This window comes from Lysinibacillus capsici (assembly GCF_020217405.1).
GTDB classification, from domain to species: Bacteria; Bacillota; Bacilli; order Bacillales_A; family Planococcaceae; genus Lysinibacillus; species Lysinibacillus capsici.
Genome location: NZ_CP084108.1, coordinates 1,730,146 through 1,845,488 on the forward strand (window position 1 = coordinate 1,730,146; position 115,343 = coordinate 1,845,488).

Consider the following 115,343-nt stretch of genomic DNA (forward strand, 5'->3'; position numbering starts at 1 on the left):
ATCAGCAGTACTCAATGGAATTTTTACAACATAGTAGTACATTTATTTCACAGAATGGGTCCAACTTTATAGTCTATTATGAGACCGAGTCTTCGCTATCAACGTTGTTAAGTACGATAGCAAGTGAAGGAATGGCCGAAACGTATACAGACATTCCATCATCTTATTATGAAAGTTTAAGTCACCTTTGGTCAGCCTATGGAACTGGTGAGAAGGACGAGGCACATCCACAACAGCATTTAAGTGTGAAAATTAATTTACAACAAGAAATAAAGTCCAATGCCATTATAAAAGAAGTTTGCTATCTTGCATTACGTTTAGGATTGTATGCTACCTCTGTTTCTTTACCAGTTATCACAAAAGATCATCGACATTTTTCAATTGACATCAAGCAAGGAACTGCAAATTTAATGGAGCTAAGTTCTAGAAACGATATTCAAATTTGTGGTACAAAAGATAGCTTACCGACTGTTCTACATTCAATAGCAAAAGAAAAGCATGTGTCTGAAGGTGGCTTATTTGGTGTTTGGGAGCTAAATGAAAAACAAGTGAATGTAGCGGATTTATTGTATGAAACAACATGGGAAGATGAATCGGAAGCGTCATATATTATAAATGCTTTGCAAGATGAACCAAATAAAATGCTTGATGCTGAAATCTATCTTACAGCTTCTAAAAAAAATCGAGATGATTATTGTTTAGAATTGTATAAGAAATTTTCAAATTTAAAGACAATTACAGTTCGCTCTGCATTTAAAACAGGGTTATACTGGATATTAGAGGAAGTACTTCCATCTGTTTCAGGCCATTTTGAACAAGTAAAAATAGTATGTAAGGATGGGATTAGTGAAAACGGTTTAGAACAACATAATCGCTGGATTATGGAGCTTTATCCAGTGGATGAATTGATTGAAAGGCAATATGGTGTACCGAAAGAACATGTACAATTTGAGCTTTCAAGCACACAGCAGCACATTTACGGTGTCTATGTTGATGATGTATTAATTGCTGAACTAAATCCGTTAATTAGTGAATTGGATTATGTTGACGGTCAGAAAAAAGTCTATCCAACTACAGCTGGGTATAGATTATTTGAAAGTGGGAAACTAGTTCAAGAAAATGCAATATTGTCAGATCGTGAGCGTTTCTATAAAACGTACATCAATGAGTTTCTTCCTCAGATAGTGGGAAAATTAAATATTGATGTAACGAATCGCGATCAAGGACAATTGTTTCCTTTATTTGATCGAATCGAAATTGACTTTACTTCATCTGGAATTGAAGAAGAATTAAATGTTAAGCAAGAAGCAAACTCATCCTTCGAAGCGTTATACGAAGATCTATATTTTAACACGCTAGATTATTTTAATGAGCTCGGTCGACGATTAGTTAATCAACCTTATAAAGCTCCTGGTGGCATTATTCCCTCTATTCATATAGAGGAAAATATTTATAAGCCTATTAAAAGTGTAATACGGGCATACCAATGGCATGAAAAACCCAATCTAGTTCCAGTTACAAAAAGAATTTTATTTAATCCAGAAGGGCAATTTGAAACGGTAGAAATGTATTTAGGTAATTTTCTCAAAGTAATGAAAGTGAATGATTATTTAAAATACAAAATTAAAAATGTTTATCAATTATCAACCCGGTATCAAAATTATTCTGAGGTCAAACTGAATTATGGGGATATATCTTACAAAGGGAATGTCATTCCATTTTTTGAAGTGACTGAGCCTATTACTAGTGACTTTTATTCAGGACTTAAAAAATCGGATGAAAAGCATACGATTGTCTTTGAAGCTGGCCATCATCCAAATGAAGTATCTAGTACACCTGCTATATTAGAGCTAATGGAAGATATTATTTGTCACCATCCTGAAATCTTGAAAAAGATTAATATGATCATTATTCCGTTATCAAATCCAGATGGTTATGAAATAATGGAGAGCTTGACAAAAGAACATCCAAAATGGAAACATCATGCTGCAAGATTTAATGCAGTAGGTTTAGAGTTTGCCCATGTCAAATTTCAAGAAAGCGTATTTGGTGAAGCAAATGTTTTACCACTCATCTTAAAAAAATGGGCACCTGATATAGTAATTGATGATCATGGAATCCCTGCTCGTGAATGGGTTCAACCATTCGCAGGATATGCATGTCCACCTATTTTCCCTGTTTCTTACACGCTTCCGAGTGCCAAGATTTATGGAATTGGTCGTTACGCGGATTATGATACGAGGGAAGTCCAGGCTCAAAATCTAGAACTAGTAGCTGAAAAAGTGAATATGTTTTTTGAGGGCTCAACATTTGCCCAAGAAAATGCTTATTGGCGTGAACGCTACTATAAATATGGCACAAAATGGGATCCGCAAAAGTACCCAATTGAGGAAATGGGGAATATTAATTTTTATCGGAGTATGGAAGTTACACCAACTTACTCATCTGTTAGTATATTACGCTACCCGCAGTGGGTGGCTCTAGATATCATTTCTGAAGTGTCCGATGAAATTGTTTATGATGAAGAATTAATTTCTTGTATTGAAGCACATAAATTATTTAATCAAGCTATTATTGAAGCTACAATTTCTACTAAAGTAAATAAAATTAATCAATCTGGACGCTACATTAAAAAACGTCCGATAGAAATCAGGTGACAAATATGACAAAAATATTAGTAACAGGGTTTGAACCATTTCTTGATTATAAAATAAATCCAACAATGCAAATTGTGGAAGCATTAAATGGAAAGAAGATAGATCGCTATGATATCGTCGGACGAATTCTATCTGTAGATTTTCAGCAATCAGCGGAGCAATTAAAACAACAGATAGAAGAAGTGAAACCACAAATCATCATTTCATTAGGGTTAGCAGGAGGTCGTTTTAAAGTAACACCAGAGCGCCTTGCCATTAATGTGAAAGACGGAGAGCCTGATAATAATGGCTATACACCAGTTGATGAGCGTATCCATGAGGAGGGGGCAGATGCTTATCTAACAAACTTACCAATTCGCAGTATGGTAAATCGTTTGCAGGCAGAAGGATATCCAGCGGAAATCTCCAATACAGCGGGTACATACTTATGTAATAACATTATGTATGAGGGGCTCGCTTATGCACAGCAATATGAAGGGATTCGTGCTGGCTTTATTCATATTCCAGCATCATTTGAGCTGGCAATCCAACATGGCAAAATTCCCGGCTGGAATATCGGAGATTTAATAGCTGCGGTAACGCTTTGTATTGAGGAGACGGTACGTGCAACCAATCATTGATTTTCCTCATTCGATGTGGATTAGTCAACATACTATTCGTTTTGCATTCAAGGAGGAAATATCCCACTCAAATTTTCACGCGGTCCAAACGTTTAATCGATTTCTGAAACAGCAGCTACGGCATAACCTAGTCGAAAGTGTTGCAAGCTACCATACAGTAACAGCTTATATTAAACAAAAAATAGATGTTGAACGTTTAGGCATGCAGTGGCTTGAGATGCAAGCCTCCACAACAATTGATAAAGGAACGAATCGTCTTTTAAAAGTACCCGTCTGCTATGATGAGGAATTTGCCTTAGATCGCAAGCGTGTAATGGATTTCACAGGGCTATCTTTTGAGGACATTAAAACACTGCATGTTTCCAAAAGCTATTATGTTTATTTAATCGGCTTTTTACCAGGTTTCCCTTACTTAGGTGAGCTTGATCCTAAGTTGTTTGTGCCACGCTTACAGAAACCAAGGGCATCTGTATCAGCGAGTTCAGTTGGGATTGGGGGTGGACAAACGGGAATCTATCCTGTTGATTCACCTGGAGGCTGGAATATTATAGGGAAAACACCGTTTGATTTATTTGATGTTCATGGTAAAGAGCCATTTTTATTTGAACTTGGTGATGAAGTTCAGTTTTATGAAATAACCCAACAGCAATTTTGGGAAATGAAAAGCAAAGGAGTGTAGCAATTGAAGCCACTTCTGCTTGTAACAAAACAAGGGGTTTTTGGAAGCTTACAAGATAAAGGAAGGTTCGGCTATCGGGCATTTGGTATTCCGTTATCTGGACCAATGGATCACCGATCGTTTAATGCAGCTCAAAGAATCTTACATCACCATCATGATGAAACGTCTTTTGAAATGTTTGTAGGTGGTTTTGAATTTGAGGCGCTTGCTGATGGTGTTTATGTATTAACAGGAGGACATGGTACATGCTTGGTTAATCAAGTACCAATCGAAATGTGGAAAACATTCCATTTAACGAGGGGAGATAGATTATCTATCAAGAGTGTCCATCAAGGCTCTATTGTTTACTTAACTCCATTAGGAGGTTTTCGTACAAACGATGAGCTTGGTAGCCAATCCTACCTTCCGCTTGGGAATTTGGGAACATGCATTACAAAAGGAAGTATTTTATATGGGCAAGTATCACCATCTCTAAAAAATAATAGAGGGCTATATGCACCCTATCGTCCGCGTTTTGACAGTTCCATAACGGCTCGACTGTTTAAAGGACCTCATTTTCATTTATTTACAGAAAAAAGTCAGCAACAATTTTTACAAAATCCTTTTCAATTTATTGGCGGCAATCGTATGGGCTACTACATCAAAGGACCTGCCTTACAACTTCAGAAGATGAAGGATATTCTGTCAGAAGCTACACAGTTCGGAACAATCCAAGTGCCGCAAAGTGGTGATCCCATTATCCTAATGGCTGATGCTCAAACAGTAGGAGGCTATCCTATTATTGCTACAGTTCATGAAGAAGATTTACATAAAGTAGCGCAAATGCGTATGTTTAACACAATTCACTTTGTACTGGAGGAAACATGATGTCAATTGATATCAATTGTGATCTAGGTGAAAGCCACGATGCTTTTATCACGGGTAAGGATGAAGAACTATTAGACTATGTAACGTCCATCAACATTGCATGCGGCTATCATGCGGGACATCATTCAATCATGCATCAAATTGTACGTAGCGCCATTCGTAAAAACGTTCACATTGGTGCGCATCCAGGCTATCCAGATCGAGAGGGGTTTGGTCGCCGTAACATGGAATGTAGCTCAGGTGAAATTTACGATATGATGGTTTATCAAATTGGTGCCTTACAAGCATTTGTGCAGATTGAAAATGGTACGCTTCATCATGTTAAACCACATGGCGCACTTTATAATCAATGCGCGAATGACCATGAAAAAGCGTTGGCTGTAGTCCATGCAGTGTATGATCTTAATCCACAGCTTATTTTATATGCCTTATCTGGTAGCCTCATCGTAGAGATTGCTAGAGACAAAGGGCTTCAAGTATATGAGGAGGTTTTTTCGGATCGACGCTATAACAATGACGGTACTTTAGTGAACAGACAGGAACCAAATGCCTTAATACAATCGGAAGAAGAAATGCTAGTGCATGTAAAAGGTATTTTGACTGCTAATGAAGTGTTGTCGGTCGAGTCCAAAAAAATTAAAGTTGCAGTCCAAACCTTATGTATTCACGGAGATGGCCCACATGCGATAGATTACGCAAAAAAAATTGCAGGTCTCAGAAAGCAATTACAATAAAATGGATGCCCTAAACAAGGCATCCATTTTATTTAGATTGTTGTCACTAGCTCCACAGCTTCGAGCACAATTGGCGTACCAGCAGAAAGTGTACCTGTGACAGTATTGAACGTTATTTCAGTTGTAGAAACTGTATAGGCACCACCCTCCTGTAGAACACCATTGATATATAAGTTATAGTAACCATTTGCGACTTCTGGGAATACTGTTGCTGCTGTACCGCTATCATTTAAAAACGTTGTTGCAGCGACTGTCGTGCCATCTGCAATGACAAGGGGTGCAGCTAAGACGTTAAAAAACCTTGTAGAACTACCTGTTACATTGACGTGAATATTAATAATGGAAAGTGCCACCCAATTCACCTCCTTTCATTTCCTTTATTTTGTTGTAAAGCCTAGCGATTCAATAATAATGGGTGTTCCTCTATACAATGTCGCATTATAAGGTACGATTGTCAGGGAGGCTGGGGTTACCGTATAAATACCGCCTTCCTGCATCACTGCATTAATATAAAGGTTAACGTAACCGTTGGGTGAAAAAATTGTAAACTCAGTAACGGCATTTGCTTCATCATTCCAAAAGAGATTGGCTGGAAGAGTTGCCCCATTCGATAGATCAAGATCAGCTGTAACGATATAAAAATATCGCTGGATCGTTGGTATAATCATACCTTCAGGGACTACTTCAGGAGGATCCATGGGTATTCCGTTTGTTGCTTTTATACGGGGCCAGATAAATCGATCCTCACAGTTACATGAACAATATTTTTAAATGATTTGATGAGACTTAGGATTTATCATATGGCATCACACTCCCTTCATAAAAAATATAACTTTGCCCCGAATATGCTTACTATAAAATATGAAGTAAATATAAAAAGAACTAGTTGACCATCTATCATTTGGCATAGATTTTTTGTATAAACATGTTTTTGTAAGGATGGAAACGTTGGCATATATGCTTTAAATTAGTGTTATACTTTGCTAGTTGAATAAGGTAGAATACTAATTATGAATAATTAATGAAAAAGGGGTTACTGGTTTCATGAAAGATTTTGAACAACAATTGGAGGGGCTATTAAAGCAAGCCTCTTTGCAATACATAATTTATCAGCATAATGGTGATACAGAGCGCATGGATAAAACATCACTTTTTGCTCGAAAAATTCAGCAAAAAGAGTATGTGATTGGCTTTGCAGGCCATTTCTCTGCAGGGAAGTCAAGTATGATTAATGCGCTGTCTGGTGAAAATCTACTAGCATCTAGTCCAATTCCAACAAGTGCGAACATCGTCAAAGTTCATAAATCAGAGGAAGACTATGCAATTGTTTATATGCACAATGAAAAGCCCGTAAAATTTGAGGCTGGCTATGATTTTAAAACAGTAAAAGAGCTAAGTAAAAATGGGGATTTAGTGTCACAGATTGAGATTGGACACAGTGCCTCTACACTACCACTAGGTGTTACTGTTATGGATACGCCAGGGGTAGACTCCACAGATGATGCACATCGCATGTCAACGGAATCAGCATTACATATTGCCGATATCGTATTTTATACAATGGACTACAACCATGTGCAGTCGGAATTAAATTTCCAATTCACAAAGCAATTAATGAAATATAATCCAAATGTTTATTTAATTGTCAATATGATTGATAAGCATAAGGATAATGAATTGAGCTTCGAGGAATTTAAAGCAACTGTTCATCAGTCCTTTGCAGCATGGGGTGTTGTACCGAAGGGTGTTTTCTTTACATCATTAAGAGAGCCAGAGCATCCACATAATGATTTTGAGGCAGTAAAGAAAATCGTGATGGACAGTATGAATGACTGGCAGGAGCAGCTTGTACAAACAGCTACGAATACATTGCGTTTATTGCAAAGCGAGCATGACAATTATTTAATGGAAGAAAGACAGGATCGTTTAGCAATTGATGAAGAAATTTTAAGTGCGGATGACTGGGCACACCATCAAGATATATTAGAGCAATACAATAAATTAAATCGTCAGGTTGAATTATTTTCAGTAGAAGCTTGGAACGAAACGTTTGAGGAGCAACGTAAGGATTTACTCGCGAATGCTGCAATTATGCCAGCTGATTTACGCGATCACTTACGCCTTTATTTAGAAAGCATGCAGGAAGGCTTTAAAGTTGGAGGGCTCTTTACTGCAAAGAAAAAAACAGAGGAAGAGCGAAACAGACGTAAAGAAAATGCGTATAGTGCCTATCAGAATGTGGTCCATGCACAAATCACGGGGCATTTAAAAGGTCTTATGAAAAAGGCATTGAAGGACGTTGGTGCATTAAATGAGGAACGTGCCTCTGCTATTGATGCCTATGTATTTGACTTACCTTTTTCATTGATTGAGCAGCAAGTTCAAACAGGCGCTATTTTAACAGGTGATGCTGTGTTAAACTTCGCTAACCGTATCGCAGAAGCAACAAAGCGCTACTTCATTCAGGAGACAGATAGCTGGAAAAATGCGCAAGCGACAACTCTTGAAGCTGTAGCAACAGAAACTGCCGCACCATCAAAATTAAAAATGGCGGGTATGCAGGACAAAGTAGATGCCATTAATGCGGTCCTTGAAATTGAAGGCTATCAGCAATATAGTGCAAGCACTATGCATCAAGCGAGCAATGAAATTCGTAAAGTTGCCAATCAACAGCTTACAAATTGGGAACAATCATTTAAGCAAGATTTAGCAGAAATTCGTCTATTTGACGAGTCCATGTTGCAGCCAAAAGAGCAAATCATCCAACAAGAGGAAGCTCAGCAAGCTACTAGTGCAACGACTCTACCAATCGATGGTGTGATTAATCGTGCACTCCATACTGCCAATGCAGTCAAAGAGGTGCAAGGCTTTGCTGAAGTAGCCCAATACCTTGAAAATAAAGTAGAACGACTACAGAAAAAGGATTTTACCATTGCATTGTTTGGCGCATTTAGTGCTGGGAAATCTTCCTTCTCAAACGCTTTAATGGGAGCCAAGGTGTTACCTGTATCACCAAACCCAACAACTGCGGCCATCAATAAAATTCGTCCAGTTACACCTGAACACCCACATGAAACAGCGGATGTACAGCTTAAAACTGCGGAACAAATGCTAGAGGATATTCAAGGCTCCTATGCGGCGATTGGTTTGTCTGTATCGACATTGGAGGAAGCCTATAATCGTGCTGATGAAGGGCTTGCAGTGCAGTTAACGGACGAACGCTTAAATGTTCATAAATCATTTATTCGTGCCTATAAAGAAGGCTATCCAACCTTTAAGTCTGAGTTTGGTTCTATCCTCCGCGTAGACCGTGAAGAGTTTGAAAAATTTGTAGCACAAGAAAATAAATCTTGCTTTGTTGACAATATCGACTTCTATTATGATAGTCCATTAACACGTATGGGCGTGACACTTGTTGACACGCCAGGAGCGGACTCTATTAATGCCCGCCATACAGGCGTAGCATTTGAATATATTCGTAATGCTGATGCCATCCTATTTATTACGTACTATAATCATGCCTTTGCCAAAGCTGACCGAGAGTTTTTAATACAACTTGGTCGTGTGAAGGATGCATTTGAGCTAGATAAAATGTTCTTTATTGTCAATGCAATTGATTTGGCAACAACGGATGAAGAACAGGAAGATGTAAAAGGCTATGTACGCTCAGAGTTACAACGCTTTGGCATTCGCTTCCCGAGACTATATGGGGTATCTAGTCTTTTAGCGTTGGAAGAAAAGGTAGAAGGTGCCGATTTAACATCAGGTATGCCACCGTTTGAAAAAGACTTCCATACATTCTTAAATGATGAATTGAGTGCATTAGCCGTTCAAGCTCTTGCAGAGGAAGTTGATAAAACAGAGCAACGTTTGGCGGATTTAATTGCCCAAACAGAGGAAAACTTAAAACGTAAAGATGAGCGACTAGAGGAATTAACAACACTTGAACAACATATTCAATCGAAGTACAGTGTACTGAATACGAGCATGTTAGAGAGTGAAACAAAACAGGAGCTTGATGAGCTACTTTATTATGTTCTTCAACGTGTTTATTATCGTTACCCTGAGTTCTTTAAAGAAGGCTACAATCCTTCTACCTTTGCTGCAATGCCAGCACAACAAGCATTGGAGCATGCATTAAAAGAAGTGATGCAAAGCTTGCGTTTTGATTTTACTCAAGAAATGCGTGTAACAAACTTCCGTTTATCGCAGTTCATTAGCAAAAAGATGCAACAACGTTTTAAAGATGAAGTACGCGAATTGAAAGAGTTAAATCGAAGCTTCTCATTCCTAGCTTTTGAATCTTCTGAGCCAAATTTATTAGATTTTGAAGGACCGTTTGCGGATATTTCCAAATATGCTAGCGTAAAATCTCATTTCCGCAATCAAAAAGCTTTCTTTGAAAAGAACGAAAAAGTGAAGCTAAGTGAGGCACTAGAAGCTATAACAAAACCCGATGCACAAGATTATTTAGATGCACAGAAAGTTTCCCTCATGACATGGGCGATTACGTTTATTGCAGAGGAAGCCGAAAAATTACGTTACTATATTTATCATCAAGCGCTTGAACAAATTGACACAGAAAGATTAGCCTTACAAGAAGAGAGCCGTTTAGCTTCTTGGAAAGCGATTTACGCACAATTACAATACGCATGAGGTGATTCCAATGGGAAAAGTATTCAAATCAGTGGATGAAATTCAATTTGATGGTGTCCGTTTTATCGATGCTCGTTACGATCTTCAGGACAAAGAGGCTGGCAAAAAGGCATTCGAAGAAGGTCATGCTACTGGTGCTATCTATATTGATTTAGAACAGCAGTTATCGGATATGGACAGCAAAGACGGTCGTCATCCGATGCCAAGCAAAGAAAAATTGGCATCCGTTTTTCAAGAACTAGGATTACGCTATGAAGATCAGATTGTAGTTTATGACCAAGGAGCAGCTCCATTTGCCCCACGCGCCTGGTGGATGCTAACCTATGCTGGTTTCCCAAATGTAGTGATTGTCAACGGAGGTGCCCCTGCGCTAGAGGCAAAAATTCCTTTTACCAAGGATATTATTAAATATCCCCCAACCATCATTGAGTTTGATTGGAAAGATGAGCTTTATGCACCACGCCAAGCCGTAAAAGCCATTGTGGATGGAGAGGTAAAAGCTACTTTACTCGATGCCCGCGCTGCTGCAAGGTACCGAGGAGAAGTAGAGCCATTGGATAAAGTAGCAGGTCATATCCCAACTGCGAAAAACTTTGACTGGGAGCAATTGAAGTCAAATGGTCAACTAAAGGCAAACGATGCATTACGTCAAAAAGTTTCACCTGATGAGCAGGTTGTTGTTTACTGTGGCAGCGGCGTAACCGCCTCTCCACTTTATGCTGTGTTAGCAGATGAAGGCTATGAAAACATCCAATTATATGTAGGTAGCTTCAGTGATTGGATAACAGAATATGACGTGGAAAAAGGCACAAACGAATAAAAAGAAACGCTCACTTCGGTGGGCGTTTTTTTTATAGTGCGGTGGATAGAGCGTAAAGTAGAGGTTAGAATTTAATGTAGCGGATAACCTGCTCAAAGTGGTGGATAAGAATGAAAAAATGAAGGATAGCCCTTTGAAAGTAGTGGATAGAATTTAATACCTGATCAAAAAATCCATCAAAGTGGAGAGAGCATGCAAGGTTGCAAAGCTAAAATGCATAGTTTAAGAGTCTAATAGATAAAGGGGGATGAGGGAGTGCAGGAATCGCATGAAGAACTTCCTGAGAGGTGGATGTTGGAAGATATGATAATGAAGCTTTATTGAGATTCTATCATGATTATACATTGCCTCAGGTGGCTTAAGTATTGCAGCGGAAATTAGGGACGACCAAAACCATTTTATAAATTAAAGCTGGCACTGAACAGGAGGGGCAAGGGTGAACGATCTAAAAAAGCAGATGGATCTAATAGACATTCCAGAATCGTTACATCAGCGTAGTCAACAAGGCATTGAACAAGCAAAAAAAGAGCAGTACAAAACTAAGAGCTGGGTGCCCAAGATTGCTGTAACACTTGCGGCGGGTGGATTTGTGGCATTAATGAGGGGGGAACAGCACTTAGATAATGCTCGAGCTAATGCGTTAATGTCACAATTAGATAATTTATCTCCGCCAATGTACTGGATTTTGGCTATTTTATGCGTAGTCATAATACTATACATCTCTAAAAAAAGCTTAATCAGAAAAAGACAATTGGTGTTGCCATAGTTTTGATTCTACTGATTGGTAACAGTACGATTTTTTTACAACATCAATTAAGAAAACCAGTTGTGGTGCCTACAATAATTGAAGTTACAGATAGCTTACAGAATGCTTTAGAGGTACGCTATATTACAAACAAAGATGACCATCGATATGTGAAATATTTACAGGCAGAAGACGTGCAATTACCAATAGTATATGACAAATGGAGCAAGAAAATTTAGTAAATGGTTTTTATTATCCATTCGATACTTCGCAAGATTTACGCTATCAAAATGTTCGATTAGCTTTTTTTCAGCTTGATTTAAACACGATGAAAAAAGTGATGGCAAGTAAAACTGTTTATCTTGTATTAAATGACGGGATGAAATTGCCTGCCCCTATTCATTTTACGAGGGAAACTTTCATTGATGAAAAACAGATCATGAATAATAGCTATAGTCAGTCACAACATGATTCGGAACAAATCATATCATTTATCCTTCAACAGGATGCTATTTTTGAGGCATTTTATGTTCCCGCTGCATTAGAGGGTAAGATACTATTGAAAGAATGGCGATTAAACGATCAGCGTTACACAGCAAGTGATTTTCCTTTTTCAGTGACGAAAGGTCAACGCTTGGAGATGACTATTCAATTGAAGGAAGCACCCTTAGATATCAATACATCCATAGGTTTTAGTGGCCTGGATGGTTATTTAACTAAAAGATTATATTCACAAGCGTATTTTACGACAAATTTGGTGAAAAAGGTGCGTGAAAACAATGAGTGAATCTAAACAACAGGTAAAACTTTTACAATGGTTAGCAGTGGCGCTCTTTTTTCAATTGATCTATTTAAATGTTTTTAAATACGCTAATCTTGTACAAGATATCCTTGTTTATGGGGCCTATTTAAAAAGTCTTTCGTTCTATAAAGAAAAGGCACCTATCAAAACATATATGGCCTGCGCTATGATGATAACCTTGATGAGTACCATCTTTTCTTTCCATCTTCTCTTTTATTGGAGTACGGTTTTAATTCAAGGAATTGAATTGCTGATGATAATGGAATTTGGAAAAATTTTATTAAGCATTGAGCAAAAACACGATGTACAGAGTTCCACTACAAGAGTGATGAAAAAATATATAGCGATATCCTTTGCCGTCATTATTAGTTGGACACTATTGATGAATGTTACAAGTGATTGGCAGATGGGATTATTGTTTCTGGGCGCATTGCTTTTATTGGCTGTAAATTTACGGTTATTTCTTCATGTGTTAGCACTTCGTAAACATGTAAAAAACAAATCCTTTGTTGTTACCTACTTACAAAAATGACTCACCATTCATTTTATGCTACACTTTTTGTACAAGGGGCAAAGGGGGAGCAGGATGTTTAAACGGGAGAAAAGTATCGAGATTCAGCAGCATCGGGGTGTACAATGTGCGCATGGGAAAGTTGCGGTTCAGGGGGTTGGTATGAGTGTGTACAGCTTTTTTGTGGATGGGTTACTGATTGATACAGGTTCCTACTCACTATCGCAGGAATTTCAATCCTTTTTTAAGGATATACCGATAGAGCAATTGGCATTAACACATTCACATGAGGATCATGCAGGAAATGCAGCGTGGATTCAACATCATATGAATGTACCTATTTATATTCATCGTGATTCAGTCAATCTTTGTGCTAAAGATGGAGATTATCCACTCTATCGTCAGGCATTGTGGGGGGAACGACCAGCGTTTGTTGCCCAACCATTTGGTCAAACTTTACAAACGAACGCAGCAACATGGGATGTCATTGAAACACCTGGACATACAGCAGATCATCTTTCTTTTTACAATCGAGAAACAGGCGCTATGTTTACAGGAGATTTGTTTATCCAGCCAAAGACGAAGGTTGTGCTTGATGAAGAAAATATTGTCCATACCCTGGCGTCTTTGAGGAAAATAGTAAACTATGATTTCGATGTCGTCTATTGCTGTCATGCAGGCTTTATAGAGGATGGTCGAACGAAAATACAAGAAAAAATTGCTTATTTGGAAGACATGCAAGGAAAAGTGAAACAATTATTTATGCAAGGTTATTCTGTTGAAGAAATCACCAAAACAATTTTTCCTCGTGATTATCCGATTACAAAAGTTTCGGGAGAGCAATGGTCTTCCAAGCATATCATCACGGCCTTTATTAATCATTTTACCGAAGAGTCCTTTATATAGGGCTCTTTTTTGTCTTGTTAAGAATTTCACAAATACTTTGATCTGTATAATAAAAAACTTTGTGAAAAAAATGTGAATAAATTGTGACGAAGTCAATCAGGACAATGGATGCGCTTACAAAAGTTTGTGAAAAAAATCTCATTTACATAAGAAAAATACTATGTGAAAAGTTGAACAGGCTAAATGGCTCTATGTGTACACTTTATAATGTGTCAATAATCGCATTAATTATCTTAAAATAATTGATTGTGAAATGTTTAATTTGACAGAAAAATGTAATGAAAGTCATTAAACATTGAATTTTTGAAGTTTAAAATAAATTGACAGAAAATTCGTTGACTATATTTTCACAAAGTATTATGATTCTGAAATATAATAAAAAACCAAAGGGAAAAGGATGGGATGGAATGGACGTAATGAAAAAGGCATTAGAAATGCATGCACACTATAGTGGGAAATTAGAGGTGAGCTCAAAGGTACCTGTACAAGATTCCTATGATCTTAGCTTAGCTTATTCACCAGGGGTAGCAGCGCCATGTGTGGAAATTGAGAAAAATCCTTCGCTTGTGTACGACTATACAATGAAGGGGAATATGGTAGCTGTTGTATCTGATGGGACAGCAGTTTTAGGGTTAGGAGATATCGGACCGAAAGCTGCCTTACCTGTAATGGAAGGGAAGGCGATTTTACTAAAGCGTTTTGCCAATGTTGATGCTTTTCCAATATGCTTAGATACAAAAAATACGGATGAAATCGTCAGCATTGTGAAGGCGCTTGCCCCGACATTTGGTGCGGTAAACTTAGAGGATATTTCAGCACCAAGATGCTTTGAAATTGAAGATCGCCTACGTCAAGAATGTGATATTCCAGTTTTTCATGATGATCAGCATGGAACAGCGATTGTTGTAGGAGCAGCGATGATTAATGCCAATCGTATTGTGAAAAAGGATGTAGCAACGATGAAGGTTGTGATTAATGGTGCTGGTGCTGCAGGCATTGCAATCTTACGTATACTTGTGCAAATGGGCTATAAGAATATTTATATGTGCGATACAAAAGGTATTATTTATGAGGGTCGTACAGAGGGGATGAACCCGATTAAAGAAGCTGTTGCTCATTTGACGAATCCAGAGAAGCAACATGGTACACTAGAGGATGCACTAACAGGTGCAGATGTCTTTATTGGAGTTTCTGTAGCCAATCTATTAACGGAGGCACATATTGCGTCCATGAATGAAAACCCAGTTGTCTTTGCCTTAGCCAATCCAAATCCAGAAATTACGTATGAAAATGCCAAAGCATGGGGGGTACGTGTGATGGGAACGGGCCGTTCAGATTATCCAAATCAAATTAATAATGTTCTCGCATTCCCTGGTATTTTCCGCGGAGCTTTAGATGTACGTGCTACGGATATTAATGAGTCAATGAAGCTAGCTGCTGTAGAAGCAATTGCCTCCCTTGTGAGTGATAAGGAACTAAAGGAAGAATATATTGTGCCTAAATCTTTGGACGAACGCGTTGTGGCTATCGTCTCACGCGCAGTAAGTGGGGCAGCTGTTGAATCTGGCGTATCTGAGCTATTCCAGCAAAGTACAGCACTTTCTGTCTAATAAAATTAAAAAAGCAGATAGAGAAATGAACTGCCCCGTAAAAGTTAGACATCAATCTAACTTTTACGGGGGTTTTTTTATGGCAAAAGTAAATGTTGAACAACGTATTCAAGCAGTTCAACGATATTTAAATGGAAATGAAACTTTGATCGAAATTGCGAAAGATATCGGTGTGACAGCTCAGATTGTCAGTGAATGGGTTCGCCGTTATCAAAAAAATGGCGTAGAGACTTTCTTAAAGTCCTATACAAACTATTCAGCTGACTATAAAATGAATGTACTTAATTATATGAACGAGACAGGTACATCTTCGAGAGACACAGCTGCACTATTCAATATTTCATCTCCTGGCATGATTCGGAATTGGAAGTTGAAGTTTGAAGTTGGTGGTTATGATGCCCTTGTTTCTAAGAAAAAGGGGCATCCATCTATGAAAAAAGAGACAAAAAGAACAACGAAATCAACACCAGCTGAAGGATCTGTTGAGGCGTTAGAAGCACGAATTAAACAATTAGAAATGGAGAATGCGTACTTAAAAAAGTTGAATACTTTAGTTCAAATGCAAGAAAAATTACCAATCAAATCAAAGCGCAAGTAATTTATGAACTAAAGGAAATCTATGAAGTAGTGGAATTAATCAAAGTCGCTGATATTCCACGTAGTACGTATTATTACTGGGAAAAGCGTTTGAATCGTCATGATAAATACGCTGATGTGAAAGTCGCAATTCAGTCCATTTATCATGAACATAAGGGACGTTATGGTTATCGTCGGATCACCAAAGAACTAAAAAAATTTGGTATTCATCACGATCCAAAAACGATTAACTGCTTGATGAATGCCATTGGCATAAAGTGTGAAGTCCGCATGAAGAAATATCGTTCGTATAAAGGTAACGTCGGAAAAATTGCCCCAAACATATTACAACGCGATTTTACAGCGGAAAAAATGAACGAGAAATGGGTAACAGACGTGACAGAGTTCCATCTATTTGGTGAGAAACGCTATTTATCACCCGTCCTTGATCTATGTAATGGCGAAATCATTGCATACACGGTAATGAAGCGTCCAGTGTATAAACTAGTCCATAATATGTTAGAACAAGCATTGGAGCGCCTCGAATCAAGTGATCAAGTCATTCTTCATTCAGATCAAGGTTGGCATTATCAAATGAAAAAGTATCAACAAACATTAAAGCAACATGGAATTACGCAGAGTATGTCCCGTAAGGGTAATTGTTTGGACAACGCAGTCATCGAAAATTTCTTTGGCTTATTAAAATCTGAACTCCTGTATCTACAAGAATTTGAATCCATGGCACATTTTGAACAGGAACTCAACGACTATATTTACTACTACAATCACAAACGAATGAAAGAAAAATTAAAAGACCTAAGCCCGGTGGAGTACCGAACTCAGGTCTTAGCAGTTGCTTAACTAAATATGTCTAACTTTTTTGGGTCAGTTCAAAAAGTTTCAGGCTTTTTCTCTATCTGCTTTTATTGTTATGCTGTATCAAGTTAACAAAGGCCTTATCTCAAGTTTTTAGACCATGCCAACACCAATAATTCCGATGAGTATGACAAAGAAAAGAACAAATAATACGATGAAGATAATAATGGCTGGAATAAAGATGGTGAAGAAAGCCATCCAGTTCGAAATTTGGTGTGCTTCAGCGACTACACCTACAGAAATAACAAATGACCAAATCGTCACAATGATGCTTATTAAAATAGTCGGCCAAAAAATCCACGGTAATGAACCCATAAAATTAGGATCCAATAATGAATCGGGTGAAGTCATTAACCAAATAATATAAAGTGGAACCAGCACGATATATGGGATTGCTGTTAAGCTTAACCCCTTAAATAAGTCCGAGTAAGTCCCAGTACCTTTAAATAATTTCCCGAATAGCCAAGAGATGAGTGCAGAAATAGCTGTGCCAATCACACCTGCGATCGGAGCCAAAATGACACATAATAGGACTAAAAGCCATGGCGAAAAATCAGGAAGAAATTCTGAATCAATTAATCCAGACATAAGGGAGCCAATATAACCAATAGACAAAACCAAAATTGCAAAGCCGATAGATTTTTCATTAATCATATAACGAGTCGTTTGCTTTGGATGCATCCAAACCGATAAAAATGGATTTAGTTTTGACCTTTCTTCTTTTGATGTCTCATTCAAGTTTTCCATCAAACTACCTCCAAAATAATAGAATAATTGCTTGTTACATATAGTTAATATACGAGTGAAGTAAAGAAAAGTTTCATGGAAAATAAAAATAAGCCCACACATAAAAAAAGAGTCGTAATTGTCGACTCTTTTTAGGGTTGTTTCTATTATTCAGCTAACATAATTTTCTCAAGTTCTAACGGCTCAATATACTGATCACCTTTGTAAGCACGCATATTACCGCCTGAAATTTCATCGATTAATAAAATTTCATTCGTTTTCGCATCGCGGCCGAATTCTAATTTAATGTCATAAAGCGTTAAGCCTTTTTTAGCAAGCTCTGCCGCTACAAATTTGGAAATTTCAATTGTACGTTGTTTTAAAATGGCGTATTCTTCATGAGTTAACAGGTTTAACATCGCTAAAGCATCTTCAGAAATTGGAGGATCTAAACGATCATCATCTTTGATTGTTACTTCTACAAAGGAGTCTAAATCTTGTCCTTCCTTTACATAGGCACCATAACGGCGTAGGAATGAACCAACTGCCTTAAAGCGGCAAATCACTTCTAAACCGTTACCGAAAACAGTTGCCGGTTTTACTGTCATTGTTGCATCTTCAAAGTTAGCATCAACGAAATGAGTAGGAACCCCTTGTTCGTTTAATTTTGAATAAAAATAAGAAGTTAAACGTAAACCAGCCAAGCCAGCCCCATCAATTGTTAAACCAACAGTATTTGCACCTGGATCAAACACGCCGTTTTCTCCTGTAACATCGTCTTTAAATTTTAATAAATAATGACCATCTTCTAATTTGAACACATTTTTTGTTTTACCTGTATACAATAATTCCACAAAAAACCCTCCAATATTTTTCATAGTACTCTAAAATTATAACACGAATGTTCAAAATATTTAATGATAAAAATGTTCGTTTAAAACGTTTATTTTGATGTTTTATAACGGAATTGCAGATAAAAAATAAGGTGATAACGAATGTTCGTTACCACCTTGGTTGAAATTAAGAATATTCCGAAATCAAATCCTAGGAAACATTGAAAATAGAAGGTTATTAATAGACGCCTTCAGTAAGCATTCCATCTGCTACTTTGATAAAGCCAGCAATGTTTGCACCAACTACTAGGTTACCTGGGAAGCCATATTTTTCTGCTGCCGCTTTGCTGTCTGTATAAATATTTTTCATAATTTGATGAAGTTTCGCATCTACTTCTTCAAATGACCAAAATACGCGACTAGAATCTTGTGCCATTTCAAGAGCAGATACCGCAACTCCACCAGCATTCGCTGCTTTTGCTGGACCAAATAATACGCCTGCCTCTAGGAATTCATTGATTGCTTCAAGGTCTGATGGCATATTAGCACCTTCACCGATTGCTTTCACACCATTCGAAATTAATGTACGAGCTGACTCACCGTTAATTTCATTTTGCGTAGCACATGGTAGGGCAATATCACAAGGAATCGTCCAAATTCCTGTACAACCTTCTGTAAAAGTAGCATTTGGTCGGTAATTAACGTAAGTTGAGATACGGTCACCTTTTACTTCTTTAATTTCTTTGATAGCATCTAAATCTAAGCCCTCTGGATCATAGATATAGCCTGAAGAGTCCGAGCAAGCAACCACTTTGGCACCATACTGTTGCGCTTTTTCAATCGCATACGTAGACACATTACCAGATCCAGAAACAACTACTGTTTTTCCTTCGAATGAGTCATTTGCATCCTTTAGCATTTCGTTCACAAAGTAAACAGTACCGTAACCAGTTGCTTCTTTACGTGCTAAAGAGCCACCGTAGCCAGGAGTCTTACCAGTTAATACACCTGATTCATTTGCTTTTGTTAAACGCTTATATTGACCCCATAAATAACCTACTTCACGAGCACCTACACCAATATCACCAGCAGGAACATCGACATCTGGACCAATATGACGGTATAATTCAGTCATGAATGCTTGGCAGAAACGCATAATTTCTGAATCTGATTTACCTTTCGGATCAAAGTTTGAACCACCTTTACCACCACCGATAGGTTGCCCTGTTAAAGCATTTTTAAAGATTTGCTCAAAGCCTAGGAACTTAATGATGGATTCATTTACGGAAGGATGGAAGCGAAGACCGCCTTTATATGGGCCCATGACATTGCTGTATTGTACACGATAGCCACGATTCACTTGCACTTGATTGTTATCATCTTGCCATGCTACACGGAAAGAAATAATACGATCTGGCTCCACAATACGAGATAAAATATTGGCCTTAATATATTCAGGATGTTGCGCGAATACAGGTACTAATGAGATGAAAATTTCTTCAGCTGCTTGTAAAAATTCCGCTTGATGACTATTCTGTTGTTTAAGTTGCTCAAATACGCCATCTACGTATTCTTTTGCTAATTGTTCATTGCTAACAGTTGTAATTGTCATAAATAAAACCCCCATTTAGTTGATAGATGTATCGTATATCTATTTTTCAAACTATTCAATAAAATACTTTTAAAGTTTGTGAAAAATTGAGCAAGAGAGGTTGTTTTAAAATTATATTAAAATAATTTAGTTCTAAGTGATTCATCTAATTACGAGAAAGGAATGATGCCTTATTGTGAAGGTTCTTATAGACGCTGATGCCTGTCCAGTAGTGGATTTAGCGCTATCTATATCATCTGAGTTTGAGATAGAAACTATCTTGTTTTGCGATACATCACATCGTGTTGAACGTGATAATGTAATAACAATTATTGTACCCAAAGGTCCAGATTCGGTTGATTTTACGCTAGTGAACGCGCTTTCAAAACACGATATTGTTATTACACAGGATTACGGATTAGCAGCCATGGTTTTAGCACGAGGAGGGTATCCGATTGATCAAAATGGACGAGAAATGTCTAATGAAAACATCGAACGTTTGCTCGATATGCGCCATGTTGGTCAAAAAATTAGAAGGGCAGGTGGACGAACAAAGGGACCTAAAAAAAGAACACAAGAAAACAATATTTCGTTTGAAATGAAATTTCGACAAATTTGTGAACGAGCAATTTTAGCCCATAAACTGGAGGAATCTACAGGTGAAAAATGAACATAAACACGAACTATTCGAACAATATCCGCAGTTGAACGAACTAGCAAAAAAGGCTACTGTATTGTGGGAAAATACAAATCGGATGAAAAATCCTGAAACAACGCTCTTTACTATGGCTGAAGTGGATGATGCGGAAGCAACATTACAACGTTTTTCTTCTTATTTAAAAGTAGCATTTCCAGAGCTTCTAGAAAGTGATGGTTTAATTGAATCAACGATCAAGGAAATTCCTTCGATGAAAAGTGCTATTGAACAAGCATATGGTGTGGCGATTCCCGGCCAATTGCTTTTAAAATGTGATCATGCATTACCAATCTCTGGCTCGATCAAAGCACGTGGAGGAATTTATGAGGTATTAAAACATGCGGAAAGGCTTGCTTTGGCAAGTGGAAGACTTAAAGAAGTGGATGATTATGCAATTTTAGCAACAGAGGAATTTCAGTCGTTCTTCCAACAATATACGATTGCAGTAGGTTCTACTGGGAATTTAGGATTAAGTATCGGCATTATGGGCAAGAAGCTCGGCTTTAATGTCGTTGTACATATGTCGAGTGATGCCAAGGAGTGGAAAAAAGCCTTACTCCGTGAAAAGGGTGCTACAGTGATTGAATATGCAGCTGATTACAGTGTAGCTGTTGAGCAGGGGCGACAAGAAGCTGAGCGAGATCCAAAGTGTCATTTTATTGATGATGAAAATTCAAAAGATTTATTTGCTGGCTATGCCGTAGCTGCCAAGCGTTTAAAGCAACAGCTAGAAAGGACGAATATTTCAGTGGATGAAGCACATCCATTGTTCGTCTATTTACCATGTGGCGTAGGTGGAGGACCAGGTGGGGTTGCCTATGGATTAAAAGAAATTTACGGTGAGCATGTGCATATTTTCTTTGCAGAACCTGTCGCTTCTCCTTGTATGACGATCGGGCTGATGACAGGCTTACATGACGCAATTAGTGTAGAAGATATTGGCCTTGACAATCGAACAGAAGCGGATGGGTTAGCTGTTGGTCGTGCCTCCAAATTTGTAGGAAAAGTGATGGAGACGTATATAAGTGGTTGCTATACAGTATCAGATGAAGAGCTGTTTACATCTCTAGGATTAGCGATGGAAAGTGAAGGTTTATTTTTAGAGCCATCTGCACACGCAGGAATGTATGGAGCCATTCGTTTATTGCAACAAGGTCAATCCTATCTAGAAAAGCACGCATTAGAAAACCATCTACCACAAGCCACACATCTCGTATGGGCAACTGGCGGTAGCATGGTCCCACCTACAATGCGAGCTGCTTATTTAGCAAAGGCCAAGGAATTTAATTAAAGACGGTGTGAAGCTATGTTTGGATGGAAGCTTGACCTCTATTAGTTATATCCCACTTGAGCATGGAGTAAAGCATTCGAATAGTGAGTGAGATGCCCCGTTAAATGTATGGACCCGCTCGAATAGGTGTATGAAGCGTTCAAAAAGTGAGGTATCTCGCTCAAATTAGCGTCCATAAACGCATAACGCAACTTCAAGTTTAGTAGAAACAAAATCAAATTAAAAAACAGGTGGAGTCATTTTTCTCCACCTGTTTTTGCTGTTTAACGTTGTAGTGCTTTACGTTGTGCGGCTAAGTATACTGCTTGTGCTGCAAGGACGCCTGCTCCTGGTTCGAAATCATAGGAGAAGTCTTGTAGGGCAGCCTCAAGTAGGGAAACGGCTTGTAAAATGTCACTTGGGAAACAATAGCCCATATGGCCGAATCTAAAAATTTTACCCTGTAGAGGACCTAGTCCGCCTGCGAAATCTAAATGATAGTGTTGCTTAAGGTGCGCCAAAAATTCACCAAGATCAATTCCTTGAGGTGTTTTAATTGCTGTAATAGTTGGAGAAGCGTATTGATCTTCAGTTAATAGCTCAATGTGTAATGCTTGCATTGCATTTCGCACCATGTTTTTCATCAGGTCATGGCGGGCAACTGTTTGCGTAAAGCCACCTTCCTGTTCAATTAACTTACACACCTCATGCAGTCCGTAAATCAGTGTGATAGCAGGGGTATTAGGTGTCATGCCCTTTTCCGCCCAGCTACGATAGCTTTGAAGATTTAAATAATAAGCAGGTGTTTGATTTTCTTCAATGACTCCCCAAGCTCTTTCACTTACGCTAACAAGAGAGAGTCCAGGTGGGAGCATCATCGCTTTTTGAGAGCCTGTCACGAGAATATCAATGCCCCAAGCATCCATTTCAGCAGGAGCGCCACCAATACAGCTTACACCATCAACGATAACGAGGGCATCGGTTTCTTCACGGATGACTTTTGCTAGTTCAGCAACAGGGTTTAAAATACCTGTGGATGTTTCATTGTACGTCACAAAAACGGCTTTAATATTTTGTAATGGCTGTAAAAATGCTCGTAGTTCTTCAGCTGTGCAAGCTTGTCCCCATTCTTTTTCAAGCTTATGTACATGGAAGCCATATTGCTCACAGATCGAAACGAAATAGTCGCCAAAAGCTCCAACTGTGATGACGACAACCTCTTCACCAGCAGATACCGTATTAACAGCCGCAGCCTCAAGAGCAGCTGTCCCACCTGAAGGTAATAGTAAGATGTCCTGTGTCGTACCAAAAACAGGCTTTACTAATTCAATTGTTTCTCGGTATAATTCTACAAATTCCTGACTACGATGACTAAAAATATTCTGATTCATCGCAAGCTGTACCTTTTTTGGAATGGGTGTTGGCCCCGGATGTCTTAAAATATTTTCATGCATATTCATCAATCCCCTTTGTTAGAAATTCAAAATTTTCTAACTATAATAATAGCATATTTATGGTGCTAGCTAACTACTTTTTTGAAAAATGATGGAAGAGATTGTCATTGTGGTACAATTTTTTTAAAAAAGGAGGCAGTGTTAATGGAGACATCCATACATTATCCATTTATCTATTTCTTCTACGACACAAACCAGGTGCTAGTGTATAGAATTCAAGCGTTAGAGTATATCACAGTAGCAGATGTGATGAAGAAGGGGGAATGGCAGGGGTATGAGCTTGAGCCATCTGAATCTGTTACAGCATTTCATCATGAACGAAGGACACCTCAGCAGGGGTGGTCTCTCTTTATGGGGCAAGAAGAGCTCTATCATTTGGTAGAAATTATTAATGATTATATTCAACAGGTCATAACCACTACTTCAGCACAAGTGGTACATATTGTTTGCTCGGAATCTGCAGCAGGCTCATTACGAGCGGCACTTGCTCCACCGAAATATGTGATCGGGTTTCCAGAGGATTTGTCGATTGGACCATTGTGGAAACTCGATGAAAAAAGAGGACAGGCATTCCGTGATGAGTGGCTAAGAGAAAATATGAATGATGGAATGGATGATTTTGTAATTCGGAATAAATTGATGAACACAATCAGAGAGATACAGGATATTCCAAGCAACCTGCCGATTTACATTTGGTGTGGGTCCAATGCAGAAGAACAGTGTGGCCTTAGATTTCTTCTTTATTTATTACGTGATAAAACCAATGAAGTTGTTCTTATCAACACAGGTGAACAACGGGCTACAAACCACCAATGGAACATGGAAATGTATGAAGTAAAGCGATTGTCCGCGAAGGAGCGTCTATTTTTTCAGCAACAGTGGGAAAGTTTAGCACAGACAAAGGATATTTGTCGTCTATGGCTACATCAACAAATTCAAGCAGTCCAAGAGAGTTATTATGATAATTTGATTATGTCAACGATTGGACAACTTCATAAGGAGCAAGGGGATAGTGATTTTATACAAACAGGTGTATTTATCTCAGAGCTATTAACAAGCATGGATGCTCCCCCAAATGTCTTCTTTTTAGAATATAGAATTCGCTATTTAGTATATAGCGGGGTTTTTGAATTAAAGGGAATTCCTAAATCCATGCATCATTACTCTGTGAAATTACGTAAAAAACCTCTTTAGCCTAAGGGCATAAAGAGGTTTTAAACAATTAAGCAACGAAAGGTCTGTTCATGCGCATTAAGCCGTAGATGGCAAAAAACAATCCACCTGTTATTACCATTAAGATTGTGTATAATACTGCCTTACCTGTTTCGCCACACCAGCGGTAGAATAGGCGATACGTGAAATACAGTGTAAAGCCTGCCGCTCCTAAAGAAGCCAGAATACCGATAAATGGAATAAACGAAACAATGATCAAGCCTGCATAAATAAGCGTATTTTTTAAAGCTGTTGCACGTATTGTTTCTCGAGTATCCCCACCAGCTGTCAGCAGGAAGAGACTATATACATTAATAATGGGAATCCAAGCAATATAGGCTACATCTCCAAAACCATTTGTTTTAGATGTCATAAAATAAATAAGTGCACTAATAATGTAGGCAATTAAACCAATAGCAAGAGCGGCTAGTATAAAGATAAAAAATAAACCACCCATGGCTGCATCTAAATCTGAGTAATAATAAGAATCATTATAGTCATAATTCATCAGAAAAACCTCCCTTCATATGAAAATACCTCCTAATCATAACAATCCTCAAGTGTTTAAGCTACAACAAATTAGATGTAATATTTAGTAGAAATCACACAAATGTACTAGAATGAAGTTGATTATTTAAGACTTTAATGATGATTTTTTGAGTGCCTTATGATAAAAATGCAAAAAATATCCTTGGGAACATGATTATGCTAGTTTTTGAGAATCATTTTCCGTTTTATTCATTTCAAAAAGTACGTACAAAAACATTACTATCCTATGATGGTAGATGCCCAAGAAATGCCACAAAAAATAAAAATAGCCATCTTAACTACATTATAAGATGACTATTTTCACGTGTATTAAATGAATTTGGCGATGTGCTCAAGTTCAATGCGGGAAGAATTGTAAGCAGGTGCGGCTGCCTTACCAATCGCAATTAAAATAACTGGGACGATATGGTCAGCTAATTCAAATCGTTGAGCAAAGGCTTCTTTATTAAATCCACCCATCGGCACTGTATCATAGCCCATGTCTTTAGCTAGTAGCATGATTTGCATGGAAATTAGACCAGCATCAAATGTAACGATATTTTTCAACACTTCTTGGGGAAGTTGAGAATATAGATTGATCGAGTTGTTAATCATTAACTCTTTTGTTGACTCATTGATGTAGCCAAGATCGAAGTTCTTTGTATAGACAGCCTCGGCATTTTCGTACATTTTTGTATCACCTAAAACAGCAATAATCGCTGAGGAAGTTTCTACTTGTTCTTGGTTATTGGCAATAGCACGTAGCTCTTTTTTGACCGCTTCATCCTGAATTACTAAGAAGCGCCAAGGCTGTAGGTTACTAGACGACGGAGCAGACGTTGCTTCTACAAGTAATTCTTCTAATTGTTGCTGCGGGATTTTAAAGTTTTCATCGTATTTACGAACGGATTTACGCTCATGTATAACTTTAGTTAAAGAACTTTTTGTCATTGTCATTATTTTGTCTCCTTCATGGTATGATGCGTTTTTTACTATACGATAAATGAATTCATTTTCCAAGTAAATTGCTCGAATTAAAGAGTCTTGAATCTAGGATTTAAAAGTTACAAAAAAAACATATTTTTGTTGGTATAATCCATTTATACTAGAGATTGAATAGAGCAATAATAATAGATATGGAGTGAAGGTGAATGAAAAAGCTATTAGGAAATTTAAATATTATGGCAAAAATCGCAATGCTTATTCCTGTCATTACTGTTTTTTTAGGTGGTATGACCTTCCTTAACTATTTGAACGTATCCAATGAACTTGAAAGCTCTATTGAAAATGAAATGTCTATACTAGCGGATGACGTTGCAGGTTCCGTTGAGGGCAAACTGCATGCACACATTCAGCTCATAAATAGTGCAAAGACAACAATAGAATCAGCTGACAGTATGATGACCAGAGAGCAATTTATTCGCTACGTACAGCAGCTATTGCCTTTCAATAAGGAAACGTATGGTATGGGATTATGGTTAGAGGAGGATATGGCAAATGGACAAATTTTTGGGCCTTATGCCTATAAGGAAGAAGAAAAAATTGTCTCCACGGATGCTTATGAAGATCCTGCCTATCATTTTCACGAGCAAGAATGGTATCGCAATAGTATCCAATCGAATAAGGTAGTTCATACAGCACCTTATTTTGATGAAGCTCTTGGGGAAATGTTTATCTCATTTGGTACACAAATTGTCAAAGATTCTAAGCCCATTGGCGTTATTACAGGGGATTATGTATTAGATTCAATTCAATCCATTGTTTCTGACGTGAAAATTCGTGAGAGTGGTTATGCATTTTTAATTGATGATAGTGGAAAAATTTTAACGCACCCTGATGTAAATAAAGTGAATAAAGAAACGATCCAGCAGTTGTTGAACATGCCTGTGGAGCAGATTTCTGATCAAAAAAAGTTAATACATACAAGCAGTGAGGGTAGTGATTTTACCTTACAATTTATGCAAATACAAGATATGCCGTGGAAATTAGTTTTACTGGTTCCGACAACTGAGCTTTACGGCGAAATACAGGCCATGCTCCAACAGCAAATCGTGATCAGTGTCGTTCTAATTTTACTAATCGCAATTAGTATTTATTTCCTTGCTCGTTACATCCGTGGGGAAGTGAAAACGATGAATACGCATTTAGGCTATCTTGCTACGGGTGATTTAACGCAACAAATGGCCGTTCATACAAAGGATGAATTTGGTGAAATGGCGCAGTATTATAATGACTCTGTGGAAGCATTAGGTTCGATGATGCAGCGCATTGTAGCTGAAACCGAGACAGTTGCTTCTACTGCAGAGGAATTAACGGCAAGTGTGCAAGAGGTTAATAAAACTGTCACAGAAGTTGCGATTTCTATGCAAGAGGTGGCAGAAAATACGAGTTCACAACAACAAGTGAGTGGGGAGTTAGAGGGTGTAACAACACAACTAGGTGGGGATATGAAGACCGCCATGGACGATTTACATGAAGCAGTCCAACAATCGCAAAAAACCTCTGAACTTGCTACTGGCGGATCACAAAAAATACATGGTTTCGTGAATGATATTGTCCACCTACATGCACAGGTTGACAGTAGTGCCAATCTTGTGAATGGCTTGAAGGAGCATTCGCTTCAAATAGAGCAGATGAGTCAGCTCATTTCGGCTATTACCGACCAAACTAATTTACTGTCACTTAATGCTGCCATTGAGGCAGCACGAGCAGGGGAAGCAGGGAAAGGCTTTGCTGTTGTTGCAGGAGAGGTCAAAGCACTAGCTGAACAAACTAGCCGTGCTTCGTTAGATATTGCAAAGGTTGTGCAGACGATTCAGGAACAAATGAATGACGCGGTAGAGATGATGGAGCAAAGTCGAAAAATAGCCCATCAAGGCATTGGTTCTGTTCAACAAGCAGGCATGACCTTCGATACAATTGCCAGTGCAATTGAAGGCCTCCAAAACACCATGCAAAAGACAAGCAAAACGACATCTGATGCTTTTGAAAAGTTGCAGGCAGTAACTGAAAAAGTACAGGCAATTAGCAAACAGGCACTTGCAACAAATGATCATACATTAAATGTATCAGCCATAACGGAAGAGCAGGCATCAACGATGAATGAGATGTCCATAGCCTCTGAGCAGTTAGCACAACTTGCTCAAAATTTGCAAGAAGAAGCAACTAAATTCACGATTTAATGGTAAGGTGTACATCTAGATTTAGGTGTACACCTTTTTAAGATCTAAATGAAAAAGCTTCCCACTGTACATTTTTCTTAGGTGCAGCCGATTTGAAATGCTTGATCATTTTTTCAGGTCCACATATATAAATACTAGTTTGTGGAGAGATGGATAACTCATCAACAGAGAGTCTATTGCGCTGTGTTGTATCTATAAACGTGACAGTAAAATGGTCGTTTGCCAGTGCATAATCCTCTAAAAAATCTTTGTAGATGACATTGTCTTGCCCGTGAAAAGAATAATATAAGTCAATTTTTTTATCAGGCTTCGTGTGTAAATAGGCAAGAAATGGGGTGATGCCCATACCACCTGCAATCCATAGCTGCTGTGCATTCCCGTTGCCGAAGTCAAAATGACCATAGGGGCCATCTACAGCAACCTCTGTATGGACCTGAATAAGGTTGTAGACCTCTTTAGTATAATCTCCAATAGCTTTTATCGTAAGATTAATTTGTTGTCCACACCCCCCAGAAATAGAGAAGGGATGTGGTGCTTTTTCGATACCCTCTTGAAAGACTTTCAGAAAAAGAAATTGTCCTGGTCGATAATCCAGCTGTTTTGTAAGCTTCAACTTAATTTCCAATATCTCAGGGGTCAGCCTTTGAATGGATGAAATCTGACCTTTATATGGAAAGAACATATCCTGATACATTGTCAGCATATAAAGAGCTGACATAAATCCAATCGTAGTTGTTAATGCTGTAAAAATCCCTAAAGCTGAGGGCTGTAATAAATCATAGTGGCTAGAAAAATAAGCATGGTAAATACCCAATGCATAGGGCACAAGTAATAAACGATGAAGCCAGCGCCAATGTTCGTACTTCAGGAATTTTGCAATAAAGGCAAGAATGATTAGAAAGATAAAGCCATATTGAGCAAGCTCGCCAAGATCTTTTGCGAATTCGTTGAGTGGCGTTTGTTGTGTTAGCTCTTCATCAGGAATCATTTTTTGTAATTGCCCGTGAATAAGAATCAATACAAGTGAAAGGATTGCTAGTAATTTATGATAAAAATAGACATGCTCAAGACCACTAAACCAATGCTCCAACATTTTTATTCTTGTAGCTAATAAGAATACAAGAAATAAACAAGTTATGGCTAAGCCTCCAATGACATGACTTAGTGTGTTCAACGGATGGATCGGTGCCATCGGTTTGCTAAAATACCAAAGCAAAGCACTACCACACAAAATGCTGAAAATAAAAAGTATCCCTTTATACGCTCTCATATTTAACCTCCATCACTATGTTTATCCATAATTTAATTAGCTATACAATCAGAGAGGAAAAAAGTTTCGAGCGTACGTTCGGAATGTATGTTCCCTTTTGTGTCGAATTATGTTACATTAAGAAGGAAAAATAAGAGAAAAGGAGTGGAAGTAATTTATGCAAGGGAATACCCATATCGTTGGGGGCATTACAGCAAGTCTTGCCTTTGCACAGTTTTCAAATGATAACCCACTTGTCTTAGTTGGTGCGGGGGTTATTGGTGCGTTACTTCCAGATATTTGTCATAGAGGTAGTAAAATAGGTCGGACATTTCCCCTCATCGCGAAGCTAGTGAATACAGTATTTGGACATCGTTCCTTTACACATAGTTTGTTATTTTTAATAAGCATGATGGTGTTATTACATATGTTGATTCCTTATCGAGCGATATCTATTGGAATAATTATCGGAATGGCTAGTCATATCATACTTGATATGTGTACAAAAAAAGGGGTCAAACTATTTTTCCCTGCGACTGTCTCCATTCGTTTTCCACTTACAACGAAAACGGGTAGCAAGGTAGAAGGTGTCGTACTGATGTTGTTATCGATGCTATCTATCTATTTCAGCTATGAATTAATTGTAAGATTTATTGATGCGATATAAATAAGAAAAGCCCCAGTAATCGTTTACTGGGGCTTTTCATGTTAGTCTACCTGTACCTCTTCAACAGTTTGCTCTACCTCGGCACGAGTCATTTTTTCTCGTCCTTCTTGCATTGCCTTTAATGTTTTGTGCGCTAAGGCAAGTGGTAGGCGACAGAACAGCAGAATAGTACGTTTATTGATATCCTTCATATATAAATCTGCTTTGGCTAAATTTTCTTCTGCATACGCAAATAAATCCGCACGTGTCCATCCCTCTGGTACGAAACTTACACCACGTTCATCTAAATCCTCATGCTGATTACGTAAGATGTTGACAGCCTGCAATCCACGGCCGTAGCCTATTGCTAGCTCGCGATCCGTTTGAACGCCTGCACCCCATGCCCAAAGCTCAGACAGCATCGTCCCTACAAGCCCAGCCACGTAGTATGTATAATCGTCTAAATCCTCACGTGTGCGGACCTGCCAATTCGCCTTTGCCCATTTTGCCATCCCAAAAGCCATTTCACTTGTGGAAGCCTGTACAATTTTTCTGGATTCCTCAGGACAAAATGTCAGCCAATCTGCTAAACGAAGGGATACTTCAGGTAATTGCTCTGCATAAGGTGCGAGTAATGACTGATAGGCTTCGTTATTGAAATTGTCCTTTAGTAATTCACTCGTTGCTGACAGTAAATCAATTTTGACATCATTAGAAAGTTCTTCATGGTCTTCAATTTCATCAATGGCACGCATTGCTAAATAGGCTGCAGCCACTGATATCTTTAAATCATTTTTTAAAAATGTAATAGGTATATAAAACGTGCGGCTTGTATCTTTCAAAACCTGCATCGCTTCTTTGTAAAGTCTTTTTTGCTCGTTCACTTGTATTCCTCCGTTCAAATGGTTCCACATCTATAGTATATCGTATCGTAAAAATAGGGAAAGATAAAACAGATTGTTCATATTTAAAGAGATATTCTTTGAAAACGTTTCCTAAAAGTGATATAGTTTAACGGTAAACTATTTAAACTTATACTTTCATTGTGGACGAAAGTATAAGTTAAACCACATTACAGAAGAGAGGAAGTTTAGAAAAATGGGACGTTTAGATAACAAAATTGCGATGATTACTGGTGGCGCATCTGGTATGGGTGCAGCAATGGCGAAATTGTTTGCCCAAGAGGGTGCTACGGTAATTGCAGCTGATATTAATGAAGATAACCTAGCAAAAATTTCTGAGCTTGACCATGTAGAGGGGATGAAATTAGATGTTTCCTCTGACGAAAACTGGGCAGAAGTGACGAAAGCCATTGTGGAGAAATATGGTCGCATTGATATTTTAATTAACAATGCTGGTATTTCATCAGAAAAAGGACCAGATCAAATTACACAAGCGGATTGGTCAATCATGCATAATATCAATGCTTTTGGACCTTTCTTGGGCATTAAACATGCCTCTAACTATATGAAAGAAGCTGGAAAAGGCTCTATCGTTAATACATCCTCTTACACGGCGATTATTGGTGCAGGCTTTAATGCTTATACAGCTTCTAAAGGATCATTACGTGCGATTGCTCGTGCAGCGGCATCAGAGCTTGGTGCTTTCAATGTTCGTGTCAATACAGTATTCCCTGGTGTCATTGAAACACCAATGACTGCTAAATTATCAGAAGCAAAAGAAGCAATGGATATGTTAGTAAGAGCGACACCAATGGGACGCCTTGGTCAACCAGAAGAAGTAGCGAATGCTATTTTATTTTTAGCATCTGATGAAGCTTCTTACATTACAGGTGCTGAGCTTGTCATTGATGGTGGCTATTCAGCACGCTAATTAATCGTTTTAGGAAAGTGAAAGTGCCTGTTCAAGCAGTGCATTTTCACTTTTTTTGCATTATTTCACGAGCCACCCCAAACGCCTTGCATTTTACTTAGGAATACAATTTTCCCAATATGATAGGCATCGTGCCTAGTTAAACTCCTCATTTCAAGCACTATTAAGCGTTCTTCTGGAATCTGCCTATATAAATTTTCGTTAAATTTCAAAAACAGCATTATGCTTTAACAAAGCTTTATTTTTTTAGTAGAATGATGATAAAGCTTTCTAAATGCAATATAACATTCAGCTATCCAATAGAAAAAATTTGATATTTTCCATGATTTTTTAATGAAAGTTTACGAAGTTATTGCACAATCATTTCAACAGCGTTAAAGTTTAGAAAGGGCGAAAATGTCATTACACAATTTGGGGGATTGTACTAAGCGTTTTGCTTTTGTACGAACAAATTAATTGGTCAGGATTTTGGCACACAAAAAAACTCCTTGCAAAATCCTTCGTACCAAAGAGGGCATGTACTTTAATAGTTGCCTTAATCATCGCGTAAACTGCAATCATTACATGACAAAGTTGCGTAATAAAAACAAAGGAGAATTGTATGCCAAAGGCTATAGGTATTGATGCAGGCGGCACATTGACAAAGGTTGCTTATTTAGATCAACACAATGAACTTGTTTTAACAACCTTTCCGTCTAATGATTTACAGTCTGTAAAAAAATGGATTATTGATCATCCAGATATTGAGGATATTGGTGTTACGGGGGGACGTACAGAGCAATTACTTGATGTCATTAAAACAATGAAATCGATTCATTATATAGTGGAATTTGAAGCAACATTAAAGGGTGTCCGATTTTTATTAAATAAAGAAGGCTACTTTTTTGAGCGTAGTATGATTACCAATATTGGGACAGGCACTTCCATTCATTACATGGAGGGCAATACCCATATTCGCGTTGGCGGGACAGGCGTTGGTGGAGGGACATTAATTGGATTGTCAGCGCTTACAACAGGGGTTACAGATTACAATGAAATACGAGAAATGGCTGACAATGGCCATCGTGAGCGCATTGATTTATTAGTTAAGGACATTTATCAGGGAATGGATACACCTATTGACGGTCATTTAACTGCAAGTAATTTTGGGAAAGTGGGCATTACACGGTCCATGAAACATCCAGCAGAGGATATTATAGCGACGGTTCAGGGTCTAGTAGGCGAAGTAATTACAACGCTTAGCATTCAATATGCGGAAGAAAAAAAAGCACAACATATTGTTTATATTGGATCAACGCTCAGTAATAATGCTCATCTTGCCCGTGTGATTGCAAATTATACACGCACAAAGAAGCATACACCTGTTTTTATTAACGATCATGGTTTTTCAGGTGCTGTTGGAGCATTGCTGAACATTACAGAATATACAATTGTCTAGGGATAGATAGGAATGAACATGACTAATACACATTAGTCATGTTCATTTTTTTACAATTTGCGAAGAAACTGATCTACATAGTAACGCCTCTATTTGAACAAATTATGTGCAGGAGGTGATGTTACGTGGGCAAACGTAATAATCGAAATAACAGTAAAACCATGAATATGCGAACACATAATCCTTTTGGGACCTACAAAAGCAAAGATCTTGATCGAAGTAATAGCAATAATAACAATCCAAATGACAACTTAAACGAAGAATTCGCAGCAGAATTTGATGCGAAAGCTAAAAATAAAAACAATAAAACGAATCATGATAAAAACCAGCAGTCCAATAAAACGAAATAGCGGAGGTACAAATCATGGCAAAAAAGAGAAAAACAAGCTTTAAAAAGAAAAAGAAGGAAGATACTCATAAAAAGAATGATCGTGAGGAGTACTCAGCAGAGTTTAACCAAGTCATTCATAATAACCCTCAACAGCCAAAGCAATAAAGACAAGCTGCTCCAAAGCTTTTTGGAGCGCTTATTTTTTTAAAGGAGTGATTCGAGTGAGGAAGTTGTATTTACTTGGGATTATGCTTGTTTGTCTTACTGTGTTCATACAAACAGCAATGGTCGCAAATGCACAACAAGAAACACCAGCCTATGCCAAATGGGGACAACTGGCCATCAAAGAGGTAAAGGCAAAATATCCTTCAGCCAAAATTATCGATTATTTGCATGAGGGTAAAGAAGTACATGGGGCGTCAACAATCGAAAAGTTTAAGCTTTGGCTCAAGCAACCCGATAAGGAATTTGGTGTCTATGTAAGAATTAGTTATCAAAGTGCAACACAAAAGGTAGAAAAAATTGAATTACAAGAAAGCACGTCATAAAAAAAAGGATGCCCAGAAAAGGCATCCTCATTCATTTAATTTTCAAGCTTTTGAATAAACGCACGCATCAAGCCTGGCAAATCAGGCCATGCATGTCCACTTACTAAATTGCCATCTGTATGAAGATTGGCATCAATATAAGTAGCGCCAGCCACTTGCACCTCTGGCTTGCAAGCAATATAGGATGTCAGCTCACGTCCTTTTAGCACTTCAGGAATCGTTGCGAAAATTTGTGCCGCATGACAAACGGCTGCAATCGGTTTATTCGTTTCGAAAAAGTGGGATACGAGTGATGGCACATGCTCATTCAAACGAATGTATTCTGGCGCACGACCACCAGGAATAATCAATCCATCAAAATGGGTTGGATCAACATCAGCAAAAGAAGCATGTGCCTCTAAACCATAGGCAGGTCGCTCGATGTATGTATCGACGCCATCTACAAAATCGTGTAGTACAGTTTGTAATTTCTTAGCTGATGGTGCTGCAATTGTGACATCATAGCCTGCCTCAAGACAACGATAATAAGGATAAAAAATCTCTAAAGCCTCTACGGCATCTCCTGCAAGTATTAAAACTTTTTTCCCCATGATTCCATCTCCTTTACATTGAAAGTTTATTAACTTTTATTCGACACATGCAAAAAATTTCCTGCTCCTGGTCAAGCCATCTTGGCAAATTACTTCCTTTACAAAGAAAAAAATGAAGCGTATAGTATTTGTTTAGCTAGGTAAATAATTTTAGGAGGTAGATAGTGATGAATCCAATTTTCCATGCTTTATTCCAAAAAAATCGCTATTTAACTAATTGCTTAAATGAAGTGCTGAAGCAGCATCATTTATATAGTTCTCAGTGGACCATTTTATATTGCTTACATAAAAATGGACCGATGACACTGACGCAAATTTGGAAATATTTAAATGTGGAAGCGCCAAGTATCACCAGGGCGATTACAAGGCTTGAGGCATTGGGCTGGGTACAACGATTAGATGGTGAGGATAAACGAGAAAAGATAGTGACTTTATCCACACAAGCAGAGGAGCGCCTACCAGCCATTACAGCGACTATTCGAGCGTTTGAGGAGGAAATGGTAGGATCTTTAACTGCTGAGGAACAAGAGCAATTTCTGAAGCTATTGGAAAAAATGAAGGGTTGATGGACATGCAGCGAGAAGAGAATACACAAATATGGACGAAGCGTTTCATTAGTCTATTTTTAACGAATATCTCAGTTTTTTTTGTATTTTATGGACTTGTAACGACTTTACCGCTTTACGCAATAGGGGAGCTACATCAGACAGATAAGGAGGCAGGGCTTCTATTGTCTGGTTTTTTATTGTCAGCAATCATTGTACGTCCGTTTTCAGGAAAACTGTTGGATGTATTCGGTAAGAAAAAACTGTTAGTCCTCTCAATCGTGGGCTATTTTATATGTACTGTCTTATATTTATTTATTCATCCATTCGGCCTTTTACTTGGTCTACGTTTTATACAAGGGATTTTCTTTAGTATTATTACAACAGCTGCAGGATCTTTAGCGGCTGATATCGTTCCAGCTAAACGAAAAGGGGCAGGCCTTGGCTATTTCACGATGTCTACAAATCTAGCTGTCGTTATTGGTCCATTTATCGGACTATTATTAATACAATACAGTACCTTTAACGTATTGTTCATCGTTATGAGTATCTGTATTCTAGCAGGAGGAATTCTAGCGTTAACGGTCAATACCGATGATTTACCGAAACCTGCACATGAAGGGAAACTTACCTTTAAATTTGATGATTTGTTTGAGCGAAAGGCGTTACCTGTTGCTGCGATTGCTAGTTTAGTAGCCTTTTCGTATGCCAGCGTTTTATCCTTTTTATCGGTCTATGCACAGCAAAAGGGTTTAATGGCTGTGGCCAGTCTTTTTTATGCCGTGTTTGCTGCATCCATGTTAATTACGCGTCCGTACACAGGTAAACTTTATGATACGAAGGGGCCACAATTTGTTATTATTCCCGGCATTATCTCCTTCGCCATCGGGCTTGTTATGCTCGCTTTTGTAGAAGGGCCTGTATTATTTTTGAGTGCTGCTATTTTTGTAGGCTTCGGCTATGGTGCTGTGACGACAAGCTTGCAAGCATTAGCCGTTCAATCCACAGCCATCCAGCGAAGTGGCTATGCTACAGCAACCTATTTTACGATGTTTGACCTTGGGATCGCACTAGGTTCCTATATTTTAGGAATGGTAGCCGTGCAGGCTGGCTATGCTTCAGTCTACTTGTCAGGTGCAGGCTTACTAGGGGTTGTCTTTGTTATTTATCTATTACGACTTGCAAAAATGAAACCGAAAAAGGTAGTGAATATATAGTAAAACAGTTGAGCCTGTCCCAACTGTTTTTATGATTATAGGCAATCCTGTAGCGTGGCCGTTTTTGACCAAAATATGGTATAATAAGAGAGTAACTAGATAGAGGTTTCATGGGCGGTTGGCACAATTTTAACCTATCTCATTCAACTTATGGAAGAGAAAGGAGTTGATGCCTTTGACTATTTTTGAAGCAATGATGATTGCAATAAGTCTTTCTACACTTATTGTTTCTGTACTTGCATTGTCATTTACTTTTACACAAAAAAAGTAAACCGCCCCTGCCTCGCCAGCATGTGAGATGGTTTACTTTCATCACTTTGCAAATCGCCTTTGAAGCGATTCGTCTTGTTACTAGGACCATTGGTGTTCCAGCACCAATGGTCTTATTTACTTATATACATCTTCACTAAGAATTATAACATGGATAAACAGTTTTTTTCAATTAATGTAAATTTAATTGTCATTGACTACAATGATTTTTGGGAAACAAAATATATGGAACCTAAATGGCTTGAGTGGGCAAAACAGCCACAATCAATTGCGCAGGCAGGACTAACTTATTCGAAGGATATTTATGACTTGGAAAGGGTTTGAATCATTAAGAGGAATAAGCGTTGGCATTATAGCACACCATACAGATATCGAAAAGACAGTTATACGTGATTTATTTGCTAATGAGACGGGTTATGCGACCCCAAAAATAGATATTCGGGCGTTGGTTTTTAAGGACAATAAAATATGAATGGTTAAAGAAAAATGGATGGTGATTGGTCATTACCAGGTGGCTGGGGCGACATCGGCTTTACACCTAGTGAAGTAGCCATCAAAGAAAAGAAAGAAGAATCGGGATTTGATATAAAAGCAATCAAACTCATAAGTGTATTTGATAAGAAGTGCCTCCCTCATCCACCATCTCTCTACCATGCCTATAAAATGTTTATCCAATGTGAAATCATTGGAGGACGTGCAGAAGAAGGTATGGAAACTAACGCTGTTGCGTTCTTTGCAGAAAATGAAATGCCCTCTCTATCAATGGCTAGAAATACAAGTCACAACTAAAGTTAGCTTTTCGTCATTTAAATAATCTACATTTACCTACCTATTTTGATTGATATCTCAAGCTGAATAATATGAATTGTATATTTGACGATTAAAGGAGAGCCGCTCAAACCTGCTTTCCTTTTTTATTGTTTTCCTTGAATTTGTATTTGACATCAAGTGTGCATAAAGGAAAACACTAAGAAAATCTTAAGAATTGATGTCTGAGTTTGTTAAGATTTAATTAGTATTATATCCTTATACGAATCCTATAGGGGTGATTGACATGAACCTAAAGCGCTGGAGGAGTGAATGTAGTTGAACATTTTGATTTGTGATGATGATAAAGAAATTGTTAGGGCGATTAGCATTTATTTAGAAAATGAGGGCTATCAAGTATTCAAAGCTTACAATGGGATAGAGGCAATCGATCTTATTCGGGATCACGTTATTCATCTTATTATTATGGATATTATGATGCCCAAAATGGATGGGATTACGGCGACGATGAAGATTCGGCAAGATAATATGATTCCGTTAATTATGCTTTCTGCTAAATCGGAGGATTATGACAAAATACTGGGATTAAATATCGGAGCAGATGATTATATGGCTAAGCCGTTTAATCCATTAGAACTTGTGGCTAGAGTGAAATCGCAGCTCAGAAGGTATACGACCTTTGGAAGTCTCGAGAGAAGTAGTGCTGTATTTCAAACGGGTGGTCTTGTGATTGATGATGAACAAAAAGTCATTACTGTTGATAAACAAGAGGTTCATTTGACACCAGTGCAATATAAAATCTTAAAACTTCTGACTGCCAATGCTGGAAGAGTATTCACGATTGAAGAAATTTATGAAAAGGTATGGAATGTCAGGGCTATTAATCCTGAAAATACGGTTTCGGTTCATATTCGAAAGATTCGAGAAAAAATTGAAATTAATCCAAAAGAGCCGAAGTATTTAAAAGTTGTATGGGGAGTTGGGTATAAGGTTGAGAAAGTTGAGAAGTATTAGTCATGCACTTATTACGAAAGTAGTTATGTTTCTAATTGCTGTTGCTTGTTTAACTGGTATAGCGAGAGTAATGATTAACATGGAATTTAATGAGATTCATCTTAGTAGTATAAATCAAGATACCTATTTTGAAAGCCGAGCATTCGCAGATGAAAGTTACAGCATTATTGCTCCTTTAGCGCAATTAATCGGAAAATATAAAAGTGAAGAATATATTTTAAGTGGAAAGACACTAACAGAAGAGGATAATAGAAGAATCGAAGAGGAATTATATTATGATTTCCGTAATTCTTACAGATATAATCCTAATGTGAGTGAAGAGGAAAATAAGCACATCTATCAAGAAAACTATGCAAAAGACATTGCTAGAACAAAAGATGAAAGTATGAAAGAACAGGTAAGAAATTTTTATCAATTACGCAGTTCGCTCGAAGCCTATGAAGGAATTGTGTTTTATGCAAGTGACGGTGAACATGAGTTCTCCAATAGTGATCTCACTAAGAAAGAGCAATTTGAATCCTTTGATGCCTATATGTTATTTAAAGATTATCAACAAAAGCTTTACCCTAATGAAGTGAAAGAAAGTCAATACTTGGATTACTTTACACACGAAGTTAACATGTTGAACCCACAGACAGATGTTATTTATGTGGCTTTTAAAGACTCTTACCTACAGCAAAAAATATCGGAATGGGAAAAAGATAAAGCGGCTGCCCAAGGTTTTCTGAATGAATGGATGGTATTTCTAGCAGGATTTATTTTTTGTTTTGTATATTTAATTATAGTTATTGGAAGAACGCCATTTGATAAAGAAGAAATTCATTTCCATGTCATTGATAAACTTTATAATGACCTTAATATTGTGCTTATCGGTTGCTTAACAGCGATGTGGATCGCCATGATTGTTGAAGTCTTCCGTGATATGTACATGTTCTTCACCGTGCCTATTTTTATCATTGGCTTACTATTGATTTTATCACTCGTAAAGCATATTAAAAATAGAACGTTCTTTCAGCATACACTCCTCTATCAACTTTTTAAAAAGCTATTTATTTTAGTGAAACATGTTTTTGACAGTGGCAGTACAGGCGTGAAAATTGTGCTACTAGTAATTGGTTATCCATTAGTAGTAGCGGCTACGTTTTTCATGTTTCCCATTACGATGGGGATAGCTGCCTGGTTGGCAATGAGAAAGGTGAAGTCGTTTAACCGCATTAAAGAGGGCGTAGAGCAAATTAAAAATGGAGATCTTCATCATCGAATTGAAGTTGATGGAAATGGGGAGTTTAATCAACTTGCAGAAAATATTAATCGTATTACAGATGGGTTAAAAAAGGCAGTGGATAGTGAAATCAAGAGTGAGCGTTTAAAAACAGAACTTATTACGAATGTTTCGCATGATATTAGAACCCCTTTAACGTCAATTATTACGTATGTTGATTTATTGAAATTAGAAAACGATCCTAAAATGATTGCAGAATATGTAGAGGTGTTAGATCAAAAATCGAAAAGACTCAAGCTTTTAACGGATGATTTATTTGAAGCGGCTAAAGCATCAAGTGGTAGTATACCTGTTCAGTTAGAACGGATTGATATCGTATCATTACTAACGCAAGGAATTGGAGAAATGGATGAAAAAATTGAAGCCTCGTCATTAGATTTTAAGTTAGCCCATCCAACAGAAAAAGTGTATGTGAAGGCTGATGGTAAACTCCTATGGCGTTCCATCGAAAACTTATTCTCGAATATTTTTAAATACGCACTCCCTACCTCAAGGGTATATATTGGTGTTGAAGATTTAGGGAATGAAATACTTGTGACATTTAAAAATATTTCAGCATATGAATTAAATATTTCAGTAGATGAGTTAATGGAACGCTTTAAACGAGGCGACGAATCAAGGTCAAGTCAAGGTAGCGGATTAGGGTTGTCGATTGCTGAAAGCCTTATTCACATCCAGAATGGCAAATTCTTAGTTCAAGTAGATGGTGATTTATTTAAGGTCATGATTTATCTACCGAAATTCCCAAATGAATAATGTAATAAAGGAATAGGATACATGCGTGTCCTATTCCTTTTCTGTTGTTGAAAGAAGATCATGTTACTAGAAAAAGACCTTTTAGCAAGGTGAGGGGTTGATTTCCGTTCCGCCAGCGTCCTTTCCAAGGGGCGTCCGATGAGCCGCTTCACTCACTTCCGTTCGCTCCAGGGTCTCCTCAGTGACGCTAAAACCCCTAGGAGTGACGCTGGCTCCACTCCAATCAACCATTCTGCAAAATGTCTTTACTTTTTTCATACTAGCATAGCGATCAAATAGCCCATTATCTGTATTCTTAGAGGGGATAAGCTCTTATTATTTTTAAGGTGGAGAAGTGATGCGTGACAACACCTCTTCATAAAGAGTAGTGAATAACTTCACTTTATTTGAAAACCTTTTCTAAAAAGGTAACACTTTTGTAGGTTTGCGTGGAAGGCTTGACTCCCGTAGGATAGCCTCTAAACGAAGCGGCTCGGCGCTCGCCCATAGGAAAGCAAGTAGCCTGCAACGGAAATCCATTTTCACCTTTCACAAAAATTCTATTGATTGTTTTGTTTTTCAACACTTTAAAAGGAATAGGATCCATGCATGTCCTATTCCTTTTGTGTAAGTAAAGAACTGTATAAAAAAGAGAGCGACATGAGCCAGCTCTCCTTCAAATTAGTTAAGATTCTTTCGTAAAAACGCTTTTGTACGGTCGTTTTGTGGGTTTGTAAAGAAGTTGTCTGGATGATCAGATTCGATAATTTGACCACCATCCATAAAGACTACCTTATTTGCTACCTCTCGTGCAAAGCCCATTTCGTGTGTCACAACAATCATCGTCATGTGGTCCTCTGCTAGGCTTTTCATAACCTTTAATACTTCACCTGTCAGCTCAGGATCTAAGGCAGAGGTAGGTTCATCAAATAATAAAATTTGAGGATTCATCATTAGAGCACGTGCAATTGCTACACGCTGTTTTTGGCCACCAGAAAGATTGGCTGGATAAGCCTTGGCCTTGTCGGCAAGACCAATTTTTTGTAGTAGATCTTGACAGCGTTTTGTAATGGCTTCTGCCGATTCTGCTTTTAATAAGCTTGGTGCCATTTCAAGGTTTTGCTGAACGGTTAAGTGGGGGAACAGGTTAAAGTGTTGAAAGACCATTCCCATTTTAGCTGTGATTGCTTTGATGTCTTGTGGCTTTGTATATCGACCATCTTGCACTAAATAATCGCCATCTACTACAATACTGCCACCATCGATTTCTTCTAAATGTATTAAGCTTCGAAGCATTGTACTTTTCCCAGATCCAGAGGGACCGATAACTGCAATGACATCATTCTTCTCTACTGAAAATGTGATTTGTTTCAGAACCTCCACCTGATCGAAAGATTTCTTCAAATTGGTTACTTCCATTAATGCCATATGTGTCACCTCTATTCGAATTTAAAGCGTTTTTCTAGCCATTTAAAGAACACGGTCAATACAAGGGTCATGACTAAGTAAATTGCACCAGCAATAAAGAACGGTGTAATTGTGAAGTCACGATTGACAGCTGTTTGCGCAAAATGTAGTAATTCTGGAACAGCAACTGCATAAAGTAGGGCTGTATCCTTGATTAGTGTAACGGATTCATTTGATAAAGCAGGTAAGGCGACACGAAACATTTGTGGCAAAATAACACGTGTCGTCGTTTGCCATTTGGATAAACCGAGTACCTGGGCTGCCTCATATTGTCCTTTGTCGATGGCAAGAAGACCACCACGGAATATTTCTGCAAAGTAGGCAGCATAATTTAAAATAAAGCCAAGACAAGCGGCCACAAAACGATCGAGTACTAAATATTCACCGATTACTGGCAGCATAGGTAAACCAAAGCAAATTAATAATAATTGTAGTAATAGTGGTGTACCACGCATGATATAAATATACGTATGTGCAAGCCAAGCGAGTGGTTTTATCCGACTTTTTACGGCAAGTGTTAGTAAAAAGCCGAATGGAATCGATACCAGAATGGCGATGAAAAACAGTAAAACTGTCATTTTTGCCCCTTCTAGCATCGGTAATATCATAGTTTGCCAGTAATCCGCCATAACGATGTCCCTCCAAAAAGAGTAAGAGTTCCGCTAAGGAAACTCTTACAGTTGATGTATCCTGTCATTATTTTAATACTTTATCTTCACCGAACCATTTTGTTGAAATATCAGCCGCAGTACCGTCTTCATTCATTTTGTCTAACGCGGCTTGTAGTTTTTCTAATAAGGCTTCATTTCCTGGTTTCACACCAATACCGTATTGCTCAGGTGCGAGTGATTCCTCTAATAATTTGAATGTGTTAGGCTCTTGTGTCATGTAATATTCTGCAACTACAGCATCGATTACCACAGCATCAACACGGCCTGTTTTTAAGTCTGATAATGCTAAAACATTATCCGCAAATTCTGTCATTTTTTTCACTTCTTTGTGAATTGGGTTACCGTTTAATGCATCTGCCGCAGAAGAAAGGGATTGAATACCTACTTCTTGTCCAGCTAAATCACTTAGCTTCGTAATCTTTGAATCTGCCTTTGTTATCACAACTTGAGAGTTTTCAAGATAAGGCTTTGTAAATAAAACTTTTTCCTTACGTTCATCTGTAATGGTATAACCGTTCCATATTAAATCAATACGTCCACTTAATAATTCAGCCTCTTTTGTTTTCCAATCGATTGGCTGGAATTCTGCTTCAACGCCCATATGCTCTGCTGCAGCACGAGCTAAATCAATATCGAATCCAACGATGTCATTTTTATCATCGCGGAAGCCCATTGGTGCAAATTTATCGTCGATTCCAATAATCATTTTTTCTTGATCTGCTGCTGTTTCGTCTTTTTCTGCTGTCTTTTCTTTTGAAGAGCCGCACGCTGCTAAAACGATGACAGCTGTCAGCATCATAAATAAAGTCACTACACGTTTCATTTTTGTTTCCCCCTATAATCTATCGCTTTCGCTTGCTAAACTACTAATGTGTTAAAGGATAACATCGTCCTCTAACAATGTCAATATCGTTTTGGATTAATCAGAAAATGAGTGGCGTTTTCTAGCATTTTTTTGAATATCATAAAATAATGAGATTGGGGGATAGTAAATAACTGAAGAATAGGGATAAGAAAAAGGGACTGCTCCAATAGAACAGTCCTGTGAAATGAAGCTAGGCATTTTTGCTTTGGATTGCTTTTCGTGCCAAGGCATCAGCCGCTTTGTTTTGTGAGTCGGGCACCCATTTGATAAAGAATAAATCAAAGCTAGTGGCAAGCGCTAAAGCTTTTTCTAAATAAGGTTTAAATTCCTCATTTTTCACATATTCTTTTTCCATAGAAGCAACAACGATTTTGGAATCTGAACGCACCGAGACAAGAGGGGAGCCTAGCTTTTGTGCTTCTTCAAGACCACGAACCAATGCCGAAAATTCAGCAATATGGTTGTTTGTTTCACCAATATACTCGCTGATTTGGATATGGTGACCTTCACCTTTAATAAATACTCCTATCCCACTTGGCCCAGGATTTCCTGCACTGGCAGCATCTATATAAACTTCTAACATATTATCCCTACTTTGCGTTTTGACTTCATTATAATTGTACAACAAGGCTATGGTTTAAAGCATCCTTGTGGGCAATTCGTGTTTGAAAAAAATACGTAGGAAGTAAACAAAATAGTTGCTTGTTGAAATTGAACGCTTCATAATAGTATGAAGTGAATTTTGGACGTGAAAGGAGCGAGAGTTCAACATGGATAAAGTGACGGTTATGAAGGATATTGATGAACTGCATGATACGTATTGTTCGGATTGCTTAGTGATTAAGCAATTACGTAAAGAACGTGGTAAACCAGGGGCTCATCGTTTCTGCATTGAAGCCTGTTCAGTTGGAGAAAAGCTACAGTTCCTAGGGGAAGAACTTTTAAAAGTTTATAGTAAATAAACACATGAGAAAAAGCTACATGTATTAGCAAATACATGTAGCTTCTTTATTGTCATCATTATTTTGTTTCAGCATAGCTGCTTAGATCTTGGTAATACTTTGTAAGAGAGGAAGCCGAAATATCAAATGTCGCAGCGATTTCTTTTACCGTCATAGAAAGGGACTCAAACAGCTCCTTTTCCTGGCCATAACGAATCGCACCAGCTGCAATGGCCGCTTCTTTACGCGCAGTCGGTTGACCTTCAATTAAATAGTCCTCTAGAAGCTCTAGCATCGGTGCTGTTTCACGCTCATTTTGCTCTAGGAAGTCTTTTACTTGTGTCAGGACATTGCTCTCAAAGTTTGAAAATTCCTCACCTTTATAGCCATTTGATACTAATAACTCCCAAAATGCTAGGTGCTCTTCTTTTAAGAAGGAGCCAACCTTCTTCTCTGAAGCCTCAAAGCGCTTCTTGAATTCTTCAAAGACCTTCGCATGATCTTCTGGGAAGAAAATCAGTGTAGACACAGCTAAATAATGAGCCGATTTCTTCGTTCCATCTGGTAAAATGAAGGCAAATACATGCATACCTTCAGGAATCGGTTTGTTATTTTCACGTCGAATATAAAGCTCATCATTTGTAAGTATATGATTAGCCTTGAAATATTTTTCCTCAACAACAGACACCGTACCAATAAATAAAGTCGGCTGAGACCAATCTTCAAGTACTTTGACTGTAGAAGGTCTTACCGCCTTTTTCTTCGTTTTCTTCAAATAATTTTTCCAAATAGATGGCTCTTGGTGGAAGAAAAAGTCGTCTAAAGCGATGGCTTCAATAAGCTCTCGCTGTAAAACGCTCTCTAATTTAGGCTGCCATGTGCCCACATGCTCAATATAGGCACGAACATCTTTACGTTCAGGATACTCTAAGTAAAATGTTTGTAGCACACGCTCTAATTCTTCGATTTGTACTGCTTCCACTGTTACTTGTTGTTTGCCTTCACAACATTTTTTATATTTTTTGCCGCTACCGCATGGGCATGGATCATTACGTTTTACCATAATTAGAACACTTCCTTTAATCATTGTTAATCGTATATTGCTAAATAATTTGCGTACTCTTAATAATAACGGTACTTTTGTATGAAGAAAAATGATTGTCTATTTTGAAATATCTAAAAAATATAGAGGGACGCCCTGATTCTAGTATATGTACGTATTTTTCTACTTAGAACTAAAAAAAGAAAACGATCTATACCTTGAATAGGTAGGACCGTTTTCTAGTTAAATTATTGCTGAACCGCTTCGATTTCCACTGTTAGACGTTCAAGCTCATCAATTAAATGGCCAATGTAGGCAATTGTATCACGAAGTGGTTGGTCAGTCGTAATATCAACACCAGCCATTTGCGCTAACTCCACTGGTGATTTTGTACCGCCAGCCCGAAGAACTGCTAGCCAATCTTCAACAGCTGGAGCGCCCTCTTTTAAAATACGTTGAGACACTTGTGTGGAGATGGTTAACCCTGCACTATATGTGTATGGATAAAGGCCCATATAATAGTGCGGCTGACGCATCCATGTGAGTTCAGCGCCTTCAGAAATAACGACTGTATCTCCCCAGAAGTCTTCCAGCACGGAACGTTTTAATTGATTGAGGATGGTTGCATTAACTGCTTCTCCAGCATCAATTAATTCATATACTTTGCGTTGATAGGCAGCTTCTAGTAAATGTGTAACAAAGTTATGATAATATGTTTTCGCTACAATATTGGAAATTACCCAACGTTTAAAGCGTAGATCTTCATTATGTGTTAGTAAATAATTCGCTAACAGCATTTCATTCATTGTCGATGGCGCTTCAATAAAGTATAGAGATGGTCGACTATTAAGATAAGATTGATGTTCATACGTACTTGCAAAATGCCCAGCATGACCAAGCTCATGAATAAGTGTAAAGACTTCATTCATTTGTTCATTCCATGACATTAAAATATAAGGATGGCTACCATACGGGCTTGAACAAAATGCCCCTGTAGATTTTCCTTTGTTTGGCGCATAGTCTATCCAACGTTCATTAAAGGCTCTCTCCATTAATTGATTATAGTCATTACCCATAACGGCTAAAGCCTTTTCAACATATTCTTTTGCCTCAGCCATCGATAATCTTGGATCATAATCAGGGTCAAGTGCAATTTTTAAATCTGCAAATGTCATTTGGTCGATTCCGTTGGCTTTTTGAATTAACGTTGCATAGCGACGCATATGTGGGGCAAGTTCTTTTGTAATTAAATCAATTTGACGATTATAAAGTGAACGATCGACATCTTGATCAAATAGTAAATAGTCAATGACAGAATTATAGCCTCTTAGGTCAGCCATTGTTTTTTCTTGTTGAATATGTGTGTTATATACTTGTGCTGTTGTATGCTGGTAATCGCGTAGCTTGCTTGAAAAAGCTTGAAAGGCAGCACGGCGTACATCTGTATTTGCTTCAAACTCCCAGTCATTTTCGTAAAGCACGAAGCTAAGGGGATGCTTTTCACCATTGGCTTCAAATTCGCCAAAATCCATGTCCACTAATTTCGTCGTATTGTACGTTTTATATGGCGCGTCAAATGTGGCACTGAAGGCTGCCAGCGCTTTTTCCACTTCAGGATGGAGCTGGTGTGGTTTTCGCTTTAATAATTCCTCTAGATATCGTTTGTAAAGAGGGCTTAATGTCGCTGCTTCTTGTAAAACAGCTTCATCCAATGCTAGTAACTCGCTGCGCACGAAGGATAGTGCACTGCTGACTTTTCCGATAGCTGTACCAAACTTTGCAGCACGCATTTGTGCTACATCATTTGTGCGATCTGTCTCTAGATTTAAGCTTGCATATGTGCCAATCGGAACAAACTTTATTTGTAGCTCTTCAAAGGCTGTTAACACGTCGATTACTTTTTGTGCATTTGTAATCGTACCTTTGTATTGCTGCTCGAAGCTAAGTGCATCTTCCACTAATTGGGCTAAGGTAGGTTCAAAATCAGCCTCATTGCTCAATAAATCTGTTAAATCCCAAGTTTGCTCTACTGCAACATCTTTTCGTAATGGTAAAACTTTCATTTATGGACACCCCTTTACATATAAGTGATTTCATTATAACGAAACTATTTCGGAAAGTGAAATAATTTCATAGAATAGTTGAAATATTCTTACTCTAAATCGTTTCTCATGAAGGATGTTTGAAATATTGTCGGTCGGGAACAATGAGTGTATAGCCAACATCTTTTATGACTCATACTAATGGCTAGAACAAGACATATTGGAGGAGAAATTGATTATGGCACAAAACTTAAACAAACAATTAAATAAGCTAGTGGCGACATGGTCTGTGCTTTATACAAAGCTACACAATTATCATTGGTATGTCACAGGTCCAGCCTTCTTTACACTGCATGCAAAATTTGAAGAGCTATATAATGAAACAACATTGAATTTAGATGAAATAGCAGAGCGTATTTTATCAAAGGATGGCAAGCCAGTGGCAACATTAAAAGAGCATCTAGAGCTATCCTATGTAGAGGAAGCAACAGGTGAAGAGACGACAGAGGACATGGTTGCAACAACAATCTCAGATTTCCAAAAGCTGATGAAAGCTTTAAATTCTACAATGGAGCTAGCCGCAGAAGAAGGAGACGACCGTACAGAGGATTTACTCAATGCCATGTATCAGTCTCTTGAAAAGCATACATGGATGTTAAAAGCCTTTCTGACAAGTAAACATTGACAATTTGCATGCTGGAGAAGACATTCTCTCCAGCATGCTTTTTTTCTGCCCAACATATTATGTCAAATCAGCAACGTAGTTTAAGGCAATTTAACAATTATTACAGTTTAGTAAAATGGGTTTGTTTGTGTGTAGCGCGGGTAATTACCTAGTAAGCCATACAACATAGGAGGAATTGAACATGATGAATGAACAAAATCCAAAAATTGAGGTGGCCCATACAAGGGATGAAATGCTTCACATTTTAGAGAATATGCGAATGGAAGGTTATCACCAAGACGATATTCATATTATTGCGAGAGATCCCCAACAGTTTGAGGATGTAAAGTGGGATGCCGATGTGCAAACGCATGAGGCTGGAAATTGGGTAGACCAATTTAAATCTTGGTTTACAGGCGACTCAGCCGTTACAGAGGGTTTAAAACGATTTAATCTGTCAGAGGGACAAATCGCTTACTATGCGCATCTTGTAGAACAAGGAAGTATTGTCTTATATGCAGAACATGAGGATGATGTTGATACACTCCAAACATATCCAGAGACTGCTAAAGAGCAAGAGGAGCGTTTAAGAAATCAACAGCGTATGGCAGAAGCAGAGCAATATAGAAGATTTTTATAATGAGTCAAACTAACGAGGTATGACTATTTCTCGATCGTTTGAATATAGACAAAGTCGATTGTTTCGACTTTGTCTATTATTTTATCTAGCGTTTCTTGAAAAGAAGGGCTATTTTTTAAATGCCACCTTTATATTTAGAAATGTTATTTTTCGCATTTAGTATTGAGAGAATTGGATCACTTGTTTTCTTTTTAAAAGGTTGCGAAAGCAGGTCTTGTAAATTAGTAGATTCTCTAATGTCAAGGCTTTGTTTGGTTTCCATGAGGAGAACCCTTTGTCCTGTTGGTTTGACAAGGTATTGACGTACATAGCCATTTTCGTGTCTGACCTCAATTTTCGATTTGCTCTTTTTTTCGTCTTCCACTTCACGGTCATCCACATGTCTTATTAAATCCAGTAGGTTTTGTGTTTGAATCGGTTGATTGTCCTTGGTTGGTGAATAATATGACGTATGTAAGGTTTGAATTTGCATGTATGAATCTCCTTTATTTTCGTACCTGTAAAAATTATACTATTTTACATGTAATCGTGCCATAGAAAAGGAAGCTTGAGAAATAACGCTCAGCTTCCTCTTTTATTCATATAACAAAGTGACTCAATACACTATATTATTGTATGACTTTTTCCTGTGCATCCTTTTTCATAAAACGTAATACATGGAAATGCTCTAATTGTGCTACTAAATTCCCTATAAGAATGAAGCTACCACCAATCATTAATTTCATTGTTATGCCTTCTCCGATAAACATCATGGCAAACATAGCGGCAAAAATTGGTTCTAAGGAGAATATAAGACCTGTATGTGTAGCAGAAGTATACTGTTGTGCAACAGTTTGACCAACAAAGCAAAACGCACTACAGATGATGCCAAGCCCTAAAATAGCAATCCAGGATATTGCTGAATTTGGCATTGTTGGTGTTTCGAATAGAAACGTTAACACAAGTGCATAAATACCAGCAAAGCCAAGCTGATAAATTCCATATGAAATGGACTCTACATTTCGTGTGAATGAGCTATTTAAAAGTAAATAAATTGAATAACATAACGCAGCAATTGCTACTAATAAATCACCTTTATGGAAAGTGAATGAGCCGTGTGCTGTTAAGACGGTAATACCAATCATGGTACAAATGATCGCAAAGCTAACTGCTCGTGAAGGTAATTTTTTTTCAATAAAGCTGCTAAAAATCGGCACTAACACGACTGTTAGGCTCAAGATAAAGCCTGCATTTGAAACAGAAGTAGATTGTAAACCAAATAAACTTAACGCGAACACAATGAATAATAAAAATCCTTGAATAGCCGCATATTTTAATGTTTTACCATTTACTTTGATCATCCGTTTGTAAAAAATAAGTCCTGCTACGAAAAATGCGATGATACAACGTAATGCCACCACATTATAAACTGCCAACGTTTCTAGCCCCATGACCATAAAGGTATAAGAGAGCCCCCAAAACATTGTGACAATAACCATCAATACATTTGCTTTTCCTTGGATACTCATTATGTTCACCTACCATCTGTGTACTAAAACAGTTTTATACTAAAAATTACTATATATCTTGTGTTGTGATTAGTAAAACGAATGTTTATAATGAATAGGATTAAAAAAATTCATGTATATAGAGGGATTGCGGATGAGCTTAGTTAAATATGAGATTCTTACAAAGGTGGCAGAGGTGGCAAGCTTTACAAAAGCAGCTGATGCGCTAGGGTTAACACAATCTGCTGTGAGTCATGCCGTGTCGAGTTTAGAAAAAGAGTTTGGCTTTGCGCTCATTCATCGAAGTCGTGTGGGTGTGACATTAACGAGTGAGGGACAAACAATGCTAAGGGCAATGCGTCAGGTTTTGGATGCTCAGGAATTATTGCAACAGGAAGCAGCTCACATTCATGGCGTGACACGGGGTAAGGTTCGAATTGGTGTGATATCGAGTATTTCTTCCAATTGGATGCCAGAAATTGTTCGAATTATGGATAATCAATTTCCAGGGATACAGGTGGAGTTACGAGAGGGAGATTACTATGAAATTGAACAATGGCTTTTAAGTGGTGAAGTAGAAGCAGGATTTTTGAATGGTCAAAAGTCAGCGCAATATCAGTTCACTGAGCTCCAACAAGACCCATTATTATGTATTGTTTCGGATAAAAGTCCATTGTTTGATAAGACAGAAATTGATATCGTAGATTTAGAGGATATGCCATTTATTATGACTTCCTATAAAGGGACAAATGATGTCAAGGTGCTATTAGAGCAATATCATGTCAAGCCGAATATCCGCTTTGAGCTTTCTGAGGAGGTAGGGATTCTTTCCATGATTTCTCATCATTTAGGGATCAGTATTTTACCTCAGTTGGTTATTCAAAATTTACCGCCAACATTGAGAGCGATTCCATTAAAGCAAGGTGGCTACCGAACGATTGGTATTGCCATGAAACACCATGCTTCGCCCGTCACAAAGAAATTTGCAGAGATATTAAGTGCTTGGCTAAAAGAACAAAACAGCTCCCTAAAATAGTGGCTATTGAAGCCTATCCTTACATTACGTTAAAATAGTATTTGTATATATTTCAGAAAATAGGTGAGTGTATGGGGACATTACAGGGCAAAACCGTACTCATTACAAGTGGGGGAACACTTGAAAAATGGGATCGTGTACGAGGTCATACGAATTTATCAAAAGGCACAATGGGGTGTTATTTAGCAGAGGCGGCGCTGGCTACTGGCGCTAACGTAGTATACATGCATGGTTACTTTGCACAGCTCCCAGAAAACCAAAATGATATGACATTGATACAATTTGAAGGCATAGAGGATTTAGGACAAAAGGTGCGTCATGCAGTTCAACAACAACATGTCGATATCGTTATTATGGCGGCTGCGGGCTCTGATTGGGTCATTGACAAAGTATATGATCAATCAGGTAATTTAATGGAGGAAACGGGGAAAATGCCTTCTGACGAACCACCTATTATTCATTTTAAAAAAGCACCAAAAGTATTAGGTCAAATTAAGGGATGGCAACCGAATGTAACGTTAGTAGGCTTTAAGCTCGAAGCAACGAATGATGAGGAATTCTTGTTAGCTCGTGCCAGACTGCGTATGGAAACAGCCAATGCACAATTTATGGTAGCAAATAGCTCTCAGTCTTTATATGGGGGGGATGAACCTCATTGGATTGTACCTGCTGATGGACAGCCTCTTAAAGTAATGGGCAAGCAAAAAACAGCAGAAGCTTTAATGATGTATTTACAAAATCAATAAATGTGAACTGTGTAGAGAAATAGTTCTACGCAGTTTTTTCTTGCCTAAAAGGTTAGCATCCTATAATATTTACTTAACGTTCGGTAAAAAAGGAGGGTAATAATGGGAAATAAAGAACAAACTTTTCGAAAGATTATAGAAATTGCTTATGGGATGTTTGCGGAAAATGGTTTTGAAAAAACAAGCTTAGCAATGATTGCTACAGAGGTCGGTATTTCAAAACCAGCCATTTACTATTATTTTCAATCAAAAGATCAATTAATCGCTTTCATATTTGATGAATTGTATAAAGAAATTCAACATGATGTCGCTGTGGATTATAAAGAGCTTTCTTCCGCTAATTTTAAGGAGGAATTACTTAAGCTAGGCTATCAATCTATTGAGGCACAGGACAAGGACCCTTATTTTAATAAAATATTTAATCAATATGTACTATTAGCGGCTCGCGATGAAAACTATAAAAGACAATTAGTAGAGCTAGAAACCAGCTTTTTAACAAGCTTTGTTACTATCCTACGATATGGCGTACAGCTAGGCGTGTTAGAGGATACTCCCCATATAGAAGCGAAGGCACAGATGCTAGCCCTGGTCTATGATAATATCGGTAATTTCATGTTAACAGGCAACCAATTGAACTATAGGGCTATTTGGAAGGAGGCTGTACATAGCGTTATTCAAGGGGGCAAAGATGACAAAAAGAAATGATGATCGGCGCATTGAAGGTCTTGATTTTGCAAGAGCTCTCGCCATGCTTGGCATGTTCATTGTCAATTTTGGCGTTATAACAGGTTCTACAACGAATGGTTCAACATGGTTAATTGCCTTCCAACATCTTTTCGAGGGACGTGCTTCAGCCGTATTTGTCATGCTAGCAGGAATAGGGACAGCCTTCATGACTCGTCAGGCTAGAGAGAGTAAGGACCCAATCCTTCTTCGTCAAAATCGACTTACTTTGTGGAAGAGGGCGCTTTTGTTATTTACGATAGGGATACTATTATATGCGATCGGCTGGACAGGAGATATATTACATTATTATGGCGTGTATATGTTTGTTGCTGCTTGGTTGATTGCCCAATCCAAGAAAATGATGATCTTCATAATCGGTGCCATCCTTATCCTTTCACAATGGCTCCAAATTCAATTTAATTACCTTGCTGGTTGGCATCCAACATATGTGTTACTAGAGTATCTTGATTTTTGGACACCAGCTGGATTTATAAGAAATTTGATGTTTAATGGCTATCACCCTCTATTCCCCTGGATTTGCTTCTTTCTGATAGGTATGGTGATAGGCACATTAGATTTAACAAATCATACATTAAAAAAAAACTTACTGGTGACAGGTTTATTGCTAGTCATCATGACTGAGACTTGTTCAACGTTATTCATTAAGATGACAACCATTCATTTATTAGATGTAGAGAGTGCATTGTATTTATTTGATACAGGACCGATTCCACCGAATATGATGTATGTCCTATCTAATTCGGCTTCGGCTATTGTCATCATTGTGGGCTCCATCTATCTTGTAGAGACATGTAAAAATAAAGTTATTCAATCTTTCATATTAACAGGACAAATGTCTTTAACGCATTATGTTGGCCATGTTGTTATAGGCATTGGAATACTAATTATTTGCCAAAAGCTGGAGAACCAAACACTTGCTTTTTCCATGCTGTATGCCTGCTGTTATTTTTTAGGATGTGTCTTTGTTTCAGTATGGTGGAGGGCTAAACATCATCGAGGCCCACTTGAATTCATGATGAGGAAATGGAGCTTGTAATAAATTAATGGAGTGCCATCTATTTCTCACTGACTAGGCATAAAATACTTTAGGTATAGGGAGTCTTTTAATCTAAACGACATATTGCATAGTATTCAACTAGGTTTTCTAATATTTTGTATTGACATTCCTATAGCAGAATTATAGAATTATTTTCAAGAAACGCAGTACTCTTATCAAGAGAGGTGGAGGGACTTGGCCCAATGAAGCCTCGGCAACCGAAAAACAGGTGCCAAATCCAACAGATGGTGTCTGAGAGATAGGAGGGGCTATCAATCAGTTTGATGCGTTGGCCTCTTTATGAACAATAAGGATAAAAAAGAAGGGGTGTATCGTATGGCTCAGTCAGTAAAAGTAGATGATAAGAAATTAGAGGCAATTGCGAAGGCGATTCAAAATCTTGAATTTGGTGAAGTGCATATTACGATTCAAGATGGTGTGATTGTGCAAATTAATAGGCTTGAAAAGCAGAGATTTCCGCAGAAAAAATAACCATGATTTCAGTAGAACTTATGTCAAACGGCCACCTATAAGCATGAAGGATTTCCTGTGCTTACAAGTGGCCCTTTTTTTGTGTAAAGGCTAGCTATAAAAGCTTTTTGGTATGGGACCGATATGACGGCGATGATACAGCAAGGGCTCTTTTTGAGCATTTGTAATATCTACGACCTGCCCTATAAAAATGGTATGGTCACCAGCATCGATTTGCTGAAATGTTTTACATTGTAAATTAGCTGCTGTATCATGTAAAATCGGTAGTCCTAAAGAGGAAGTGGACCATGTTGCTTGTGCAAAGCGATCAGGGATTTTACTAGCAAATAGTGTACATAAATGCTCTTGATCACTCGCTAAAATATTGACCACAAAATTTGGCGCAGTCGTGAAATAGGGATGGAGCTGAGATTTTTTATCGAGTGACCACAAAATAAGGAGCGGGTCGATTGAAACAGATGCAAAGGAATTGACGGTTAAGCCAATCGGTTTTGTGTCATAACATGTCGTGACAACTGTTACGCCTGTAGGGTAATTACCTAATGCCAATTTAAAAGCAGCTACTAAATCTGTCATTCAAATCACCTCTTTATGAAATTAGTGAACGGAGTTTGTAGGTAAACGAAACTTTTTTTCATATCCTACTAGTAACTCCTTTTCTTGAGTAAATTTTAAACTAATCAAACATACAGGTAAAGGTAATGGGGAAAGAAAGGGGAATGGCCATGACTTTATATTTTGATCATCTGGTTCATCAAGTGGAATCACCAGAAAATATAAAGGTTTTCTTCAATAAACGAAATGTCCATACAGTGAATGGTGGGCAGCACACGATGTGGGGGACTTATAATACGTTAAGCTACTTTGGCTTAAGCTATATTGAACAAATTGCTATCTATGATCGTGATTTATTTGAGCAAGCGGCACAATACCCATATTCCCTACATTATACGTTTAAACGTGATCAAGAGCGCCAGGGATTTTCTCGAATTGCTCTGCGCACAAAAAATATTGAGGAAGAGGCTCGACGATTGCGAGCATTGGGCTATGAAGTATATGGACCTGATGCATGTAGCAGAACAAGACCAGATGGCACGGTGGTAGAATGGAAGCTACTGCATTTTGGTAAGCCAGATCTGCCAATTGATTTTCCATTTTTGATTGAATGGGCGGAGGAAGATGAAGAACGCTTTGTTCAATTAAAAGCAAGTGGTGCCATTGATGTCAAACAGGCTATAACGATGGAATCCGTCCAATTCTACGTCAAGGACATGCAGGCAACAGTACAGCTGTGGCAAGATGTGTTACAGCTACCAGAGCCTACGCAATATGAGCAGTATATGTCACTACAGCTACCGAATATGCGTTTAGATTTCTATAAGGAAGAGAGTGCGATGACAATGACACTCGGTCATGTCAAAGAGGGACCATTTGGTGTGACATTAAAGGATCCTAAACGAACAAAAGAAACATTAGTTTGCCCTGGTGCTTTTTATTGGATAAATCGATAAGGAGAAAAGGCTGGGCCATAACTAACTGGGACCTTCATTAAGCCGAATAATCTTTAAATTAACAAAACATGATAACTAGAAAAACCGAACTATTCCAAAACACTTCGTGAGCATTTCAGTGGATAGTTCGGTATTTTTGTTGGCTGAAACACTTTTGCCCAGCCACTTTACATAGTGTCGAAAACAAGAACATCCATAGAATTTCTGATGCAGGCTACTTGCTTTCCTGTTAGCGGGCCGCTTCCTCCGCTATCGCTACAATCCACTAACTTTTAGCAAAGGTGTTCACTACTCATTTATCGAGAGGTGTTGTCACTCATCACTTTTCTACTATGAAAAAACAAAAGCCACTTTTTTAGAATGGTTGATTGGAGTGCAGCGTCATTCCTAGGGGATTTAGCGTTACAGAGGAGGCTCTGGAGCGAAAACAATCCTTCACCTTGCTAAAAGGTTTTAGCTAGTGACATGATCTTTATTCAACAGTATGGAAAAATCCACTTCATCTGAGAAGTGGATTTTCGTTGCCAATTGTTATTCGATGGTCATTTTTTTCGGTGTTTCTGTACCTGTATACCAATCAAACTCAATTTCAAATGAATGCTTGTCGCCCTTTTTGGTATAGGAGTATTCGATTTTGAGCTGTTCACTTGGGCTGACAACTGTTGGCTCTGTGCCTTGAACAAAAGTGAATTCACCATTTTCTTTAAGCTTTTTTGCAATCGTTTCCAGTGTTGCCGCAAATTCTGCTACACTTTGTCGTTCTTTATGCTTCAAAATAACTTCAGTCATGGGTTTATTTTGTTTATGCATCGAAATCCCTCCTTACGTATAATTACTTCTATTATAACATGGAGGAGGCATTCAGCTTATAAAACAACACAAAAAGCAGATGAGGAAAACGATGCATTTCCTAATCCGCTGCTAATCTGGAACTACATGGATAGCCCCATTATGCTTATAGTTTTACAACATTTGATGCTTGGGGTCCACGATTGCCTTCCACAACATCAAATGAAACCTTTTGACCTTCTTCAAGTGTACGGAAGCCTTCCTCCTGGATGCCCGTAAAATGAACAAATACATCTTCGCCATCATCACATTCAATAAAGCCATAACCTTTTTCATTATTGAACCACTTTACGATCCCCTGTTGCATAAGCATTCGCCTCCAATGCGCTTGAATGTAAAATAAAGTTAAATAAATGGTGCTCTCATTGTGAAAATGTGAAAAAAATGCATTTTCTCTTAGAACATACAGGAATTGAGCAAAGATGTCAATTGATTGACGAAATGCTTGTATATCTGGCTTTCTTTTTTTTCACAATTAAGACTATAATGGAAATGAACAACATAGAAAGTAGGATGCCAAATGACAACGAAAAATCAACCATTATCAGATTTAGAAATCGCTAGTCAAGCAGTGATCAAACCTATTACGGAAATTGCCAATGCTGCGGGTATTCCAGAGGATGCTCTTGAGCAGTATGGACGCTACAAAGCAAAGATCGACCCATTAAAAATTATTGCTCAGGGTGAGGATGCAAAGGTAGTATTAGTATCAGCTATAAGTCCAACCCCTGCTGGTGAAGGAAAGTCGACTGTGACTGTTGGACTAGCAGATGCCCTTCATCAATTAGATAAGAAGGTGATGGTCGCATTACGTGAACCATCATTAGGTCCAGTCATGGGCGTAAAAGGTGGCGCAACTGGCGGAGGTTACGCACAAGTTATACCAATGGAGGATATTAATTTACATTTTACTGGCGACCTTCATGCGATTACAACAGCTAACAATGCTTTATCCGCATTTATTGATAATCATATCCACCAAGGAAATACACTTAACATTGATCCACGACGCATTATTTGGAAGCGTGTCATGGACTTAAATGATCGTGCCCTTCGTAAAGTAGTGGTGGGATTAGGTGGTCCTGTTCAAGGCATGCCGCGTGAGGACGGCTTTGATATAACGGTTGCCTCTGAAATTATGGCAGTATTCTGTTTAGCAACAAGCATTGAGGATTTACGTGAGCGCATCGCTAGTATTGTGATTGGCTATACTTTCGAGCGTGAGCCTGTCTTTGTGCGTGATTTACAGGTAGAGGGTGCCTTAACACTATTATTAAAAGATGCCTTTAAGCCAAACCTAGTTCAAACATTAGAGGGAACACCTGCTATTATCCATGGTGGTCCATTTGCGAATATTGCCCACGGCTGTAATTCTATTATGGCGACACAAACCGCTCGTAAGCTAGCTGATATTGTGGTGACAGAAGCGGGCTTCGGCTCTGATTTAGGTGCTGAAAAATTCATGAACATTAAAGCTCGTAAGGGAGGCTTTAAACCAAGCGCAGTTGTCATTGTAGCGACAATTCGTGCATTAAAAATGCATGGTGGTGTTCCGAAAACAGCTCTTGTAGGTGAAAATGTGGAAGCACTCCTACAAGGAATTGAAAACTTAGCTAAACATGTAGATACAGTTCGTACATTTGGCGTTGAACCAATTATTGCCTTAAATCGTTTTATCACGGACACAGAGGCTGAACTAGAAGCCGTTCTGAACTGGTGTCAAGAAAATCATGTTCGCATTGCCCGTACGAATGTCTGGGAAGAGGGCGGTAAAGGTGGTCTAGCCTTAGCTGAGCAAGTACTAGCTGTGCTAGAGGAAGAAAACAACTTCTCTCCTTTATATGATGTCACAGAGTCGATTGAAGAAAAGGTACGTACGATTGTGCAAAAGGTGTATGGCGGGAAAGATGTACAATTTACAGACCAAGCCAAAAAACAAATTGCCCAAATCGAAAAATTCGGCTGGGACTCTCTTCCAATTTGTATGGCGAAAACCCAGTATTCTTTATCAGACCAACCAAGTTTACTTGGTCGACCAGAAGGCTTCACCATTACAATTCGTGAAGTGATTCCAAAGCTTGGTGCAGGCTTCTTAGTTTGTCTAACTGGCGATATTATGACAATGCCAGGACTTCCAAAAGCACCAGCTGCTCTACGCATGAATGTCGATAATGAAGGACATGCGGTAGGATTGTTCTAAACGATATTAAAGCTGCCTAACTTAAATGGGCAGCTTTTTTTGATAATTTTGGTAAGTATCGTTCTAGAATCATCAATTGTTTACAATGCAAATATGGTATAAAAGTAAAATTTAGGGTGATTACTTTATCCACCCCTTGAGTAAAAATTCGAAAAAATTAATTTTTTTAAGATTCTAGTGAAAACTAGGATCTTTTTTATGTTCACAAAAATCATGAGAACTTTCCTTATAGAAATGTGTTTGGTATTTTTTATCTATATTTATCTGATATTGGAAAGATAGAGCTGATTTTTACAAGGAAGGACAATTGTCAAATGAATTTTTATTTAAAAAATACATTGAATTTTCTTTTTCTTTTAAATATAATTTATTTAATTCTAATTCGGAACACTGTACCGATAATAGGAACACGGAGGGATGAAGTCTTGAAAATCGCAACAGATATTGGCGGTACTTTTACTGACCTAGTTTTCACAGATGAAAAAGGAAATCTTCATTTTGATAAGGGACATACGACACCTGGTCACTTTGAGGATGGCATATTAAATGTATTAGGACGACATGTAACGGAAGATTCTTTCATTGAATCATTTATTCACGGATCGACGGTTATCATCAATACATTAACGGAAAGAAAAGGGGGCGTAGTTGGGTTAATTACAACAAAGGGTTTCCGTGATGTTATAGAAATTGCTCGTGGAAATCGGCCAGACTTATATAACTTTAAATATAAAAAGCCAGAACCATTTGTAGAGCGTTATTTACGTCAAGAAATCGATGAGCGAATTGATTTTAAAGGAAATATTATGAAAGCGCTTAATACCGAGGAAGTTGACGAGATCGTTTATAAATTTAAGGAGTTAGGTGTTGAGGCGATTGCCATTTCCTTAATACACGGCTATAAAAATCCAATTCATGAACAACAGTTAAAAGAAGCCATTTTAAAAATTTGGCCTGAAGTATATATCACACTTTCAAGTGAAACGATTAAAGAATACCGTGAGTATGAAAGAACAAACACAACAGTCCTTAATTCTTATGTAAAGCCAATTGCACATGCCTACTTAAAAAGTCTAAAAGAGAAATTAAGCACAATTGGCATTACAGACCATTTAAAAATTATGCAATCGAATGGCGGGACTACAAGCTTTGATAAAGCAATGGAGCTACCAATCAACCTCGTTGAATCTGGACCTGTAGCAGGGATGTTTGGGGCAGCTAAATTAGGCCAACTTTTAAATGAATCGAATATCATAGCTTTTGATGTTGGTGGGACGACAGCAAAATGTTCGCTTATTACAGATGGCAAAGTCAATGTCACAACAGATTACTATATTGAAAGAAATGAAAAATTTGCGGGCTATCCAATTAAAACACCTGTAGTGGATATTGTGGAAATCGGAAATGGTGGTGGCTCCATCGCACGTGTAGATCAGTTTGGCTCATTAAAGGTTGGACCAGATTCTGCTGGGGCAAATCCAGGGCCTGTAGCATATGGCTTAGGGAATACACAGCCAACAATTACAGATGCCAATGTTTATTTAGGAAGATTATCCTTAGAAAACTTTGATAACCCAGTATCCATTGACAAAGTGGAGGAGGCTCTTATTGAAGGCATTGCGAAACCATTTAATGTGTCAGCAGAAGAAGCAGCACAAGGTATTTTAGATATTGCAAACTCTAATATGTTAAATGCACTGAAGCTGATCTCTATTCGTAAAGGCTACGACCCTGAAGACTTTACAATGGTGGCATTTGGTGGTGGTGGTCCACTACATGCGATGAATTTAGCAGAAGAACTTGGTATGAAAAAAGTCATTATTCCTTATGGCTCATCCGTCTTCTCAGCATTAGGAATGATGATGACCGAATATCGACAAGATTACATTCAAACAAGTTTAATGAACTTTGACAAAGATCATCTTGCGGTTATTCAAGAAAATATTGATCAAGTGATTGCCACTGCCTATGCAGATGCACCATTATCAAAGGATCATTATTATTTTGAAATTAATTATGATTTACGCTACAAAGGTCAAGAGCATGCCGTTAAATTAAATGCATCAGCTATTTTGCTTGATGAAGAGGGGTTACTTGCATTAGCTGAAGCCTTCCACATCAAACATAAACAAGAGTTTTCTTTTGATTTACCAGCTACACCAATTGAGTTAGTGAACTTACATCTTACAATCTACGGGAAAGATGAGGCGGTTCAATTCAAAGAGCTAGACTTCTCTCATATTGACAATTCCACATGTATCAAGGCACAACGCAATTTATATGTGAAGGGAACAGGTTGGGTAACGGTCAATGTCTATGACCAACAAAAATTAGTACCTGGCTATGTCATTACAGGTCCTGCCATTGTGGAAAATCCAACATCTACGGTCGTAATCAATGACAAGCAATCGATAGAAATTGATCAATACGGCAATTTGATTGTAGAGATGGAGGGGAAATAAAACATGAAAAAAGATGTTTTTGCAGTAGAAATTATTCAAGATTCATTGCTAGCTATAGGAGATGAGATGTTTGTTGCTCTAGCACGCTCTTCTATGAGCCCAGTTATCTATGAGGTATTAGACTATGCTTGTGGTTTAACAGATGCCAAGGGTAATTTAATTAGTCAAGGAAACGGTGTAACGAGTTTTATTGGGATGTTAAGTCCAATGGTACAGCGTGTAATTGAAAAGTTTGATAATGGGAAAAAACTACACGAAGGTGATGTCATTATTATCAATGACCCTTATGTTGGAGGCGGCTCACATTTATCGGATGTGGGCTTAGTTCTCCCAATTTTCTATAACGGTGAAATTATTGCGTACTCTGCCAATAAAGCACACTGGACAGAGGTAGGGGGCATGGACCCGGGTTCGTTTACAAGTAATTCTAATGAAATCTATCAGGAAGGTTTACAGCTACCAGGTGTCAAACTTTATCATCAAGGTGAGTTGAACGATGCAGTCTATGAAATTATTTCTACGAATGTTCGTTTACCAGAGCTTTCAATCGGTGATATGTTTGCACAAGTAGCCGCCTTAAAAACAGGTGAAAAACGAATCGCAGAGCTTTGTCAGAAGTTTGGTGCGGAATCGGTGAAATTGTCCATTCAAAAATTATTGGACAAGGGTGAGAAAATTGTAGAGTATGAGCTTCAACACCTACCTAAAGGTGAATTTTATGCGGAGGACTTTATTGAAGGGGACCCATTAAAGGGTGGACCTTATCCAATAAAAGTGAAAGTCACAATCAGTGATGAGGCGTTTATTTGTGACTTCAGAGGCTCACATCCTGCGGTCAATGTGCCAATGAACTGTTCTCAATTTGGTTTAATGGCAAGTGTGCGCGTTATGTTCCTAGCATTACTTGGCGATATTGACGTAATTAACGAAGGTGTCTTTAAACGCTTAACGATTATCACAGATGACAATTCCATTGTTTCAGCTAAACGCCCACATCCTGTGTCTATGAATTTTGAGGCACGTATTGGGGCAGCTGATCTCATTTGGAAAGCGCTTGCGCCGCATTTACCAGAACGCTTATCGGCAGGGCATTTACAATCTGTTTGTACGTTTATTCTCACTGGGAAAAATCCTGAAAATGATGAGTCATTCCTAATTGTTGAGCCATCTGTTGGTGGCTGGGGAGCGGCGAATGATGAGGATGGGCAAAGCGGGCAATACTGTATGGGAGATGGTGAAACATATAATCTTCCAGTTGAAATTGCAGAAACAAAATACGGTATTCAAATTGATGAATATAGCTTAAATTGTGACGGTGCTGGTGCTGGTCAATTTAGAGGTGGCTTAGGTGTTCGTCGCGTTTATACAGTCAATCATGATGGTCAAAAGGTTTCTGTGAACTTAGGTAGACATCAATTCGCGCCATTCGGCTTAAATGGTGGTGGAGAAGGCTCTCACAACTATTTAATCATTCATAAAAAGGATGGAACGAAAATTGGACCAGTGGGCGTACTTGCCAATTATGAATTGCAAAAAGGCGACCGTATTGAGCTTGTGACAGCTACTGGCGGTGGTTATGGTCCTCCACATGATCGAAGCTTAGAGGCCATTGAACGTGATCTATTAAATGAATATATTTCTGTAGATGTAGCAAAAGAGCGATACGGTTATCAAAACGCTTAAAGGGAGAAATAAATGACTGTCAAGACATTAAAAAACTCATTGGATATACTAGAATGCTTTGCAACGACAGAAAATGCATTAGGTGTTCGTGAAATTTCACGCATGATGAAACTGCCGACAAGTGTCGTGCAAAGAACCATTAATACATTTACAGAAGCGGGTTATTTAATACAGGATGAACACACGAAAAAATATAAATTAGGTTATAAAATGTACCTTTTTTATGATGTGTTATCGAATTCAAAAGACCCTCACTCGACCATTTATGAATTGATGCAAAATCTTGCCAGTGAAATCAATGAATCAGTATTTCTTACTTATATGGACAATGAATACGGTGTCACAACGAAAATAGCCGAAAGCAATAAAAATGTAAAGTATGCGGTGTCTTTAGGAACAAAGACACCCCTTTACATCGGTGCTTCCTGTAAGGTCATGTTTGCTTATTTAGAGGAGGACAGACAGCTAGAGTTAATGGCCTTCTTTCATGAGGAACAATCGAAGGAAGAGCAGGTTTCTTTCCTAGCGTCATTAAAGGAAGAGCTGCAACAAATTCGTCAAAACAACTGGTGTGTTACCGTCGGAGAGTATAATGAACATGCATTTGGCATCAGTGTACCGTTATTTAACTATAAAAAGGAAATCACTGCATCTCTTACAATTTCTGGGTTAGTATATGATTTAGATGATCAAAGGGAGAAAAATATGCTTGAACAGTTAGTGAAAGTAGCTCAGCAAATACAATCACACATTTCAAAATTATAACAACAATAGGGGAGCTGACACTATGAATAATAAAGTATTACATCCAAGGGCTTTAGAGCCTGTAACTCTACTAATGATCGTCTTAACATCTGTTGTGGGGGCCATTATTGGGATACAGCTGATTACGACTTTAGGGATTTCTGCCAATACATCAATCGTTGGGGCAATATTTGCGATGATTCTTGGAAGAATACCGATTGGCAAGCTAATTGCCTTTAAATCTGTACACAGACAAAATATTATTCAAACAGCCATTTCGGCAGCAACATTTAGTGCAGCAAGTAGTTTAATGTTGCCAATCGGTATTCCATATGTATTAGGCTATGAAAATTTAGTATTACCATTGTTTATCGGTGTTATTTTAGCGATGTTTGTTGATGCTTTATTATTATATAAATTTTTCGATACAAAGATTTTCCCAGCAGCAGGTACTTGGCCACCGGGAATTGCAACAGCTGAAGCCATTAAAGCGGGCGATAAAGGCGGTAAGAATGCAAAGGTATTAATTGGTGGCGTGTTAATTGGTATCGTGGGATCTGTTTTGAAAATTCCAATGTCAGCTTTTGGGGTAGCGTTCATCGGTAATATTTGGGCACTGACGATGTTTGGGATTGGGCTTTTATTAAGAGGCTATTCTGTTCAATTATTTAATGTTGACTTAAATGCTTACTATATTCCTCATGGCGTTATGATTGGTGCTGGGATTGTAGCACTTTTCCAAGTAGCTTTTGCCTTATTGAATAAAAAGTCAGCTAAAAAGTCAGAAGAGTTAAGCTATTCAAAAGATGCAAAAGAAATTCGCCAAGCATTTGGTGTTGGTTTTATAGCTTATTTGGCCATTGCTCTGTTAATCGCTATTTTAGGCGGTATTATTTCACACATGTCTTTCGGTATGTTAATAGGATTCATCATCTTTGCAACGATTGCTGCATTTGTCCATGAGCTAATTGTGGGTATCGCAGCAATGCATGCGGGTTGGTTCCCAGCATTTGCAGTGGCATTTATTACACTGATTGTGGGTATTTTAATTGGTTTCCCAGCGCCAGCACTGGCATTACTAGCAGGGTATAGTGCAGCTACAGGGGTAGCGTTTGCGGATATGGGTTATGACTTAAAAACTGGTTTCATTTTACGTGGTAATGGTAGTGATGTTGCATTAGAAAAAGAAGGTCGCAAGCAACAATTGATTGCTGGTATGTTAGCTTTTGCAATTTCGGCAGTTGTAGTTCTGCTATCCTATAAATCTTATTTTGCACAGGATTTAGTAGCACCTGTTAACCATGTGTATGCAGCCACAATTCAATCAGGTGTTACAGGCGATGTAGCAAAACAATTAATGATATGGGCGATTCCAGGTGCATTAATTCAGCTCATCGGTGGTTCAAAACGTCAAATGGGTATCTTATTTGCAACAGGTCTATTACTTGTCAATCCAATTGCTGGTTGGGCTGTTCTAGTTGGTATCTTACTACGTGTAATTTTCACATATGTGACGAAAGGTAAGAGAGAATCTGAAATGACAGTATTTGCAGCAGGTGTTATTGCCGGAGATGCTTTATATAGCTTCTTCACTTCTATTATCAAAATAGGGAAATAGAAAGGGGTAATAAAGGATGACAAAAGTATTGTCCTATGAGGATGGGATTGCGGCCGTTTATGGAGGAGCAATCCTTGGCGGAGGCGGCGGTGGTCTCCTAGAGGAAGGACTCAAGCTAGTAGAGGAAATCTTTGCAGCAGGCGAACCTCAAATCGTGGATATTACCGAATTAGATCAAGAAGATTTAGTTGCCTGTGTGGCAATGGTAGGTGCGCCATCAGCGGTCGATCAATATATTTCAAATGAACAGCTTTGTTGGAGCTATCGTAGTATGAACAACCATATCAATCAACGTCTAAAGGGCATCATTACCAATGAAAATGGTGCCATCACGACGATCAATGGCTGGTTGCAGTCAGTTTTATTAAATGTACCTGTTGTGGATGCTCCCTGTAATGGGCGAGCACATCCAACGGGAATCATGGGTTCTTTAAATCTCCATGAACAAGAAGAATATCAATCCGTACAATTTTATGCAGGAGGAAAAGATGACTTCGCGGTCCAAGGCTTTGTGGAAGGAAATTTACACAGCACCGCAAAGACAGCACGCCAAGCTTCTATATTAGCAGGCGGACTAGTAGGGGTCACTCGAAATCCTGTGACGATTGACTATTTACAAAAACATGGCGCACCAAATGCGATCACTATGGCCATAGAACTTGGCTATCGCTTCTTAAATGGGCAAACCTTTGAAGAAAAGCTAGCCCATGTGTTGCAGTATTTGAATGGGGTGCACATCGTATCAGGTGCCGTCACAAATTATTCGTTAACAAAGGAAAATGGCTTCGATGTAGGGAAATTATCAGTGGGGGATTACCATCTGACGTTCTGGAATGAATATATGACATTATCGAAGGAAGGGCAGGTACAATCCAAATTCCCAGACCTCATCATGACGTTCGATACAGAGAAAATGATGCCAGTTCCAAGTGCAAGTATTAAAGAGGGAATGCATGTCACAGTGATACATGTAGACCAATCTAACTTAAAATTAAGTACAACCATGCAAAACGAGGCTCTATTGCGGGAAATTGATGAAGTGATCAAAGGCGTTCTATGAAATAAGAAAACAAAACAGTAAAAGCTGCCATCATCTACTTGAATGTAAGATGGGCAGCTTTTATTTGTCCTTCAGCGGGATGGTAATACATTTTATCACAATCGTTCCTACTTCCTTTATAACTTCTTACAATTTTGGTTTATAGAAATCTTCATTGTGTTTGTACGACTCATTCACGTGGTTTCATAAACTGTCAGCCATCATCGTGTACGATTTTCATTAAAGGGAGGAGCTACGTTCGTACAACTAGAAGAAGGTAACAACCAATAACAAAAAACAATTACACGTGGCTTCCATTTAATGAAAACCTATTGGTCGCAAAAACAACTAACTTGTTGTTCACAATTTTCGGCTGTACATCATGCTATGCGGGTTAAACAAAGAATTTCTAAGGGAAAGTGTTCACTTTTATTTGTTTGATGATTGGTTTTCTTTACTTATGTCATCTTGCAAACATACTATTCAATTGTAAGCCCGCTGAAGTTGATATTAATACTGTTAAACACATAGCTGTTTGTACGTAGCTGAAAAATATGAGGTACAGAACAAATTGTTTGTTCTGTACGTTTATCTTATAATATTCTGAAAAATTAGTCAATTGAAAAGGCTTTGATTTTTTATTTTTCGTGAGGGCTATAAATACAGTATAATCGTGTAGGAAGGGAATGAGTTTGAACTATGGATTATTTAATGAGTAAAGTACGTGAAATTTATGAACAGTTTGACGCTAGCCATGATTTCCAACATATTGAGCGTGTCTATCAAAATGCGCTAGCGATCTTACATACAGAGCCAGCAGCAGATGAAGAAGTTGTGAAAATAGCTGTACTTTTACATGATGTCAGTGACAAAAAGTATACCGATAGCAAGGAAAAGGAAGAACAGCTTATTGCGGAATTACCTGTTAGCGAGGGAAAAAAGCAACATATTCGAAATTGCATCGCTCAAGTGTCATTTAATGGTGGGAATGAGCTAGAAGCAACATCATTGGAAGCAAAAATCGTCCGAGATGCAGATCGTTTAGATGCGATTGGTGCTATTGGCATTGCCAGAACATTTGCTTACGGTGGAGCAAAAGGTCGCAAGCTTTATGATAAGGAAGAAGAAGCACGCACAAATATGTCAGAGTCAGAATATCGTCAAAAAAATACCGCGTCTGTTACTCATTTTTATGAGAAATTATTACTGCTAAAAGATTTAATGGTGACGGAAAAGGGCAAGCAAATGGCACTTGAACGTCATCAATTTATGGAAAGTTTTTTAAAGCAATTACAACACGAAATTGGTCAATAAAACAACACGAACCGCCTTTCAATTGAAGGGCGGTTCGTGCGCTTCATTAGCATATTTGTTTGACATAATCATTTTATTGTAAGCTGCAGTTTTATTGGATGAAATCTGTAGCACTCGCATAGTGCTGTTATCGCAAAAACGTAAAAGAATGTATTAAACAATATCCTTTTGTGACGGGTTTTTTAAAATCTGATTTTGTTTTTACACCGCATAACCCTTTAAAAAGCGTCCTAACTTCATCTTCGGGTGTGTCAATTTTAACATTCTCTAATAACTTACTTTATTTACAATTCTTTTTTTATTATCAAGGCAATGATAAAAATTTTATTTCATAATGGAACAATTGAATTAGTATAGAATCAGAAGAATCATCTTATTAAATAGTAATAATAATTTAAAATTGACTTCTATTCTTTAACAGTTTTTAAAAATATAAATTCATCTTAATATTTTGTCATATAAAAACACCCCAAAGGTTAGATTTTCTACTCTAACTTTTGGGGTTCATCACCTTTTCCTCGGCTTTTGTCGCATCACCTTGTTCTTTGAAACATTGATGATTAATCGTGATATACCAGAGGACTGTTTCGCTATTCAGATACTTATGGACATTAATCTTGTATTGCTACCAATATTCCATCTTCAAAATAAAGATATTTATCATATGCGGAATACACCCATTGTTCTGATATATGATCAGTAGTAATCGTTCGGTTAATATCATTAGGTTTGCCCCAATTAGTAGCGAGAACTTGTTCTTTTGTCATTCCTATGTATACTCGATTTTTGGCTTCCTCAATTATTCTAGCTTTTTCCTTTGCTTCATTTTCAGCTTTCAAATTTGCATAACTTTCACGTGCTTCTTCTTCGTTATTTTTTATAAATGCTTCAATTTCTTCAATGTTTGTTGGAAATTTTTTATTTATAAGAGATAGAACATTTTCATTTAAGTTTTCCATATCTAGCGATAAAAGATTATAATCATAGTAATTAAAGGTTTCAGCCTTTTCTATATATTTTTCAACAGCAATATTATAAAGTTCAATCGTTTTTTCTGTTGGTTTTAATTTTTTATCGACATTTTTAATAAATGAATTTTTATAATGGGTGATTGTATCTAAATAGTTTTCCTGTTCGATAAGTTCAATTATATTTTTCTCAATGTTTTCAGCTTTTTCTTGACGCTTTTGATCTTCAGCAGATAATTCTTTCATTTCCTTAGTATCATGTATTTCTTCATTTCCGTTTAACTTATTTGTAGTCTCTTGATTAGTACAACCAGTAAGTGTTAGTAAGCATAATGTTGACATTATAAACCGTTTGTACAAATTATTCATTTTCAAAACGTTAACTTTGTTTTTCTGCAATTTTGATTCCCCCAAAACTAACTATGGCATATAATATCATTTTACTATATATGACTATATTGGTATATAAAATCAGACTCTAATTTGGATAACCAAAGCAAATCAGTTTAATGTAAGTACAGATACTCAATTTTTAGATGTAAAAACTAGTCTTTCAGGAACTGAGAATGTTCAATTTTAATATGGATAATCACATTTCAGGTATTGTAGTTATATCAGTAGATTCTTCTGTGTTCTTAGCATAACTCCAGACATCAACAACTGAAATAAGAGCATATGTAGCTTCATTTTCATATAACTTTCACTAAAGATAAAAAATGCTAGGTGTTTTTTTAATTGAGCACCGAGCATTTTTTTGGTTTCTGCAAGTATTTCGCAGCAGTATTTTATTTAAAAATTACTGTTGAACGAAAAGGTGGCGCGCATCAAACCCTTTCAATCACAATAGACTCATTTATTAAATTTGGACAAGTAAATTAAGTGGCCATTTAAGGTACACTGATAGCTTTTATCATAGATTAAAGGGACTCGTGGAAAAAGGATTGTATAGCTGTCGTTAGTGCTTCCCAAATAATAGTTAGATCTTCTGTGGTTGTACGCCAATTGCTGAAAGCCGCACGCATAGCTGGCACACCTTGGTAAAGAGTTGGTGTCATGAACACTTTGCCTTGTTGATTTAATGTCTTCAAAAATTGTTTGTTCATTTCGACTGTCAGTGCTTCATGATTGATGGCAAAGCACACAACATTTAAACGAACAGGTGCTAGCAAAGTAAATTGGTCACTTTGCTCTATTTTTTGTCCAAGCTGCTGAGCTAGCAGTACATTTTGTTCGATTAACTGTTGATAGCCCTGTTTACCATAAGCTTGAAGTGAAAACCAAGCTGGCAACGCACGGAATCGTCGTGAATTTTCAGGAGTAAGATCACTAAAATTCGGATTTTCAAGCGAGCTATCAAGGTAGGCAGCATTGTTTTGAAATACGGCTATTTGTAACGATTGATGTCGGGTAAATTGCATAGCCGCATCATAAGGGACATTCAGCCATTTATGTGCATCAATCGTAATCGAATCAGCATAGTTAATGCCCTCGACTAAGTGATAGTACTTGGGTGAACACGCAGCAAAGCCTCCGAAAGCTGCATCTACATGAAGCCAGAAATTATAGCGCTTTTTTAGCTTGCCAATTGCTAGTAAATCATCAAAATCAACCGTATTGACGGTTCCCGCATTTGCTACGACAACACAAGGTTCTTGTTGATTGTCTTCGAGAAACTGTTGTAATTTTGTAATATCGATCGCTTCACGCTGTTCTTGACATGGAATAAGATGAATAGACTTTCGACCAAGGCCAAGCATAGAAGTTGCTTTGACAATACTCGAATGCGGCGTACCACTGACGATTTTTATCGGTGGGATATCAAATAACCCATCCATCGCAGTGCTTTTCCCATAGTATTGCGCCACCCACTCTCTTGCTTGAGCAAGTCCTACGAAATTAGCCATCGTAGCCCCGCTGACAAATGTTCCCTGATAATCCTCACTCAATAGCAATAAATCTTTTAACATATCAATCGTCGTTAATTCCATTGAGCCTGCTACAGAATCCTGCGTATTGGATAGATTTTGATCGTAAATACTGACTAACCAATCTCCAACAATCGAAGCAGGCGTAGCTCCACCTGTAACAAACCCTAAATATCTTGAACCTGCACTGCCGCTTAAGCCTTCAGCATAATGCTGTGAAAAGTATTGAAGTGTCGACTGAGCGCCCTGTCCTACTTCAGAAAGTGTTGAAGCAGGTACGTTATAAGCTTGACTTGTTACGGCTCTTTCTTCAAGACTGCTAAAAAACTTGGCTGCATGGTGCACTACATCCGTTAAAATCGTTTCAATATTTTCCTGATCTTGCTTCATGTTCGTCATGTATCATCATTCCCCTTCATTTTATATTTAGCTATTTCTGCCTCTACACTATAAAGTGATATATATAACAGTCAAATTAGGACTATAACAGTTGGAGGGTAAATGAAAATAAAGCTAAATCGTCAATCAGATCAAACCTTAATCCATCAGATTTCAAATATTATGGCAGAAAAAATACGATCAGGCTTTTTACAGGAGGGAAGTCAATTACCTTCTATACGGAGCTTTTCTAAAGAAAATCAAGTGAGCCCCGTAACGATCAGTAAGGCTTATGCATTATTAGAAAGAAATGGGTATATTCAAGTGATGCATGGCAAGGGGGCATTCGTGCGAAAAAATGAACAGGGTAGCATGCATATGAGCCAACGTAATTATAATTGGCAATTAGCGATCCCCGACTACATTCAACGTTCACAATCCATATTAAATAAAGGAACAGAGTATGCGATGAAATTTTCAAGTGCGACCATCCATCCGGGGTTATTGCCCTCAGTTTATTTGACGAATGAAATCGTGGCAACTTTACTCGCGGATCCTCAGATTGTTACGCGCTATGGGACTGTACAAGGTGATGAAGATGTACGAAAGGCAATTCGGGATTATGTACAACAATATGGTGACATTGAAACAACGCCTCAAGAAATTATTGTGACAAATGGTGTGCAACAAGGTATTGATGTAGTGGCTAGAACATTTATTGGACCAGGAGACATTGTCATTACCGAAGCTCCTACCTATACAGCAGCAATCGATGTCTTTAGAAATCGCGGAGCCCATATTATTCCCATTCCAGTAGATGAAGAAGGTATGCAGACAACTATTCTAGCGACATTATGTTTAAGCAAACAACCAAAGCTGATCTATACAAACCCAACATTTCAGAATCCTACAGGAACTGTTTTAAGCGAAGCTAGAAGAAGAGAGTTACTAGACCTTGCCCAACAATACGGCTTTCTTATTGTAGAGGATGATTCATGGAATGAAATTTATTTTGACAATAATCCACCACCACCTACTCTTAAAGCATTAGATGAAAGTGGTCATGTTATTTATTTAAAAGGATTTAGCAAATCGTTAGCCCCTAGTTGTAGAATTGGAGCCATCATCTCGAATGGTACTGTCCATCAACGGCTCTTATCAGCGAAATCATTTGCCGATTCGGGCAATCCACTATTGACACAAAAGGCACTGATTCCATTTTTACGTTCAGACCGAATGCATACCCATTTAGAAAAACTGCGCATTGCGCTTGAGATAAGAAGGGATCAGACGATGGCATTGTTGAATAAGTATGCACCAAAAGGCGTTACTTGGATCGAACCAAAAGGTGGGCTTAATATTTGGGTGTCTTTACCTAGTAATGGCAATACGGATGAGCTGTTATGGAAGGCCCAACAAGCCCAAATTACCTTTTTACCAAGCTCAGCTTGTTATCCAGGAGAGCCACAATATCACCATCTGAGAATTAGTTATTCTTATCCTGAACCGCAAGACTTAACACAAGGAATCATCAAGCTTTGTCAGCTTATGGAATCCTATTTACAGGACATGCCACCAGTTCGTTGCTAGTTTGTTGTTCTTTGTTTACCTACGGTTTGATGTTATGATGAATAGTGGATATCAATAATCGTCTACATAAAAATCGTGTGGGCATGAACAATACCTAACATGAAAGAGATGGAATAGTGGAATGAGTCATTTAATTGTACAAAATTTAACCAAAACAGTGGGCGATAAAACGCTTTTTCAAAATATTGAATTTACCATTTATGAGGGAGAGCGGGCAGGCTTAATCGGTATAAATGGAACGGGAAAATCAACCCTGTTATCCATTTTAGCTGGGGACATGGAAGCGGATTCGATGACAGTAGATCGCCCGAATAAATACCGTGTCGCTTATTTACCACAGGAGCCTACTTTTAAGGCAGGCGAAACAGTTTTACAAGCTGTCTTTTCAGGCGATTCGCCCATTTTACAGCTGAATCGTCAATATGAGGAAACGGTTGCTGCTCTAGCAAGTAACCCAACATCCGAAAGTTTACAAAAGACGTTATTTAGTCTGCAACAGCGCATGGATGAAGAACAGGCATGGGATGTCAATGCCCTTGCAAAGACGGCCTTAACAAAGCTTGGGATTGAAACTTTTGAAAAAGAGGTACTAACGCTATCAGGCGGTCAGCAAAAACGTGTTGCATTAGCGAAGGTGTTAATTGAACCAGCGGATCTTTACTTATTGGATGAGCCCACCAACCATTTAGATGTACAATCTACAGAATGGCTTCAAGAGATGGTCTTACGATTAAAGGGTGCAGTGATTTTCATCACCCACGATCGTTATTTCTTAGATGAATTATCAACACATATTTACGAGTTAGCAAATCAAACCTTGTATCGTCATACAGGGAATTACGGTGATTATTTAGAGGCTCGAGCTATTCGTGAGGAGATGCAAGCTGCTTCTGCACAGAAGGATCGCAATCGTTATCGTTCAGAATTAAAATGGATACGTCGTGGTGCGAAGGCGCGTTCAACCAAGCAAAAGGCTCGTATTCAACGCTTTGAAAAGCTAGAAGAAAACCTAGAACGCAAAACAGAAGATGTTTCCTTGGATATGGGACTTGCGACAACACGTCTTGGACGTAAAGTGCTGGAGGCTGAGAAAATTTCGAAAGCCTTTGGCCAGCAAAAAATCCTTGAAAACTTCTCGTTTCTACTACAGCAAGGTGATCGAATTGGCATTATCGGCGCGAACGGTGTAGGAAAATCAACTTTGTTGAACATGCTAGCAGGAGAGCTGACACCCGATCAAGGTGAAATTCTTGTTGGGTCAACGGTCAAGCTGGCACATTTCAAGCAAACATTGCCGAAAATGAATGAAAATGAGCGCATGATTGAATATATACGTGAGGCTTCAAATGATATTACCGATGCAGAGGGTGTCCGTTACTCAGCTGCTCAAATGCTGGAGCGCTTTTTATTCCCGTTGCATGCTCATGGTACTCCAATTGGAAAATTATCGGGCGGTGAGCGCAAGCGTCTTCATTTATTACGTTTATTGATGGAGCAACCAAACGTCTTATTATTGGACGAGCCAACGAATGATTTAGATATTGAAACATTAGGTGTGCTAGAGGATTTCATCGAGCATTTCCCAGGCGTGGTTATCACGATTTCCCATGATCGCTTCTTCCTCGACCGTATTGCGAAAAAGCTATGGATACTAGATGGTCAGGGACAAGTAGAGGAAACACTGGATCTATACAGTGAGTATCTGGAGAAACGTGAGCAGACAGCTACTGTCAAAGTAGAAACGCCAAAAGTAGAAAAGGCCAAATCAGAAAAGCCAAAATCAGACAAAAAAAAGCTATCGTTTAAAGAGCAAAAAGAATGGGAAACGATTGCAGACGAGATAGAGAAAACAGAAACTGCTATTATGGAGACCGAAGAAGGAATCGCCAATGCAGGCTCAGATTTTACCAAGCTACAGGAATTAACAGCTAAGTTGGATGAGCTAAATGCACAGTATGAGCATCTAATTGAAAGATGGTCGTATTTAGATGAAATAGTTAACGGATAAGGAGCGATAGACATGAAGATTATTACCATTGAACCGACGCCAAGTCCCAATTCTATGAAGATTGTTGTTGATACAGAGCTACCATTCGGGAAGAGCTATAATTTTACAAAGGATAATAAAGACGAAGCAACAGGCGAGGCAGCTGCTATTTTAGCGATTGAGGGAGTAAAGGGCGTTTACCATGTAGCCGATTTCTTTGCTGTTGAGCGTAATGCTAAATATGCATGGGAAGGCATTCTAGCAAGTATTCGTCAAGTGTTAGGGGAAGATGTCCAAACACAAGAAGAAACGGTTGTGGCCAATGAATTTTATGGAGAGGTTTATGTCCATGTACAATTTTACAAGCAGGTGCCTTTACAAGTAAAAGTTTTTGATAACCAACGTGAATATCGTATTAGCTGCGGAGACCGTTTTGTCGATGCTTTTAATCAAATTATTGAGTCAGCAGTAGATGAAAACTATATTTTCCAACGTAAGTGGATTGATTATGGGGTTCGCTACGGTGAGCTGGAGGAAATTGCTGAAACAATCAAACAGGAGATTGATGTCACTTATTCTGCTGACCGTTTAGCAGAAATTGTCACAGCTATCAATAATGATGGTGAAAAAGCCGCTGTGAAAACGGACAAACTCAAAGTGACAGTAGAACAGTTCAAGCAACCTGAATGGGAGAAACGCTTCCAACTGCTTGATCAAATGGCTGATCCTGAGCTAGACGATCTACCGCTATTAGATTTAGCCTTACAGGATGAACAAATGTCTATCCGTCGACTAGCGACGGTGTACTTAGGCATGATTGAGGATGTGGCAGTTGTCCCTTATTTAGAAAGAGCCCTACAAGATAAAAGTGCAGCAGTACGTCGAACAGCAGGTGACTGCATGAGTGACCTGGGCTTTGTAGAATTTGAAGAAGCCATGCTGCAAGCCTTACAGGACAAAAACAAATTGGTTCGCTGGCGCGCAGCCATGTATTTATATGAGGTCGGCACAGAACAATCCTTACCAGCATTGAAGGCTGCCGAAGATGACAAAGAATTCGAAGTGAAGCTACAAGTGAAAATGGCCATTGCCCGTATCGAACAAGGCGAGGAAGCAAAAGGCTCGGTTTGGAAGCAAATGACCGAATCCCGTCAACAATAATCAGGAAAAACCGGCAAATGCTGGTTTTTTTCTATTTTGTAATGGTTGGCATTCGCCCTAATAAATGGGTAAGGTGCTTCTGAATGGTGATAGGTCCTCTCCAAGAGTGAGCGAACCGCTCCAAAGAACCAAAAACTCTTTCTCCAAATTAAAGAAATCCCGCTCAAAAAAAGTGTTGCTCTCTTCCAAACTAAAAATCTCTAACCACGTCAAAATCAAAATCAATACTCTCTTTCATTTGATGGATTAATCGAAAAACTGCGTAAAACAGAAAAAAATGTTTTTTTCTAGTGATTTATTGCTAAACAAAAAGTTAAAGGCGTTCTTTGAATCATTAACATATTGTCTAGTTTCATAGAGAAAGGACAATGTTAAAATAACATAAATTCAGAATATTCTTTAAAAATAGGAGGTCCTTTGCATGACAGTAACTAGTTTAAAGACAACAACATCGTATGTGCGAGATCGTGAGACGGTCATCGCCTTAACACAGAAGCTCGTGCGCATTGAAAGCGTTTACCGTGAGAACGATCCGAAGGGCAATGAGCAAGAGGTGGCAACTTTTGTAGCAGCGTATTTACGAGATATTGGCATCGAGACACATATCGAGGAGGTTGTGCCAGGGCGACCAAATGTCATTGGTATTATTGATTCGGGCAAGCCTGGGAAAACATTACTTTTCGAAGGACATACGGATGTGGTGACAGAGGGCAATCGAGAGGCTTGGGCCTATGATCCATTTGGAGCAGAAATTGTAGATGGGCGTATGTATGGCAGGGGAACGAATGATACAAAAGGGAATCTGGCTTGTATGATTACAGCTTGTCAGTCATTGCTACTAGATCAAGAGGCGTTTACGGGCAAAATTATTTTATGTATTCCATGTGATGAAGAAGGGCTTATGCTAGGCATTAAGCATTTTATTAAAAATGGCTGGGCCGATGGTGTGGATGGTGCGATTATCTGTGAGCCACAGGAAAATAATGTGTGTATTGCACAACGCGGGGCTATTCGTTTACAGGTAGATATTTTCGGTAAAATGGCGCATGGTGCGATTTCGTGGAGTGGCATTAATCCTAACTGGCGTATGGCACGTTTCATCGTAGAGCTTGAAAAATTGGAAAAAGAGGAGCAAGCACGATTAGGGCGTGATCCAATGCTGAATTGGCCATCTATTACACCAACGATTTTACGAGCGCCTGTAAAGGGAGATGCACAAATCAATGTCATTCCCGATCACTGTATGACAACACTCGATATTCGCACGGTGCCTGCGCAGGACCATGATGAACTACTGGGCAAGATTGAAGCAATTATTAAACGATTACAAGCAGATGATCCTGATTTCAAAGTAGAACTGACGGTTCTTGATAACCGACCTGCAACAGCAACAGCGAAGGAAGACCCTGTTGTACAGGCAATATATGAGGCTGTGGCAGAGGTAACAGAGAAGGAACCAAAATATAATGGTGTTCCAGGCGCGACAGATGGGACGTTTCTTCATGTGCATGGTATTCCAATTGTAACGGTTGGAGCAGGAGATCGAGAAATTCCTCATCAAATCAATGAGTATGTGGACATTGAAGAATTGGCAGAAACAACGGCCATTTACCGTTTAGCAGCATTAAAATTTTTGGCGGGTGATGCACAATGACAGCTATCAAAATAGCAGTAATACCAGGAGATGGCATAGGAAAAGAGGTTATGCAGGAAGCGTTAAAAGTTTTAAATTGTTTGCAAGAACAACATAGCTCCTTACAAATTGAAACAACCATCTTTCCTTGGAGCTCCGATTACTACGTACAGCATGGCTGTATGATGCCTAATGATGCACTGGCAACACTTCAAACATATGATGCGATTTTATTTGGGGCTATTGGCGATGCTCGTGTGCCTGATGATGTTACCGTTTGGGAATTAATTATGCCCATTCGAAAGCATTTCCAGCAATATGTGAATTTCCGTCCTATTAAATCACTACCTGGGATAGCGTCGCCCTTGGCTAACGGCAAAGAAATTGATTTTGTGATCTTCCGTGAAAATGCAGAGGGTGAATATTCTGACAGTGGTGGTCGACTGTACCAACAGCAGCCGCAGGAAATGACGATTCAAAATACAATCATGACGCGCATTGGGATTGAAAAGATTGTCCATGCTGCCTGTGAATATGCGAAGCAACACGGTAAAACCAAAATAACAAGTGCGACAAAATCGAATGCCATTATTCATTCGATGAAATTCTGGGACGAGCATACAAGCAAAGCGGTGAAGCAAAGTTCACCAGCACTACAGCTCGAATCCATTTATATCGATGCACTCGTCGCCTATTTCGTAGAACGACCACAGAATTTTGAAGTGGTGGTAGCGTCCAATTTGTTTGGCGATATTTTATCCGATTTAGGCTCTGCTATTGTAGGAGGACTTGGTCTATCTCCATCAGCCAACCTGAACCCCGAAAAGGATTTTCCATCGATGTTTGAGCCTGTTCATGGCTCAGCACCAGATATTGCAGGCAAGGGTATTGCCAATCCAATCGCTCAAATTTGGTCGCTTGCCTTACTGCTTGGCCATCAAGGCAGACCAGATTTAGAACAGCTCATTGTTAAAGCCATTACAGCTGTGCTGCAAGAAGGCGTTGTGAAAACAGCAGATATTGGTGGACAAGCGACAACAGCACAAATGGGCGATGCGATTTGTCAGGAAATTATTAATAGAACTTTAACAGCAGGAGGTGTTTAGCATGGCAGTTGAGCAAAAGGTGATTGTGGTTACTGGTGCGGGAGGCGGTATGGGAAAGGCCATTATTCACGAGCAATTAAAGCTGGGCAATCGAGTTATTGGACTTGATCTATCCATAGATGCCTTATCAGATATTACACAGGATGCCCTTCAATGCTTTGAAGTCAATGTGTTACAGGAGGAACGTGTGCAAGACATCTGCCAGCAGGTTTTTGATAAGTATGGCAGAATAGATGGTCTTGTTAATGCACTGGGAATTGCCCAGTCAGCTACGCCGATTGAAGAGGTCACAATGGATGAATGGAATCGTTTAATGGATGTTAATGTGAAAAGTTTATTTATCACGACAAAGGCAGTTGTCCCTTTTATGAAAAAACAGCAAAGGGGTTCTATTATTACAATTGCCTCGATTTCAGCAGTGCGACCAAGACCGGGCTTACAGGCTTATATTGCATCGAAGGGTGCAGCAGAGAGCTTTACGAGAGGACTAGCAATTGAACTAGCATCTAGTCAAATTCGTGTTAATACGATTCATCCAGGACCAGCAGACACACAAATGCTTGGTCAATTTGCCGCACAGGGTGCAGACGTAGAGCAGACGAAGCAAAGTGTCTTTGTGCAATCTGTGCCATTAGGACGATTAGTGAAGCCAGCAGATATAGCAGGAGCTGTTAGTTATTTACTATCAGATGCAGCAAGTATGGTCACAGGAACGACATTACATGTAGATGGTGGCCGTGGATTATAGGAGGGGTATAATGAAAAAAATTCCTATGTTGATAGATGGTGAGTGGGTTCACGGTGATGCACAGACATACCTCGATGTTAAGAATCCCTCAACAGGTGAAGTGATTGCACAAATTGGCAACGCAAGTAAAGAACATGTAGAAGAGGCAGTGCGTGCAGCACGAGTAGCCTTTGAACGAGAGGACTGGCGTCAATGGAAAGCCTATGAACGTGGGCAGTTATTGATCGAATTTGCTCATTATATTCGTAAGCATGCAGAGGAATGGAGTTTACTAGAATGTCGGGATGTAGGAAAGCCCTTATCACAGGCAAGAGCAGATATTGAAGCAGCGGCTCGCTATTTTGAATTTTATGGTGGTGCAGCGGATAAGGTGATGGGAGATACCATTCCAATTGAGGATGGGCTATTAAATGCAGTAGTGCTAGAGCCAGTGGGCATTACGGTACATATTGTGCCATGGAATTATCCGATTCAAATTACGGCAAGAAGTGTAGCAGCCGCTATCGCAACTGGTAATGCAGTCATTGTGAAAAGTGCGGAGGATACACCGCTAACAACACATGCCATTGCACAATGGTTCGCCGATAAGTTGCCAAAAGGGATTTTCCAGCATATTACGGGTTTGGGACGAGAAGTTGGTCCTTATTTAACTTCACATCCCGATATTAATCATATTACGTTTACAGGTTCTGTTCCGACAGGAATTGCGGTGATGAAGGCGGCTGCAGAAAATGTTGTGCCTGTGACATTAGAGCTTGGTGGTAAATCTCCTAATATTGTTTTTGCGGATGCTAACATGGAGCAGGCATTAGAGGGAGTCGTACGTGCGATTATCCAAAATGCTGGTCAAACTTGTTCAGCAGGGGCACGTTTACTCATTGAGGAACGTATAAAAGAGTCCTTTATTTCCCGATTAGCGCAAAGATTCCAAGCGATCCAAGTAGGACCAGGTGAGGCAGATATGGAGATGGGACCGTTACTGAATGAACAACAATATACAAAAATCACTGCATTATTACAGCAAGCACAGGTAGATGGCTATGTTGTGACGGGTGGGGAACCATTGACATTGGCAGGCTATGAGAATGGTTTTTATGTTCAGCCAACTATACTTGATGGTGTTGATCCAAATGATCCATTAGCTCAGGAGGAAATTTTCGGTCCAGTGTTAACCGTCTTGACATTTTCAACTGTAGAGGAGGCCATCGCATTAGCCAATAGTACGGACTATGGCCTAGTGGCGGGCATTTGGTCACAAAATATCGATACGGCTCATTATGTGGCAAGCCGTGTGCAGGCTGGCCAAGTATTTGTCAATAATTATGGGGCTGCTGGAGGCATTCAAATGCCGTTTGGCGGCTATAAAAAAAGTGGAATTGGTCGAGAGAAGGGCTTTGTTGCACTGCGAAACTATACGCAAATGAAAAATATCGCTATACGCTATGCACCACCTAATCCACACTGAGATGGAGGGACGCATATGGAACAGCCAAAAGAAAAAGATGTGCTTTTAGAGGTCAATCACTTATCAATTAAATTCCATTTAAAAAATGGCAAAGAGGCAAAAGTTGTGGAAGATGTGAATTTTACTATTCATAAAGGAGAAACCGTTGCACTGGTTGGTGAATCGGGAAGTGGCAAAAGTATTACATCCTTAGCCATTATGCGGTTGCTGCCTATACCTCCAGGAGAAATTACGTCAGGTTCTATCACTTTAAACGGTAAAAATCTACTTACCTATAAAAATAAAGAAATGAGCCGTATACGAGGCAATGAAATTAGTATGATTTTTCAAGAGCCCATGACCTCTTTAGATCCCGTTTTTACGATTGGCAATCAAATGATTGAAGGCATACGAAGACACCAAAAGGTATCGAAAAAAGAGGCATGGAATAAAGCGCTACAGCTTTTAAAAGAAGTCGGGATTGCGAATGCAGAAAAGGTCATCGCTGAATATCCTCACCAACTCTCAGGCGGGATGCGACAACGAGTTATGATTGCCATCGCAATGTCGAATAATCCGCAGCTATTGATTGCGGATGAGCCAACTACTGCACTTGATGTCACGGTTCAGGCACAGATTTTAAAGCTGATGCTAAAAATGAAGGAAGAGCATCGATCAGCCATTTTATTCATTACCCATGATATGAGCGTTGTTGCAGAGACAGCTGACCGCGTTATGGTGATGTATGCGGGACAGATTGTCGAGGAGGCCCCAGTAAGAGAGCTCTTTTTAAATCCACAGCATCCTTATACAACAGCGCTTTTAAAGACGATGCCAAGCCTTGAAACAGATGTCAAAAGGTTACCATCGATTCCTGGTACTGTGCCACCTGCGTATGCATTACCTGACGGCTGTCGCTTTGCGCCACGTTGTCCCCATGCTCTGGCACATTGTCATCAGGAGCAACCTGCTGTTCATCACATTCAAGAGGCACATAAGGTACGCTGTCATTTATTCACGGAGAAAGGAGAGCTGGCTCATGACGGAGAAAGAAGTTTTGCTGGAAATTAATCATTTAAAAGCCTACTTTCCTGTGAAACGTAAGTCGATGAAGGAAGAGAAAAAGGTCATTAAAGCGGTGGATGATATTTCGATTGAGATTTATAGAGGGGAAACGCTTGGTATTGTTGGCGAATCAGGCTCAGGAAAATCCACCTTTGGGCGAACAATTTTGAAGCTCGTTGAACCAACAGCAGGAGAAGTGTTGTATAAAGGACAGCCCATCCAGCATTTAAAGGGGAATAAGCTGCAAAGTTACCGCAATCAAATGCAAATGATTTTTCAGGATCCCTTTGCCTCACTCAATCCACGGATGCGAATCGGCTCTATTATCGAAGAACCGATGAAGTTGCAATTAACATTGACGAAGGAGCAACGCAAAGAGCGTGTGAAGGAGCTATTACAAAAGGTAGGGCTACCTGAGGATGCCATGCATAAGTTTCCACATGAATTTTCTGGTGGGCAGCGGCAGCGTATTGGGATTGCACGGGCATTAGCGATTCATCCAGAATTCATTATTGCCGATGAACCCGTTTCAGCACTGGATGTGTCGGTGCAATCACAAGTGCTCAATCTCATGATGGATTTACAGGATGAATTTCAATTAACTTATTTATTTATCTCACATGATTTAAGCGTTGTGAAGCATATTAGTGACCGTGTGGCAGTGCTGTATTTAGGTAGAGTAGTGGAGATTGGGACAAAGAAGGAGCTATATGCCAATCCGTTACATCCCTATACACAAGCATTACTATCTGCAATACCAGTTGTGAATTTTGATGAGCCTAAGCAAGAAATACTTTTACAGGGTGAGTTACCAAGTCCGATGAATCCACCTGTTGGCTGTGTCTTTCATACACGTTGCCCGTATGTGATGGAAAGATGCCATCAGGAGAGACCGAAGCTTCACGATGAAAATGATCATCAACGAGTAGCCTGTTTTTTATATGAAGAAAAATCAGAAAATTTCAATTATTCAACAAGTGAGGTGTGAAGGATGTTTGGCAATATAACGGATGTGCCAGGTGTTAAGGTAGGACATCGCGAGAATAAAGAGGGCATCACAGGCTGTACGGCGCTATTAGTGGAAAACGGAGCGGTGTGTGGAGTGGATGTTCGGGGTTCTGCACCAGGTACTCGCGAAACAGATGCGTTAGATCCCATCAATGAAATTGACCGAGTCCATGCCATTTGTTTAGCTGGGGGTAGTGCTTTTGGGTTAGATGCTGCTACAGGCGTCATGCAATTTTTAGAGGAGCAAGGGATTGGGTTAGATGCAGGAGTAGCGAAAATACCGGTTGTACCAGGTGCTGTCCTCTTTGACTTGTTTATCGGTGATCCATATGCACGACCTACTGCACTTATGGGCTATGAAGCGGCACAAGCGGCACAAGTCGGTTCATTTCCAAACGGCAATGTAGGCGCAGGCTACGGAGCAACTGTAGGCAAATTAGCTGGTCCAGAATTTGCAATGAAGGGTGGGCTTGGTAGTGCTTCCTATGCGGGGAAAGATGGTCTTGTAGCAGGTGCTATCGTGGCCGTCAATGCAGTTGGAGATGTAAAGGATCCTACAACAAGACAAATTTTAGCTGGAGCAAGAGATACGCATTCTGGTCAATGGGTGGATTGCTGTGCCTATTTAGAGCAACATGCACAATCAGAGGCTTTAACGGGAACTAATACAACCATTGGTGTTGTGGCAATGAATGCCAAGCTAACGAAGGCGGAGGCTAAAAAGATTGCGCAGCTTACGCAAAATGCCTTAGCACGCACGATTTATCCTGTTCATACGATGCTGGATGGCGATACGATTTTTGTGCTTGGTACAGGGGATCAATCCTATGCACTTGATTATTTAGGCCAGCTAGCGACAAAGGTGATGGAGGAAGCAATTCTGGCTGGCATTAAAGCCGCTGAACGATTGGCGGATGTTGAGAGTTATACAAGCATTCAAAAGACAAGCACTTAGAAAAAGGGGGAACAGCCATGCAATGGAAAAAAAGCGGATTAATACTACTAACAGTGTTAATGGCAATCGTTATGGCAGCGTGTTCAAGTGATGGAGAGAAAACGACGACTACTTCAGGTACTACAGATGGTCAAGCGGCAACAGATGCTCCACAGGAAATTGTTGTACGTGTGAATGATGATCCAGATTTTTTAGATCCACATAAAGCGACAGCATCCATTTCGTATCAAATGATTCTAAATATCTTTGAGGGGCTAATGGCTCCTGAAACGGATGGCTCCTTAAAAGAGGGACTTGCTGAAAGCTATGAAATCTCTGAGGATGGCTTAACCTATACGTTTAAGATTCGCCAAGGTGTGAAGTTTCATAATGGTGATGATTTAACGATGGAGGATATTCAATATTCCTTTGACCGTTTAATGGGGAAAAATGGTGGGGAAAAAATGTCCAATAGCTTTGATAATGTAGCATCTACAGAGGCGTCTGATGCAAGTACATTTGTGATCAAGCTAAAAGAGCCAAATTCAAATTTCTTGTATTCATTAACAGGCAGACAATCAGCTATTATTCCAAAGAGCAATGATGGGAAGCATAATGAAAATCCAATTGGTACAGGTCCATTTGCCTTTGTGAAATATGCACCAGGTACAAATTTAGAGCTTAAGAAAAATGAACAGTACTGGCAAGAAGGATTACCTTATTTGAATAAAGTAACCTTTGCCTTCCAATCAGATGATCAGGCAGCCATTATGAGCTTAATGGCAAACGAAGTTGATTTAACAAGTGTTCCTTGGCACCGTGTGAGCGAGGTAGAGGGAAGCTATAATTTATCACACCAAAATAATAACTCTTCTCTTATTGTTACATTTAACGAAACAAAGGCACCATTTGACAATGTGAAGGTTCGTCAAGCAATCAATTACGCCATTAGTAAAGCCGATATTATTGACTCTGTGTTTGCAGGCTATGCTGTGCCACTTGGCTCTAATATGAGTCCAGCGATGGGCGATTTCCAAAAGAAGGGCTTAGAAAGCATGTATGAGCGAGATGTGGAAAAAGCGAAGGCGTTATTAGCAGAAGCAGGCTATCCGGATGGCTTTAAAACAAAAATTACAGTGTCTTCACACAATGATATTTACTCCAATATTGCACAAATTGTCGTGGCTAATTTGCAAGAAATTGGAATTGATGTAGAAATTGAAGTAGTGGAATGGGGAATTTGGCTAGATCGCGTTTACTTTGGTCGTGACTATGCAATGACAACGATTGACTTAACAGGTCGTGCATCTGCTTTTGAAGTGTTGAATGATTACATTTCTACAAACGATAGTGAAAACTTCTTCTTATTTAAAAATGAAGAATACGACAAAATTATGGCTGATGTTTTAAAGGAAACCGACCAAGCCAAGCAAATAGAGTTCTATCATCGTGCACAGGAAATATTAGCTGAGCAGGCAACAGCAGTGTATATTGCGGATTATCAAATCGTTTGGGGATCTGACAAACAGGTGACGGGGCTCAAGAGCTATCCATTCTGGTTCCACGATATGTCAGAGGTCAAGTTTTCAAACTAGAAAGGGATGAGTGCTTATGATGTATATCCTACGTCGAATCATCCTGTTAATAACAACCATCCTTCTAGTATCCATTATTACATTTGGTGTTTTTCAAATTTTACCTGGTGATCCAGTTCGCACAATGCTAGGAACAGAGGCGGATCCCACTCAAATTGAAAATTTACGATCTGAGCTTGGCTTGGATCGTCCTCTTTATGAACAATATGTGGATTGGATGAAGGGCTTATTGACAGGGCAATTAGGGAATTCCATTCGATTTTCCATGCCAGTAAAAGAATTACTATTTGATCGACTTCCTGTCACCATGTCATTAGCAGGACTCACCCTTATCATTGTCTTAATCATCTCATTACCTTTAGGGATGTTTGCAGCAAGAAGACAAAATAAATTAAGTGATGTGTCATTATCGACTGTAACCCAGATCGGTATGGCAGTGCCCTCCTTTTGGCTAGGAATGATGCTTATTCTTTACATTGGCCTACAGTTCAGCTTCTTTAAAATTAGTGGCTATATACCTTGGACACAAAGTGTAGCAGGGGCGCTCAGTACGCTAATACTCCCAGCCTTAACGATTGCGATTCCGCAAATTGCGGTGAATTTTCGTTATGTTCGTACAGCCATTTTGGAGCAGGTCCAGCTCGATTATGTCCGTACGATACGCAGTAAAGGGATGTCTGAACAAAATGTAATGTATAAGCATGTTTTGAAAAATTCCATGATTCCGATATTGACGGTTTTTGGGTTGATTATGGCGGAGGTTGTGGCAGGAACGATTATTGTGGAGCAGGTGTTTTCATTGCCAGGGATTGGTCAGTTATTGATTACGGCTATCAGTAATCGTGATTTTCCACTCGTACAAGGGATCGTTATGTATATTACAGTAGCTGTCGTCATGATTAATTTTATCGTCGATGTTTTATATTCTGTGTTGGACCCTAGAATTCGATTACGTTAAGAGGTGACTACCATGAAACAATTACAGCGCTATACTAAAAAAATCAATTTAGTCATTGGTCTCCTCGTCATTGTTGGCTTTCTGCTCGTCATGATTGTTAGCTTTTTTTATACACCCCATGATGTCAACGCGATGAATATACCTGAAAAATTGCGTGGTCCAGGTGGTGCCTATATGTTTGGAACAGATGAATTTGGGCGAGATATTTTTAGTCGCATTATGAAGGGGACACAAACAGCCTTTGCCGTGGGTCTATTAACGGTTGCGATTGGAACGATATTTGGTATTCTCATAGGCGGAATTGCAGGCTATGTTGGTGGCTGGGTCGATGAAATATTTATGCGTACGATGGACGCTTTAATGGCCTTTCCAGGAATCATCTTAGCATTAATGCTTGTAGCAGTATTCGGCCCAGGAATAACGAATACTGCGATAGCGCTGGGGATTATCGCGATACCTGCTATTGCGAGGATTGCCCGCAGTGGCTTTGTGCAACAACGTGACTCGGAATATGTGCTGGCAGCGAAATTAATTGGTGTTAAGCCTTATAGCATCATGTTTCGTCATATTTTGCCAAACATTTCGTCGCAAATTATTGTGGCAGCAACCGTGACTTTTGCGACAGCCATGTTAGCCGAGGCCGCACTGAGCTATTTAGGGCTTGGGGTACAGCCACCAAACCCTAGCTGGGGTAGAATGTTAAAAGATTCACAAGCCTATTTAATCGGTGCCCCTTGGTATACGTATGCCCCTGGAGGAGCCATTACGATTCTTGTTTTAGGCTTATATATGCTCAGTAATGCTTTACGAGATTTTATGGACCCTCGTTCAAAATCGTAATAGATCAGGTGCTGTTTTTTGCAATAGTTCATATGCCTTAACAGCCATCTCAATATTGAGGCGATGGGGAGCTTGTAAAAAATCAGCACCTAGTATACTTTCTAATCGTTCTATTCGTTTGTAAAGTGTTTGACGGACAATAAACAGCTGTTCTGCTGTATCATTTTTAGCTCCATTATAGGACAGATAAACAGCTAATGTTTGAAATAAATCATGGCTACTTTTTTGATCTAATACTAAAATTTCCTGTAAATAATCTTTTACAAATTGTAAGAGAGCTGTTTGATCCTGCTGTAATAACAATCGATAAACACCTAAATCCTTATAATAGATGGAGCTCGTCAATTGATGATGCTGCATTTGGATGGCTGATTTGGCTTCCTTATAGCCCAGATGAACACTTTCGATCGTTTGATAGACATTGCTAATACCACAGCTAAGGGTAAGTTGCTCAAAAAATTGTGCTGCTTTTCTTGCAATGATTTGTGAAATTGCTTGATCAAAAGCGTCGCGATTGTCTTTCATATAATCTGCGGCAATGAAAAAGGCTAAAATAATTATCTCGTGCTGTCTTACTGAAACAGTAGGGAAAAATCCAAGCTTTTTCAGAATCGAACGAACATACATGGCATTTTGTAGCTGGATTTCCTGCCATTCTTCTTCAGGTACAGTATTGGCTTCATCATGTAGATTGAACACGACGACTCGGTAAAATAAATTACGACTTTCGATTGGTAAATAGCTTTGGTAGTATTGAATATCTACTGGCTGACCTTGAATTAAGGCTAGTATGAATTCATCTTCCCGGCTTTGCTGTCGCTCCTGAAGCATGCGGTTACGCATTAAAATATGGGCAATCGACATAGTTGCTCGTTCAAGATTTAACAAGGTGTAATCACTCTGCTTTGGCAGTTCAGAATGCATACATAAATAGCCCCACACTTGTCCAAGTCCATTAACAGGAATAATGACAAAATGGTCTTTACCCAAGGATAGAAGGTGCAAGGGCTCTTGTAGTTCTAACTGCTGACAATGCTCCTCCATGACACGTAAATATTTTTTAGCCTCCATAGGATAATAAAAGCTTTTTGTATCTTCTGAAACAAATAGAAAGGGAGCATTTGTATCTTGATGGAGCACTTGTAATATTTTTAAAATACCATTTGGCATTAATGATAATTCCATAAAAGTTTTGGATAGTGTATCTAGCTGTGTAAGTGCCTGCTGGTGTTGATTAATTATGTACGTGTGCAAATCTTGCGTAATATCAATAAATCGTACAATTTCCTCAAAGATGATGATAGGGAAATGATGGGCATTTGCCATGGCAATCAATTCTACGGGAACATGGTCAAAATAGTCGCCAATTTCTATACAAAGACCAGCTGCCTCATTACGAATAAGGTTTTGTAAGTAGGCTATTTGTGTTTCTCGTTCTAGCTGTAAACCGACACCCGTGGTTAAAATTAATTCACCACCATTGATTAAGGTTTCAAAATCTTTAATTTCTAATATATGTGTCCACAATACTTGGCGATCTAGGCCGTGCTGCCCTGCAATAAGCTTCGCCGATTCAAAATGCTTGCGCTTGAGGACATCACGTACGAGTAGAGGATGTTTCGACATCAATTAGCACCTGCCCTTCGAATGTACAATGTCTATTTCATTATGTTAGAGAAATCAGAAAATTTCAATATTAACTAGCTTAATAGGGAAAATGGTGATAGACAAAAAGACACCGATGATACACGATTGGAGGTCATGATATGGAGCGAAACGATCAGTTTACACATACTTTACAGCAAAAAGATCATGAAAACATTTGGCATCACATGTCTATCTATAACGACAAAGCACCTCCCATTATTGAGCAGGGAGAAGGGGCATGGATTACAGATAGTTTAGGCAATCGCTTTTTAGATGGCATGTCAGGCTTATGGGCAGTGAATGTAGGGTATGGGCGTGAGCGTCTTGCTAGGGTTGCGTATGAGCAGCTAAAAAAGCTTTGCTATGCTCCTTTAACACAAAGCCATGAACCTGCCATCAGGCTCGCTGAAAAAATAAACAGCTTACTTGATGATGACTATATGATGTTTTATTCCACTAGTGGCTCAGATGCGAATGAAGTAGCGTTTAAGTTAATACGTCAATACCATCAACAAAATGGGGAAGGGAACCGCTACAAAATCATTGCTCGTTATCGGGGCTATCATGGCAGTTCACTTGGGGCATTAGCAGCTACAGGTCAGGCATTACGTAAATTTAAGTACGAGCCGCTGACACCGGGCTTCTTACATGTTGCTCCACCTGATCACTATCGTCGTCCAAAAGGGCAGTCAATTGAGGCATACAGTCTAGCACTTGCCCGAGAAATGGAAGAAAAAATTATTTGGGAGCAAAAAGAAACCATTGCGGCTGTCATTATGGAGCCACTCATCACGGGTGGTGGAGTGCTTATTCCACATCCAACTTATGTCAAAGAAGTCGAGCGCATTTGTAGAAAGCATGGAGTATTACTCATCATGGATGAAGTCATTTGTGGCTTCGGACGGACAGGTAAGCTATTTGGCCATCAGCATTTTGATATTCGACCAGATGTCATTACCATGGCGAAAGGATTAACGAGTGCCTACCTACCACTATCCATTACAGCTATACGGAAAGACATTTATGAAAAATTTAAAGAGACGGACGGCTATAGTCATTTTCGCCATATCAATACGTTTGGGGGCAATCCAGCAGCTTGTGCAGTGGCCTTAGAAAATATAAAAATCATGGAGGAGGAAGGACTTGTGCAGCGAGCAAGAGATTTGGGTATTCAATTCCTACATGATTTGCAAGACCTATTAGAGCTGCCTTTCGTTGGCGATATTCGTGGGCTTGGGTTACTCATTGGCATCGAGCTGGTCGAAGATAAACAATCTCAAACACCTGCTAAGCCTGAGCTAATCGCGAAAATCATGGCTGATTGTCAAGCAAATGGCTTAATTATTGGAAGAAATGGTGATACAGTTGAAGGCTTCAATAATATCATTACGTTAAGTCCACCGCTGTGCTGTACAGACGAGGACTTTGATTTTATGGTTGCTGTATTAAAACGAGTATTTGCAGCCAATGTCTAGCCTAAGGCGATTCCAAATGTGCGAAAAACACGAGGAATCGCCTTTAATACTGTCGTTTATGCCCTTTCTTCACCTCTTCCCAGTCAATTTCGATGTTATGCAACACACGTGTTAGAAGACTGTGAATGCAGTTAATCTCCTCATTAGAAAACCCCTCAAGCGCACGAGCATTGGAATATTCGCCCTCCCGTTTTAAAAAAGGGTAGATGTCCATGCTTTTAGCTGTAGGAAAAAGTAATTTATTTTTCTTATTCCCTTGTTCAATTCGTTTTTCAATAAAGCCTTTGGTCTCCAATTTTTGAATAGCTCGTGAAGCCGTTGTACGGTCTACCTTCAATAGCTCTGCGACTTTCTCTTGAATAATACCTGGATGTTCACAAATACGGATGACATATAAATATTGCCCCTTTGTCAAATCCAATTCCTTGAATTCAATATTGCTTATTGAGTCTAATGCCCGTGCAATGGCACCTATTTCACGTAAGATTTCTTTCATGTGCGATCCTCCTGAGATTTTTGTTGTAATTGCAATAAAAATTATTCTATACTAATACTATCATCTTCAAAGTGAAATTGCACCTAGAGAAGATGATAGGGCAGGAGAAACTAGGAGGAATAGTAATGACTATAAAAAAAGTGACAACTGAAGCAGAATTACAAACAGCGTTTGATTTTAGACGAAGCGTTTTTATTGAAGAGCAGCAAGTCCCTGAGGAAGAAGAATATGATGAATTTGATACACTGGATGCTCCATGCGATCATATTTTGGTGTATTACAATGAGCAACCCGTTGGAACAGGGAGACTTCGTGTTGTAGAGGACTATGGCAAATTGGAGCGTATTTGTATATTAGAAGAATACCGCAAATATGGCCTTGGTAAGGAAGTTATTGTGGGCTTAGAGCAAATTGCTCGAGATAAAGGGCTAACAAAAGCAAAATTAAATGCTCAGTCCTATGCAGAAGGCTTTTATGAAAAATTAGGCTATCAGCGTGAAGGCGAAGAATTTATGGATTGTGGCATCCCCCATATTTTAATGAAGAAATACTGGTAGCAGACAAAATTCACACGATTATAGAACATGCCAGACTTAGCGTCATACTTTGTAACTTTTTAATCGTTGCTTGGGTCTACTGCTTAAAAGGGGGGGATGTTGTTGAAGAAATGGATATGCCTTTGTATCATGTGTTTGTTGTTACTGACTGCTTGCGGTAGTCAAGTCATCATCGAATGGGTTGATTTAATCAAATGGGATGGTAAGCAATATGAAGCTGTATATGAAGTCGCGTTAGCCGATCGTTCATTCATTGATAAGGAAATAGGAGAAGTTGATTTTAAAGTGGCTGATCATATCAAAAGAGCTTCTTATCGTTTTAAGGATGGCGATGCAGCTTTCCATGAGAAGGGGACAAAGCTTTATGCGATAAAGGGTCTTGACGATGCCATTGCGGTAGAGGATCAGTCGGTTATTAATGGCTATCGAATTTATATGATAAGAGATGAAGCTCCGCTGCGACGGAATTTTGATCAGGTTCCATTACAAGAAGTGAAGAAAATAGAATTTTACACATCTATGGAAGAAGGCAATCAGAAAACGGCTAGCTTTACAGACCAGTCTGACATGGAAGCTATAAAGGCGATTTTAACCAATAGTAAACTAGCCCCATCCTTTGAGCCAAATGGAGATACGAACCGTTATGATGTACTCTTTTATACAGACGATGCCATTGCTTTTCAATATGGCATACAATTTGATGGTACTACTTATTTTTGGTTTCCGTCAGAAAACGCGATTTTATCGAATGATCTACAGCAGTTTATTTCCAAAGATTAGCGTACTTCTCGAAAGAGGCTTATATTGAAGGATAATGCCATGCTACCTTCTATAATGGTTCAGTCGGATTATCACTTTAGCAAAATGCGCCAATTTAAGAAAGCTGCCTAAACATAAGGCAGCTTTCCTTTATTTTTGCTTTACAACCGTACCTGCAAAGCAATCATGAGGAAGACGTTGCCCCTGCTGTTGCTCGAAGGCTTGGCGATCTTTTAGATAATCGAACGTACTGATAGTGTCTCGATATGCCATGCGTTTAATAATTTGACCTTCTGATAATGGACGACCATCTTCATTTTCGAGTGTCAATCCCATTGCTTTGTAGCCAATCGTTTGTCCGTTTTTACGGAGTTGTGCATATTCTAGTGCCCACAATACTACAGTTGGCGTAACAAGTGCATGAACAGCCTCGTTTTTTACTTTTTTTCGTAGGAAGTATTCAACCCCCAACGTGACAGCTGTTGAAACAGCTGTATCGATTAAAAATGCAGCTGTGCGTTTTTTTGTCATCGATTCCATATAAGCCCTCCTTTAATGACCTGTCACTAGTACATACGAACAATAAGGATAAAAAGTTTCGATTTATCCTAAATGCATATCTAATGAAAGTACAGGATAGGATGGAATCGCCCCATGCTTTGTTGTTGAAATGCCTGCATATCCGTTTGCAAAAGAAAGCAGAGACATCGCATACTGTTCACAATGAGCTACCACTTGAGCTACTGTTAGTTGATGATGAAGAAATTGACTTAAAATCGCGCCGATAAAAGCATCCCCAGCCCCGGTTGTATCAACGGTTTGTACCTCATTAGCAGGAGCCTTCACATGATGCTTTTTCGTATATAGGGTAGCCCCAGCAGCACCATGTGTAATGATGATAACTTCTACATATCCCTTGAATAACGTTTGAACAGCTTCCTGTTCATCTTCTAGAGTAGTTAAAAACAACAGTTCTTCCTCTGAAAGCTTGACAATATGGGCTTTTGGTAAAAAGGCTAAAATGGTTTCACAACACGCCGTCTTATCCTGCCATAAAGGAAGGCGCACATTCGGATCAAAGGATATAAGGCTCCCTGCTTGATGTGCCTGTTCAATAAGGGCAAGATGTGCTTGTATCATAGGACTCTCTACAAGATTAACAGAGCAAAAGTGAACGATATCGTGCGCTGTTAATAGCTGCGAGGGGAGGTATTCCTGTTTGTATAAGAGATCTGCAGCATGTCGGCGATAAAACTGAAAATCTCGATCGCCAAGTTCATTTAATGAAACAAAGGCAAGACTTGTTTCGCCATCCGTTGTTTGACGAATAAACTGTGTATCTACACCTGCTTGCTGCAACGTTTTGATTAGGAAGTCACCAAAGGCATCCTGACCTACTTGTGTGAGGAGGGCCGCCTGCTGTCCTAGCTTTGCACAGACTGTGGCTACATTGGCAGGTGCCCCTCCTGCATGTTTAGTAAAATGCTCAATGTTGGCTAGGGAGCCGTGCTGCTGTGTTGGTGTAAAGTCAATTAATAATTCTCCAATTGTGAAGAGCTTGCCCATTATGAGACCTCCTGTGGTAGTCGCTTTTTCTTTGGAACATAAATCGTATAAAAAATACCAGCGAAAATGAGAAGGATCCCCATCGTTTGCGTAAAGCTTGGCATAAAATCAAGCAATAGCATATCCAGCAAAATGGCGACAACAGGGTCGACAAAAACCAATACGGAGACAAGAATCGTAGACAGGCTACGAATACTATCAAAAAATAAATAGTACACAAATCCTGTATGAATAAAGCCTGTGCCGAGTATATAAAACCAATTGGTTGACGTTAATCCATCGAACAGCGAGAAGTCGATAAAAGGCAGTAGTATCACGATTCCAACTGTTGTTTGAATATAGGTTAACGCATACGAGCTAAGCTTCGTGATGGTTTTGCTTGTTAGCATCGTAAGAGCATAAAATACCGCTGACAGTAATGCCCAGATAAAGCCAGATTGCATAAATTCTGAGAACGATACAAAATTATTGAGACCGATGATAAAAATACTACCGATAAAGCAAGTGATTGTTGCGACAAGTGCCTGAATGGTCATTTTTTCCTTCAAAAAGATAGCGCCTAAAATTAACACAAATATAGGGGCTAAATTATAGATGGAAATGGCAATCGAAATGGACATTTCCTCAAAGGCTTTAAATAAAAATACCCAATTTAATACAATAAAGACACCGCAAATAAGCGTTTGAAAAATTTCTTTCTTATCCCATACCTCTGTTTTATGTCCACCCGTAATGAGCCACATACCACCTAGAAAGAGGGTTGCGCAAATGCATCTAACAAAGACAAGCTCTGTAGCGGGAACACCAGTGTGAACGGTAAAAAAGCCGATGGAACCAAACAGTGCCATGGAGACTGTTAGTTTAATGATTGCTGAGATGTTCATACGAAACCTTCCTTCTATTATTTTATGAAACTATAAGAACTATTCACGAATTTGGCCGTTGCCATGAATAACATATTTTGTTGATGTTAGTGCGGGCAAGCCCATTGGTCCACGGGCATGTAGCTTTTGCGTACTAATACCGATTTCTGCACCATAGCCAAATTCAAAGCCGTCTGTGAAGCGGGTGGAGGCATTATGATACACTGCTGCTGCATCGACATTGTTTAAGAACGTCTCGGCGGTTAATTGATCTTCTGTAATGATGGCCTCAGAATGATTTGTGCCAAAGTATTGAATATGCTCAATCGCTTCATAGACATTTTCCACTAATTTAACGCTTATTTTTAAATCAAGGTACTCTGTCGCATAATCATCCGCCGTAGCTGGAAGGGCAGCTTCAAACTGCTGACATACTTGCTCATCCCCGATGATGGTTACACCTGCATGATGAAGAGACGTTAAAAGCTGGACGCCATGTTCTTTAAACCAAGTAGGGTGAATGAGTAAGCTTTCTGCTGCATTACAAACAGAAGGACGCTGTGTTTTAGCATTCAGACAGATTTTTTCTGCTTTTATGTAATCCGCCATTTGATCCACGTAAATGTGGCAGTTGCCTGCACCTGTTTCCAGTACAGGAACAGTCGCTTCATTGACAACTAAATCAATCAGGGCTTTGCCACCGCGTGGAATCAGCACATCTAAGTACTCTTTTAAATGGAATAGTTCTTTGGCTGTTTCGCGGCTTGTATCTTCAATTAATTGAACAGCATCGGTAGGGATAGATGTTTTAGCAAGCGCGCGATGAATACTTGCGACAAGAGCCATATTAGAAAACTTGGCAGTAGAGCTTCCGCGCAAAATAACGGCATTGCCTGTTTTTAGAGAGAGTGTTGCTGCATCGATTGTGACATTTGGTCGAGCTTCATAGATCATACCAATAACACCAAGTGGCACAATTCGTTTTTCAATGCGAAGCCCATTGTCTTTTTCAATACGTTCAACAATTGTACCTACTGGATCGTTTAAGGAGACGAGTAAATGAATGGCATCGGCCATTGCCGCAATCCGTTCTTCATTGAGCATGATGCGATCTAACGTAGATGCAGGTATACCTTGCTGCTCACCCTGTGCCAAATCCTTTGCATTTTCAGCCATAATGTCATGTCGATCGATTAATAGCTGTTCTGCAATTTTTTTCAGTGCCTCATTTTTCTCGCAGGTCGTTTTAATATTTAACATGTAGCTTGCGGCTTTTGCGCGTTGTCCTTTTTCTTGAATTTCACTTGTCATTTGTCATTCCTCCTTAATTCGTTTGAATTTTCAGCCATTTATCTCTGTGAATTACCTCAATAGGGCTTTTCAGCAATGTATCAGTCCGTTTTCCCATGGCAGAGATAAGCTCTTGAGAAGAGTACAGCACTTCGCCACGTCCTAGTAAGTCCTTTTCACTATAGACTTCTACAACATCACCTTTTACGAAATCCCCTTCTACACGATAGACGCCAGCAGGTAATAGACTTTTCCCATTATTCATTAAAGCCTGTTCAGCACCACTATCTATAAAAATTTTACCAGAAATTTCCGTTAGTGCAATCCACTGTTTATGATTTGTTAATACAGCAAGCTCATCATGCTCCACATAAGTGCCATCACCATGCCCTGCTAAAATATCGACGAGCTTCTGTGCGCCATGACCTGTACCGATAAATACCTTCACCCCTGCACGTAACGCTGTTCGTGCAGCCAGAAGCTTAGAGGCCATGCCACCTGTGCCAACCTTTGAACCTGTACCATCCGCAAAGCTTAGCAGGTCATCTGTAATAGCAGCTAATCGATCAATGCGCTCTGCCTGTGGGTTTTTATTGGGATTGGCATTATAAAGGCCATTGATATCTGTTAGAATGATGAGCTGATCCGCGTGGACAAGTCCACTGACGAGTGCTGAAAGCATATCGTTATCTCCAAAGGTTAATTCACTAATAGACACTGTATCGTTCTCATTAATAATCGGTAGCATGGATCGTTCTAACAATTCCTCGAAAGTCGCATAGGCATTTTTATAGCATTCTTTTTTAGAAAAATCTGTTCGTGTCAATAATATCTGTGCAGGCACGATATCGTAAATACTAAACAAAGCACTGTACGTTTGAATAAGTAGGCTCTGTCCTACAGCAGCAGCTGCCTGCTTTCCTTTCACTGTCACAGGGCGAGCAGGGTAGCCAAGTTGTTTAAAACCCGCCGCTACAGCACCTGACGAGACAAGCAACACTTCATGTCCCAATTTCTTCAACTCGGCGATTGCCTGCACATGGTCCATTAAGCGAACTTTATCGATTTCACCCTTCGCATTCGTTAAAGAGCTACTACCAATCTTAACAACAATTCTTTTTCTCTCCATCTCACTACCTCCATCATTGCTAAATCAAGATAAAAAAAGCCTTTTCATCCTAAAAATTAGGACGAAAAGACTTGCCTTCCGTGGTACCACCTACATTGAATATCATGCGACATTCCACTTTTCTCATAACGCTCGAGACTGCGCCTAGTTTGGCTAGGACGTTTCACGAAGTAGGTTTCATTAGTCTTTCTTGTACAATGCCTTCCAGCCGATGGGCATCGCTCTCTTTTCAAGCAGTGGCTAACTACTGGTCTTCGTTCGTTTTCTCATCTATTGACTAAAGGATGCACTACTTCTATAAGTCTGTCAAGCTGAATGGGTAAATTACTTGAAAGTTTTGATAAATTAAGAAAGGGATGCGCTAAAACGCTAAAGAGGTCGCTTATTCAATTATTTAAACCACCAAATCGCAATGAAAAGGGGAAGCATAGCCAGTACAATGACAAAGAAACTCCAAATGAATTGTTTCCCCGAAGACATATTTTTGGGTTTAATGCTCATTTGTTCATACAGCTGGTTAATGGCCCGTTGCTCTTTCGCATAAAGCATTGCTTGAAATTCTTCGTAATCTTGTATATAGCTAGATGGGGCACGTGGACTGAAGCGTAAATTTCGAATGGAATCTGTAATCTCTTTGTCAGCCATCCAATACGTGATGACAGGTGCTAAGCCTGCGTTTTGTGTGGCCTTTACCTCAATGTCATGGGATTTCATTTTATAGTAAACCTGTCCATGCTCATCCTCATATTGCGTGACAATATCACTTACTGCCATTATCAATCACCTCTTATGGAAGTTATCTGTTTTATCATGAGTTTCTACTATTATAATGGATTAGGGAAGAAAAGTATCGCTTGAGCGAGCATAAATTGTGAAACCAAAATTTTAAAAAAGTTTTGGATAAAGTCATAAACTTACATCTAGTGAGAACAACGTCATGTAGTATAATGTATATAGTTTTTTAAAAGAAGTTGAAGGAAGGGAAAGTTTTGGACATTTCAACGTTATTTGCGTTTTTAGGGGCTGCGATGATTTTAACCATTATGCCAGGGCCCGATAATCTATTTGTGCTTGCCCAAAGTATTACACAAGATAAAAAAGCGGGTATTGCCACATCACTTGGATTGTGTACAGGACTACTTGTTCATATTAGTGCAGCAGTACTTGGTATTTCTGCGATAATTTATCAATCGACCATTATTTTTACCATCGTCAAATTTGCAGGAGCAGCGTATTTATTATATCTAGCTTGGCAATCATTTCGTGCTAAAGGAGACCCTTTTACGTTGCAACAGCAAAATACGCAAGCTTATATTGAATTATATAAAAAGGGAATATTAATGAATATTTTAAATCCTAAAGTATCGTTATTTTTCCTAGCGCTGTTACCACAGTTTGTTAATCCATCGCAAGGACATGTGGCGTTTCAAATGCTTATTTTGGGTATTGTATTTTTAATACAAGCGCTTGTATTATTTTCATTGTTTAGTATATTTGCAGGGAAAGTTAGACAAGTCATTATTGGTAAACCTGCGATTGCTAAACGACTAAATACAGTTCAAGGTATTCTATTCACATTTATCGGGATACAGATTGCCATCAGCAAACAGTAGGGAGGAATGGACATGGCTATTTTACATATTACCTTTAGCTTAGCAACGCAGGGTTCTATGAAACTTGCAATACGTCAACATCGTTTGCAGCGAAATGAATCAGTTCTAAGTGTCCATGATGATCTCTCAATTGGACCTCTTCAAAACTTTGAAGACCGTAAAACTTGGTTAGCCACGCATATTTTAGATGATGATGACCAGCAATTGTATGATGAGATGTATGAAAACTGGAGGAAAAAAATCGCTAATTTACCTTGTGATGTGGATGTGTGGATTTGGTATAGTCACAACACACATGAACAGATAGGACTGCGCTATGTGATGAGTGAGTTAATTCATAAATGCAGTATGGTGTATGGTATTGATGCAACGGAGAATCTGAAGAGTATCCACCCCAATCTAGATATTCGCCATACAGGCGAGCTTTCCTCGGAAATGCTCATGAAGCTACGCCCTAGTGCGAAGCGATTCTCTGTGCAAGAATGTCAGCAACTCGCTAAGGAATGGGAAAACATCAAAGAACAGCCAAGTACATTGCGGTTATGGAAAAGTGAACTATTGCATGTAGAGGAAGATGCAATGGATGCATACATTATCGCCAGTGCAAAAAAATTGCATTTACAGCAAAATGAAGAGTGGCTAATGCCTACGCATATTTTGGCACAGATATTTGAAACTTTTGTCCATTATGTAGGAAATGATTTTGTAGAGTATCGCTTACTGACGCTCGTCGAACAGGGCGTATTTGCCATGAAAGGCGATACAAATGATATTTTTTCCTATCAGGTTAAATTACTTTAATTATAAGTAAATGAACAGTAAAAAATCAGGCGAGCAAAGCCTGATTTTTTATTGTTAACAAATGCATGAAGCTGTTTGAGTAGTACTCCAAATCAGTCGTTTCAACAATAATGATTCAGCACAGTAACTTAACCGTTTTAATTTTGATAACACTTTTCATATTCATCTTTCATCAACAAACTTTGACAAGCCAAGCCATTTTCATGATAAATCTCTTTATCAATACGTAATACTATACTTCTATTTGAATTGGTATAATTAGGCTCTTTATTAACAATGGATAATTTTTCTTCGTCTAGCCATTTCATCGAGAATTGACTTTTAGCCTCTGCATAATAGACGATTTTGTTTGTGTGAGCTTTATTATTTAAAATTTCTATCCATACATGAACACCACCACTTGGACCTGCACCACCATATGGTTCATAATAAGCGTGCGCTGTATATTCCCCTGTAGGAGATGAGACAGATTCGGGCACCTTTTGCGTATTTTTTTTATCTAAAGTACTAAACGTAAAAAAATATTGGATATCTATCAATATTCCCAAAAACAGGACTATACCTGTCAATAGTGCTGTTAATGTTTTTTTAGGGAAGTTTTTCTGTTTAAAAAAGAAAATCATTAATTTGATTACAAAAATGAACAATACGATCAAGGTAAATAAAAATACAAAGAAACCTAATGTATTAAGTAATAAATTCAAATTATTACCTCCCTAGTATGGTGAAACAGTGCCTTTTAAAAAATAAAGCGAGTAACATGGACATCTAGATGATGGTGTTACTCGCTCTTTCTATTTTTTGTCATAAAAATCGAAGACAAATTGTTTAAACTGACGTGCAGATGGCGATAAATAACGATTTTCGATCCAAGCCATGCCAATAATTCGTTCACATACCATATCTTCAACATGGATTTTAACGATTTTTTTCGGGTTTAAATCCTCATCATCGGGTAGTAAGGAAACGCCAAGCCCCGCACCAACAAATCCAGCGATTGTCGATACTTCATCACCTTCATAAGAAATTTTAGGCTTAATGCCCGCAGCATTTAATAAGCGATCAGCTGAGCGACGTAATGCATAGCCCTTTTTCATTAAGACAAAACTTTCATGCTCCAATTCTTTCATTTTAATGCTTTTACGATGGGCTAATGGATGATCAATTGGGACCATTATAAAGAGCTCATCTCGCCATAATTCCTTCCAACAAACTGGCGGCTCTGTATCGATCGCAGCTAGTAGGCACAAGTCTAACTCACCCGCCAGTAATTGTTTTAACTGTGAATGGGAGTAGTTTTGTGTGAAATGAAAACGAATATGGGGATGTTTTTGACGGAAGGCACGAATCAAGTCGGGTACAATACTCGTTCCAAGTGTATGTAAAAAACCGAGTGATACATCTCCGAGTTCTGGATTATTAAGTTCCTGTAATTCTAAAACAGCCTTTTCATATTCCTTACGCATGCGCTGGACACGATATAAAAATAGCTCTCCATATCGGTTTAGCATAATCGAGCGCCCTTGTCTGTCGAAAAGCGGTACACCTAATTCTTCCTCCAGCTTTGAAATTGAACGACTAAGTGCTGGCTGTGAAATCGCTAATGCTTCGGCAGCCCGTGTCATATGCTCTAACTTTGCAACGGTTACAAAATATTCTAATTGTTGCCACTCCATTTTTTTCACCTCTTTTCTTGTGAACTTTGAGTTATCTGCATTATAACGGGAAACAGACGGGAAGTATAGGGAGCAAAATATTTTTAAAAGGACGCTGCAATTATTTAGCAGAATGAAAAAGTTAAGTAGCAGAAAGTGTGATAGTACAGCCGTTAAGTTGACATCATTCATGCACAATACACATTGATTTGATAAAAACTATAAATTGTACATTATGAATAAAGGGTGGTAAGATAGACACATAAAATACACAATTATCAATTTCCGTGAAGGGGATATCATAAAATGAAGTTAACAAAGCCGCAACCTCTAACAATTGAGGGAGGCAATAAAGCCGTACTATTACTGCATGGGTTCACAGGTAGCACAAAAGATGTGAAAAAGCTAGGAGAATTTTTATCTCAACGAGGTTATACTGTGCATGCACCTATCTATAGTGGCCATGGCGTAGAACCAGAAGCATTATTAGAAACAAAACCAGAAGATTGGTGGAACGATGTAGTAGAAGGTTATAACTTCCTACAAGAGAAAGGCTATGAAGAAATCGCTGTTGTTGGGATTTCACTTGGAGGCGTCTTTTCATTAAAAGTGGCAGAGACATTCCCAGTGAAAGCATGTGTAGCGATGTGTGCACCGATTACACGTGATAATTCAAAAGGCTTATTTACACGTTTGTACCACTATGCTCGTTTATATAAACACTTTGAAAATAAATCAAAAGATCAAATTATTTCAGAATTACATGAATTACGTATTTCACCGAAGGATTCATTGGACGGCGTCACACGTTTAACAACAGAAACACGTGAAGAATTATCAACGATCAAAGCACCAACTCTTGTGTTACAAGGCTCACTAGATGATGACCTATATCAAGAAAGCGCACCTTTTATTTTAAATACTGTGGAAACAGACGACAAAGAAATCATTTGGTATGAAAACTCTGGCCACATTATTACATTGGACAAAGAACGCGATAAAGTGTATGAAGATGTTTATAAATTTTTAGATCATATTGAATGGTCAGTTGCAAACTAAGAAGGGGCTGTCAGTAGACAGCTCTTTTTTTGTTGAATCTCACTGGATAAACGAAAAAACTATTGTAATTATAATAAATGCTTGATAACATGATGAAATTGTAGTGAAAAATCATTCGATTAAAATAATTTGCTATAGTCTAAAACTTCTAAGGAGCACATCAATTATGCAACAAAAAATACCTTTTTCAACTTACGCAGTCATTGGTACCATGTTATTTGGACTGTATTTTGGAGCAGGGAACCTAATTTTTCCTATTCAAATGGGTCAATTTGCTGGGACTAATTTTTGGTTTGGATTAATCGGATTTTTAGTGACTGCTATCGGCTTACCATTCCTCGGAATTTTGGCAATTGGCTTATCAGGTAGTAATGGTTTACGTGATCTAGCCAATCGTGTTCATCCTATATTTGGTATTATTTTTTCATTGGCACTGTACTTAACAATCGGCCCATTCTTTGCCATCCCACGTACAGCAACTGTACCTTTTGTAGTAGGGTTTGAGCCATATATTCAAGCACAACATGCAACGCTACTACTAGCTGTATTTAGCTTTATATTTTTTGCCATTGTTTACTATTTTTCTTTAAATCCAGCAAAAATAATGGATTACATCGGTAAATATTTAACGCCTGCATTTTTAGTTGTTTTATTTATTTTAATTATTACAAGTATTACAAAGCCAATGGGCCATTTCCAGCAGCCAATTGGTGAATATATGGATGCTGCCTTTATGACAGGCTTTAAAGAGGGCTATAATACGATGGACGCCCTTGCCTCACTAGCCTTCGGGATTGTTGTCATTAATGCAATTAAAAGTGCAGGGATTACAGATCGTAAGGAAATTGCCAAGGCTACATGGACATCAGGTATTTTTGCGATGGCTTTAATGACGCTGATTTATGGTCTCATAACCTATATGGGCGCTTCCAGTATTAATGCTGTCGGGACTTTTGATAATGGTGGTTTAATCTTTGCGGCAGTGGCCGATCATTATTTCGGCTCATTTGGAGCTATTTTATTGGCGGTCATCATTGTGCTAGCGTGCTTAAAAACAAGTATCGGCTTAATTACATCTTGTAGTGAGTTTTTCCATGAGGTATTTCCGAAAATCAGTTACAAATGGTTTGTGTTCCTGTTGTGCGCTGTATCCTTTACGATTGCGAATTTTGGTTTAAACAATATTATCAAATATGCTATTCCAGTTTTAATGTTCTTATATCCATTAGCGATCGTCTTAATCTTGCTTGCTCTAAGCTCATCCTTCTTTAAGAATAAGCAAACAGTGTATGCCATAGCGATGATTTTTACATTTTTCATTAGCCTGATTGATGGCTATAAAGCCCTGGTAGAAAGTGTGCCAGATGCGAAGTTAGGTGTGTTGGACGCAGTAGAAAAATACTATTCTGCGATGCTACCTTTTTATGATATTGGCTTAGGATGGATACTGCCAGCGTTAATAGGGGCAGTAATTGGAAGCCTGATTCCGTCTCGAAAAGTTATATAATGAAAGAAACACGCACAAAAAATGTCTCTGTGCGTGTTTCTTTATGAATTAGTAAGCTGTCCAGCCACCGTCAACTGCAATAACTTGTCCATTTACAAAGCTAGCCTCATCCGAGCCTAGGAAGATCGCTAATTGAGCGATTTCTTCTGGCTGACCAGCCCGCGGATTGATGGATAGTCCTAGTGCTTGTCGTGCAGCTCCAGTTTGGCTCATATTTGTCATAGAAGTGGCGATATTGGTCATCACTGCTCCTGGCGCGATACCATTACAGCGAATATTTTTATCAGCATACATAAAGGCTGTATTTTTTGTTAAACCAACTACCGCATGTTTTGAAGCTGTATAAGCAGCCCCAGCCCGTGCACCATATAAGCCACCAGCAGAAATATTATTGACAAAGACACCGTGACCTTGTGCAAGGAAAATTTCGGTAGCCATACGCATAGAGCGCATAACAGCTGTTGTGTTCACTGCAAATACTTTTTCCCATCGTTCATCAGAAATTTCTCCAACTGGCTCCATACCATCCATAATGCCTGCATTGTTGACTAATATATCTAATTGACCATAGTTTGTTTTTGTTTCATCAAATAAACGTTGCAAGTCTTCTGCTGATGCGACATTGGTTTGAATGGCAAATGCTGTTCCTCCAGCCGCCTGAATACCTTCCACAACCGCTTGGGCACCCTCTAAATTTAAGTCTGAAACGGCAACCTTAGCGCCTTCTTTTGCATATCCTTCTGCAATGGCTTTCCCCATACCTGAAGCTGCACCTGTCACAATGGCTACTTTACCTTCTAATCTCATCTCAAAAACCTCCTCATCGTAATTTCTTTATTTATTGAACATCTGTTCATTATTCATTAAAATCATATAATAAAGATGAAAGCGATTTCAATATGCAAAAAAACAGAATGTGTTGAGTAATCAACACATTTGGACAAATTGTTTATTAAGGAGCTGAAAAAATTGCGTACAACGGATTTACGGATTATTAAAACCAAGCAAGCTCTCCACGATGCTTTATTGACCTTGCTTAGCCAAAAGCCATTGGAGCAAATCTCCATTGCTGAAATTTGTAGAGAAGCAAAGGTCAATAGAGGAACGTTCTATTTACACTACGAGCAAAAAGAGGGGCTCTTTGAAGAATACTTTCAGGAGATCATGGAGGATTTATATCAATCCTATGAAGAACCCTATCGTGCAGTCACGACATTGGACACAAATCAATTAGATCCCAACACCATCCGTATTTTTCATCATATTGAACGCTTTAAAATGTTTTACCGTATCGTCTTTTCTAAAAATGTCCCGCTGACCTATTATTACATGCTTTTTGATGGCATTTATTCTCTGCTAAAACGAGACATTACCACACACCACATACATCAAATGGAGGATCATATATCGATCGACTATTATAGCGCCTATCAAGCAAACGCCATCATCGGACTTATCATCCAATGGTATCGCGGCGATTTCAGCGATAGCGTGACCATGTTAAATCAACAGCTAGCAGCTATTTTAAAGAATGTGAGGAGTGGGGGATAGAGTAGGAAAAGTAGCGGATAGAACGCTCAATTTGAAGGATAGAGAGAGAAGTGACGGATAGAATGCCAGAATGGAAGGATAGTATAGGAAAAGTAGCGGATAGCAAGCTCAAAGTGAAGGATAGAAGAGAAAAAGTAGCGGATAACCACTCAAAGAGAAGGTCTACATCAACTTGTAGACCTTCTCTTTTCTATTAAATCATCGGACTGGAGCAGGCTTAAATGTGACGATCAACGTAGCAACGGCTAGTGTCACGAAGATGATGATGCCTAAGGAGCTACTGTTTTGCAGGAGATTATCAGAACTACCACCAAAGATGATTGTGTAGTAGCCATCTGCTCCATACGTGGCAGGTAGCATAGCAGCGACCTGCTTGTATCCTTCAGATAGCATGGTTTTTGGAACAAGTACACCTGATGTTACTAATTGGAGTGAAAGAGCACAAATATTAAATATCATCCCCATATTTCCAAAGGCAATCACAAATACTTGGGCCAAGCTAAGGAAAGCAAGATACATTACAGCTTGGAAGAGATAAATCGACAACAGGCTTTCTTGACTATCGATATTAAAAAGGTGCATCAAGCCAATTGTTATGAATGGCAATGTAAAGGCTACGCCCACATTGAGTAGCTGTCGTGCGAGAAACAATTGCCATTTTGATAGGCTTGCTTGAACGAGCTGTGCTGCTTCTTGGTGTTGCATAATCATGACCATCGCTCCCACAAAGGAGGAAATGATGACCATAAATGGGACGAAGTTTGCAGCAAATCCCTTTACATCATTGGTTTTTACAATTGTACCATCGACGGGATGGTCTTTGACATTCATTACAGTCGTTTTGACAGAAGTGGTAATTTGTTGGGCAGTGTCTTGCTCGAATGGAAGCTGAGCAAATTGTTGAGCAAAGACTGCAACCGCTTGATTTTGCTGCATTGGATAAAGGGCTTGATTGATTTCTTCTGTTAATTGCTTTGCTACACCCTCCATCATATTTTTCGCTACACTTGCATTGGCTTGATTAATCGCATAAATAATTTCAGCCTCTTTCCCTGCTTGGATTTGATTTGTAAAATCAGCTGGAATCTGCATAATCATATTAATTTTTCGTTCGTTTAATGCGCTCTCAGCTTTCTTCATCGAAGAATAGTCCTCCATTGCAAAGGGGATGGAGCCTTTGATGTTTTGTGCTACCTGTTGCCCCATTACGGAATCTTCCACAACAATGCCAATGCTTAACTGTTCTGCTCTTTCATTGACACCATCATAGGCAGTCATCCAGATTGTAAAGAAGATTAATTGAAAGGCAATGGTTGCAACAATGCCAATATAGGTTTCGCGAACTCGTAAAAATGCTTGTAAACCTGTCATTTTTTATTCCTCCTAAAATTAAGTAAGTACTTACTTGCATTGATTGGAAAAATTTTTTCTAGGAAACGAGTCCCCTAGAAAAAATAGCAACACTAGTTTGTAAAAGTTCTTCCGTTGGTAAGTCAGACACGATTGTTCCAAGTTGAGCACGTGACATAAAATGACCAAAATTCAAAGCGATAAGCGATAATGCTGCTGCTTCAAAATCAACTTCTCTTATTTTCCCCTGATGATGCATCTCTTGAAAATAGTGAATGAGCTCCTTTTTGATGAGGAGCGGGATATTGGCGATTTCCTCACTAATTTCAGGAAATTGAATAGATTCCTTAAAGCCGATCATGACAAAATCTTTTATCGACATTAAAAAATGAAAATGCTTCAATGAGAAATTTAATAAATCCTTTTCTAATTCCCACGTTACATTTTGATTGATCTCCTGCTGTAGAAGCGGATAATAAGAAAATTGCTCAATAATGGCTTTTAATAAACCACGTTTGTTGCCAAAGTGACGGAAAAGAGTGACCTCATTGACACCTGCTAATTCTGCAATGGTTTTGGTAGTTGCAGCTGTATAGCCTTTTTCACTAATCAATTGTAGAGCAGCTTCGATAATTCGTTGTGCAGTTCCTTTCGTTGTCAAAAACATACTTCCTTCCATGCAAGTAATTACTTACATCCTAGCATAGTGTACGAGGATCTGCAACACTATGAATGAGCGTTGACAATTATATCGACTGCTGATATATTTTGAGTATATCGACTGACGATATATTGATGGTCGATATAAAGGAGGATTTGTATGACACAGGAGCATCCGCCATTAACAGAGGGCGTTTATTATATTTTATTAGCATTATATGAGGCGAGGCATGGCTATGGCATTATGCAATTGGTGGAAGAAATGAGCAATGGAAGAGTGCGCTTAGGGGCCGGAACCATATATGGTGCGATTAAAACATTGTTGGAACGAGGATGGATAGAGGCACTTGATGGAGATGGCAGAAAGAAAGAATATATTATTACTGAAACTGGAAAAACAGTGGTGGAATATGAAATTTTAAGATTAAGGGAACTTTTTGACAATGGTATCCGTATAACGAGAGGAGTTGAATAATATGCATAAATATCGATTGATGATTAATCCCTATGCAATAGAGAAGTGGGTCAATGACATGGCTAGTCAGGGCTGGCACTTAAAAAAATTTACATGGATTCGCTTTACGTTTGAGCGTGGAGAACCAAATAGCGATATTTATCGCCATGATGAATTAGAGCGATTCGGTACGCACTATGAAGAGGAATTTCTCGAATTTCTCAAATCCTCTGACATTGAACAAGTAGACCGCTCTGGAAATTTTGTATTTTTTAGAAAAGCAGCACAGGAAGGTCCATTTGAGCTGTATACAGATAAAAAAACGAAAATTGGTAACCTGTCAAAAAAGATGAGGATCCTGCTTTCTCTTATTCTACTTAATTTGTTCATTGGACTGATCGGTTTAATTGGCGATTTTTCGGAGCAAACAACAGACTGGGTTGGTTTTGCGTTAAATACGCAGAATCTTGTGGTTGTTGTATTATTTGCCCTCCCATTCTATCAGCTTATGCGTATACGTAATCGATTAAAGAGAGAATTAAATGTATTTTCGGATTAACGATGCGTCTATTATTTTCCGGGAAATCAGAAAATAATGAAAAAGGAAGCATGATTTTATAGTAGGGGTGATGCAAAATGAAAAAAAGAATGTATCGTTTTTTTATTGATTACGAAAAGGAAGAACGATGGGTCAATGACATGGCAGATCGGGGGTGGAATCTTAAAAAGACAGTGGTAGGCTACTTTGTTTTTGAAAAAGGGACACCAGGTCAATATATTTATCGAAATGAATTTGTCAATAGAAAGTCAAAGGATTATTTTGAATTTTTAGACGAAATGAATATCGAGTGTGTGTCTAAGTTTGGTGGGTGGGCCTATTATCGAAAACCAAAATCGGAGGGGAACTTTGAATTATTCTCAGATGCTACATCTAAAATCAGTTATCTAAAGTCAATGAATCGCTTTTTTATACTAGTATTATTGTTCAATGTAATGATTGGAATTTATAATGTCGTGCTAGGGTTATTGGAGCCTGCTGCAGGACTTTTGAGTATTAGGACAGGGTGCATTAGTTTTTTAGTAGCCCTCCTTATGGTAGTGCCTATAGTGAAAAATGGAAATCGTAAAAAGGGCTTGAAACAAGACTTACATATATTTGAAGGATAAGGAGGATGATAACATGACGTTACAGTTACAGCATGTTACAAAGAAGTATAAGGATTTTACAGCTGTGGATGATTTGAATTTTACCATTGAAAAGGGTGAAATTTTCGGTCTAATTGGTCAAAATGGTGCAGGGAAAACGACGACATTCCGAATGATTTTAGATTTACAGGAGACGACGGCGGGGACAATTACTTGGGATGGCAAGCCAGTTAATGCCATTAACCGAGATGTCCTTGGTTATTTACCAGAGGAGCGTGGTATTTTCCCAACAATGAAGGTAGAGGAGCAGCTTTACTTTTTTGGTGAGCTACGTGGCATGAAACGAGCAGAGCTGAAAAAGGAAATAGATTTTTGGATTCAACGTTTTGAACTGGAGGAAAAACGCAAGGATAAGGCAGAAACACTGTCAAAGGGGAATCAGCAAAAGGTACAGTTAATTGCAAGCTTTATCCATAAACCTGCGTTTTTAATTTTAGATGAGCCGTTCAGTGGGCTAGATCCCGTCAATAAAGATTTACTAAAGGATGCTATTTTACTATTGAAAGAGCAAGGCACGACGATTTTGTTCTCCAGTCACCAAATGGACAATGTCGAGGAGCTTTGTGATCATTTGTGTTTATTAAAACGAGGTGTTTCTTTATTTTCTGGAAGCTTACTAGATTTAAAGAAACAATATGGTAAAACAAAGCTTGCTGTCCGTACGGATTGGTCAACAACACAATTATTGGCACTTGAGGGTGTCAAGGATGTGCGTGTAGAGAAGGAGCAAACAGTGCTTACATTAGTGGACGAAAGCTTTGCTCAAGGTATCTTTGAACAGCTATCCAATGGGAAGTATATTGAAAAATTCAGCTTAGATTATTTATCGTTAGATGAAATCTTTAAAGATAAGGTAGGTGGCCATATTGTCGAAGTTTAGTTTATTAATGAAGCAATTATATAAAGCTAAAATTAAATCAAAATCCTTTATCTTAATGACTTGTTTATATGTAATTGTCATGTCAGTGGCTGTCTTCTGGTCAGAAATTAAGGAATTATTCACAGGTGATGATGAAGCACAGCAAATCGCGATTATTAATGAAACCTCTGCTGATCTAAGTGGTATTTTTGTCTCGAATGGAGATATGAATTTTATTCAGGATGAGCAAGATGTATCGACCCTTGAAAAAAGAGTAAAGGACGGCAAGCTGGATGCGATTGTGACGATTAACGACCAAAATGGTCAATTACATGCGGAAATTGCTACGTTTACACCACTGAAATTAAACGATCAATCTACATTATCATCCTTATTACAATATGCAGGACAGCACTATGCCGTACAACAATTATCGCTTTCACCTGAGCAAGCGGCACAAATCATGGCAGCTCAAACAACAATTTCCACGAAAAACTTAAATGAGGCATCAACAGGTGGAAAAAGTGAAGAAGAAAAGCAATCAGGGCTAGTAGTTTCCTATGCGGTAGGAATTTTAATCTATTTCTTCATTTCTACATTCCTATCGATGATTACGACTGAAATAGCCTCTGAAAAAGGCTCACGCGCAATGGAAATGCTTTTAGTAAGTGTCAAACCTGGGACACATTTTAAAGCGAAAATCGCTGGAGTTTTATTGCTTGCTTTAACACAGATGGGTATTATTGCGATTGTGTTCCTTATCTATGCGAAGTTTATCAAAGGTGGGATGGTTTGGGATGCAGCTGCTAGCATTGTCAAGGAATTGTCCATTGGCTATGTCATCTATGCAATCGTATTCCTACTGTTAACAGTTATCCTTTATCTTATTATCGGTGCATTATTTGGCTCTTTAGTATCGAAAGTAGAAGAGGCGGGTCAAGTATTAATGCCTGCGATGATTATTACCATTATTGGCTTCTATGTTATGCTGACAGGCATGGGGAATCCAGATACAATTATCATTAAAATATTCTCTTATATCCCACTAACTTCTGGCATGATCATGCCAATGCGTATTGGCGCTACAGATATCGGTGGCATTGTACCATTACTTTCTTTAGGAATTTTAGTCGTAACGATTGTTGTCGTATACCTATTCAGTTTATCGTTCTATAAACGTAGTGTATTGACATATAGCTCTGGCGGCGTCATTCAAAAAATTAAAACGGTATTAAAGGTAACAACATAACACTAGGGCAGCTACATCATGATGTAGCTGCTTTTTTGGTCACAAGTAGCCATAGTTAGCAAACAATGTAAAGGAATTTACGGAATTAGTCGAATTTTGCATAGAAAGAAGCTATAATTTAACAAAGGGGTGAGACCATGTTAGCTAAATCAGAGGTGGAAGCGCTCCTTGCCCATCCACCAAATCAACGTTTAGCAACACCTGAGGAAAAAGCGCAGTTCTTTCAAAAACTTCAGCAGCTTTGTCCCATGAATAATGAAATAGAAGAAATTCTCCACCATTGTACTGAGATGGACATTTTTGTTGATAATACTCACCCTAACCAATATAGCGTGCAATATAAGCTTCACCAGAATGGCTATCGTATAGCAGACTCATATTTTTTCATCCTATAGAAAATGAAACTTTTTTACATGGTAATCGTAAGTAATTAGTAGAGATAAATTGCAGGGGGTAAAACGTATGTCTGAATTCAACAATGATCTTTTAAAATCCAAGGACCCATTCGCTTCAGAAAATCCTTTATTACAGCCAAATCCACTTTTACAGCAGGCGCCTGAGCAAAAGCCGGTACTTGTATCTGAGCAGGAGCTATCACAAATCGCTCAAAATCAGCTAATGTTAAAGCAAGATCCAGAGGTTCATACACTTGCACAAAAAATTGATGTCAAAGATCAAATTGCCATGCTAGAGCTCGGTAAAGAAACGGCAAGTGGCATTTCAACCTTTTCTGATAAAATGCTCGCAACGATGAAAGCTAGTAAGCTGGAAGAATCGAGTGTGCTTTTAAATAACCTGAATAAAATTATGGATAAATTTGATCCACAGGATTTTGCGGAAGAGAAAAAGGGCGGTTTCATCTCCAAGCTCTTTAACAAAGGAAAAGAACAATTGGAAAGGTTCTTATCTAAGTATGACAGCATGAATAAAGAAGTGGATGTCATTTACCGTGAAATCCAAAAATATGAAGGGGAAATGAAGCGTAATACCATTGACCTTGAAAATTTGTATGATCAAAACTTAAACTACTTCCAATCATTAAGTAAATTTGTTGCAGCTATTGAAGTGAAAACAGAAGAGGTTCGTGCGTCTTTACCAGCACTTGAACAAAAGGCTCAAAGTGGTGATCAATTGGCAGCTATGGAATATGAAACAATGCTTCGCGCTGTGGAATTATTAGAGCAACGTCGCTATGATTTAGAAATGGCACAACAAGTATCATTCCAATCAGCACCACAAATTCGCTTAATGCAGCAAGGGAACAATCATCTAATTGCCAAGATTAATTCTGCCTTTGTCACAACGATTCCGATCTTTAAGCAGGGGCTTATTCACGCAGTGACATTGAAGCGTCAAAAGTTGATTTCTGATTCTATGGTGGAACTAGATCGCCGTACGAATGAAATGCTTGTGCGTAATGCAGAAAATATTAGTAAGAACAGTGTGAATATCGCTCGTCAAGCTGGTAGCCCAAGCATTAAAATCGAAACCATTGAAACAACATGGCAAACAATTATGGCTGGTATTCAAGAAACAAAGCAAATTCAAGCAGAAACAGCAAGAAACCGTGAAGAAGGTCGTAAACGTATTGAGCGTTTGCAATTGGAGTATGAAAAACTGAAAAAAATGTAAGGCCCAAGCCTCTTGCAGCTATTGTTGCAAGAGGCTTTTTATATGGAATGTGTAGTCAGGTAGAGAGGCTCCTTCCAAGGGTTTGCCATAATATTCGCTAAGATGGAAATGTTCTTTGACAAAAAGCAAAATAGTGATTATGATAAAATTAAATGAGAATGATTATCAAATGAAAAAGGAAGCGGAAAGATGCGAAACAAAGCAATTCGATATCATGTATTTTTTCGTGGAGGAGAGAAAAATAAATGGCAAATAAAATAAATCCCTCTACATTGTCGTATGAGCCGTTTAAAGATGGAACGCTTGCTCTATACACGACAGATAGCTTAATGATTGTACAGCAAAGTCGCTATCTAGAGCTTTTGCATATGGAAGAGTTATATAATGCTATGTATAAGGATTTAGATAACAAGCAAAATGGTTTAGAACGAGAACGAAAAATGCTAAAAAAACAAAATGCACAGCTAACAGAGGATCTACAAAAGTTAAAGCAGCAAAACACGGTCTTGCAGAAAAAGGTCACTGAATATAATTGTGTGGTGGAGGAGATGAAGGTGCTCCGTCAACAAAATACAGATCTTCTCATTGAACTAAGTAAATATACAGCGATGTCAAGAGAGTCATTGACGGGGCCCTTGAAGTCGATGATTCGAGATATGCGTGAGCAAGGGGTTGGAATTAAAGAAATCCATATTCGCATCAAGCGCCAAATCAATCCAGAGATTAGCTATAGTACTGTACGCAAGTATATTTCTGAGCTAGAGTCGGAACAGAAAGGTTAACAGCTTTTAAAAGGAACTAGAAATTTGGCATTTACAGCAGCTACTCAAAGTCCTATAATGAGTCTATTCTTTAACTAGTTTAAGATTATAGGAAATCATTAACCGATTTCAGTAAGAGTAGGAGCGTTCATATCATGTCAAATGAGAAAAAAGGAGTTTTAGCTGCCTTTTTTGCCTATGCCTTTTGGGGAGCATTCCCCCTATATTGGAAATTACTTGAGCATGTACCAAGTATGGAGATTTTATTATCCCGTGTCATTTGGTCCTTTGTCTTTACGGTGCTGGCAGTGATTGTATTTCGAATGCGTCAGGATCTCGTAGCAGATTTAAAATATTTATGGTCACATCAAAAGCATTTCTGGCAGCTTGCAGGCGCGTCCTTTGTCATTTCAATGAACTGGTATTTATATATTTGGGCAGTGACGCATAATCATCTCATTGAAACGAGCTTAGGCTATTACATTAATCCGCTTTTGTCTGTCATTTTTGGGGTGATTTTCTTTAAAGAATCGCTGAGTCGTTCACAATGGGTAGCAACAGGAATTGCTTTTATTGCGGTGATTATTTTAACGATCAATTACGGCTCTGTACCTTGGGTTGCTTTATTGATTGCGCTATCTTTCGCTATTTATGGTGTGCTAAAAAAGAAAATTACACTGGATGCTACAAGAGGGCTAGCCATTGAAACGTTATTGATTTTACCCTTTGCATTAGGCTATTATGTCTATCTTTTCGCTACACATCAAGCCTCGTTTTTACATGTCGATGTTAAAACAGATATTTTGATGATCTTTAGTGGTTTAGTAACAGCCGTCCCGCTTATTTTATTTGCGAAGGGGGCACAAAATATTCCTTTATATTTACTAGGATTTATCCAATATGTATCGCCAACTATTGTCTTGATTTTAGGCATTGTGCTATACAAAGAGCCATTTAGTCAAATTGAGCTCCTTGCATTCAGCATTATTTGGGCAGCTTTACTTTTATTTTCTGGTTCGAAAATTATAGAAACAAGAAAAGCCCATCATAAATCAGTTTCGTAAAAGACTTGTAGATTTTTCTACAGGTCTTTTTTATGTAACTTTTACCACTTCGCTTTGTAATGCCCAAAACTTTTTTATTCCTTATCGGATTGGGCTGCTGGATTGCCTGCTATTTTATTTAATCGTATCTTAAAGAATAGTAGACTGAGTAGAGTGAGGCTAACAATAGAGTCTTTTTGATAGATTCGACAAAAATAGGAGAAAACCTTTTGAAGGTGGGTACCTTTACTTTCCTGTTAGCATATAGTAAAATGTCAATAATTAGATAACAATGATAATTAATGAGAGGTGCTTTTTGTGAGTGCGGTAGGTTCTAACTAGGTAAAAATTGAATGAAATAGTGGCGATGACGACAGCAGGGGATACATGTTATGAACACCCCTTATTTTGTCATGGACCTATTTCAACAACCTATGTAGATACCTACAATACTTTATTAAGCGTGGCATGTAAGATGAAACTTCAATTAGCTGAAGTTTTATTTGT

General features: G+C 38.7%; 113 protein-coding genes, 1 pseudogene and 1 riboswitch (1 of these 115 running past the window's edge). Of the genes and pseudogenes, 76 read left to right on the forward strand and 38 right to left on the reverse strand.

Annotated elements, in window-relative coordinates:
• Window positions 1–14: 14 nt before the first annotated feature.
• Genes LCP48_RS08205 through LCP48_RS08225 form a run of 5 tightly spaced genes read left to right on the forward strand, consistent with a single transcriptional unit; the run spans window position 15 to window position 5,557 of the window.
• Entirely contained in the window at window positions 15–2,657 is a 2,643-nt protein-coding gene (locus LCP48_RS08205) for a M14 family metallopeptidase (RefSeq protein WP_225340847.1), read from the forward strand.
• Window positions 2,658–2,662: 5 nt separating this feature from the next.
• On the forward strand, window positions 2,663–3,277 hold the full coding sequence (locus LCP48_RS08210) for a pyroglutamyl-peptidase I (protein ID WP_004269340.1): 615 nt from the start codon (window positions 2,663–2,665) through the stop codon (window positions 3,275–3,277).
• A complete protein-coding gene (pxpB, locus tag LCP48_RS08215; protein WP_004269341.1) occupies window positions 3,261–3,956 on the forward strand; it encodes a 5-oxoprolinase subunit PxpB in 696 nt (231 codons plus the stop codon). Before LCP48_RS08210 ends, pxpB begins: the two co-directional genes overlap by 17 nt.
• A 3-nt stretch (window positions 3,957–3,959) precedes the next feature.
• A complete protein-coding gene (locus tag LCP48_RS08220) occupies window positions 3,960–4,823 on the forward strand; it encodes a 5-oxoprolinase subunit C family protein (protein ID WP_216485565.1) in 864 nt (287 codons plus the stop codon).
• The gene (locus LCP48_RS08225; protein ID WP_004269343.1) at window positions 4,823–5,557 is read left to right on the forward strand and encodes a 5-oxoprolinase subunit PxpA; all 735 of its coding nucleotides are present in this window, start codon (window positions 4,823–4,825) and stop codon (window positions 5,555–5,557) included. The genes LCP48_RS08220 and LCP48_RS08225 overlap by 1 nt, the downstream gene beginning before the upstream one ends.
• Before the next feature lie 32 nt (window positions 5,558–5,589).
• Here LCP48_RS08225 and LCP48_RS08230 read toward each other — a convergent pair whose 3' ends face one another.
• The gene (locus tag LCP48_RS08230; protein ID WP_004269344.1) at window positions 5,590–5,910 is read right to left on the reverse strand and encodes a DUF4183 domain-containing protein; all 321 of its coding nucleotides are present in this window, start codon (window positions 5,908–5,910) and stop codon (window positions 5,590–5,592) included.
• A gap of 24 nt (window positions 5,911–5,934) precedes the next feature.
• Window positions 5,935–6,225, reverse strand: coding sequence for a DUF4183 domain-containing protein (locus LCP48_RS08235; protein ID WP_225340848.1), 291 nt, complete (start codon window positions 6,223–6,225; stop codon window positions 5,935–5,937).
• A gap of 376 nt (window positions 6,226–6,601) precedes the next feature.
• Here LCP48_RS08235 and LCP48_RS08240 point away from each other — a divergent pair, with 376 nt between their 5' ends.
• The 9 genes from LCP48_RS08240 (at window position 6,602) to LCP48_RS08280 (ending at window position 17,044) form a co-directional block, all read left to right on the forward strand.
• On the forward strand, window positions 6,602–10,213 hold the full coding sequence (locus LCP48_RS08240) for a dynamin family protein (RefSeq protein ID WP_225340849.1): 3,612 nt from the start codon (window positions 6,602–6,604) through the stop codon (window positions 10,211–10,213).
• Window positions 10,214–10,223: 10 nt separating this feature from the next.
• Window positions 10,224–11,033: a sulfurtransferase gene (locus LCP48_RS08245; protein WP_004269347.1), complete on the forward strand. Its 810-nt coding sequence runs from the start codon at window positions 10,224–10,226 to the stop codon at window positions 11,031–11,033.
• A gap of 436 nt (window positions 11,034–11,469) precedes the next feature.
• On the forward strand, window positions 11,470–11,799 hold the full coding sequence (locus LCP48_RS08250) for a hypothetical protein (RefSeq protein WP_004269348.1): 330 nt from the start codon (window positions 11,470–11,472) through the stop codon (window positions 11,797–11,799).
• Between the two features lie 2 nt (window positions 11,800–11,801).
• Window positions 11,802–12,017 (forward strand): hypothetical protein, encoded by a 216-nt coding sequence (locus LCP48_RS08255; protein ID WP_004269349.1) that lies wholly within the window; start codon window positions 11,802–11,804, stop codon window positions 12,015–12,017.
• Window positions 11,999–12,565, forward strand: a complete 567-nt coding sequence (locus tag LCP48_RS08260; RefSeq protein WP_004269350.1) for a hypothetical protein — start codon at window positions 11,999–12,001, stop codon at window positions 12,563–12,565. Before LCP48_RS08255 ends, LCP48_RS08260 begins: the two co-directional genes overlap by 19 nt.
• Window positions 12,558–13,112, forward strand: coding sequence for a hypothetical protein (locus LCP48_RS08265; RefSeq protein WP_004269351.1), 555 nt, complete (start codon window positions 12,558–12,560; stop codon window positions 13,110–13,112). The genes LCP48_RS08260 and LCP48_RS08265 overlap by 8 nt, the downstream gene beginning before the upstream one ends.
• Window positions 13,113–13,166: 54 nt before the next feature.
• Window positions 13,167–13,997, forward strand: coding sequence for an MBL fold metallo-hydrolase (locus LCP48_RS08270; protein ID WP_004269352.1), 831 nt, complete (start codon window positions 13,167–13,169; stop codon window positions 13,995–13,997).
• A 407-nt stretch (window positions 13,998–14,404) separates the two neighbouring features.
• Complete coding sequence (locus LCP48_RS08275) at window positions 14,405–15,607, forward strand: NAD(P)-dependent malic enzyme (RefSeq protein WP_004269353.1); 1,203 nt, start codon at window positions 14,405–14,407, stop codon at window positions 15,605–15,607.
• Window positions 15,608–15,686: 79 nt separating this feature from the next.
• Window positions 15,687–17,044, forward strand: a protein-coding gene (locus tag LCP48_RS08280; protein ID WP_085986378.1) for an IS3 family transposase whose coding sequence is annotated in 2 segments (ribosomal slippage) — window positions 15,687–16,140 and window positions 16,140–17,044 — 1,359 coding nt in all. Because the reading frame shifts where the segments join, the coding sequence is not laid out codon by codon here.
• A 108-nt stretch (window positions 17,045–17,152) separates the two neighbouring features.
• On the opposite strand, the gene LCP48_RS08285 is transcribed toward LCP48_RS08280, so the two are convergent.
• The 3 genes from LCP48_RS08285 to gdhA form a co-directional block, all read right to left on the reverse strand.
• Entirely contained in the window at window positions 17,153–17,806 is a 654-nt protein-coding gene (locus LCP48_RS08285; RefSeq protein WP_004269354.1) for a Yip1 family protein, read from the reverse strand.
• A gap of 146 nt (window positions 17,807–17,952) precedes the next feature.
• Window positions 17,953–18,639, reverse strand: a complete 687-nt coding sequence (locus LCP48_RS08290) for a phosphoribosylaminoimidazolesuccinocarboxamide synthase (protein WP_004269355.1) — start codon at window positions 18,637–18,639, stop codon at window positions 17,953–17,955.
• A gap of 217 nt (window positions 18,640–18,856) precedes the next feature.
• Window positions 18,857–20,230, reverse strand: coding sequence for an NADP-specific glutamate dehydrogenase (gene gdhA / locus LCP48_RS08295; protein ID WP_004269356.1), 1,374 nt, complete (start codon window positions 20,228–20,230; stop codon window positions 18,857–18,859).
• Window positions 20,231–20,405: 175 nt separating this feature from the next.
• On the opposite strand from gdhA, the gene LCP48_RS08300 reads away from it, so the two are divergent.
• Complete coding sequence (locus LCP48_RS08300) at window positions 20,406–20,879, forward strand: YaiI/YqxD family protein (RefSeq protein ID WP_004269357.1); 474 nt, start codon at window positions 20,406–20,408, stop codon at window positions 20,877–20,879.
• Window positions 20,869–22,197 (forward strand): D-serine ammonia-lyase, encoded by a 1,329-nt coding sequence (locus LCP48_RS08305; RefSeq protein WP_225340850.1) that lies wholly within the window; start codon window positions 20,869–20,871, stop codon window positions 22,195–22,197. Before LCP48_RS08300 ends, LCP48_RS08305 begins: the two co-directional genes overlap by 11 nt.
• A gap of 263 nt (window positions 22,198–22,460) precedes the next feature.
• Here the strand turns inward: LCP48_RS08305 and LCP48_RS08310 are convergent, their stop codons facing one another.
• On the reverse strand, window positions 22,461–23,630 hold the full coding sequence (locus LCP48_RS08310; RefSeq protein WP_009370474.1) for a pyridoxal-phosphate-dependent aminotransferase family protein: 1,170 nt from the start codon (window positions 23,628–23,630) through the stop codon (window positions 22,461–22,463).
• A gap of 144 nt (window positions 23,631–23,774) precedes the next feature.
• Here LCP48_RS08310 and LCP48_RS08315 point away from each other — a divergent pair, with 144 nt between their 5' ends.
• A complete protein-coding gene (locus LCP48_RS08315) occupies window positions 23,775–24,824 on the forward strand; it encodes a DUF1835 domain-containing protein (protein WP_004269360.1) in 1,050 nt (349 codons plus the stop codon).
• Between the two features lie 28 nt (window positions 24,825–24,852).
• Here the strand turns inward: LCP48_RS08315 and LCP48_RS08320 are convergent, their stop codons facing one another.
• Both LCP48_RS08320 and LCP48_RS08325 read right to left on the reverse strand, forming a co-directional pair.
• Window positions 24,853–25,350 carry a hypothetical protein gene (locus tag LCP48_RS08320; RefSeq protein ID WP_004269361.1) on the reverse strand — a complete coding sequence of 166 codons (498 nt, stop codon included), beginning with the start codon at window positions 25,348–25,350 and terminating at the stop codon, window positions 24,853–24,855.
• 350 nt (window positions 25,351–25,700) lie between these two features.
• Window positions 25,701–26,327 carry a nitroreductase family protein gene (locus LCP48_RS08325; RefSeq protein ID WP_004269362.1) on the reverse strand — a complete coding sequence of 209 codons (627 nt, stop codon included), beginning with the start codon at window positions 26,325–26,327 and terminating at the stop codon, window positions 25,701–25,703.
• Window positions 26,328–26,521: 194 nt separating this feature from the next.
• On the opposite strand from LCP48_RS08325, the gene LCP48_RS08330 reads away from it, so the two are divergent.
• Entirely contained in the window at window positions 26,522–28,552 is a 2,031-nt protein-coding gene (locus tag LCP48_RS08330) for a methyl-accepting chemotaxis protein (RefSeq protein WP_225340851.1), read from the forward strand.
• 37 nt (window positions 28,553–28,589) lie between these two features.
• Here the strand turns inward: LCP48_RS08330 and LCP48_RS08335 are convergent, their stop codons facing one another.
• Entirely contained in the window at window positions 28,590–29,822 is a 1,233-nt protein-coding gene (locus LCP48_RS08335; protein WP_004269364.1) for a ferredoxin reductase family protein, read from the reverse strand.
• A 157-nt stretch (window positions 29,823–29,979) separates the two neighbouring features.
• On the opposite strand from LCP48_RS08335, the gene LCP48_RS08340 reads away from it, so the two are divergent.
• Window positions 29,980–30,468, forward strand: coding sequence for a metal-dependent hydrolase (locus tag LCP48_RS08340; RefSeq protein WP_004269365.1), 489 nt, complete (start codon window positions 29,980–29,982; stop codon window positions 30,466–30,468).
• 41 nt (window positions 30,469–30,509) lie between these two features.
• On the opposite strand, the gene LCP48_RS08345 is transcribed toward LCP48_RS08340, so the two are convergent.
• Window positions 30,510–31,331, reverse strand: coding sequence for a squalene/phytoene synthase family protein (locus LCP48_RS08345; protein WP_009370471.1), 822 nt, complete (start codon window positions 31,329–31,331; stop codon window positions 30,510–30,512).
• Between the two features lie 214 nt (window positions 31,332–31,545).
• On the opposite strand from LCP48_RS08345, the gene LCP48_RS08350 reads away from it, so the two are divergent.
• The 5 genes from LCP48_RS08350 to LCP48_RS08365 all read left to right on the forward strand — a co-directional run bounded on the left by LCP48_RS08350 (window position 31,546) and on the right by LCP48_RS08365 (window position 34,597).
• On the forward strand, window positions 31,546–32,280 hold the full coding sequence (locus LCP48_RS08350; RefSeq protein WP_004269367.1) for an SDR family NAD(P)-dependent oxidoreductase: 735 nt from the start codon (window positions 31,546–31,548) through the stop codon (window positions 32,278–32,280).
• A 601-nt stretch (window positions 32,281–32,881) separates the two neighbouring features.
• Window positions 32,882–33,718: a type II pantothenate kinase gene (gene coaW / locus LCP48_RS08355; RefSeq protein ID WP_009370470.1), complete on the forward strand. Its 837-nt coding sequence runs from the start codon at window positions 32,882–32,884 to the stop codon at window positions 33,716–33,718.
• A gap of 125 nt (window positions 33,719–33,843) precedes the next feature.
• Window positions 33,844–34,068 (forward strand): hypothetical protein, encoded by a 225-nt coding sequence (locus tag LCP48_RS08360; RefSeq protein WP_004269369.1) that lies wholly within the window; start codon window positions 33,844–33,846, stop codon window positions 34,066–34,068.
• Between the two features lie 14 nt (window positions 34,069–34,082).
• Window positions 34,083–34,214, forward strand: coding sequence for a hypothetical protein (locus LCP48_RS23305; RefSeq protein ID WP_004269370.1), 132 nt, complete (start codon window positions 34,083–34,085; stop codon window positions 34,212–34,214).
• A gap of 56 nt (window positions 34,215–34,270) precedes the next feature.
• A complete protein-coding gene (locus LCP48_RS08365; protein ID WP_009370469.1) occupies window positions 34,271–34,597 on the forward strand; it encodes a DUF3889 domain-containing protein in 327 nt (108 codons plus the stop codon).
• Window positions 34,598–34,632: 35 nt separating this feature from the next.
• Here the strand turns inward: LCP48_RS08365 and LCP48_RS08370 are convergent, their stop codons facing one another.
• Entirely contained in the window at window positions 34,633–35,187 is a 555-nt protein-coding gene (locus tag LCP48_RS08370; RefSeq protein ID WP_225340852.1) for a DJ-1/PfpI family protein, read from the reverse strand.
• Window positions 35,188–35,354: 167 nt separating this feature from the next.
• Here LCP48_RS08370 and LCP48_RS08375 point away from each other — a divergent pair, with 167 nt between their 5' ends.
• From LCP48_RS08375 to LCP48_RS08395, 5 genes and pseudogenes are all read left to right on the forward strand, one after another.
• The gene (locus LCP48_RS08375) at window positions 35,355–35,753 is read left to right on the forward strand and encodes a MarR family winged helix-turn-helix transcriptional regulator (RefSeq protein ID WP_004269373.1); all 399 of its coding nucleotides are present in this window, start codon (window positions 35,355–35,357) and stop codon (window positions 35,751–35,753) included.
• A complete protein-coding gene (locus tag LCP48_RS08380; RefSeq protein ID WP_009370464.1) occupies window positions 35,753–36,949 on the forward strand; it encodes an MFS transporter in 1,197 nt (398 codons plus the stop codon). Before LCP48_RS08375 ends, LCP48_RS08380 begins: the two co-directional genes overlap by 1 nt.
• 495 nt (window positions 36,950–37,444) lie before the next feature.
• A pseudogene (locus LCP48_RS08385) lies at window positions 37,445–38,061 on the forward strand (NUDIX hydrolase).
• A 244-nt stretch (window positions 38,062–38,305) separates the two neighbouring features.
• Complete coding sequence (locus LCP48_RS08390) at window positions 38,306–39,001, forward strand: response regulator transcription factor (RefSeq protein ID WP_004269376.1); 696 nt, start codon at window positions 38,306–38,308, stop codon at window positions 38,999–39,001.
• A complete protein-coding gene (locus tag LCP48_RS08395) occupies window positions 38,979–41,039 on the forward strand; it encodes a HAMP domain-containing sensor histidine kinase (RefSeq protein WP_225340853.1) in 2,061 nt (686 codons plus the stop codon). Before LCP48_RS08390 ends, LCP48_RS08395 begins: the two co-directional genes overlap by 23 nt.
• Window positions 41,040–41,421: 382 nt before the next feature.
• Here the strand turns inward: LCP48_RS08395 and LCP48_RS08400 are convergent, their stop codons facing one another.
• From LCP48_RS08400 to LCP48_RS08420, 5 genes are all read right to left on the reverse strand, one after another.
• Window positions 41,422–41,625, reverse strand: a complete 204-nt coding sequence (locus LCP48_RS08400) for a hypothetical protein (RefSeq protein ID WP_004269378.1) — start codon at window positions 41,623–41,625, stop codon at window positions 41,422–41,424.
• A gap of 74 nt (window positions 41,626–41,699) precedes the next feature.
• Window positions 41,700–42,446 carry an amino acid ABC transporter ATP-binding protein gene (locus LCP48_RS08405; RefSeq protein WP_202341762.1) on the reverse strand — a complete coding sequence of 249 codons (747 nt, stop codon included), beginning with the start codon at window positions 42,444–42,446 and terminating at the stop codon, window positions 41,700–41,702.
• A gap of 11 nt (window positions 42,447–42,457) precedes the next feature.
• Window positions 42,458–43,114, reverse strand: a complete 657-nt coding sequence (locus LCP48_RS08410) for an amino acid ABC transporter permease (protein WP_004269380.1) — start codon at window positions 43,112–43,114, stop codon at window positions 42,458–42,460.
• Between the two features lie 67 nt (window positions 43,115–43,181).
• Window positions 43,182–43,979, reverse strand: coding sequence for an amino acid ABC transporter substrate-binding protein (locus LCP48_RS08415; RefSeq protein WP_004269381.1), 798 nt, complete (start codon window positions 43,977–43,979; stop codon window positions 43,182–43,184).
• A 232-nt stretch (window positions 43,980–44,211) separates the two neighbouring features.
• Entirely contained in the window at window positions 44,212–44,604 is a 393-nt protein-coding gene (locus LCP48_RS08420) for a ribonuclease HI family protein (protein ID WP_004269382.1), read from the reverse strand.
• 187 nt (window positions 44,605–44,791) lie between these two features.
• Here LCP48_RS08420 and LCP48_RS08425 point away from each other — a divergent pair, with 187 nt between their 5' ends.
• The gene (locus LCP48_RS08425; RefSeq protein WP_004269383.1) at window positions 44,792–44,983 is read left to right on the forward strand and encodes a zinc-finger domain-containing protein; all 192 of its coding nucleotides are present in this window, start codon (window positions 44,792–44,794) and stop codon (window positions 44,981–44,983) included.
• 58 nt (window positions 44,984–45,041) lie between these two features.
• On the opposite strand, the gene LCP48_RS08430 is transcribed toward LCP48_RS08425, so the two are convergent.
• Both LCP48_RS08430 and pepF read right to left on the reverse strand, forming a co-directional pair.
• On the reverse strand, window positions 45,042–46,025 hold the full coding sequence (locus LCP48_RS08430; protein WP_004269384.1) for an SEC-C domain-containing protein: 984 nt from the start codon (window positions 46,023–46,025) through the stop codon (window positions 45,042–45,044).
• 227 nt (window positions 46,026–46,252) lie between these two features.
• Window positions 46,253–48,067, reverse strand: coding sequence for an oligoendopeptidase F (pepF, locus tag LCP48_RS08435; RefSeq protein ID WP_009370460.1), 1,815 nt, complete (start codon window positions 48,065–48,067; stop codon window positions 46,253–46,255).
• A gap of 217 nt (window positions 48,068–48,284) precedes the next feature.
• Between pepF and LCP48_RS08440 the strand changes: the two genes are divergently transcribed.
• Window positions 48,285–48,731 (forward strand): Dps family protein, encoded by a 447-nt coding sequence (locus LCP48_RS08440; RefSeq protein ID WP_225340854.1) that lies wholly within the window; start codon window positions 48,285–48,287, stop codon window positions 48,729–48,731.
• A 181-nt stretch (window positions 48,732–48,912) separates the two neighbouring features.
• A complete protein-coding gene (locus tag LCP48_RS08445) occupies window positions 48,913–49,350 on the forward strand; it encodes a general stress protein (RefSeq protein ID WP_004269387.1) in 438 nt (145 codons plus the stop codon).
• A 115-nt stretch (window positions 49,351–49,465) separates the two neighbouring features.
• Here the strand turns inward: LCP48_RS08445 and LCP48_RS08450 are convergent, their stop codons facing one another.
• Together LCP48_RS08450 and LCP48_RS08455 are read right to left on the reverse strand one after the other, a co-directional pair.
• Window positions 49,466–49,822 (reverse strand): hypothetical protein, encoded by a 357-nt coding sequence (locus LCP48_RS08450; RefSeq protein WP_004269388.1) that lies wholly within the window; start codon window positions 49,820–49,822, stop codon window positions 49,466–49,468.
• Window positions 49,823–49,958: 136 nt separating this feature from the next.
• Window positions 49,959–50,858 (reverse strand): DMT family transporter, encoded by a 900-nt coding sequence (locus LCP48_RS08455; protein WP_004269389.1) that lies wholly within the window; start codon window positions 50,856–50,858, stop codon window positions 49,959–49,961.
• 133 nt (window positions 50,859–50,991) lie between these two features.
• Between LCP48_RS08455 and LCP48_RS08460 the strand changes: the two genes are divergently transcribed.
• The 5 genes from LCP48_RS08460 (at window position 50,992) to LCP48_RS08480 (ending at window position 54,894) form a co-directional block, all read left to right on the forward strand.
• Window positions 50,992–51,873, forward strand: coding sequence for a LysR family transcriptional regulator (locus tag LCP48_RS08460; protein WP_004269390.1), 882 nt, complete (start codon window positions 50,992–50,994; stop codon window positions 51,871–51,873).
• A 71-nt stretch (window positions 51,874–51,944) separates the two neighbouring features.
• Window positions 51,945–52,619, forward strand: coding sequence for a phosphopantothenoylcysteine decarboxylase domain-containing protein (locus LCP48_RS08465; RefSeq protein WP_004269391.1), 675 nt, complete (start codon window positions 51,945–51,947; stop codon window positions 52,617–52,619).
• Window positions 52,620–52,721: 102 nt separating this feature from the next.
• Window positions 52,722–53,324, forward strand: a complete 603-nt coding sequence (locus LCP48_RS08470) for a TetR/AcrR family transcriptional regulator (RefSeq protein WP_004269392.1) — start codon at window positions 52,722–52,724, stop codon at window positions 53,322–53,324.
• Window positions 53,308–54,402 carry a DUF418 domain-containing protein gene (locus LCP48_RS08475; RefSeq protein WP_225340855.1) on the forward strand — a complete coding sequence of 365 codons (1,095 nt, stop codon included), beginning with the start codon at window positions 53,308–53,310 and terminating at the stop codon, window positions 54,400–54,402. The genes LCP48_RS08470 and LCP48_RS08475 overlap by 17 nt, the downstream gene beginning before the upstream one ends.
• Before the next feature lie 170 nt (window positions 54,403–54,572).
• Window positions 54,573–54,668, forward strand: a riboswitch (SAM riboswitch).
• 70 nt (window positions 54,669–54,738) lie between these two features.
• Entirely contained in the window at window positions 54,739–54,894 is a 156-nt protein-coding gene (locus LCP48_RS08480; RefSeq protein ID WP_004269393.1) for a YezD family protein, read from the forward strand.
• Between the two features lie 90 nt (window positions 54,895–54,984).
• Here LCP48_RS08480 and LCP48_RS08485 read toward each other — a convergent pair whose 3' ends face one another.
• The gene (locus LCP48_RS08485; protein WP_004269394.1) at window positions 54,985–55,470 is read right to left on the reverse strand and encodes a flavin reductase family protein; all 486 of its coding nucleotides are present in this window, start codon (window positions 55,468–55,470) and stop codon (window positions 54,985–54,987) included.
• 149 nt (window positions 55,471–55,619) lie between these two features.
• On the opposite strand from LCP48_RS08485, the gene LCP48_RS08490 reads away from it, so the two are divergent.
• Window positions 55,620–56,405 (forward strand): VOC family protein, encoded by a 786-nt coding sequence (locus LCP48_RS08490; RefSeq protein ID WP_225340856.1) that lies wholly within the window; start codon window positions 55,620–55,622, stop codon window positions 56,403–56,405.
• A 531-nt stretch (window positions 56,406–56,936) separates the two neighbouring features.
• Here LCP48_RS08490 and LCP48_RS08495 read toward each other — a convergent pair.
• Window positions 56,937–57,215 carry an amphi-Trp domain-containing protein gene (locus LCP48_RS08495; protein ID WP_004269396.1) on the reverse strand — a complete coding sequence of 93 codons (279 nt, stop codon included), beginning with the start codon at window positions 57,213–57,215 and terminating at the stop codon, window positions 56,937–56,939.
• Between the two features lie 145 nt (window positions 57,216–57,360).
• Window positions 57,361–57,561, reverse strand: coding sequence for a cold-shock protein (locus LCP48_RS08500; protein WP_004269397.1), 201 nt, complete (start codon window positions 57,559–57,561; stop codon window positions 57,361–57,363).
• A gap of 213 nt (window positions 57,562–57,774) precedes the next feature.
• Between LCP48_RS08500 and LCP48_RS08505 the strand changes: the two genes are divergently transcribed.
• From LCP48_RS08505 to LCP48_RS08535, 7 genes are all read left to right on the forward strand, one after another.
• Entirely contained in the window at window positions 57,775–59,454 is a 1,680-nt protein-coding gene (locus LCP48_RS08505; protein WP_004269398.1) for a formate--tetrahydrofolate ligase, read from the forward strand.
• A 425-nt stretch (window positions 59,455–59,879) separates the two neighbouring features.
• Window positions 59,880–61,916: a hydantoinase/oxoprolinase family protein gene (locus LCP48_RS08510; RefSeq protein ID WP_004269399.1), complete on the forward strand. Its 2,037-nt coding sequence runs from the start codon at window positions 59,880–59,882 to the stop codon at window positions 61,914–61,916.
• Window positions 61,917–61,919: 3 nt separating this feature from the next.
• Window positions 61,920–63,599, forward strand: a complete 1,680-nt coding sequence (locus LCP48_RS08515; RefSeq protein WP_004269400.1) for a hydantoinase B/oxoprolinase family protein — start codon at window positions 61,920–61,922, stop codon at window positions 63,597–63,599.
• 12 nt (window positions 63,600–63,611) lie between these two features.
• A complete protein-coding gene (locus LCP48_RS08520; protein WP_004269401.1) occupies window positions 63,612–64,364 on the forward strand; it encodes an IclR family transcriptional regulator in 753 nt (250 codons plus the stop codon).
• 22 nt (window positions 64,365–64,386) lie between these two features.
• Window positions 64,387–65,961 carry an OPT/YSL family transporter gene (locus tag LCP48_RS08525; RefSeq protein WP_004269402.1) on the forward strand — a complete coding sequence of 525 codons (1,575 nt, stop codon included), beginning with the start codon at window positions 64,387–64,389 and terminating at the stop codon, window positions 65,959–65,961.
• Window positions 65,962–65,977: 16 nt separating this feature from the next.
• Complete coding sequence (locus LCP48_RS08530) at window positions 65,978–67,021, forward strand: S-methyl thiohydantoin desulfurase domain-containing protein (protein ID WP_009370450.1); 1,044 nt, start codon at window positions 65,978–65,980, stop codon at window positions 67,019–67,021.
• A gap of 678 nt (window positions 67,022–67,699) precedes the next feature.
• Entirely contained in the window at window positions 67,700–68,314 is a 615-nt protein-coding gene (locus LCP48_RS08535) for an HD domain-containing protein (protein WP_004269404.1), read from the forward strand.
• Between the two features lie 611 nt (window positions 68,315–68,925).
• On the opposite strand, the gene LCP48_RS08540 is transcribed toward LCP48_RS08535, so the two are convergent.
• On the reverse strand, window positions 68,926–69,681 hold the full coding sequence (locus tag LCP48_RS08540; RefSeq protein WP_004229615.1) for a hypothetical protein: 756 nt from the start codon (window positions 69,679–69,681) through the stop codon (window positions 68,926–68,928).
• 518 nt (window positions 69,682–70,199) lie between these two features.
• Window positions 70,200–71,606 (reverse strand): pyridoxal phosphate-dependent decarboxylase family protein, encoded by a 1,407-nt coding sequence (locus tag LCP48_RS08545; protein WP_009374239.1) that lies wholly within the window; start codon window positions 71,604–71,606, stop codon window positions 70,200–70,202.
• A gap of 102 nt (window positions 71,607–71,708) precedes the next feature.
• Here LCP48_RS08545 and pdxR point away from each other — a divergent pair, with 102 nt between their 5' ends.
• The 13 genes from pdxR (at window position 71,709) to LCP48_RS08610 (ending at window position 87,654) form a co-directional block, all read left to right on the forward strand.
• Window positions 71,709–73,175, forward strand: a complete 1,467-nt coding sequence (gene pdxR / locus LCP48_RS08550; RefSeq protein ID WP_004229609.1) for a MocR-like pyridoxine biosynthesis transcription factor PdxR — start codon at window positions 71,709–71,711, stop codon at window positions 73,173–73,175.
• Between the two features lie 121 nt (window positions 73,176–73,296).
• Complete coding sequence (locus tag LCP48_RS08555) at window positions 73,297–75,183, forward strand: ABC-F family ATP-binding cassette domain-containing protein (protein WP_009374238.1); 1,887 nt, start codon at window positions 73,297–73,299, stop codon at window positions 75,181–75,183.
• A gap of 12 nt (window positions 75,184–75,195) precedes the next feature.
• Entirely contained in the window at window positions 75,196–76,323 is a 1,128-nt protein-coding gene (locus tag LCP48_RS08560) for a conserved virulence factor C family protein (protein WP_048390119.1), read from the forward strand.
• Window positions 76,324–76,744: 421 nt separating this feature from the next.
• Window positions 76,745–77,977 (forward strand): M20 family metallopeptidase, encoded by a 1,233-nt coding sequence (locus tag LCP48_RS08565; RefSeq protein WP_225340857.1) that lies wholly within the window; start codon window positions 76,745–76,747, stop codon window positions 77,975–77,977.
• A complete protein-coding gene (locus LCP48_RS08570; protein ID WP_004229600.1) occupies window positions 77,974–79,062 on the forward strand; it encodes a tartrate dehydrogenase in 1,089 nt (362 codons plus the stop codon). Before LCP48_RS08565 ends, LCP48_RS08570 begins: the two co-directional genes overlap by 4 nt.
• Window position 79,063: 1 nt before the next feature.
• Entirely contained in the window at window positions 79,064–79,810 is a 747-nt protein-coding gene (locus tag LCP48_RS08575) for an SDR family NAD(P)-dependent oxidoreductase (RefSeq protein ID WP_009374234.1), read from the forward strand.
• A gap of 10 nt (window positions 79,811–79,820) precedes the next feature.
• A complete protein-coding gene (locus tag LCP48_RS08580; RefSeq protein WP_202341781.1) occupies window positions 79,821–81,275 on the forward strand; it encodes an aldehyde dehydrogenase family protein in 1,455 nt (484 codons plus the stop codon).
• 15 nt (window positions 81,276–81,290) lie between these two features.
• The gene (locus tag LCP48_RS08585; RefSeq protein ID WP_225340858.1) at window positions 81,291–82,325 is read left to right on the forward strand and encodes an ABC transporter ATP-binding protein; all 1,035 of its coding nucleotides are present in this window, start codon (window positions 81,291–81,293) and stop codon (window positions 82,323–82,325) included.
• Window positions 82,294–83,307, forward strand: coding sequence for an ABC transporter ATP-binding protein (locus LCP48_RS08590; RefSeq protein ID WP_225340859.1), 1,014 nt, complete (start codon window positions 82,294–82,296; stop codon window positions 83,305–83,307). Before LCP48_RS08585 ends, LCP48_RS08590 begins: the two co-directional genes overlap by 32 nt.
• A 3-nt stretch (window positions 83,308–83,310) precedes the next feature.
• Window positions 83,311–84,282 (forward strand): P1 family peptidase, encoded by a 972-nt coding sequence (locus LCP48_RS08595; RefSeq protein WP_225340860.1) that lies wholly within the window; start codon window positions 83,311–83,313, stop codon window positions 84,280–84,282.
• 17 nt (window positions 84,283–84,299) lie between these two features.
• Entirely contained in the window at window positions 84,300–85,856 is a 1,557-nt protein-coding gene (locus LCP48_RS08600; protein ID WP_004229588.1) for an ABC transporter substrate-binding protein, read from the forward strand.
• 16 nt (window positions 85,857–85,872) lie between these two features.
• Complete coding sequence (locus LCP48_RS08605; RefSeq protein WP_009374228.1) at window positions 85,873–86,814, forward strand: ABC transporter permease; 942 nt, start codon at window positions 85,873–85,875, stop codon at window positions 86,812–86,814.
• A gap of 12 nt (window positions 86,815–86,826) precedes the next feature.
• Window positions 86,827–87,654, forward strand: coding sequence for an ABC transporter permease (locus LCP48_RS08610; RefSeq protein ID WP_004229583.1), 828 nt, complete (start codon window positions 86,827–86,829; stop codon window positions 87,652–87,654).
• On the opposite strand, the gene LCP48_RS08615 is transcribed toward LCP48_RS08610, so the two are convergent.
• Window positions 87,643–89,280, reverse strand: coding sequence for a PucR family transcriptional regulator (locus LCP48_RS08615; protein WP_225340861.1), 1,638 nt, complete (start codon window positions 89,278–89,280; stop codon window positions 87,643–87,645). The two genes, LCP48_RS08610 and LCP48_RS08615, sit on opposite strands and share 12 nt — an antisense overlap.
• A gap of 140 nt (window positions 89,281–89,420) precedes the next feature.
• Here LCP48_RS08615 and LCP48_RS08620 point away from each other — a divergent pair, with 140 nt between their 5' ends.
• Window positions 89,421–90,776, forward strand: a complete 1,356-nt coding sequence (locus LCP48_RS08620; RefSeq protein WP_112117777.1) for an aspartate aminotransferase family protein — start codon at window positions 89,421–89,423, stop codon at window positions 90,774–90,776.
• Between the two features lie 43 nt (window positions 90,777–90,819).
• Here LCP48_RS08620 and LCP48_RS08625 read toward each other — a convergent pair whose 3' ends face one another.
• Complete coding sequence (locus LCP48_RS08625) at window positions 90,820–91,272, reverse strand: MarR family winged helix-turn-helix transcriptional regulator (RefSeq protein ID WP_004229576.1); 453 nt, start codon at window positions 91,270–91,272, stop codon at window positions 90,820–90,822.
• Window positions 91,273–91,397: 125 nt separating this feature from the next.
• On the opposite strand from LCP48_RS08625, the gene LCP48_RS08630 reads away from it, so the two are divergent.
• Both LCP48_RS08630 and LCP48_RS08635 read left to right on the forward strand, forming a co-directional pair.
• Entirely contained in the window at window positions 91,398–91,829 is a 432-nt protein-coding gene (locus LCP48_RS08630; RefSeq protein ID WP_004229573.1) for a GNAT family N-acetyltransferase, read from the forward strand.
• A 96-nt stretch (window positions 91,830–91,925) separates the two neighbouring features.
• Complete coding sequence (locus tag LCP48_RS08635; RefSeq protein WP_225340862.1) at window positions 91,926–92,609, forward strand: hypothetical protein; 684 nt, start codon at window positions 91,926–91,928, stop codon at window positions 92,607–92,609.
• Between the two features lie 129 nt (window positions 92,610–92,738).
• On the opposite strand, the gene LCP48_RS08640 is transcribed toward LCP48_RS08635, so the two are convergent.
• From LCP48_RS08640 to LCP48_RS08665, 6 genes are all read right to left on the reverse strand, one after another.
• Complete coding sequence (locus LCP48_RS08640) at window positions 92,739–93,128, reverse strand: RDD family protein (protein ID WP_216485552.1); 390 nt, start codon at window positions 93,126–93,128, stop codon at window positions 92,739–92,741.
• A gap of 63 nt (window positions 93,129–93,191) precedes the next feature.
• Window positions 93,192–94,154, reverse strand: a complete 963-nt coding sequence (locus tag LCP48_RS08645) for a carbohydrate kinase family protein (RefSeq protein WP_216485551.1) — start codon at window positions 94,152–94,154, stop codon at window positions 93,192–93,194.
• A complete protein-coding gene (locus LCP48_RS08650) occupies window positions 94,154–95,038 on the reverse strand; it encodes a DMT family transporter (protein ID WP_004229564.1) in 885 nt (294 codons plus the stop codon). Before LCP48_RS08650 ends, LCP48_RS08645 begins: the two co-directional genes overlap by 1 nt.
• A 39-nt stretch (window positions 95,039–95,077) precedes the next feature.
• Window positions 95,078–96,328: a glutamate-5-semialdehyde dehydrogenase gene (locus LCP48_RS08655; protein WP_216485550.1), complete on the reverse strand. Its 1,251-nt coding sequence runs from the start codon at window positions 96,326–96,328 to the stop codon at window positions 95,078–95,080.
• 13 nt (window positions 96,329–96,341) lie between these two features.
• Window positions 96,342–97,436 (reverse strand): glutamate 5-kinase, encoded by a 1,095-nt coding sequence (gene proB, locus LCP48_RS08660; RefSeq protein WP_202341789.1) that lies wholly within the window; start codon window positions 97,434–97,436, stop codon window positions 96,342–96,344.
• Window positions 97,437–97,826: 390 nt separating this feature from the next.
• Entirely contained in the window at window positions 97,827–98,210 is a 384-nt protein-coding gene (locus tag LCP48_RS08665; RefSeq protein WP_216485549.1) for a sodium:proton antiporter, read from the reverse strand.
• A gap of 215 nt (window positions 98,211–98,425) precedes the next feature.
• Between LCP48_RS08665 and LCP48_RS08670 the strand changes: the two genes are divergently transcribed.
• Together LCP48_RS08670 and LCP48_RS08675 are read left to right on the forward strand one after the other, a co-directional pair.
• Complete coding sequence (locus LCP48_RS08670; RefSeq protein ID WP_009374224.1) at window positions 98,426–99,049, forward strand: LysE family translocator; 624 nt, start codon at window positions 98,426–98,428, stop codon at window positions 99,047–99,049.
• Between the two features lie 12 nt (window positions 99,050–99,061).
• A complete protein-coding gene (locus tag LCP48_RS08675) occupies window positions 99,062–99,850 on the forward strand; it encodes a DUF1835 domain-containing protein (RefSeq protein WP_004229549.1) in 789 nt (262 codons plus the stop codon).
• 137 nt (window positions 99,851–99,987) lie between these two features.
• Here LCP48_RS08675 and LCP48_RS08680 read toward each other — a convergent pair whose 3' ends face one another.
• Together LCP48_RS08680 and LCP48_RS08685 are read right to left on the reverse strand one after the other, a co-directional pair.
• On the reverse strand, window positions 99,988–100,554 hold the full coding sequence (locus tag LCP48_RS08680) for a DUF5412 family protein (RefSeq protein ID WP_004229548.1): 567 nt from the start codon (window positions 100,552–100,554) through the stop codon (window positions 99,988–99,990).
• A 90-nt stretch (window positions 100,555–100,644) separates the two neighbouring features.
• Window positions 100,645–101,526, reverse strand: coding sequence for a LysR family transcriptional regulator (locus LCP48_RS08685; RefSeq protein WP_004229545.1), 882 nt, complete (start codon window positions 101,524–101,526; stop codon window positions 100,645–100,647).
• Window positions 101,527–101,811: 285 nt separating this feature from the next.
• Here LCP48_RS08685 and LCP48_RS08690 point away from each other — a divergent pair, with 285 nt between their 5' ends.
• The gene (locus tag LCP48_RS08690; protein WP_004229542.1) at window positions 101,812–102,564 is read left to right on the forward strand and encodes an alpha/beta hydrolase; all 753 of its coding nucleotides are present in this window, start codon (window positions 101,812–101,814) and stop codon (window positions 102,562–102,564) included.
• Window positions 102,565–102,730: 166 nt separating this feature from the next.
• Window positions 102,731–104,071, forward strand: a complete 1,341-nt coding sequence (gene brnQ, locus LCP48_RS08695; RefSeq protein WP_216485547.1) for a branched-chain amino acid transport system II carrier protein — start codon at window positions 102,731–102,733, stop codon at window positions 104,069–104,071.
• Between the two features lie 48 nt (window positions 104,072–104,119).
• On the opposite strand, the gene LCP48_RS08700 is transcribed toward brnQ, so the two are convergent.
• A complete protein-coding gene (locus LCP48_RS08700; protein ID WP_225340863.1) occupies window positions 104,120–104,878 on the reverse strand; it encodes an SDR family oxidoreductase in 759 nt (252 codons plus the stop codon).
• 162 nt (window positions 104,879–105,040) lie between these two features.
• Here LCP48_RS08700 and LCP48_RS08705 point away from each other — a divergent pair, with 162 nt between their 5' ends.
• A complete protein-coding gene (locus tag LCP48_RS08705) occupies window positions 105,041–105,622 on the forward strand; it encodes a TetR/AcrR family transcriptional regulator (RefSeq protein WP_004229535.1) in 582 nt (193 codons plus the stop codon).
• Between the two features lie 198 nt (window positions 105,623–105,820).
• Here the strand turns inward: LCP48_RS08705 and LCP48_RS08710 are convergent, their stop codons facing one another.
• Both LCP48_RS08710 and LCP48_RS08715 read right to left on the reverse strand, forming a co-directional pair.
• Window positions 105,821–106,993 carry a YhgE/Pip domain-containing protein gene (locus LCP48_RS08710; RefSeq protein ID WP_202341793.1) on the reverse strand — a complete coding sequence of 391 codons (1,173 nt, stop codon included), beginning with the start codon at window positions 106,991–106,993 and terminating at the stop codon, window positions 105,821–105,823.
• A 58-nt stretch (window positions 106,994–107,051) separates the two neighbouring features.
• The gene (locus LCP48_RS08715; RefSeq protein WP_225340864.1) at window positions 107,052–107,639 is read right to left on the reverse strand and encodes a TetR/AcrR family transcriptional regulator; all 588 of its coding nucleotides are present in this window, start codon (window positions 107,637–107,639) and stop codon (window positions 107,052–107,054) included.
• 153 nt (window positions 107,640–107,792) lie between these two features.
• On the opposite strand from LCP48_RS08715, the gene LCP48_RS08720 reads away from it, so the two are divergent.
• The 10 genes from LCP48_RS08720 to LCP48_RS08765 form a co-directional block, all read left to right on the forward strand.
• The gene (locus tag LCP48_RS08720; protein WP_009374222.1) at window positions 107,793–108,107 is read left to right on the forward strand and encodes a PadR family transcriptional regulator; all 315 of its coding nucleotides are present in this window, start codon (window positions 107,793–107,795) and stop codon (window positions 108,105–108,107) included.
• 1 nt (window position 108,108) lies between these two features.
• Window positions 108,109–108,645 carry a DUF2812 domain-containing protein gene (locus tag LCP48_RS08725; RefSeq protein ID WP_216485545.1) on the forward strand — a complete coding sequence of 179 codons (537 nt, stop codon included), beginning with the start codon at window positions 108,109–108,111 and terminating at the stop codon, window positions 108,643–108,645.
• Between the two features lie 77 nt (window positions 108,646–108,722).
• Window positions 108,723–109,253 (forward strand): DUF2812 domain-containing protein, encoded by a 531-nt coding sequence (locus LCP48_RS08730; RefSeq protein ID WP_202341795.1) that lies wholly within the window; start codon window positions 108,723–108,725, stop codon window positions 109,251–109,253.
• Between the two features lie 13 nt (window positions 109,254–109,266).
• Window positions 109,267–110,172, forward strand: coding sequence for an ABC transporter ATP-binding protein (locus tag LCP48_RS08735; protein ID WP_225340865.1), 906 nt, complete (start codon window positions 109,267–109,269; stop codon window positions 110,170–110,172).
• Window positions 110,150–111,400 (forward strand): ABC transporter permease, encoded by a 1,251-nt coding sequence (locus tag LCP48_RS08740; protein WP_225340866.1) that lies wholly within the window; start codon window positions 110,150–110,152, stop codon window positions 111,398–111,400. Before LCP48_RS08735 ends, LCP48_RS08740 begins: the two co-directional genes overlap by 23 nt.
• A 137-nt stretch (window positions 111,401–111,537) precedes the next feature.
• Window positions 111,538–111,795: a hypothetical protein gene (locus LCP48_RS08745; RefSeq protein WP_004229511.1), complete on the forward strand. Its 258-nt coding sequence runs from the start codon at window positions 111,538–111,540 to the stop codon at window positions 111,793–111,795.
• Window positions 111,796–111,862: 67 nt separating this feature from the next.
• Window positions 111,863–113,032, forward strand: coding sequence for a toxic anion resistance protein (locus LCP48_RS08750; RefSeq protein ID WP_225340867.1), 1,170 nt, complete (start codon window positions 111,863–111,865; stop codon window positions 113,030–113,032).
• 245 nt (window positions 113,033–113,277) lie between these two features.
• The gene (locus tag LCP48_RS08755; RefSeq protein ID WP_004229501.1) at window positions 113,278–113,814 is read left to right on the forward strand and encodes a hypothetical protein; all 537 of its coding nucleotides are present in this window, start codon (window positions 113,278–113,280) and stop codon (window positions 113,812–113,814) included.
• Between the two features lie 134 nt (window positions 113,815–113,948).
• Complete coding sequence (gene rarD / locus LCP48_RS08760) at window positions 113,949–114,857, forward strand: EamA family transporter RarD (RefSeq protein WP_202341800.1); 909 nt, start codon at window positions 113,949–113,951, stop codon at window positions 114,855–114,857.
• A gap of 328 nt (window positions 114,858–115,185) precedes the next feature.
• Window positions 115,186–115,343 carry the 5' portion of a hypothetical protein gene (locus LCP48_RS08765; protein WP_004229493.1) on the forward strand. 25 nt of this gene lie beyond the right edge of the window, so the window shows 158 of its 183 coding nt (coding positions 1–158); it begins with the start codon at window positions 115,186–115,188; the stop codon falls past the right edge of the window.

What these genes read in the sequence shown, in the direction of transcription:
- LCP48_RS08375 (WP_004269373.1), top strand. Translation starts at nt 35,355, where the DNA reads ATGAATCCAATTTTCCATGCTTTATTCCAAAAAAATCGCTATTTAACT.
- LCP48_RS08485 (WP_004269394.1), bottom strand. Translation starts at nt 55,470, where the DNA reads ATGACAGATTTAGTAGCTGCTTTTAAATTGGCATTAGGTAATTACCCT.
- LCP48_RS08505 (WP_004269398.1), top strand. Translation starts at nt 57,775, where the DNA reads ATGACAACGAAAAATCAACCATTATCAGATTTAGAAATCGCTAGTCAA.
- LCP48_RS08420 (WP_004269382.1), bottom strand. Translation starts at nt 44,604, where the DNA reads ATGTTAGAAGTTTATATAGATGCTGCCAGTGCAGGAAATCCTGGGCCA.
- LCP48_RS08350 (WP_004269367.1), top strand. Translation starts at nt 31,546, where the DNA reads ATGGGACGTTTAGATAACAAAATTGCGATGATTACTGGTGGCGCATCT.
- LCP48_RS08240 (WP_225340849.1), top strand. Translation starts at nt 6,602, where the DNA reads ATGAAAGATTTTGAACAACAATTGGAGGGGCTATTAAAGCAAGCCTCT.
- LCP48_RS08500 (WP_004269397.1), bottom strand. Translation starts at nt 57,561, where the DNA reads ATGCAACAGGGGATCGTAAAGTGGTTCAATAATGAAAAAGGTTATGGC.
- LCP48_RS08520 (WP_004269401.1), top strand. Translation starts at nt 63,612, where the DNA reads ATGACTGTCAAGACATTAAAAAACTCATTGGATATACTAGAATGCTTT.
- gdhA (WP_004269356.1), bottom strand. Translation starts at nt 20,230, where the DNA reads ATGACAATTACAACTGTTAGCAATGAACAATTAGCAAAAGAATACGTA.
- LCP48_RS08260 (WP_004269350.1), top strand. Translation starts at nt 11,999, where the DNA reads ATGGAGCAAGAAAATTTAGTAAATGGTTTTTATTATCCATTCGATACT.
- LCP48_RS08710 (WP_202341793.1), bottom strand. Translation starts at nt 106,993, where the DNA reads ATGACAGGTTTACAAGCATTTTTACGAGTTCGCGAAACCTATATTGGC.
- LCP48_RS08490 (WP_225340856.1), top strand. Translation starts at nt 55,620, where the DNA reads ATGACTTTATATTTTGATCATCTGGTTCATCAAGTGGAATCACCAGAA.
- LCP48_RS08335 (WP_004269364.1), bottom strand. Translation starts at nt 29,822, where the DNA reads ATGAGAGCGTATAAAGGGATACTTTTTATTTTCAGCATTTTGTGTGGT.
- LCP48_RS08515 (WP_004269400.1), top strand. Translation starts at nt 61,920, where the DNA reads ATGAAAAAAGATGTTTTTGCAGTAGAAATTATTCAAGATTCATTGCTA.
- LCP48_RS08750 (WP_225340867.1), top strand. Translation starts at nt 111,863, where the DNA reads ATGTCTGAATTCAACAATGATCTTTTAAAATCCAAGGACCCATTCGCT.
- LCP48_RS08665 (WP_216485549.1), bottom strand. Translation starts at nt 98,210, where the DNA reads ATGGCAGTAAGTGATATTGTCACGCAATATGAGGATGAGCATGGACAG.
- LCP48_RS08270 (WP_004269352.1), top strand. Translation starts at nt 13,167, where the DNA reads ATGTTTAAACGGGAGAAAAGTATCGAGATTCAGCAGCATCGGGGTGTA.
- LCP48_RS08690 (WP_004229542.1), top strand. Translation starts at nt 101,812, where the DNA reads ATGAAGTTAACAAAGCCGCAACCTCTAACAATTGAGGGAGGCAATAAA.
- LCP48_RS08535 (WP_004269404.1), top strand. Translation starts at nt 67,700, where the DNA reads ATGGATTATTTAATGAGTAAAGTACGTGAAATTTATGAACAGTTTGAC.
- rarD (WP_202341800.1), top strand. Translation starts at nt 113,949, where the DNA reads ATGTCAAATGAGAAAAAAGGAGTTTTAGCTGCCTTTTTTGCCTATGCC.
- LCP48_RS08530 (WP_009370450.1), top strand. Translation starts at nt 65,978, where the DNA reads ATGACAAAAGTATTGTCCTATGAGGATGGGATTGCGGCCGTTTATGGA.
- LCP48_RS08735 (WP_225340865.1), top strand. Translation starts at nt 109,267, where the DNA reads ATGACGTTACAGTTACAGCATGTTACAAAGAAGTATAAGGATTTTACA.
- LCP48_RS08595 (WP_225340860.1), top strand. Translation starts at nt 83,311, where the DNA reads ATGTTTGGCAATATAACGGATGTGCCAGGTGTTAAGGTAGGACATCGC.
- LCP48_RS08640 (WP_216485552.1), bottom strand. Translation starts at nt 93,128, where the DNA reads ATGGAATCGATGACAAAAAAACGCACAGCTGCATTTTTAATCGATACA.
- LCP48_RS08275 (WP_004269353.1), top strand. Translation starts at nt 14,405, where the DNA reads ATGGACGTAATGAAAAAGGCATTAGAAATGCATGCACACTATAGTGGG.
- LCP48_RS08605 (WP_009374228.1), top strand. Translation starts at nt 85,873, where the DNA reads ATGATGTATATCCTACGTCGAATCATCCTGTTAATAACAACCATCCTT.
- LCP48_RS08745 (WP_004229511.1), top strand. Translation starts at nt 111,538, where the DNA reads ATGTTAGCTAAATCAGAGGTGGAAGCGCTCCTTGCCCATCCACCAAAT.
- LCP48_RS08755 (WP_004229501.1), top strand. Translation starts at nt 113,278, where the DNA reads ATGGCAAATAAAATAAATCCCTCTACATTGTCGTATGAGCCGTTTAAA.
- LCP48_RS08700 (WP_225340863.1), bottom strand. Translation starts at nt 104,878, where the DNA reads ATGAGATTAGAAGGTAAAGTAGCCATTGTGACAGGTGCAGCTTCAGGT.
- LCP48_RS08455 (WP_004269389.1), bottom strand. Translation starts at nt 50,858, where the DNA reads ATGAGTATCCAAGGAAAAGCAAATGTATTGATGGTTATTGTCACAATG.
- LCP48_RS08590 (WP_225340859.1), top strand. Translation starts at nt 82,294, where the DNA reads ATGACGGAGAAAGAAGTTTTGCTGGAAATTAATCATTTAAAAGCCTAC.
- LCP48_RS08655 (WP_216485550.1), bottom strand. Translation starts at nt 96,328, where the DNA reads ATGACAAGTGAAATTCAAGAAAAAGGACAACGCGCAAAAGCCGCAAGC.
- LCP48_RS08225 (WP_004269343.1), top strand. Translation starts at nt 4,823, where the DNA reads ATGTCAATTGATATCAATTGTGATCTAGGTGAAAGCCACGATGCTTTT.
- LCP48_RS08315 (WP_004269360.1), top strand. Translation starts at nt 23,775, where the DNA reads ATGGAGACATCCATACATTATCCATTTATCTATTTCTTCTACGACACA.
- LCP48_RS08265 (WP_004269351.1), top strand. Translation starts at nt 12,558, where the DNA reads ATGAGTGAATCTAAACAACAGGTAAAACTTTTACAATGGTTAGCAGTG.
- LCP48_RS08330 (WP_225340851.1), top strand. Translation starts at nt 26,522, where the DNA reads ATGAAAAAGCTATTAGGAAATTTAAATATTATGGCAAAAATCGCAATG.
- LCP48_RS08465 (WP_004269391.1), top strand. Translation starts at nt 51,945, where the DNA reads ATGGGGACATTACAGGGCAAAACCGTACTCATTACAAGTGGGGGAACA.
- coaW (WP_009370470.1), top strand. Translation starts at nt 32,882, where the DNA reads ATGCCAAAGGCTATAGGTATTGATGCAGGCGGCACATTGACAAAGGTT.
- LCP48_RS08620 (WP_112117777.1), top strand. Translation starts at nt 89,421, where the DNA reads ATGGAGCGAAACGATCAGTTTACACATACTTTACAGCAAAAAGATCAT.
- LCP48_RS08285 (WP_004269354.1), bottom strand. Translation starts at nt 17,806, where the DNA reads ATGGAAAACTTGAATGAGACATCAAAAGAAGAAAGGTCAAAACTAAAT.
- LCP48_RS08235 (WP_225340848.1), bottom strand. Translation starts at nt 6,225, where the DNA reads ATGATTATACCAACGATCCAGCGATATTTTTATATCGTTACAGCTGAT.
- LCP48_RS08560 (WP_048390119.1), top strand. Translation starts at nt 75,196, where the DNA reads ATGAAGATTATTACCATTGAACCGACGCCAAGTCCCAATTCTATGAAG.
- LCP48_RS08340 (WP_004269365.1), top strand. Translation starts at nt 29,980, where the DNA reads ATGCAAGGGAATACCCATATCGTTGGGGGCATTACAGCAAGTCTTGCC.
- LCP48_RS08570 (WP_004229600.1), top strand. Translation starts at nt 77,974, where the DNA reads ATGACAGCTATCAAAATAGCAGTAATACCAGGAGATGGCATAGGAAAA.
- LCP48_RS08470 (WP_004269392.1), top strand. Translation starts at nt 52,722, where the DNA reads ATGGGAAATAAAGAACAAACTTTTCGAAAGATTATAGAAATTGCTTAT.
- LCP48_RS08585 (WP_225340858.1), top strand. Translation starts at nt 81,291, where the DNA reads ATGGAACAGCCAAAAGAAAAAGATGTGCTTTTAGAGGTCAATCACTTA.
- LCP48_RS08675 (WP_004229549.1), top strand. Translation starts at nt 99,062, where the DNA reads ATGGCTATTTTACATATTACCTTTAGCTTAGCAACGCAGGGTTCTATG.
- LCP48_RS08495 (WP_004269396.1), bottom strand. Translation starts at nt 57,215, where the DNA reads ATGCATAAACAAAATAAACCCATGACTGAAGTTATTTTGAAGCATAAA.
- LCP48_RS08725 (WP_216485545.1), top strand. Translation starts at nt 108,109, where the DNA reads ATGCATAAATATCGATTGATGATTAATCCCTATGCAATAGAGAAGTGG.
- LCP48_RS08475 (WP_225340855.1), top strand. Translation starts at nt 53,308, where the DNA reads ATGACAAAAAGAAATGATGATCGGCGCATTGAAGGTCTTGATTTTGCA.
- LCP48_RS08450 (WP_004269388.1), bottom strand. Translation starts at nt 49,822, where the DNA reads ATGCAAATTCAAACCTTACATACGTCATATTATTCACCAACCAAGGAC.
- LCP48_RS08415 (WP_004269381.1), bottom strand. Translation starts at nt 43,979, where the DNA reads ATGAAACGTGTAGTGACTTTATTTATGATGCTGACAGCTGTCATCGTT.
- LCP48_RS08715 (WP_225340864.1), bottom strand. Translation starts at nt 107,639, where the DNA reads ATGTTTTTGACAACGAAAGGAACTGCACAACGAATTATCGAAGCTGCT.
- LCP48_RS08445 (WP_004269387.1), top strand. Translation starts at nt 48,913, where the DNA reads ATGATGAATGAACAAAATCCAAAAATTGAGGTGGCCCATACAAGGGAT.
- proB (WP_202341789.1), bottom strand. Translation starts at nt 97,436, where the DNA reads ATGGAGAGAAAAAGAATTGTTGTTAAGATTGGTAGTAGCTCTTTAACG.
- LCP48_RS08410 (WP_004269380.1), bottom strand. Translation starts at nt 43,114, where the DNA reads ATGGCGGATTACTGGCAAACTATGATATTACCGATGCTAGAAGGGGCA.
- LCP48_RS08245 (WP_004269347.1), top strand. Translation starts at nt 10,224, where the DNA reads ATGGGAAAAGTATTCAAATCAGTGGATGAAATTCAATTTGATGGTGTC.
- LCP48_RS08545 (WP_009374239.1), bottom strand. Translation starts at nt 71,606, where the DNA reads ATGACGAACATGAAGCAAGATCAGGAAAATATTGAAACGATTTTAACG.
- LCP48_RS08380 (WP_009370464.1), top strand. Translation starts at nt 35,753, where the DNA reads ATGGACATGCAGCGAGAAGAGAATACACAAATATGGACGAAGCGTTTC.
- LCP48_RS08720 (WP_009374222.1), top strand. Translation starts at nt 107,793, where the DNA reads ATGACACAGGAGCATCCGCCATTAACAGAGGGCGTTTATTATATTTTA.
- LCP48_RS08650 (WP_004229564.1), bottom strand. Translation starts at nt 95,038, where the DNA reads ATGAACATCTCAGCAATCATTAAACTAACAGTCTCCATGGCACTGTTT.
- LCP48_RS08625 (WP_004229576.1), bottom strand. Translation starts at nt 91,272, where the DNA reads ATGAAAGAAATCTTACGTGAAATAGGTGCCATTGCACGGGCATTAGAC.
- LCP48_RS08430 (WP_004269384.1), bottom strand. Translation starts at nt 46,025, where the DNA reads ATGGTAAAACGTAATGATCCATGCCCATGCGGTAGCGGCAAAAAATAT.
- LCP48_RS08635 (WP_225340862.1), top strand. Translation starts at nt 91,926, where the DNA reads ATGTTGTTGAAGAAATGGATATGCCTTTGTATCATGTGTTTGTTGTTA.
- LCP48_RS08425 (WP_004269383.1), top strand. Translation starts at nt 44,792, where the DNA reads ATGGATAAAGTGACGGTTATGAAGGATATTGATGAACTGCATGATACG.
- LCP48_RS08480 (WP_004269393.1), top strand. Translation starts at nt 54,739, where the DNA reads ATGGCTCAGTCAGTAAAAGTAGATGATAAGAAATTAGAGGCAATTGCG.
- pdxR (WP_004229609.1), top strand. Translation starts at nt 71,709, where the DNA reads ATGAAAATAAAGCTAAATCGTCAATCAGATCAAACCTTAATCCATCAG.
- LCP48_RS23305 (WP_004269370.1), top strand. Translation starts at nt 34,083, where the DNA reads ATGGCAAAAAAGAGAAAAACAAGCTTTAAAAAGAAAAAGAAGGAAGAT.
- LCP48_RS08460 (WP_004269390.1), top strand. Translation starts at nt 50,992, where the DNA reads ATGAGCTTAGTTAAATATGAGATTCTTACAAAGGTGGCAGAGGTGGCA.
- LCP48_RS08400 (WP_004269378.1), bottom strand. Translation starts at nt 41,625, where the DNA reads ATGGATCCTATTCCTTTTAAAGTGTTGAAAAACAAAACAATCAATAGA.
- LCP48_RS08600 (WP_004229588.1), top strand. Translation starts at nt 84,300, where the DNA reads ATGCAATGGAAAAAAAGCGGATTAATACTACTAACAGTGTTAATGGCA.
- LCP48_RS08615 (WP_225340861.1), bottom strand. Translation starts at nt 89,280, where the DNA reads ATGTCGAAACATCCTCTACTCGTACGTGATGTCCTCAAGCGCAAGCAT.
- pepF (WP_009370460.1), bottom strand. Translation starts at nt 48,067, where the DNA reads ATGAAAGTTTTACCATTACGAAAAGATGTTGCAGTAGAGCAAACTTGG.
- LCP48_RS08580 (WP_202341781.1), top strand. Translation starts at nt 79,821, where the DNA reads ATGAAAAAAATTCCTATGTTGATAGATGGTGAGTGGGTTCACGGTGAT.
- LCP48_RS08310 (WP_009370474.1), bottom strand. Translation starts at nt 23,630, where the DNA reads ATGCATGAAAATATTTTAAGACATCCGGGGCCAACACCCATTCCAAAA.
- LCP48_RS08630 (WP_004229573.1), top strand. Translation starts at nt 91,398, where the DNA reads ATGACTATAAAAAAAGTGACAACTGAAGCAGAATTACAAACAGCGTTT.
- LCP48_RS08555 (WP_009374238.1), top strand. Translation starts at nt 73,297, where the DNA reads ATGAGTCATTTAATTGTACAAAATTTAACCAAAACAGTGGGCGATAAA.
- LCP48_RS08645 (WP_216485551.1), bottom strand. Translation starts at nt 94,154, where the DNA reads ATGGGCAAGCTCTTCACAATTGGAGAATTATTAATTGACTTTACACCA.
- LCP48_RS08440 (WP_225340854.1), top strand. Translation starts at nt 48,285, where the DNA reads ATGGCACAAAACTTAAACAAACAATTAAATAAGCTAGTGGCGACATGG.
- LCP48_RS08610 (WP_004229583.1), top strand. Translation starts at nt 86,827, where the DNA reads ATGAAACAATTACAGCGCTATACTAAAAAAATCAATTTAGTCATTGGT.
- LCP48_RS08730 (WP_202341795.1), top strand. Translation starts at nt 108,723, where the DNA reads ATGAAAAAAAGAATGTATCGTTTTTTTATTGATTACGAAAAGGAAGAA.
- LCP48_RS08320 (WP_004269361.1), bottom strand. Translation starts at nt 25,350, where the DNA reads ATGAATTATGACTATAATGATTCTTATTATTACTCAGATTTAGATGCA.
- LCP48_RS08210 (WP_004269340.1), top strand. Translation starts at nt 2,663, where the DNA reads ATGACAAAAATATTAGTAACAGGGTTTGAACCATTTCTTGATTATAAA.
- LCP48_RS08205 (WP_225340847.1), top strand. Translation starts at nt 15, where the DNA reads ATGGAATTTTTACAACATAGTAGTACATTTATTTCACAGAATGGGTCC.
- LCP48_RS08525 (WP_004269402.1), top strand. Translation starts at nt 64,387, where the DNA reads ATGAATAATAAAGTATTACATCCAAGGGCTTTAGAGCCTGTAACTCTA.
- LCP48_RS08325 (WP_004269362.1), bottom strand. Translation starts at nt 26,327, where the DNA reads ATGACAATGACAAAAAGTTCTTTAACTAAAGTTATACATGAGCGTAAA.
- LCP48_RS08370 (WP_225340852.1), bottom strand. Translation starts at nt 35,187, where the DNA reads ATGGGGAAAAAAGTTTTAATACTTGCAGGAGATGCCGTAGAGGCTTTA.
- LCP48_RS08565 (WP_225340857.1), top strand. Translation starts at nt 76,745, where the DNA reads ATGACAGTAACTAGTTTAAAGACAACAACATCGTATGTGCGAGATCGT.
- LCP48_RS08575 (WP_009374234.1), top strand. Translation starts at nt 79,064, where the DNA reads ATGGCAGTTGAGCAAAAGGTGATTGTGGTTACTGGTGCGGGAGGCGGT.
- LCP48_RS08405 (WP_202341762.1), bottom strand. Translation starts at nt 42,446, where the DNA reads ATGGCATTAATGGAAGTAACCAATTTGAAGAAATCTTTCGATCAGGTG.
- brnQ (WP_216485547.1), top strand. Translation starts at nt 102,731, where the DNA reads ATGCAACAAAAAATACCTTTTTCAACTTACGCAGTCATTGGTACCATG.
- LCP48_RS08685 (WP_004229545.1), bottom strand. Translation starts at nt 101,526, where the DNA reads ATGGAGTGGCAACAATTAGAATATTTTGTAACCGTTGCAAAGTTAGAG.